At 48.5% G+C, this 114,047-nt stretch carries 115 protein-coding genes, 4 tRNA genes and 1 other annotated feature (2 of these 120 only partly in view); of the genes, 90 read left to right on the top strand and 29 right to left on the bottom strand.

Annotated elements, in window-relative coordinates; all coding sequences use genetic code 11:
• From CZ379_RS13940 to CZ379_RS14055, 24 genes are all read left to right on the top strand, one after another.
• A protein-coding gene (locus tag CZ379_RS13940; RefSeq protein ID WP_110932170.1) for a stage V sporulation protein D crosses the window boundary here: on the top strand, nt 1-182 show its end. Its footprint begins 1,768 nt before the window's first position; 182 of the gene's 1,950 nt are visible here — the last part of the coding sequence; its start codon lies off the left edge, out of view; it ends in the stop codon at nt 180-182.
• 75 nt (nt 183-257) lie between these two features.
• A complete protein-coding gene (locus CZ379_RS13945) occupies nt 258-1,748 on the top strand; it encodes a UDP-N-acetylmuramoyl-L-alanyl-D-glutamate--2,6-diaminopimelate ligase (RefSeq protein WP_110932171.1) in 1,491 nt (496 codons plus the stop codon).
• The gene (locus CZ379_RS13950) at nt 1,748-3,145 is read left to right on the top strand and encodes a UDP-N-acetylmuramoyl-tripeptide--D-alanyl-D-alanine ligase (RefSeq protein ID WP_110934379.1); all 1,398 of its coding nucleotides are present in this window, start codon (nt 1,748-1,750) and stop codon (nt 3,143-3,145) included. The genes CZ379_RS13945 and CZ379_RS13950 overlap by 1 nt, the downstream gene beginning before the upstream one ends.
• Before the next feature lie 23 nt (nt 3,146-3,168).
• Nucleotides 3,169-4,134 (top strand): phospho-N-acetylmuramoyl-pentapeptide-transferase, encoded by a 966-nt coding sequence (mraY, locus tag CZ379_RS13955; protein WP_110932172.1) that lies wholly within the window; start codon nt 3,169-3,171, stop codon nt 4,132-4,134.
• Between the two features lie 4 nt (nt 4,135-4,138).
• On the top strand, nt 4,139-5,563 hold the full coding sequence (murD, locus tag CZ379_RS13960) for a UDP-N-acetylmuramoyl-L-alanine--D-glutamate ligase (protein WP_110932173.1): 1,425 nt from the start codon (nt 4,139-4,141) through the stop codon (nt 5,561-5,563).
• Nucleotides 5,564-5,612: 49 nt separating this feature from the next.
• Entirely contained in the window at nt 5,613-6,710 is a 1,098-nt protein-coding gene (gene spoVE / locus CZ379_RS13965) for a stage V sporulation protein E (protein ID WP_110932174.1), read from the top strand.
• 6 nt (nt 6,711-6,716) lie between these two features.
• A complete protein-coding gene (gene murG, locus CZ379_RS13970; RefSeq protein ID WP_110932175.1) occupies nt 6,717-7,835 on the top strand; it encodes an undecaprenyldiphospho-muramoylpentapeptide beta-N-acetylglucosaminyltransferase in 1,119 nt (372 codons plus the stop codon).
• A gap of 216 nt (nt 7,836-8,051) precedes the next feature.
• Nucleotides 8,052-8,957, top strand: coding sequence for a UDP-N-acetylmuramate dehydrogenase (gene murB / locus CZ379_RS13975; RefSeq protein ID WP_110932176.1), 906 nt, complete (start codon nt 8,052-8,054; stop codon nt 8,955-8,957).
• A 16-nt stretch (nt 8,958-8,973) separates the two neighbouring features.
• Complete coding sequence (gene murA / locus CZ379_RS13980; protein WP_110934380.1) at nt 8,974-10,254, top strand: UDP-N-acetylglucosamine 1-carboxyvinyltransferase; 1,281 nt, start codon at nt 8,974-8,976, stop codon at nt 10,252-10,254.
• Between the two features lie 72 nt (nt 10,255-10,326).
• Nucleotides 10,327-11,082 carry a cell division protein FtsQ/DivIB gene (locus CZ379_RS13985; protein WP_110934381.1) on the top strand — a complete coding sequence of 252 codons (756 nt, stop codon included), beginning with the start codon at nt 10,327-10,329 and terminating at the stop codon, nt 11,080-11,082.
• Nucleotides 11,083-11,326: 244 nt separating this feature from the next.
• Complete coding sequence (gene ftsA / locus CZ379_RS13990; RefSeq protein ID WP_110932177.1) at nt 11,327-12,580, top strand: cell division protein FtsA; 1,254 nt, start codon at nt 11,327-11,329, stop codon at nt 12,578-12,580.
• A 50-nt stretch (nt 12,581-12,630) separates the two neighbouring features.
• Nucleotides 12,631-13,743: a cell division protein FtsZ gene (gene ftsZ, locus CZ379_RS13995; RefSeq protein WP_110932178.1), complete on the top strand. Its 1,113-nt coding sequence runs from the start codon at nt 12,631-12,633 to the stop codon at nt 13,741-13,743.
• Nucleotides 13,744-13,959: 216 nt separating this feature from the next.
• Nucleotides 13,960-14,925, top strand: a complete 966-nt coding sequence (gene spoIIGA / locus CZ379_RS14000; RefSeq protein WP_110932179.1) for a sigma-E processing peptidase SpoIIGA — start codon at nt 13,960-13,962, stop codon at nt 14,923-14,925.
• 16 nt (nt 14,926-14,941) lie between these two features.
• Nucleotides 14,942-15,664, top strand: a complete 723-nt coding sequence (sigE, locus tag CZ379_RS14005) for an RNA polymerase sporulation sigma factor SigE (protein ID WP_110932180.1) — start codon at nt 14,942-14,944, stop codon at nt 15,662-15,664.
• A gap of 78 nt (nt 15,665-15,742) precedes the next feature.
• Nucleotides 15,743-16,525 (top strand): RNA polymerase sporulation sigma factor SigG, encoded by a 783-nt coding sequence (gene sigG, locus CZ379_RS14010; RefSeq protein WP_055107480.1) that lies wholly within the window; start codon nt 15,743-15,745, stop codon nt 16,523-16,525.
• Between the two features lie 155 nt (nt 16,526-16,680).
• A complete protein-coding gene (locus tag CZ379_RS14015; RefSeq protein WP_110932181.1) occupies nt 16,681-16,989 on the top strand; it encodes a YlmC/YmxH family sporulation protein in 309 nt (102 codons plus the stop codon).
• Between the two features lie 104 nt (nt 16,990-17,093).
• Nucleotides 17,094-17,936, top strand: a complete 843-nt coding sequence (gene pgeF / locus CZ379_RS14020; RefSeq protein WP_110932182.1) for a peptidoglycan editing factor PgeF — start codon at nt 17,094-17,096, stop codon at nt 17,934-17,936.
• 8 nt (nt 17,937-17,944) lie between these two features.
• Nucleotides 17,945-18,637 carry a YggS family pyridoxal phosphate-dependent enzyme gene (locus CZ379_RS14025; protein ID WP_110932183.1) on the top strand — a complete coding sequence of 231 codons (693 nt, stop codon included), beginning with the start codon at nt 17,945-17,947 and terminating at the stop codon, nt 18,635-18,637.
• Nucleotides 18,637-19,089, top strand: a complete 453-nt coding sequence (locus CZ379_RS14030; RefSeq protein WP_110932184.1) for a cell division protein SepF — start codon at nt 18,637-18,639, stop codon at nt 19,087-19,089. Before CZ379_RS14025 ends, CZ379_RS14030 begins: the two co-directional genes overlap by 1 nt.
• Before the next feature lie 37 nt (nt 19,090-19,126).
• A complete protein-coding gene (locus tag CZ379_RS14035; RefSeq protein ID WP_110934382.1) occupies nt 19,127-19,369 on the top strand; it encodes a YggT family protein in 243 nt (80 codons plus the stop codon).
• Nucleotides 19,370-19,378: 9 nt separating this feature from the next.
• Nucleotides 19,379-20,161 (top strand): YlmH family RNA-binding protein, encoded by a 783-nt coding sequence (locus CZ379_RS14040; protein ID WP_110932185.1) that lies wholly within the window; start codon nt 19,379-19,381, stop codon nt 20,159-20,161.
• 169 nt (nt 20,162-20,330) lie between these two features.
• Nucleotides 20,331-20,849 carry a DivIVA domain-containing protein gene (locus CZ379_RS14045; RefSeq protein WP_110932186.1) on the top strand — a complete coding sequence of 173 codons (519 nt, stop codon included), beginning with the start codon at nt 20,331-20,333 and terminating at the stop codon, nt 20,847-20,849.
• A gap of 64 nt (nt 20,850-20,913) precedes the next feature.
• Nucleotides 20,914-21,192, top strand: a binding site (T-box leader).
• An 82-nt stretch (nt 21,193-21,274) separates the two neighbouring features.
• Nucleotides 21,275-24,370 carry an isoleucine--tRNA ligase gene (ileS, locus tag CZ379_RS14050; RefSeq protein ID WP_110932187.1) on the top strand — a complete coding sequence of 1,032 codons (3,096 nt, stop codon included), beginning with the start codon at nt 21,275-21,277 and terminating at the stop codon, nt 24,368-24,370.
• 241 nt (nt 24,371-24,611) lie between these two features.
• Nucleotides 24,612-24,941, top strand: a complete 330-nt coding sequence (locus CZ379_RS14055) for a DUF5665 domain-containing protein (RefSeq protein WP_110934383.1) — start codon at nt 24,612-24,614, stop codon at nt 24,939-24,941.
• 20 nt (nt 24,942-24,961) lie between these two features.
• On the opposite strand, the gene CZ379_RS14060 is transcribed toward CZ379_RS14055, so the two are convergent.
• Complete coding sequence (locus CZ379_RS14060; RefSeq protein WP_110932188.1) at nt 24,962-25,699, bottom strand: TraR/DksA C4-type zinc finger protein; 738 nt, start codon at nt 25,697-25,699, stop codon at nt 24,962-24,964.
• Nucleotides 25,700-25,905: 206 nt separating this feature from the next.
• On the opposite strand from CZ379_RS14060, the gene lspA reads away from it, so the two are divergent.
• Both lspA and CZ379_RS14070 read left to right on the top strand, forming a co-directional pair.
• Nucleotides 25,906-26,406 carry a signal peptidase II gene (gene lspA, locus CZ379_RS14065; protein ID WP_110932189.1) on the top strand — a complete coding sequence of 167 codons (501 nt, stop codon included), beginning with the start codon at nt 25,906-25,908 and terminating at the stop codon, nt 26,404-26,406.
• Entirely contained in the window at nt 26,403-27,350 is a 948-nt protein-coding gene (locus CZ379_RS14070) for an RluA family pseudouridine synthase (protein WP_110932190.1), read from the top strand. The genes lspA and CZ379_RS14070 overlap by 4 nt, the downstream gene beginning before the upstream one ends.
• Here the strand turns inward: CZ379_RS14070 and CZ379_RS26220 are convergent.
• A complete protein-coding gene (locus CZ379_RS26220; RefSeq protein ID WP_199925608.1) occupies nt 27,337-27,477 on the bottom strand; it encodes a hypothetical protein in 141 nt (46 codons plus the stop codon). The genes CZ379_RS14070 and CZ379_RS26220 overlap by 14 nt on opposite strands.
• A 76-nt stretch (nt 27,478-27,553) precedes the next feature.
• On the opposite strand from CZ379_RS26220, the gene CZ379_RS14075 reads away from it, so the two are divergent.
• The 8 genes from CZ379_RS14075 (at nt 27,554) to pyrE (ending at nt 37,952) form a co-directional block, all read left to right on the top strand.
• Nucleotides 27,554-28,807, top strand: a complete 1,254-nt coding sequence (locus CZ379_RS14075) for an LL-diaminopimelate aminotransferase (protein ID WP_110934384.1) — start codon at nt 27,554-27,556, stop codon at nt 28,805-28,807.
• 405 nt (nt 28,808-29,212) lie between these two features.
• A complete protein-coding gene (gene pyrR / locus CZ379_RS14080) occupies nt 29,213-29,758 on the top strand; it encodes a bifunctional pyr operon transcriptional regulator/uracil phosphoribosyltransferase PyrR (RefSeq protein ID WP_110934385.1) in 546 nt (181 codons plus the stop codon).
• Between the two features lies 1 nt (nt 29,759).
• Entirely contained in the window at nt 29,760-30,677 is a 918-nt protein-coding gene (locus tag CZ379_RS14085; RefSeq protein ID WP_110932191.1) for an aspartate carbamoyltransferase catalytic subunit, read from the top strand.
• A 104-nt stretch (nt 30,678-30,781) separates the two neighbouring features.
• Nucleotides 30,782-32,065, top strand: a complete 1,284-nt coding sequence (locus CZ379_RS14090) for a dihydroorotase (protein WP_110932192.1) — start codon at nt 30,782-30,784, stop codon at nt 32,063-32,065.
• A gap of 74 nt (nt 32,066-32,139) precedes the next feature.
• Nucleotides 32,140-33,279 carry a glutamine-hydrolyzing carbamoyl-phosphate synthase small subunit gene (gene carA / locus CZ379_RS14095; RefSeq protein WP_110932193.1) on the top strand — a complete coding sequence of 380 codons (1,140 nt, stop codon included), beginning with the start codon at nt 32,140-32,142 and terminating at the stop codon, nt 33,277-33,279.
• A gap of 1 nt (nt 33,280) precedes the next feature.
• A complete protein-coding gene (gene carB / locus CZ379_RS14100; RefSeq protein ID WP_110932194.1) occupies nt 33,281-36,493 on the top strand; it encodes a carbamoyl-phosphate synthase large subunit in 3,213 nt (1,070 codons plus the stop codon).
• Nucleotides 36,494-36,582: 89 nt separating this feature from the next.
• A complete protein-coding gene (gene pyrF / locus CZ379_RS14105) occupies nt 36,583-37,320 on the top strand; it encodes an orotidine-5'-phosphate decarboxylase (protein WP_199925609.1) in 738 nt (245 codons plus the stop codon).
• Nucleotides 37,314-37,952 carry an orotate phosphoribosyltransferase gene (gene pyrE, locus CZ379_RS14110; RefSeq protein WP_110932195.1) on the top strand — a complete coding sequence of 213 codons (639 nt, stop codon included), beginning with the start codon at nt 37,314-37,316 and terminating at the stop codon, nt 37,950-37,952. The genes pyrF and pyrE overlap by 7 nt, the downstream gene beginning before the upstream one ends.
• Nucleotides 37,953-38,256: 304 nt before the next feature.
• Here the strand turns inward: pyrE and CZ379_RS14115 are convergent, their stop codons facing one another.
• Nucleotides 38,257-38,484 (bottom strand): hypothetical protein, encoded by a 228-nt coding sequence (locus CZ379_RS14115; protein ID WP_110932196.1) that lies wholly within the window; start codon nt 38,482-38,484, stop codon nt 38,257-38,259.
• 500 nt (nt 38,485-38,984) lie between these two features.
• On the bottom strand, nt 38,985-40,616 hold the full coding sequence (locus CZ379_RS14120; protein ID WP_110932197.1) for a glycosyl hydrolase family 18 protein: 1,632 nt from the start codon (nt 40,614-40,616) through the stop codon (nt 38,985-38,987).
• A gap of 207 nt (nt 40,617-40,823) precedes the next feature.
• On the opposite strand from CZ379_RS14120, the gene CZ379_RS14125 reads away from it, so the two are divergent.
• The 9 genes from CZ379_RS14125 (at nt 40,824) to CZ379_RS14165 (ending at nt 49,066) form a co-directional block, all read left to right on the top strand.
• Nucleotides 40,824-41,684, top strand: a complete 861-nt coding sequence (locus CZ379_RS14125) for an ABC transporter ATP-binding protein (protein ID WP_110932198.1) — start codon at nt 40,824-40,826, stop codon at nt 41,682-41,684.
• Nucleotides 41,647-42,753 (top strand): efflux RND transporter periplasmic adaptor subunit, encoded by a 1,107-nt coding sequence (locus CZ379_RS14130; protein WP_110932199.1) that lies wholly within the window; start codon nt 41,647-41,649, stop codon nt 42,751-42,753. Before CZ379_RS14125 ends, CZ379_RS14130 begins: the two co-directional genes overlap by 38 nt.
• Complete coding sequence (locus CZ379_RS14135) at nt 42,753-45,650, top strand: ABC transporter permease (RefSeq protein WP_110932200.1); 2,898 nt, start codon at nt 42,753-42,755, stop codon at nt 45,648-45,650. The genes CZ379_RS14130 and CZ379_RS14135 overlap by 1 nt, the downstream gene beginning before the upstream one ends.
• Nucleotides 45,651-45,657: 7 nt before the next feature.
• Entirely contained in the window at nt 45,658-46,551 is an 894-nt protein-coding gene (locus CZ379_RS14140) for an ABC transporter ATP-binding protein (RefSeq protein ID WP_110934387.1), read from the top strand.
• Entirely contained in the window at nt 46,548-48,050 is a 1,503-nt protein-coding gene (locus CZ379_RS14145; RefSeq protein WP_110932201.1) for an ABC transporter substrate-binding protein, read from the top strand. The genes CZ379_RS14140 and CZ379_RS14145 overlap by 4 nt, the downstream gene beginning before the upstream one ends.
• Nucleotides 48,050-48,352 carry a hypothetical protein gene (locus CZ379_RS14150; protein ID WP_110932202.1) on the top strand — a complete coding sequence of 101 codons (303 nt, stop codon included), beginning with the start codon at nt 48,050-48,052 and terminating at the stop codon, nt 48,350-48,352. Before CZ379_RS14145 ends, CZ379_RS14150 begins: the two co-directional genes overlap by 1 nt.
• A gap of 68 nt (nt 48,353-48,420) precedes the next feature.
• Nucleotides 48,421-48,494, top strand: a tRNA-Met gene (locus CZ379_RS14155).
• 20 nt (nt 48,495-48,514) lie between these two features.
• A tRNA-Ile gene (locus CZ379_RS14160) sits at nt 48,515-48,588 on the top strand.
• 178 nt (nt 48,589-48,766) lie between these two features.
• Nucleotides 48,767-49,066 (top strand): hypothetical protein, encoded by a 300-nt coding sequence (locus tag CZ379_RS14165; RefSeq protein ID WP_110932203.1) that lies wholly within the window; start codon nt 48,767-48,769, stop codon nt 49,064-49,066.
• A 123-nt stretch (nt 49,067-49,189) separates the two neighbouring features.
• Here CZ379_RS14165 and CZ379_RS14170 read toward each other — a convergent pair whose 3' ends face one another.
• Entirely contained in the window at nt 49,190-50,035 is an 846-nt protein-coding gene (locus CZ379_RS14170) for an MBL fold metallo-hydrolase (RefSeq protein WP_110932204.1), read from the bottom strand.
• Between the two features lie 397 nt (nt 50,036-50,432).
• Between CZ379_RS14170 and CZ379_RS14175 the strand changes: the two genes are divergently transcribed.
• Nucleotides 50,433-50,621 carry a hypothetical protein gene (locus CZ379_RS14175; protein WP_110932205.1) on the top strand — a complete coding sequence of 63 codons (189 nt, stop codon included), beginning with the start codon at nt 50,433-50,435 and terminating at the stop codon, nt 50,619-50,621.
• Nucleotides 50,622-50,640: 19 nt separating this feature from the next.
• On the opposite strand, the gene CZ379_RS14180 is transcribed toward CZ379_RS14175, so the two are convergent.
• Complete coding sequence (locus CZ379_RS14180; RefSeq protein WP_110932206.1) at nt 50,641-51,201, bottom strand: 5' nucleotidase, NT5C type; 561 nt, start codon at nt 51,199-51,201, stop codon at nt 50,641-50,643.
• Between the two features lie 130 nt (nt 51,202-51,331).
• Between CZ379_RS14180 and CZ379_RS26225 the strand changes: the two genes are divergently transcribed.
• Nucleotides 51,332-51,487, top strand: a complete 156-nt coding sequence (locus CZ379_RS26225) for a hypothetical protein (RefSeq protein ID WP_199925612.1) — start codon at nt 51,332-51,334, stop codon at nt 51,485-51,487.
• 16 nt (nt 51,488-51,503) lie between these two features.
• Here the strand turns inward: CZ379_RS26225 and CZ379_RS14185 are convergent, their stop codons facing one another.
• Nucleotides 51,504-51,725, bottom strand: a complete 222-nt coding sequence (locus CZ379_RS14185; protein ID WP_110932207.1) for a DUF2905 domain-containing protein — start codon at nt 51,723-51,725, stop codon at nt 51,504-51,506.
• Nucleotides 51,726-51,804: 79 nt separating this feature from the next.
• Complete coding sequence (locus CZ379_RS26230; RefSeq protein WP_199925613.1) at nt 51,805-51,951, bottom strand: hypothetical protein; 147 nt, start codon at nt 51,949-51,951, stop codon at nt 51,805-51,807.
• A gap of 252 nt (nt 51,952-52,203) precedes the next feature.
• Between CZ379_RS26230 and CZ379_RS14190 the strand changes: the two genes are divergently transcribed.
• The 6 genes from CZ379_RS14190 to CZ379_RS14215 all read left to right on the top strand — a co-directional run bounded on the left by CZ379_RS14190 (nt 52,204) and on the right by CZ379_RS14215 (nt 57,365).
• Nucleotides 52,204-52,289, top strand: a tRNA-Leu gene (locus CZ379_RS14190).
• A 145-nt stretch (nt 52,290-52,434) separates the two neighbouring features.
• Nucleotides 52,435-53,118 (top strand): uracil-DNA glycosylase, encoded by a 684-nt coding sequence (locus CZ379_RS14195; RefSeq protein WP_407668668.1) that lies wholly within the window; start codon nt 52,435-52,437, stop codon nt 53,116-53,118.
• Between the two features lie 127 nt (nt 53,119-53,245).
• The gene (locus CZ379_RS14200) at nt 53,246-55,474 is read left to right on the top strand and encodes an Ig-like domain-containing protein (protein ID WP_110932208.1); all 2,229 of its coding nucleotides are present in this window, start codon (nt 53,246-53,248) and stop codon (nt 55,472-55,474) included.
• 223 nt (nt 55,475-55,697) lie between these two features.
• Nucleotides 55,698-56,597 carry a ComEC/Rec2 family competence protein gene (locus CZ379_RS14205; protein ID WP_110932209.1) on the top strand — a complete coding sequence of 300 codons (900 nt, stop codon included), beginning with the start codon at nt 55,698-55,700 and terminating at the stop codon, nt 56,595-56,597.
• A gap of 5 nt (nt 56,598-56,602) precedes the next feature.
• Complete coding sequence (locus CZ379_RS14210; protein WP_110932210.1) at nt 56,603-56,818, top strand: DUF3006 domain-containing protein; 216 nt, start codon at nt 56,603-56,605, stop codon at nt 56,816-56,818.
• 25 nt (nt 56,819-56,843) lie between these two features.
• Nucleotides 56,844-57,365 carry a DinB family protein gene (locus CZ379_RS14215; RefSeq protein ID WP_110932211.1) on the top strand — a complete coding sequence of 174 codons (522 nt, stop codon included), beginning with the start codon at nt 56,844-56,846 and terminating at the stop codon, nt 57,363-57,365.
• Nucleotides 57,366-57,454: 89 nt separating this feature from the next.
• On the opposite strand, the gene manA is transcribed toward CZ379_RS14215, so the two are convergent.
• Nucleotides 57,455-58,402 carry a mannose-6-phosphate isomerase, class I gene (manA, locus tag CZ379_RS14220; RefSeq protein WP_110932212.1) on the bottom strand — a complete coding sequence of 316 codons (948 nt, stop codon included), beginning with the start codon at nt 58,400-58,402 and terminating at the stop codon, nt 57,455-57,457.
• 34 nt (nt 58,403-58,436) lie between these two features.
• On the bottom strand, nt 58,437-59,351 hold the full coding sequence (locus CZ379_RS14225) for an ROK family protein (RefSeq protein ID WP_199925823.1): 915 nt from the start codon (nt 59,349-59,351) through the stop codon (nt 58,437-58,439).
• Nucleotides 59,352-59,467: 116 nt separating this feature from the next.
• Here CZ379_RS14225 and CZ379_RS14230 point away from each other — a divergent pair, with 116 nt between their 5' ends.
• The gene (locus CZ379_RS14230; protein ID WP_110932214.1) at nt 59,468-60,502 is read left to right on the top strand and encodes a LacI family DNA-binding transcriptional regulator; all 1,035 of its coding nucleotides are present in this window, start codon (nt 59,468-59,470) and stop codon (nt 60,500-60,502) included.
• Nucleotides 60,503-60,677: 175 nt separating this feature from the next.
• Here CZ379_RS14230 and CZ379_RS14235 read toward each other — a convergent pair whose 3' ends face one another.
• Nucleotides 60,678-61,295, bottom strand: a complete 618-nt coding sequence (locus tag CZ379_RS14235) for a superoxide dismutase (RefSeq protein WP_110932215.1) — start codon at nt 61,293-61,295, stop codon at nt 60,678-60,680.
• A gap of 196 nt (nt 61,296-61,491) precedes the next feature.
• On the opposite strand from CZ379_RS14235, the gene CZ379_RS14240 reads away from it, so the two are divergent.
• On the top strand, nt 61,492-61,770 hold the full coding sequence (locus CZ379_RS14240; RefSeq protein WP_199925614.1) for a YuzB family protein: 279 nt from the start codon (nt 61,492-61,494) through the stop codon (nt 61,768-61,770).
• 438 nt (nt 61,771-62,208) lie between these two features.
• Here the strand turns inward: CZ379_RS14240 and CZ379_RS14245 are convergent, their stop codons facing one another.
• Both CZ379_RS14245 and trhO read right to left on the bottom strand, forming a co-directional pair.
• Nucleotides 62,209-62,841 (bottom strand): helix-turn-helix transcriptional regulator, encoded by a 633-nt coding sequence (locus CZ379_RS14245; protein WP_110932216.1) that lies wholly within the window; start codon nt 62,839-62,841, stop codon nt 62,209-62,211.
• A 25-nt stretch (nt 62,842-62,866) separates the two neighbouring features.
• Nucleotides 62,867-63,760, bottom strand: a complete 894-nt coding sequence (gene trhO, locus CZ379_RS14250; protein WP_110932217.1) for an oxygen-dependent tRNA uridine(34) hydroxylase TrhO — start codon at nt 63,758-63,760, stop codon at nt 62,867-62,869.
• A gap of 121 nt (nt 63,761-63,881) precedes the next feature.
• Between trhO and CZ379_RS14255 the strand changes: the two genes are divergently transcribed.
• Nucleotides 63,882-64,583 (top strand): PIG-L deacetylase family protein, encoded by a 702-nt coding sequence (locus CZ379_RS14255; RefSeq protein ID WP_110932218.1) that lies wholly within the window; start codon nt 63,882-63,884, stop codon nt 64,581-64,583.
• 96 nt (nt 64,584-64,679) lie between these two features.
• Here the strand turns inward: CZ379_RS14255 and CZ379_RS14260 are convergent, their stop codons facing one another.
• Together CZ379_RS14260 and CZ379_RS14265 are read right to left on the bottom strand one after the other, a co-directional pair.
• Complete coding sequence (locus CZ379_RS14260; RefSeq protein WP_110932219.1) at nt 64,680-65,222, bottom strand: DoxX family protein; 543 nt, start codon at nt 65,220-65,222, stop codon at nt 64,680-64,682.
• A 256-nt stretch (nt 65,223-65,478) separates the two neighbouring features.
• Complete coding sequence (locus CZ379_RS14265) at nt 65,479-66,246, bottom strand: polysaccharide deacetylase family protein (protein WP_110932220.1); 768 nt, start codon at nt 66,244-66,246, stop codon at nt 65,479-65,481.
• Nucleotides 66,247-66,400: 154 nt separating this feature from the next.
• Here CZ379_RS14265 and CZ379_RS26235 point away from each other — a divergent pair, with 154 nt between their 5' ends.
• Nucleotides 66,401-66,562 (top strand): hypothetical protein, encoded by a 162-nt coding sequence (locus tag CZ379_RS26235; protein WP_199925615.1) that lies wholly within the window; start codon nt 66,401-66,403, stop codon nt 66,560-66,562.
• A 108-nt stretch (nt 66,563-66,670) separates the two neighbouring features.
• Here CZ379_RS26235 and CZ379_RS14270 read toward each other — a convergent pair whose 3' ends face one another.
• A complete protein-coding gene (locus CZ379_RS14270; RefSeq protein ID WP_110932221.1) occupies nt 66,671-67,336 on the bottom strand; it encodes a flagellar brake protein in 666 nt (221 codons plus the stop codon).
• A 143-nt stretch (nt 67,337-67,479) separates the two neighbouring features.
• Here CZ379_RS14270 and CZ379_RS14275 point away from each other — a divergent pair, with 143 nt between their 5' ends.
• Complete coding sequence (locus CZ379_RS14275; protein WP_110932222.1) at nt 67,480-69,498, top strand: bifunctional diguanylate cyclase/phosphodiesterase; 2,019 nt, start codon at nt 67,480-67,482, stop codon at nt 69,496-69,498.
• A gap of 67 nt (nt 69,499-69,565) precedes the next feature.
• Here the strand turns inward: CZ379_RS14275 and CZ379_RS14280 are convergent, their stop codons facing one another.
• Together CZ379_RS14280 and CZ379_RS14285 are read right to left on the bottom strand one after the other, a co-directional pair.
• Entirely contained in the window at nt 69,566-70,702 is a 1,137-nt protein-coding gene (locus tag CZ379_RS14280; RefSeq protein WP_110932223.1) for a response regulator, read from the bottom strand.
• 249 nt (nt 70,703-70,951) lie between these two features.
• A tRNA-Val gene (locus tag CZ379_RS14285) sits at nt 70,952-71,024 on the bottom strand.
• A 144-nt stretch (nt 71,025-71,168) separates the two neighbouring features.
• Between CZ379_RS14285 and CZ379_RS14290 the strand changes: the two genes are divergently transcribed.
• The 3 genes from CZ379_RS14290 to CZ379_RS14300 all read left to right on the top strand — a co-directional run bounded on the left by CZ379_RS14290 (nt 71,169) and on the right by CZ379_RS14300 (nt 72,431).
• Nucleotides 71,169-71,414, top strand: a complete 246-nt coding sequence (locus CZ379_RS14290; protein ID WP_110932224.1) for a hypothetical protein — start codon at nt 71,169-71,171, stop codon at nt 71,412-71,414.
• Nucleotides 71,415-71,659: 245 nt separating this feature from the next.
• The gene (locus CZ379_RS14295) at nt 71,660-72,103 is read left to right on the top strand and encodes a GNAT family N-acetyltransferase (protein ID WP_110932225.1); all 444 of its coding nucleotides are present in this window, start codon (nt 71,660-71,662) and stop codon (nt 72,101-72,103) included.
• A gap of 88 nt (nt 72,104-72,191) precedes the next feature.
• Nucleotides 72,192-72,431, top strand: coding sequence for a DUF3892 domain-containing protein (locus CZ379_RS14300; RefSeq protein WP_110932226.1), 240 nt, complete (start codon nt 72,192-72,194; stop codon nt 72,429-72,431).
• 71 nt (nt 72,432-72,502) lie between these two features.
• Here the strand turns inward: CZ379_RS14300 and CZ379_RS14305 are convergent, their stop codons facing one another.
• Nucleotides 72,503-73,237 carry an MBL fold metallo-hydrolase gene (locus tag CZ379_RS14305; protein ID WP_110932227.1) on the bottom strand — a complete coding sequence of 245 codons (735 nt, stop codon included), beginning with the start codon at nt 73,235-73,237 and terminating at the stop codon, nt 72,503-72,505.
• A 185-nt stretch (nt 73,238-73,422) separates the two neighbouring features.
• Here CZ379_RS14305 and CZ379_RS14310 point away from each other — a divergent pair, with 185 nt between their 5' ends.
• Together CZ379_RS14310 and CZ379_RS14315 are read left to right on the top strand one after the other, a co-directional pair.
• Nucleotides 73,423-73,983 (top strand): copper amine oxidase, encoded by a 561-nt coding sequence (locus CZ379_RS14310; RefSeq protein ID WP_110934390.1) that lies wholly within the window; start codon nt 73,423-73,425, stop codon nt 73,981-73,983.
• Nucleotides 73,984-74,109: 126 nt separating this feature from the next.
• On the top strand, nt 74,110-74,433 hold the full coding sequence (locus tag CZ379_RS14315; RefSeq protein WP_110932228.1) for a DUF1292 domain-containing protein: 324 nt from the start codon (nt 74,110-74,112) through the stop codon (nt 74,431-74,433).
• 86 nt (nt 74,434-74,519) lie between these two features.
• Here the strand turns inward: CZ379_RS14315 and CZ379_RS14320 are convergent, their stop codons facing one another.
• Nucleotides 74,520-75,995: an aminotransferase class I/II-fold pyridoxal phosphate-dependent enzyme gene (locus CZ379_RS14320; protein ID WP_110932229.1), complete on the bottom strand. Its 1,476-nt coding sequence runs from the start codon at nt 75,993-75,995 to the stop codon at nt 74,520-74,522.
• A 189-nt stretch (nt 75,996-76,184) separates the two neighbouring features.
• On the opposite strand from CZ379_RS14320, the gene CZ379_RS14325 reads away from it, so the two are divergent.
• Nucleotides 76,185-77,447, top strand: a complete 1,263-nt coding sequence (locus CZ379_RS14325) for an MFS transporter (RefSeq protein WP_110932230.1) — start codon at nt 76,185-76,187, stop codon at nt 77,445-77,447.
• A gap of 23 nt (nt 77,448-77,470) precedes the next feature.
• On the opposite strand, the gene CZ379_RS14330 is transcribed toward CZ379_RS14325, so the two are convergent.
• Nucleotides 77,471-78,094 carry a DUF1054 domain-containing protein gene (locus tag CZ379_RS14330; RefSeq protein ID WP_110932231.1) on the bottom strand — a complete coding sequence of 208 codons (624 nt, stop codon included), beginning with the start codon at nt 78,092-78,094 and terminating at the stop codon, nt 77,471-77,473.
• Nucleotides 78,095-78,294: 200 nt separating this feature from the next.
• Here CZ379_RS14330 and CZ379_RS14335 point away from each other — a divergent pair, with 200 nt between their 5' ends.
• The 6 genes from CZ379_RS14335 to ptsP all read left to right on the top strand — a co-directional run bounded on the left by CZ379_RS14335 (nt 78,295) and on the right by ptsP (nt 84,841).
• Nucleotides 78,295-78,891, top strand: a complete 597-nt coding sequence (locus CZ379_RS14335) for a hypothetical protein (protein WP_110932232.1) — start codon at nt 78,295-78,297, stop codon at nt 78,889-78,891.
• Between the two features lie 171 nt (nt 78,892-79,062).
• Nucleotides 79,063-80,472: an NADP-dependent phosphogluconate dehydrogenase gene (gndA, locus tag CZ379_RS14340; RefSeq protein ID WP_110932233.1), complete on the top strand. Its 1,410-nt coding sequence runs from the start codon at nt 79,063-79,065 to the stop codon at nt 80,470-80,472.
• A gap of 138 nt (nt 80,473-80,610) precedes the next feature.
• Nucleotides 80,611-81,132, top strand: a complete 522-nt coding sequence (locus CZ379_RS14345) for a shikimate kinase (RefSeq protein WP_234404914.1) — start codon at nt 80,611-80,613, stop codon at nt 81,130-81,132.
• Between the two features lie 24 nt (nt 81,133-81,156).
• Complete coding sequence (gene aroA / locus CZ379_RS14350; protein WP_110932234.1) at nt 81,157-82,446, top strand: 3-phosphoshikimate 1-carboxyvinyltransferase; 1,290 nt, start codon at nt 81,157-81,159, stop codon at nt 82,444-82,446.
• Nucleotides 82,447-82,495: 49 nt separating this feature from the next.
• Nucleotides 82,496-82,927, top strand: a complete 432-nt coding sequence (locus CZ379_RS14355; protein ID WP_110932235.1) for a CoA-binding protein — start codon at nt 82,496-82,498, stop codon at nt 82,925-82,927.
• Nucleotides 82,928-83,104: 177 nt separating this feature from the next.
• Nucleotides 83,105-84,841 carry a phosphoenolpyruvate--protein phosphotransferase gene (gene ptsP / locus CZ379_RS14360; RefSeq protein ID WP_110932236.1) on the top strand — a complete coding sequence of 579 codons (1,737 nt, stop codon included), beginning with the start codon at nt 83,105-83,107 and terminating at the stop codon, nt 84,839-84,841.
• An 83-nt stretch (nt 84,842-84,924) separates the two neighbouring features.
• Here ptsP and CZ379_RS14365 read toward each other — a convergent pair whose 3' ends face one another.
• The gene (locus CZ379_RS14365) at nt 84,925-85,452 is read right to left on the bottom strand and encodes a type 1 glutamine amidotransferase domain-containing protein (protein ID WP_110932237.1); all 528 of its coding nucleotides are present in this window, start codon (nt 85,450-85,452) and stop codon (nt 84,925-84,927) included.
• 275 nt (nt 85,453-85,727) lie between these two features.
• Here CZ379_RS14365 and CZ379_RS14370 point away from each other — a divergent pair, with 275 nt between their 5' ends.
• The 4 genes from CZ379_RS14370 (at nt 85,728) to CZ379_RS14385 (ending at nt 88,574) form a co-directional block, all read left to right on the top strand.
• Nucleotides 85,728-86,171 carry a hypothetical protein gene (locus CZ379_RS14370; protein ID WP_110932238.1) on the top strand — a complete coding sequence of 148 codons (444 nt, stop codon included), beginning with the start codon at nt 85,728-85,730 and terminating at the stop codon, nt 86,169-86,171.
• A gap of 113 nt (nt 86,172-86,284) precedes the next feature.
• Nucleotides 86,285-86,629 carry a bacillithiol system redox-active protein YtxJ gene (ytxJ, locus tag CZ379_RS14375; protein ID WP_110932239.1) on the top strand — a complete coding sequence of 115 codons (345 nt, stop codon included), beginning with the start codon at nt 86,285-86,287 and terminating at the stop codon, nt 86,627-86,629.
• 107 nt (nt 86,630-86,736) lie between these two features.
• Nucleotides 86,737-87,741 (top strand): catabolite control protein A, encoded by a 1,005-nt coding sequence (gene ccpA, locus CZ379_RS14380; protein ID WP_110932240.1) that lies wholly within the window; start codon nt 86,737-86,739, stop codon nt 87,739-87,741.
• Between the two features lie 125 nt (nt 87,742-87,866).
• Entirely contained in the window at nt 87,867-88,574 is a 708-nt protein-coding gene (locus CZ379_RS14385; protein ID WP_110932241.1) for a 5'-methylthioadenosine/adenosylhomocysteine nucleosidase, read from the top strand.
• On the opposite strand, the gene CZ379_RS14390 is transcribed toward CZ379_RS14385, so the two are convergent.
• Together CZ379_RS14390 and CZ379_RS14395 are read right to left on the bottom strand one after the other, a co-directional pair.
• Nucleotides 88,571-89,758 (bottom strand): acetoin utilization protein AcuC, encoded by a 1,188-nt coding sequence (locus CZ379_RS14390; protein WP_110932242.1) that lies wholly within the window; start codon nt 89,756-89,758, stop codon nt 88,571-88,573. The two genes, CZ379_RS14385 and CZ379_RS14390, sit on opposite strands and share 4 nt — an antisense overlap.
• 50 nt (nt 89,759-89,808) lie before the next feature.
• Nucleotides 89,809-90,441 (bottom strand): GNAT family N-acetyltransferase, encoded by a 633-nt coding sequence (locus CZ379_RS14395; RefSeq protein ID WP_110932243.1) that lies wholly within the window; start codon nt 90,439-90,441, stop codon nt 89,809-89,811.
• 323 nt (nt 90,442-90,764) lie between these two features.
• On the opposite strand from CZ379_RS14395, the gene acsA reads away from it, so the two are divergent.
• Nucleotides 90,765-92,489, top strand: coding sequence for an acetate--CoA ligase (acsA, locus tag CZ379_RS14400; protein WP_110932244.1), 1,725 nt, complete (start codon nt 90,765-90,767; stop codon nt 92,487-92,489).
• A gap of 125 nt (nt 92,490-92,614) precedes the next feature.
• Nucleotides 92,615-92,815, top strand: coding sequence for an ATP-binding protein (locus CZ379_RS14405; protein ID WP_234404915.1), 201 nt, complete (start codon nt 92,615-92,617; stop codon nt 92,813-92,815).
• A gap of 28 nt (nt 92,816-92,843) precedes the next feature.
• Here the strand turns inward: CZ379_RS14405 and CZ379_RS14410 are convergent, their stop codons facing one another.
• From CZ379_RS14410 to rpsD, 3 genes are all read right to left on the bottom strand, one after another.
• The gene (locus CZ379_RS14410; RefSeq protein ID WP_110932246.1) at nt 92,844-93,215 is read right to left on the bottom strand and encodes a hypothetical protein; all 372 of its coding nucleotides are present in this window, start codon (nt 93,213-93,215) and stop codon (nt 92,844-92,846) included.
• Nucleotides 93,216-93,371: 156 nt separating this feature from the next.
• Nucleotides 93,372-96,443: a transglycosylase domain-containing protein gene (locus CZ379_RS14415; protein ID WP_110932247.1), complete on the bottom strand. Its 3,072-nt coding sequence runs from the start codon at nt 96,441-96,443 to the stop codon at nt 93,372-93,374.
• A 282-nt stretch (nt 96,444-96,725) separates the two neighbouring features.
• Nucleotides 96,726-97,325 (bottom strand): 30S ribosomal protein S4, encoded by a 600-nt coding sequence (rpsD, locus tag CZ379_RS14420; RefSeq protein WP_110932248.1) that lies wholly within the window; start codon nt 97,323-97,325, stop codon nt 96,726-96,728.
• 491 nt (nt 97,326-97,816) lie between these two features.
• Here rpsD and CZ379_RS14425 point away from each other — a divergent pair, with 491 nt between their 5' ends.
• The 6 genes from CZ379_RS14425 to CZ379_RS14450 all read left to right on the top strand — a co-directional run bounded on the left by CZ379_RS14425 (nt 97,817) and on the right by CZ379_RS14450 (nt 103,541).
• Nucleotides 97,817-99,763 carry a sensor domain-containing diguanylate cyclase gene (locus CZ379_RS14425; protein ID WP_110932249.1) on the top strand — a complete coding sequence of 649 codons (1,947 nt, stop codon included), beginning with the start codon at nt 97,817-97,819 and terminating at the stop codon, nt 99,761-99,763.
• 136 nt (nt 99,764-99,899) lie between these two features.
• Nucleotides 99,900-100,736, top strand: coding sequence for a hypothetical protein (locus CZ379_RS14430; protein WP_110932250.1), 837 nt, complete (start codon nt 99,900-99,902; stop codon nt 100,734-100,736).
• 160 nt (nt 100,737-100,896) lie between these two features.
• Nucleotides 100,897-102,012 (top strand): aminopeptidase, encoded by a 1,116-nt coding sequence (locus CZ379_RS14435; RefSeq protein WP_110932251.1) that lies wholly within the window; start codon nt 100,897-100,899, stop codon nt 102,010-102,012.
• 85 nt (nt 102,013-102,097) lie between these two features.
• Nucleotides 102,098-102,343, top strand: coding sequence for an HPr family phosphocarrier protein (locus CZ379_RS14440; protein ID WP_125083009.1), 246 nt, complete (start codon nt 102,098-102,100; stop codon nt 102,341-102,343).
• A 214-nt stretch (nt 102,344-102,557) separates the two neighbouring features.
• Nucleotides 102,558-102,845 (top strand): Fpa/YlaN family protein, encoded by a 288-nt coding sequence (locus CZ379_RS14445; protein WP_110932253.1) that lies wholly within the window; start codon nt 102,558-102,560, stop codon nt 102,843-102,845.
• A gap of 333 nt (nt 102,846-103,178) precedes the next feature.
• Entirely contained in the window at nt 103,179-103,541 is a 363-nt protein-coding gene (locus CZ379_RS14450; RefSeq protein ID WP_110932254.1) for an Asp23/Gls24 family envelope stress response protein, read from the top strand.
• A gap of 107 nt (nt 103,542-103,648) precedes the next feature.
• Here the strand turns inward: CZ379_RS14450 and ftsW are convergent, their stop codons facing one another.
• Nucleotides 103,649-104,890, bottom strand: coding sequence for a putative lipid II flippase FtsW (gene ftsW / locus CZ379_RS14455; RefSeq protein WP_110932255.1), 1,242 nt, complete (start codon nt 104,888-104,890; stop codon nt 103,649-103,651).
• Between the two features lie 10 nt (nt 104,891-104,900).
• Entirely contained in the window at nt 104,901-105,242 is a 342-nt protein-coding gene (locus tag CZ379_RS14460) for a YugN family protein (protein ID WP_110932256.1), read from the bottom strand.
• Nucleotides 105,243-105,462: 220 nt separating this feature from the next.
• Here CZ379_RS14460 and CZ379_RS14465 point away from each other — a divergent pair, with 220 nt between their 5' ends.
• The 10 genes from CZ379_RS14465 to CZ379_RS14505 all read left to right on the top strand — a co-directional run.
• Entirely contained in the window at nt 105,463-106,632 is a 1,170-nt protein-coding gene (locus CZ379_RS14465) for a M20 family metallopeptidase (protein ID WP_110932257.1), read from the top strand.
• A gap of 100 nt (nt 106,633-106,732) precedes the next feature.
• Entirely contained in the window at nt 106,733-107,155 is a 423-nt protein-coding gene (locus CZ379_RS14470; RefSeq protein ID WP_110932258.1) for a CBS domain-containing protein, read from the top strand.
• Between the two features lie 175 nt (nt 107,156-107,330).
• Nucleotides 107,331-109,064, top strand: coding sequence for a DNA repair helicase XPB (locus CZ379_RS14475; RefSeq protein WP_110932259.1), 1,734 nt, complete (start codon nt 107,331-107,333; stop codon nt 109,062-109,064).
• A 2-nt stretch (nt 109,065-109,066) separates the two neighbouring features.
• Nucleotides 109,067-110,821: a helicase-associated domain-containing protein gene (locus tag CZ379_RS14480; protein ID WP_110932260.1), complete on the top strand. Its 1,755-nt coding sequence runs from the start codon at nt 109,067-109,069 to the stop codon at nt 110,819-110,821.
• A 128-nt stretch (nt 110,822-110,949) separates the two neighbouring features.
• Nucleotides 110,950-111,390, top strand: a complete 441-nt coding sequence (locus CZ379_RS14485) for a YlbF/YmcA family competence regulator (protein ID WP_110932261.1) — start codon at nt 110,950-110,952, stop codon at nt 111,388-111,390.
• A 90-nt stretch (nt 111,391-111,480) separates the two neighbouring features.
• Nucleotides 111,481-111,744: a YlbG family protein gene (locus tag CZ379_RS14490; RefSeq protein WP_110932262.1), complete on the top strand. Its 264-nt coding sequence runs from the start codon at nt 111,481-111,483 to the stop codon at nt 111,742-111,744.
• A gap of 141 nt (nt 111,745-111,885) precedes the next feature.
• Nucleotides 111,886-112,269 carry an MgtC/SapB family protein gene (locus CZ379_RS26240; protein WP_199925616.1) on the top strand — a complete coding sequence of 128 codons (384 nt, stop codon included), beginning with the start codon at nt 111,886-111,888 and terminating at the stop codon, nt 112,267-112,269.
• 2 nt (nt 112,270-112,271) lie between these two features.
• The gene (locus CZ379_RS26245) at nt 112,272-112,604 is read left to right on the top strand and encodes an MgtC/SapB family protein (RefSeq protein ID WP_199925617.1); all 333 of its coding nucleotides are present in this window, start codon (nt 112,272-112,274) and stop codon (nt 112,602-112,604) included.
• 127 nt (nt 112,605-112,731) lie between these two features.
• Entirely contained in the window at nt 112,732-113,169 is a 438-nt protein-coding gene (locus CZ379_RS14500) for a hypothetical protein (protein ID WP_110932263.1), read from the top strand.
• Nucleotides 113,170-113,292: 123 nt separating this feature from the next.
• Nucleotides 113,293-114,047, top strand: partial view of a selenium metabolism-associated LysR family transcriptional regulator gene (locus tag CZ379_RS14505; protein WP_110932264.1) — the 5' portion only. The gene runs 151 nt beyond the window's last position; 755 of the gene's 906 nt are visible here — the first part of the coding sequence; its start codon is at nt 113,293-113,295; its stop codon lies off the right edge, out of view.

Raw genomic sequence — 114,047 nt, forward strand, 5'->3', positions numbered from 1 at the left:
ACAGCGTACAGGAAATTTATGAGGATTTAAATATGAACTTTTCATTGGCTAAATCAGGGGTGGGCAATATTGTCATCAATCAAGCTCCGAAACCCGGTACGAGGGTAGAGAGCGGCTCCACGATCCGCATTTATATGGGCAAAGAGTCCGAGGCTGGAATCGAGCATGAGCATAGTGAATAATATTCCTGAAAAGCCATACTCTTGGTGATAATATAAATGAGTGATAAAAGTAAGAAATCGACGGAGGGGTCTTATATGCTGCTGACAGAGCTGGCTACATATTTAATAGCATCTAGAATACATGGCGACGGAGAGACGCTGTGCCGAGGCATCGCTATTGATTCAAGGCAGGTGAAGGCTGGTGATTTATTCATTTGCCTGCCGGGCTATACGGTGGATGGGCATGATTTCGCTCCGCAGGCTGCTGGGCAGGGAGCAGTAGCGCTGGTTGTTGAGCGGTATTTGGAGCATGTGGATCTCCCGCAGCTTCAGGTCAAGGATAGCAGACTTGCCATGGCGATTTTAAGTAACGTGTTCTATAGTTCGCCTAGCTCACGAATGAAAATCATCGGAGTAACAGGGACGAATGGCAAGACGACAACGACTTATCTCATTGAACGTATTCTTGCAGATCAGCAATTAAATACGGGTTTGATCGGCACCATTGAACGGAAATACGCCGGGCAGGCTATACCGATGCCGAGAACGACTCCGGAGTCACTGGATTTGCAGCAATATTTAAGTGAAATGGCAGAGAGCGCCGTTGACTATTGCGTAATGGAAGTATCCTCCCATGCGCTTCAGCAGGGCCGGGTAAAAGGAACGAGATTTCGTACCGCTATCTTTACGAATTTAACGCAGGATCATCTCGATTATCATCATACGATGGAAGAGTACCAGGCTGCGAAAGGACTGTTTTTCTCCCGTCTTGGAAATACCTATGAAAATGATCCCGCGCATCGCAGCTTCGCAGTTCTTAATGCAGACGATCCGGCTTCCGACTATTTCGCAAAGCAAACGGCAGCTGAAGTCGTGACCTACGGCGTCGAGAAAGCGGCAGATATTCAGGCTTCGAACATCGTTGTTACGGCACGAGGGACTTCTTTTCATGTTGATACGTTTCAGGGCAGCACTGACATTACACTTCGTATGGTGGGCAAATTCAATGTTTACAATGCATTGGCTGCGATTGCCGCAGCCTTGTTGGAAGGTGTTACGCTGAATCGTATCAAAGAGAGCCTTGAAGCGCTCAACGGGGTTGACGGGAGGGTTGAGGCGGTGGACGAAGGACAATCGTTTGCGGTTATCGTCGATTACGCCCATACCCCGGACGGTCTGGAAAATGTACTGCGTACGGTTGCTGAGTTTGCTGTAGGACGAGTGATTTGCGTATTCGGTTGCGGCGGGGACAGAGATCGAACGAAGCGGCCGCTTATGGGCAAAATAGCCGCCCGCTATGCACAGCATGTCATCGTCACGTCAGACAACCCTCGTACGGAAGATCCAGAGGCGATTCTAGTTGACATTGCAGCTGGGTTGAAAGAGGACGACGTGGCAGAGGAACGCTACGAACTGATTGTCGATCGGCGCGAAGCGATCCAAAAGGCTATTGAAATGGCAAGCAGTGAAGATGTAGTATTGATTGCGGGGAAAGGTCATGAGACCTATCAATTAATTGGTACAGCAGTGCATGATTTTGACGATCGGATCGTCGCTAAAGAAGCGATAAGGGGCTTGAGCAAGTGATAAAGAGAAACTTGAAAGAAATAGCAGCCATGTGCGGCGGAGAACTTCGCAAGCCGGATGATGCTAACTTGACGATACAAGGTGTTACGACGGACTCCCGGAGTATTACAAAAGGATGCTTATTCATTCCGCTTTCGGGAGAGCGGTTTGACGGTCATGATTTTGCAGCAGATTGCCTAGCGGCAGGCGCTGGAGCGATATTATGGGACAAAGCCAAGGGCACGCCGCCAGGCCCCGCTGTTGTCGTAGATCATACGCTTGAAGCTTTACAGCGACTTGCGCATTGTTATCTGAGGGAAAGCAAGGCCAGGGTCGTAGGAATTACGGGAAGCAATGGAAAGACGACGACGAAGGACATTGTGTTCTCTCTGCTCTCCACCACATTTAAGGTGCACAAAACGCAGGGGAATTTCAACAATCATATCGGGCTGCCACTTACTATTCTTGCGATGCCCGCAGATGCGGATATTATCGTGCTGGAGATGGGAATGAGCGGGCGCACCGAAATCGAATTGCTGTCAAAACTGGCCAAGCCGGAAGTGGCCGTCATTACAAATATCGGGGAAGCCCACTTGATGCAGCTGGGCTCTAGACTAGAAATAGCCCGAGCTAAGCTGGAGATTTTGGCAGGGCTGAAATCCGGGGGATTGCTCGTTTATGATGGCGATGAACCGCTCATAGCGGAGGTGCTCCGGGAATCTACTACGGCCAAGCCGGATGACTTCAATACGGCGACCTTCGGACTTGCGCCTCATAATGATGATTACCCGATCGGCTTAATGTTTATGGATGACCGCACGGTATTTACGTCCAGCGCGGGGGATGAAGCGCCGCTGCATTTGCCGCTGCTGGGGCAGCATAACGTCATCAATTGCCTTGCAGCTATCGCCGTAGCCCGCTATTTCGGCGTGACGGAGCAAGCGATCAAGGAAGGGCTAACAGAGGTTAAGCTTACAGGCATGCGAATCGAGGTCGTTAAAGGACACAGCGGAATTACGATTTTGAATGATGCCTACAACGCCAGTCCAACCGCCATGAAAGCAGCCATCGGAGTGCTGGAGAACATGAAGGGCTATCACCATAAAATCGCTGTCTTGGGTGACATGCTGGAGCTGGGGCCGACTGAGAATGAGCTTCATCGGGAGGTTGGCTGTTTTATCACTGCCAACAAACTGGATCAGTTGTTCACCTATGGCGCACTGGGAGCGAAAATTGCGGAAGGTGCCGCCGAGCATTTGGACCAAGAGAGCATTCATGCATATACTGATAAAGCTGAACTCATATCGGGGCTGCTGAGCATTCTGCATCCTAAAGATGTAGTGCTTGTTAAGGGGTCGCGGGGGATGAGGCTGGAGGAAGTCGTGGAAGCCGTCAAGAGCAGCGAACTACATCAATAATACCGGCGAAAGGGGGGGATCCCATGGATTTTGGACTTATATTGCTAACGATCGGAGTATCCTTTATATTGGCTGTCATTTCGGCCCCGCTCCTCATTCCGCTTCTGCGTCGAATGAAATTCGGACAACAAATTCGCGGCGAAGGGCCGCAAAGCCACCAGAAGAAGGCAGGGACGCCCACGATGGGCGGTATTGTCATCATATTGGCATTTACACTGGCTTTCCTGAAGTTTTCGGTCATTAATACGGATTTTTATATATTGCTTGTAGCTACGCTCGGATTCGGGCTGGTCGGCTTTCTGGATGATTACATCAAAATTGTATTTAAACGTTCTTTGGGACTAACGCCCAGGCAGAAATTGTTCGGACAGCTGCTATTCGCCGGTATCGTTTGCGCCTTATTGATTTCCGAGGGGCATAGCACTGCACTTGGCATACCGGGTACGCAAATTTCGTTTGATTGGGGCGCATGGTTCTACTATCCCTTCATTATTCTTATGATGCTTGCCATTAGTAATGCCGTGAATTTTACCGATGGACTCGATGGGCTGCTGTCCGGAGTAAGTGCTATCGCTTTCGGCGCTTATTCTGTGATTGCGATGCAGGCCACGTCCATACCGGCCGCAGTATGTGCTGCGGCGATGATCGGCGCGGTATTGGGTTTTCTTGTGTTCAATGCCCATCCGGCTAAAGTGTTTATGGGAGACACAGGCTCGCTTGGCATCGGCGGCGCCATCGCTGCCATTGCGATTATTACCAAAAGCGAATTGCTGTTTCTTGTGATCGGCGGGGTGTTCGTCGTCGAGATGCTGTCTGTTGTTCTTCAGGTTATCTCATTCAAAACACGGGGCAAACGAATATTCAAAATGAGCCCAATTCATCATCATTTCGAGCTTTCAGGCTGGTCGGAGTGGCGGGTTGTCGTTACCTTCTGGGCTGTCGGTCTACTGCTAGCAGGGGTTGGACTTTATCTTAACAAGGGGTTGTAAAATCATGAAACATCCGGAACAATACCGGGATCGGCAGATTGTCGTCCTGGGCCTTGCGAGAAGTGGCGTTCAAGTTGCCAAAACCCTGCATCGCCATGGGGCGATCGTTACTGTAAATGATAAAAAGGACAGAGAACAATGTCCCGAAGCTTCTGATTTAGAGGCTTTGGGAATTTCTGTTCTATGCGGGGGGCATCCCGATGAGCTGATTCATCAGGGAATAGAGCTTGTCATCAAAAATCCAGGTATTCCCTATAGTGTGCCGCCCGTCGTCAAAGCGCTGGAGCTTGGGATCGACGTCGTTACCGAGGTTGAGGTCGCCTATCACTTATGCGCTGCGCCTATGATTGGTATTACGGGCTCCAACGGCAAGACGACGACGACGACCTGGATCGGGAGCATGCTGCAGTCTGCGGGCCTGCAGCCGATTATTGCAGGGAATATCGGAACGCCGCTCTGTGAGGCCGCTGAAGAAGCCCGCCCGGACAACTGGATGATCGCGGAACTTAGCAGCTTCCAGCTAAAGGGGACAGAGCAGTTTCGGCCGACCATCGGTGTGCTGTTGAATGTAGCTGAGACGCATTTGGATTATCATGGCTCAATGAAGGACTATATTTCCTCCAAAGCGAAGCTGTTTGCGAACCAGGTGGATGGGGATACAGCCGTCATTAACTGGGATGATCCGGTCTGTCGGGAGCTTGTCCCTTATATTAGGGCAAAGCTTCTCCCGTTCTCCATGACAGAGCGGCTAAAGGCCGAAGGGGTCTACATTGAACCTCCGTATTTGCCGGATGAGCAAGATGCCAAGCAAAGAACCATCGTTTACAGAAGCTCTGAAGGATCTGTCGCTGACATTATTTGTGTGGATGAAATCGGTTTGCCGGGGCGTTTTAATGTGGAGAACGCGCTGGCGGCAATTGCCGCATGCCTCGCAGCCGGGGCGAGTCCAGAGCAGCTTGCTCCGCCGCTGCGCACCTTCCGGGGCGTGGAGCATCGTCTCGAATATGTAGCTGCTAAAGAGGGCGTAACCTACTATAATAATTCGAAAGCGACGAACTCGAAGGCGACAATGATGGCGATTGATGCACTGGACGCGCCGATTGTGCTCGTTGCCGGAGGTCTGGATCGCGGTTCCGACTACATGGAATTGGTGCCCGTATTTAAGGACAAGGTTAAAGCTGTGGTGGCTCTTGGGCAGACGAAGGAAAAAATGGCTCATATTGCTAAGCTGGCCGGATTACCGGACGCATTGCTTGTCGATACTGGAGACAGTGCTGCCGAGACGCTGCGCGCCGCTACTCGCAAGGCTGCCGGGCTGGCAGAGCCGGGGGATATCGTTCTACTGTCGCCTGCCTGCGCCAGCTGGGACATGTTTGCTTCTTACGAGGAACGGGGACGCATTTTTAAAGAGGCGGTGCATACCCTTTAAGTAGGGGGGTGGAAAAGCCCCTACTTTCCGTTAAGAGGTGGCTTCCACGATGAGCAAAAACCGCATGGCACCGGATTTTTGGTTAATGTCCAGCATATTGGGACTGCTTGCTATAGGAATTGTTATGGTATATAGCGCGGGCTCTGTTCTCGCTTTTCATGATTACGGAGACTCCTTCTATTTCGTCAAGCGGCAGCTGCTATTCGCCGTGCTTGGCCTTGTGGCGATGTTCTTTATGTTGAATCTGGATTATCGCCATTTACGGAAGTATGCGAAGTTTGCCTTGCTCGTCTGCTTCGCTCTGCTCGTCATCGTGCTTATTCCAGGAATAGGCGTCGTACGTGGCGGTGCCCGAAGCTGGCTCGGCATCAGCTCGTTCGGCATTCAGCCCTCCGAGTTTATGAAGCTCGGCATGATTCTGTTTCTCTCCTATTGGCTTAGTAAGGAAGATTACAAGATTACGCTGTTTACAAGAGGGCTGCTGCCTCCGTTAGGCATAATGGGCCTTGCGTTCGGCCTCATTATGCTGCAGCCGGATTTGGGAACTGGCACGGTCATGATGGGAGCGTCGCTGCTCATTGTGTTTACCGCGGGAGCGAGAGTTAAGCATCTTTCAGGACTGGCTGCAGTTGGCGCTCTAGGCTTTGTGGGGCTCGTACTGGCTGCGCCTTATCGTTTGCAGCGAATTACCGCTTTTCTAGATCCATGGTCTGATCCGCTTGGCTCGGGCTATCAAATTATTCAATCCCTTTACGCGATCGGCCCAGGCGGACTTGCAGGCCTTGGACTGGGGATGAGCCGTCAGAAATACAGTTATGTCCCTGAGCCGCAGACGGATTTCATCTTCTCTATTTTGGCGGAGGAGCTTGGTTTTATCGGTGGATTACTAGTTCTTCTTCTGTTCCTTATACTAGTATGGAGGGGTATGAGAGTGGCGATGACAGTGGAGGACAGCTTCGGAAGCTTGCTTGCCGTCGGTATTGTCGGTATGGTGGCTGTACAGGTTGTTATCAATATCGGCGTCGTCATCGGTCTCATGCCTGTCACAGGCATTACTTTGCCGCTGATCAGTTACGGGGGCTCCTCGCTCACGCTAATGCTGACAGCGCTAGGTATTTTATTGAATTTATCCCGTTATGCGAGGTGAGAAAGTATGCGCGTCGTGCTAAGCGGCGGCGGAACGGGGGGGCATATTTATCCCGCTCTGGCGATTGCGAATCAATGCGGTGCGGAATACCCTGATTCCGAGTTTTTATATATAGGTGGTGAGCGGGGGCTGGAGAGCTCCTTGGTTCCCAAAGAGAATATTCCTTTTAAGGCGATTAATATTACCGGCTTTCGCCGGAAACTATCGTTTGATAATGTCAAGACAATCGTGCGTTTTATGAAGGGCGTGCAGACTTCCAAGCGTCTATTGCGCGAGTTCAAGCCGGATGTCGTCATCGGCACGGGCGGATACGTCTGCGGCCCGGTCGTTTATGCGGCGGCCAAGCTTGGCATTCCAAGCATCATTCACGAGCAGAATGCGGTGCCAGGATTAACGAATCGCTTCCTGAGCAAATACGTTTCTACGGTAGCGGTCAGCTTCGAAGGCTCGGGGGCTTCCTTTCCAGCGGCGAAGAAAATTCTCTACACTGGAAATCCGCGGGCTACAACTGTATTTGAAGCGGATAAAAATAAAGGTTACGCCTCCCTTGGGCTTCCTCAAGGGAGTCCGATCGTTCTCGTAGTCGGAGGAAGCCGCGGAGCGAAGGCCATTAACGAAGCGATGATTGATATGGCGCCTTCCATCGGCAGGCTGGGTCATGTTTCTTTTATTTATGTTACCGGAGAAAGTTACTATGAAAATACGAAAACAGCGATTGCTGCTAAGCTAGGCGAGATGCCTAGAAATTTACAAGTGCTGCCTTATGTGCACAACATGCCTGAGGTGCTGGCATGCACCTCGTTAATCGTGAATCGGGCGGGAGCGTCTTTTCTTGCGGAAATCACTGCTTTAGGAATACCATCGATTTTGATTCCATCCCCGAATGTCACGAATAATCATCAGGAGAAAAATGCGAGATCGCTAGAGAAGTCAGGAGCTGCTGAGGTGATCGTTGAGCCGGATCTGACGGGAAGCTCATTATTTGCGGCTGTCGAACGCATTTTGACCGAATCGTCTCTTCACCGATCGATGTCCACCGCAGCCAAGCAGCTTGGCAAGCCGGAATCCGCTCATGTGATCGTGGAAGAAATGCGGCGGCTCGTTCGTAATCAGGGAAAACGATAGAAATTTGCCGGGGCTGGGCCTTTGTCACACTCTTACATGAGAGGGCATAAGATACCATATAAATCGTGACAATCCATGCGGGGGCAAAAAGGAAGGACGTCATCCTGCGCGTCTCCGCTAACCCATGCAGCCGGTGAAATTATACGGATTAACCGATCATCGGACGGCTCGATTACCGTACGGGATTCGGCATGTTAGTCAAGGAGGGATTTTCAGATGCAGCAGTGGATATCGAAATTATCAGAACAGGAAGTGGGCAAGGTCTTACCCGATGAGCCGATGTCGAAGTATACGACATGGAAAATAGGAGGGCCAGCCGATGCTCTGATCGTCCCAGAGAACAAATGGCAGCTGGCAAATTTGATTCGCCGGCTTTATGAAGAGCAGGTTCCTTGGTTAATGGTGGGAAAGGGCTCCAACATGCTCGTATCCGATAAGGGCATTAGAGGTGCGGTGATCAAGCTGGGTAATGAAATGGAGCAGATCCAATTCCGGGGTGCCGAGGTCGAAGCGGGGGGAGGAGCCTCGTTTGTAAGACTGAGCATTATGGCGGGCAAGGAAGGCATGACCGGCCTGGAATTTGCTGGGGGGATTCCGGGAACCGTCGGTGGAGCCGTATATATGAACGCCGGCGCTCACGGGTCTGATGTGTCACGGATATTTAAATCCGCTGAAATTGTTCTGGAGACGGGTGAGTTGGTAACTTATCATGCACAGGATATGGAATTTTCATACCGCCATTCGATCTTGCATGGGAGCCGAGGGGTGGTGGCGAATGCCGTCTTTACCCTGGAGGAGGGGGATCGCCTGGAGATTGCGGCTGCCATGGCTTCCTATAAGGATCGCCGCCGCAAGACTCAGCCGCTGCAGCAGCCATGTGCTGGCAGTGTATTCCGTAATCCGCCAGGTGATCATGCGGCCAGGTTGATTGAAGCGGCAGGACTTAAGGGAAGGAGTATAGGCGGAGCGCAAATATCCGAGCTGCATGCCAATTTCATTGTCAATACGGGGCAAGCGACAGCAGAGGACGTTCTCTCGCTCATGGAGCTAATCAAGGACACCATAGCCTCGGAGTGTGATATCGCTTTGGTGCCGGAGGTTTACTTCGTGGGTGAACGGTAAACTCGGAGGTGATACATTGGACAAATTGGTGATTGAAGGCGGGAAACCCCTATCAGGAACCATTCAAATCCATGGAGCGAAAAATGCCGCACTGCCTATTTTGGCTGCCAGCCTGCTGTCTGAAGGGGCGGTGCAACTTCGAAATGTTCCTCGTTTGCTCGATATTGATGTTATGCTTGGCATTTTGAGCCGATTAGGTTGTAAAACGGTTCACAAGGGTGATACCGTCATGGTTGATGCCAGCGGTGCTGATTCCAGCCATGTGCCGGAGGATTTGATGAAGCAAATGCGCTCTTCTATTTTTCTAATGGGGCCGCTGTTAGCGAGATTCAAAGAGGTATGTATATATCAGCCCGGCGGCTGCGCGATCGGCGAACGGAAGATCGATCTGCACTTGCGGGGATTACAGGCTCTCGGAGCTGTAATTGAAGAGCATGATCAGCAGATATGGTGCAGGGCCAGCAAGCTCGTGGGCAGTGATATTCACCTTGATTTCCCGAGCGTTGGCGCCACGGAGAACATAATGATGGCTGCAGCGCTGGCAGAAGGCACAACGGTAATTACGAATGCGGCACGGGAGCCCGAAATTCAGGATCTACAAAATTTCCTTAATACGATGGGCGCAAGTATTATGGGAGCCGGCACCGATACGATAACAATTCAGGGAGTGACTCGTCTCTATCCCTGCGATTACGAGATTATTCCCGATCGGATCGTTGCGGGGACAGCGCTTATTGCTGCAGCAGCGACGAGAGGGACGGTCACCTTGACGCACTGCAATCCTTCTCACCTGGTTTCATTGCTGCATGTGCTGCGCCGCGCTGGTGTTCAAATCAGTACCTGCAATGATATAATAACCGTAAGCAGCGTAGGCCGCTTTAAAGCGGTTGAACGAGTCGTAACTTCACCTTATCCATCCTTTCCGACGGATTTGCAATCTCAGGTGATGGTCTTACTAGCTTTGGCTGATGGTGTAAGTTTAATGAAAGAGACGGTGTTCGAAGGCCGTTTCAAGCATGTTGATGAATTGGTGCGGATGGGTGCAGATATTTCCGTAGATATGAACGCAGCGATTATTCGCGGAGTGCCGAGATTGTATGGCGCTACCGTAGAAGCGACGGATTTGAGAGCCGGTGCCGCACTCGTGATTGCCGGATTAGCCGCGCAAGGCAAGACGATCGTAGAACAGGTGTATCATATTGATCGTGGATATGATCGAATTGAAGTGATGTTTCAGCGACTGGGTGGCATGGTAAGGCGTGATGCTCCTGTGCTGAAGCAGCTGGATCTAGCTTGATGATGCCTTGAATTATCCCCTCCGGAGGAGGGGATAAAGGCTTTGTACATTACAATATATCGGAGAAATGTTATGTCTAAAGCCAATATGCCCGCGTTAAAGCAACCAAAACCGAAGAGGAAAAACAGCAAAAAAGTAGCCGGGATTTTGATTTTATTGTTTCTCTCTCTGCTTGCCGTGCTCTTTTTCCGTTCTTCCTTAAGCAAAATCTCCAGCATTACGTTTGAAGGCAGCGCTTATACCTCGGAGGAGGATCTGCTGGAAATTAGCGGTCTAGAGCTGGGCGCCCCGTTCTTCGGAACGAGCTCGGAGACGATTTCGAAGCGCATGAAGAAGATTCCATCCATTGAGGAAGCTAAGGTGGACAAGTCCTTTCCTGGCGGGATTACGATCCATATTAAGGAGTACCCACTAGCAGCCTATGAGCTGACCGTAGACGACGGCTTGAAGGGCCTGCTTGCCAATGGGACGAAGATCAACTTGGGCATCGGATCGATGCCGATGGAGAAGCCGATTTTGACCGGATGGCGAGAAGATGACTCGAATTTGGCCAAGCTCTGTGAGGTGCTGGCTCAAATTCCGGAAGATCAGGTCTCTGACATTTCGGAAATCGTGCCTTCCCCGACCTTGTCTTATCCCGACCGGGTCAAACTGTATACAGGCTCCAAATTCGAAGTAGTGACGGCCATTTCATTGCTTCCGGCTAAGCTGGAATATATGAACTCCATTCTGGAGTCTCAGGATCCCGGCATGCTTACGATGCTCGAGGCCGACTCATATGTACCCTACGAGCCCCACGACGAACAAAATGATACTACTCATGAGTGAAAAACAATGGTAAAATACATTTTATGGGCTGGTTTTTACAATTGCCTTTTTTCTAAGTTCGCGTAAATGGACATAGAGGACTGGAAGCCTACTCTATCGTTACCTTTATCCTACTTTTATGCAAAAGATGGAATTCAAAAAAATTGTAGAAAAAAGAGGGAAAGGTCAAACGGCGTTGAATATGTAGAGAGTGCATTTAATATGGTTATAACAATTTTGAATGGGAAATAGGAGGTGCCAGAGCTTGAGCAACAATGACATCATTGTTAGTTTGGACATCGGTACATCCAAAGTTCGTGCTATTATTGGGGAAATTAGTAATGGAACCTTTAATATTATTGGAGTTGGATCTGCCGACTCGGAAGGAATTCGCAAAGGTGCGATTGTAGATATTGATCAAACCGTGCAATCGATCCGCAGTGCTGTTGATCATGCGGAGCGGATGGTAGGTATTCAAATATCGGAAGTATACGTCGGCATTTCAGGCAATCATATCGGACTCCAGACGAGCCATGGGGTAGTAGCCGTACAGAATGAGGATCGTGAAATTGGAGAAGAAGATATCGACCGCGTACTGAAAGCGGCGGAAGTGATCGCACTGCCTCCCGAGCGGGAAATTATCGATGTGGTCGCGAAGCAATATGTTGTGGATGGTCTGGAAGGAATTCAGGATCCCCGCGGAATGATCGGCGTTCGGTTGGAAGTCGAAGCAACGATTATTACAGGAGCTAAGACGGCAATACATAATTTGCTTCGATGCGTGGAGAAGTCCGGGCTGAAGGTAAGCGATCTAGTATTGCTGTCCCTTGGAGCAGGCCAGCTTGCATTATCCAAGGATGAGAAGACGATGGGATCCGTGCTGGTAGATATCGGCGCTGGATCAACAACAATCGCAGTGTTCGAAAGCGGCACAATTATTGCGACATCTACGCTTCCGATAGGGGGAGAATTTATAACGAATGACATTGCTTACGGCCTTCGCACACTAACGGATCAGGCGGAGAAGGTGAAGCTGAAATACGGCTGCGCCTCCATCGAAGATTCGGCGGGAGATGTAACTTTCAAGGTCACAAGAATCGGTAGCAATGTAGATAAGGAATTTACTCAAGAGGATCTTGCAGCCATCGCAGAGCCTCGCGTCCAGGAGATATTCCAAATGATTCGGCAGGAAGTCAAACGACTCGGTTACAGTGAGCTGCCCGGCGGTTATATACTTACGGGAGGAACGGTGTCGATGCCGGGGCTTCTCAGAGTTGCACAAGAGGAACTAGCCGCTTCCGTGCGGGTTGCTGTGCCAGATTATATCGGTGTCCGTGATCCTGGTTACACGGGAGGCGTGGGCATATTGTACAAAGTGATCAAAAATATACGCGTCCGGAATACCGGTAATGGTGCAAAGAAGACCACCAATCGGAATAAACCGGTAAGTACTCAGGAGAGCGCGAGCAAACCGGGTATTATGGAACGTCTAAAGAGTTTATTCAGTGAATTCATATAACTTGAAGATGGACGGGCCATCCATGCACAATGAGGGGGAGATGGAAGAGTATGTTGGAATTTGATTTCGAAATGGAGAGTTTGGCTCAAATAAAAGTCATTGGTGTTGGCGGTGGCGGTAGCAACGCTGTGAACAGAATGATCGAAAATGGGGTACAGGGCGTCGAATTCATTACGGTGAATACAGATGCTCAAGCCTTGCATTTAGCCAAGTCTGAGCATAAGCTGCAAATCGGGGATAAACTGACCCGTGGACTTGGAGCAGGCGCTAATCCCGATGTGGGGAAGAAAGCGGCTGAAGAATCACGCGAGTTGATTGCCAACACGCTGAAAGGCGCAGACATGGTATTTGTAACTGCCGGTATGGGCGGGGGAACAGGTACGGGAGCAGCTCCGGTTATTGCCGAGATTGCCAAGGAGTGCGGCGCATTGACCGTAGGGGTAGTTACTCGCCCGTTCACCTTTGAAGGACGCAAGCGTTCTTCCCATGCTGAGCTGGGGATCGAAGCTTTGAAGGAGAAGGTAGATACACTTATCGTGATTCCAAATGATCGTCTCCTTGAGATCGTGGATAAGAAGACACCGATGCTGGAAGCTTTCCGCGAAGCGGATAATGTGCTTCGTCAAGCGGTACAAGGCATTTCCGATCTGATTGCCGTACCGGGGCTGATCAACCTTGACTTTGCCGACGTGAAGACGATTATGACGGAACGCGGTTCCGCTCTAATGGGAATCGGCGAAGCTACAGGCGAGAACCGTGCAGCGGAAGCAGCGCGCAAAGCGATTATGAGTCCGCTTCTTGAGACTTCAATCGAGGGAGCTCGCGGCGTAATTATGAACATTACAGGTGGATCGAACCTGTCCTTATATGAAGTTAACGAGGCAGCAGAGATTGTTATCTCCGCATCTGATCCAGAAGTAAATATGATTTTTGGTGCTATTATTGATGAGAATTTGAAGGAAGAGATTAAAGTAACGGTCATCGCGACCGGATTCGAGCATAAGTCTCCGGCAGCGCCGATCCGTAAGCCGGCAGCAGGTGCCGCCGAAACGCAAGAAGGCCGAGCAGCATCCTCCCTGAGACCTTTCGGGAATCAACCGAGCGGTGACCAACTGGATATCCCAACCTTCCTTCGCAACCGTTCCCGTCACAATAACGAATAATTTTGACCAAATCTCCCCACAATCTAAACCTCCGTTCCACAGCAATGTGGAATGGAGGTTTTTTGCATTGCTCGACAAAAATAGTAATAATCTTCACTCAATTTTAGACAGACTTTACAACAGCTTCTCATTATACTGATAGCAACTCCTTTGGTGCAGGGAAGCTCTTCTAGTATCGAGGAAGAAGAATTGGAAGGCCTAGGCAGGTGAGTCAGAGTGGTCGTCTATATCGATCTCATATTCCTTATGAACCTGTTGATCGACGCGAGCTTGCTGCTAGTGACAGCCTGGATCAGGAAACAGCGGATAAAGGTATGGCGAATCGCGGCCTCGGCAACTGTAGGGGCTGCCTATGTCGTCATGATGTTCCTCCCCGAGCTATCCTTCCTATTTACGTTCCTTGTAAAATTTTCATTCTCTGTCGTCATGCTATGTATCGCATTTGGTTATGCTAGTCTGCAAAACTATTTGCGGAATATGGGAGCTTTCTACATGGTGAACTTTGCGGCTGCCGGCGGTATACTGGGCATTCACTATTTGCTGCAAAATTCTGGAGAAGTGTGGAGCGGAATATGGTATTCAGCTTCCGGGGGTCTCGGCTTCTCGCTCGAGATAGGTTCAATATTCACGGTAGTCGTTTTTTTTATAGTCATTATTTGGTTTAGAATGGTTGTTTCTTCAAAGCGCAGCATAGAACGCATAGAAACCTGTCTGGCTGAAGTGAAGGTTCGCATTGAGGATAAGACAGTACTGTGTACCGGGTTGGTCGATACCGGCAATCAACTTAAAGATCCGCTTACAAGATGGCCGGTTATGGTCATGGAGGCCTCTTTATGGGATCAGGTACTGCCGGGCGATTTTCTTCACAAATTAGCTGCGGAGCAAGCGGACAACCTTATTATGGAGTGGAGCGATGAGGAGTTGTTTCCGTGGAGGGATCGGTTGCGCCTGGTTCCCTATCGGGGAATTAATAAAGGCTCGCAATTTATGATTGCCTTGAAGCCGGATGAGGTATCGATTACTCGGGAGGGGCGGATGATGACGACGAAACGGGTGCTTATTGGATTAGATGGGGGGCGGTTGTCTGCTGAACTGGCGTATCGTGCTATTATCCACCCGGCGCTGATCGAAGGCATCGAAGAGGCGGAGGAAGATTATCTTTTAAATACATCAGGATCGTGATATAGGAGGAAATGAAATGCGTGTTAGATGGAAGTTAATGTTGCAATTGCAGTATTATCGGCTGTTGTTCCTGTTCGGGCTCAAGAGTGAGGAAATCTACTATATTGGCGGCAGCGAGGCGCTTCCTCCTCCTTTAACGCGAGAGGAAGAGGAATATTTGCTGCAGCGGTTATCCACGGGAGATTCTGCGATTCGGGCTATGCTTATTGAGCGAAATTTGCGTCTTGTCGTTTATATCGCCCGCAAATTTGAGAATACGGGAATTAATATCGAGGATCTCGTGTCGATCGGTGCCATCGGACTGATTAAAGCCGTCAATACGTTCGATCCCGAGAAGAAGATTAAGCTGGCAACGTATGCTTCCCGTTGTATTGAGAATGAAATACTGATGTATTTGCGCCGCAACAGTAAAATACGTACAGAAGTGTCTTTTGATGAACCGCTAAATATTGATTGGGACGGCAATGAATTGCTGCTCTCCGACGTGCTTGGCACGGAGAACGATACGATTTACCGCAATATTGAGGAGCAGGTCGATCGCAAGCTGCTGCATAAAGCACTCGACAAGCTGAGCGAGCGGGAAAGAATGATTATGGAGCTGCGCTTTGGTCTTGTAGATGGTGACGAGAAGACGCAGAAGGATGTTGCTGACCTGCTGGGGATATCGCAATCTTATATTTCTCGGCTGGAGAAAAGGATCATTAAACGTCTCCGCAAGGAATTCAATAAGATGGTTTAGGTAGTTGAAACTAAGGAATAAAAATACAGCCCTAGGAGATAATGATCATTAAGTTTCTCCTTGGGAGGTAAAGACACGATGACCCGAAACAAAGTCGAGATTTGCGGTGTAGACACTGCAAAATTGCCCGTTCTAACCAATGTGGAAATGCGCGAGTTGTTCCGCTCTCTACAGCAGGACAATGTAAGATCAGCCAGGGAAAAGTTAGTGAATGGCAACCTTAGGCTAGTGCTGAGTGTCATCCAGCGATTCAACAATCGGGGGGAGTTTGTAGATGATTTATTTCAGGTCGGCTGCATCGGACTCATGAAAGCCATCGATAATTTCGATTTATCGCAAAATGTAAAATTCTCCACCTATGCCGTACCGATGATCATCGGCGAAATCAGGCGGTATTTAAGGGACAATAACCCGATCCGGGTATCCCGCAGTCTGCGCGATATTGCCTATAAGGCACTGCAGATGCGCGACAGTTTAACCAATCAAAATTCCCGGGAACCGACGATCTTTGAAATTTCAGAAGCGCTTGGTTTGCCGAAGGAGGATGTGGTTTTCGCCCTGGACGCGATCCAGGATCCGGTATCTTTATTCGAGCCGATTTATCATGATGGGGGAGATCCGATCTACGTCATGGATCAAATCAGCGATGATAAGAATAAGGATGTGTCCTGGATTGAGGAAATCGCCTTGCGTGAAGCGATGCAGCGCTTAAACCGCCGTGAAAAGATGATTTTGTCGATGCGATTCTTCGAAGGCAAGACACAAATGGAGGTCGCGGATGAAATCGGCATATCTCAGGCTCAAGTATCAAGACTTGAGAAATCTGCTATTTTACAAATGCAAAAGCACGTTAAGTCTTAAACTGGAGGTTCCTTTGGGAACCTTTTTTTGTTGCTTAGATCGGTATTATTTTGCGTTCTTTTAAATGTTTTGCGGACGATCATCATATACATCATACATATGGCCGCAGCGGAAGCAGAGAAAGTGTAAAATTAAACGATGGGCGGGAGGCTAGCATGAAAATATCCGACTTTCAGACCAAGGATGTTATTAATGTCGTTGACGGCAAACGGCTTGGACATATTAGCGATCTTGAGCTTGATTTACGGCAGGGGGTCATAGAAGCGATTGTTGTTCCGGTCAATAGCAAGTTCATGGGATTGTTTGGAGGGGGGAGCGATTTGATCATACCTTGGAAAAATATCGTGAAAATCGGCTCGGATGTCGTGCTGGTGAAGATGGATGGTTTGGCCCAAAACGGGGTGCAGCAATTTGAAACAACTGTTTATATTGATCGAGATGGCAGAGCGGAGCGCCGAGGCTAGATGACAACTAGGCTCTGAACTCCGTCCTTTCGTAAAGCTGCCCGCCTTATGGTAAACTGAAGTTTATAGGCTTTTCAGGAGATGAAATACTAAAGAGGTGGATGATGGAGCCGTTTAATTGGAAAGCTATAGAAACGATCGGGGAACCGGAGACATTCATTCTGGAGAGCTGGAGCAATGCAAGGCTTAGCGCTGGCTTTAGCGGACGAAGCGGAGGAGTGGGCAGCTCTCCCTATGAGGCATTGAATCTGGCCTATCATGTCGGCGATGATCCGGCGGACGTGTTGGAGAACCGTCGGATTTTGGCGAAGTCGCTAGGTTTTGAACCAAGCGCATGGACTTGCGGCGAGCAGGTTCATGGAACGCAGGTAGCCGTCGTGACGAAGGCGGATAAGGGCAGGGGCTACCTTAATCGCGAGGGAGCATTTCAGAATACGGATGGCCTTGTCACCAACGTTCCGGGGATATTGCTGACTTCATTTTACGCCGATTGCGTTCCGCTCTATTTTTTTGATCCGGTTCATAAGGCCGTAGGATTGGCTCACGCGGGCTGGAAGGGGACAGTGGGTCAGATTGCCGTGAAAGTAATCAAGACGCTGGAGCGGGAGTTTGGGAGCCGCAGAAAGGACGTTGTGGCTGCGATCGGGCCATCGATCGGCGATTGCTGCTATGAGGTGGATGAAGCGGTAATGTCGAAGGTAAGAGCAGGACTTGCAGAAGGCGAGGACATCGCCGCCTTTGCAAAGCCCTCCGTCAATCCGGGCAGATGCATGCTGAACTTGAAAGAATTGAATCGAATCATTATGATAAAAGCAGGAATATTGCCGACTCATATCGAATGTACAACATGGTGTACAAGCTGTCATCCTGATAAGTTCTTTTCTTATCGCAAGCACAATGGGACAACAGGAAGAATGGCTAGCTGGATTGGCATGAAAGAGAGGTGATCCCTTCTTTGTCACTCAAAGAACGGATACAGCAGGTGGAGCGCCTTGTTCAAGCGGCTTGTGAACGAAGCGGACGCAAGAGGGACGAAGTTAATGTCGTCGCGGTGACAAAATATGTGAGTTTGGAGACGACAGGCATGCTTCTGGATGAAGGCATCGTTCATATCGGCGAGAATCGCCCCCAGAGTGCGGTACCGAAATGGGAGGCGCTCGGAGGGCGAGGAGTATGGCACTTCATCGGTCATCTGCAGAGCAATAAAGTCAAGGACGTCATTGGCAAATTTCAATATATTCATTCCCTGGATCGTCTGTCCCTGGCCAAGGAGCTGGAGAAGCGGGCAGCGGCGCAAGGAATTACTGTATCTGCATTCCTCCAAGTCAACGTATCTGGAGAATCATCCAAGCATGGAGTTCGTCCGGAGGAGGCAGCTCAATTGTTGCAGGAACTTGGCTCTTATTCTCACATTAAGATCATCGGACTGATGACTATGGCTCCGATCGAGGATGATCCAGAGCTGACGCGCCCGGTATTTCGGGGGCTTCGTGAATTAAGAGATCAACTGAATGCCCAGAAAATTACGAAGGAACCGCTAACCGAACTGTCGATGGGAATGTCGGGAGATTTTGAAGTAGCGATTGAGGAAGGTGCGACTTGGGTGCGCCTGGGTACTCTTTTAGTAGGGAAAGGGGAGGAGACGTAATGGGAGTAATGAATCGGTTTATGAATTTTCTGGGCCTTCAGGAAGAAGAAGAAATCGTGGAGCGCGAGAAGCTGCAGGAACAAGAGGAAGTTGAATTTGAGGCGCCTAGCTTTGAAGCTCGCAGAAATCAAAAAATCAACAACGTAGTCAGTATCCACTCTCAGAAGAACGTGAAGGTTATCTTGTATGAACCGCGTTCCTATGACGAGGCGCAGGAAATTGCGGATCATTTGCGCTCACACAGGTCGGTTGTTGTCAACTTGCAAAGAGTCCGCAATGATCAGGCTATGCGCATTATCGATTTTCTTAGCGGGACGATCTATGCGCTAAGCGGCAGTATTTCAAAAATCGGTGGCAATATATTTCTCTGTACGCCGGATACGGTAGAAATACAAGGCTCGATTACCGAAATACTGACGGAAGATCAGGAATATAACAACAGAATGAGGTGAAGGCAGCTTGGGAATTGATATTTATAGAATAATATGGATGCTTCATGATATATATTTTTACATGGTTTTGATCTATATCTTGATGTCATGGGTTCCGAATGCCCGTGAGAGCTTTATTGGAGAGCTGCTGGGCAAATTGGTCGAGCCCTTTTTGGCTCCGTTTAGACGATTTATCCCGCCGATTATGGGGATGATCGATATATCTCCGATCGTCGCTATTTTTGCGCTGCGGATGGCTGTTTTCGGCTTGATCAGCGTATTGAGCTACGTGTTGGGGTAATGTGACCTTATGCGTGCTAACATATACGAACATTTTCTCCCAGAGGAGCGCCCGTTCGTCGATCGCGCCTGGGAGTGGGTTGTCAATGCAGGGGACTATCATGAAGCAAAATTAAGCGACTTCCTGGATCCGCGGCAATGCCACATCGTGGAGAGCTTGGCGAATCGCCATGCCGATGTCCACATCCGTTTGGATGGTGGTTTTCCGGAAGCGGAGCGGCGGCGGGCACTGATCGCTCCGGATTATCGGGATATCGAAGCAGAGCCTATGGGGATGAGAGTGCTTAGCATTTCCTCCGAAGATCAGAAGTTGGGCTCGCTTCAGCACGGGGATTACTTGGGAGCCATCCTTGGACTCGGTCTTAAGCGGGACAAGGTTGGCGATATTCATGTCCGCGAAGATGGATGCCATGTCATCATCACGGAGGAAATATCTGTATTCCTGGATATGAATCTTCGTCAGGTTCACCGAGTTAACGTTATGACCGAGGTGCTTGAACTTGAAGTGCTAAGAACGGCAGACGCTACGCTTGAGCCGCTGGATATCACGGTGGCTTCTTTACGTTTGGACGGGATCGCGAGCGATGTATTCCGCCTAAGCAGGAGCAAAATTGTGGTGCCGATTAGGGCGGGACGCTGCCGGGTAAATTGGAAAACGGAAGAGGATCCATCCAAGCCGTTAAAATCTGGCGATATTGTAGCACTCCAAGGATTCGGCAGATTCAAGGTGTTGGAGACGGACGGCATGACGAAAAAGGGCAGACATCGTGTCCGAATCGGGAAATTTGTATGATCAGTTTGCAGGAGTTCAGAGATTCCTGTCGAATTTAACAACAACACTTGTGCTGTATATGCTTCCCTTTAAGTGTGCGAAGAAAGATGCCTATCGACGTACTTTCGAAGTAGTCAGAATGAACAATCATTCTAAGGGGAAGTTTCGAAATTTCTAGGAGGTGCACAACATGCCATTAACGCCGCTGGATATACATAATAAAGAGTTTTCCAGACGTATTCGCGGTTACGATGAAGATGAAGTCAATGAATTTCTCGATCAGGTAATTAAAGATTACGAGATCGTGATCCGGGAGAATAAGGAACTTCAAAGCCAGCTACTGGCCGTGCAAGAGAGACTGGATCATTTTGCAAATATTGAAGAAACGCTTAGCAAAACTATCATCGTAGCGCAAGAAGCGGCGGATGAAGTGAAGAACAATGCGAAGAAAGAAGCTCAGCTCATCGTCAAGGAAGCCGAGAAGAACGCGGATCGCATCGTCAATGAGTCGCTGGCAAAATCGCGAAAGATCGCTATGGAAGTCGAGGAGCTGAAGAAGCAGGCCTCGATTTATCGTGCCAGATTCCGGACGCTTGTCGAGGCTCAGCTTGATCTGCTCAGCCACGATGGCTGGGAGTCGCTTGAGGATCGTGAACGGCTTGAGGATCGCGAGCGCGAACGCGAACGTGAAATCAAAGAAATATACTAAGCGTCTGCCTTGTTGACAGAGCGGGTAATAATAAGTTATAACTATAGACATATTATACGTGCATACTTATTTGATGATGGGAATCAGTACGCTGTGATTTTGTTCTCAGAGAGTTGACGATTTGCTGCGAGTCAATGTTCAGGACACAGACGGAATATCGTCCCGGAGAAGATAAGCTGAGATTTCCGGTAAGGAAAGCGTAAGCTTTATCCGGCTGCCGGCCGTTACACCGGCCCCATATGAAGCGTATGGGATCAAAGTGTCATGTCGTTTGAGGTTCAGGTTAGGACTTGAACGGCATGGAACAAGGGTGGTAACGCGAGCGCAGAGTCTCGTCCCTTTTGGGGCGGGGCTTTTTTTGTACCCAATTAAAGGTTGCTAAGGTTTGCTGTAAATATTAAGGATTGAAAGGAAGTCGCTTTAGAATGAAAAAAGTAGATGTCAAAGAACAAGCACGGGCCCGTGATCAGCGCATCCTCCATAAATGGAAGCAGGAGAATACATTCAAGCGCAGCATGGAAAATCGTGAGGGGCGTCCGAACTATGTGTTCTATGAAGGTCCGCCTACCGCTAACGGCGCTCCGCATATCGGTCACGTTCTCGGCCGGGTAATCAAGGACTTCATCGGTCGTTACCAGACAATGAACGGTTATCGGGTAGTTCGTAAAGCAGGCTGGGATACGCATGGTTTGCCTGTCGAGCTCGGTGTCGAGAAGCAGCTTGGCATTTCCGGTAAACAGGAGATCGAGAAGTATGGCGTAGAGAAGTTCGTGAAGAAGTGCAAAGACAGCGTATTCGAATATGAGAAGCAATGGCGAGAATTAACGGAAGGGATCGCTTATTGGACGGATCTGGATAACCCATACATCACATTGCAGAATACGTATATCGAAAGTGTATGGAATATTTTATCGACGATTCACCAAAAAGGACTGCTCTATCGCGGTCATCGCGTCAGTCCGTACTGCCCATGCTGCCAAACGACGCTCAGCTCTCATGAGGTTGCTCAAGGGTATGAAGACGTGAAGGATTTAAGTGCTACCTCGAAATTTAAGTTGAAGGACAGCGGCGAATTTGTGCTTGCCTGGACGACGACTCCATGGACACTGCCTGCCCACGTGGCTCTTGCCGTAAATCCGGAGTTGGAATATGTTCGTGCCAAGCAGGAGAACGATGTATATATCGTTGCTAAAAATTTGGCCGATGATGTCCTGAAAGGCGAATTTGAGGTACTGTCTACTTTGAAGGGTGCTGAGCTTGTAGGCAAATCCTACACCCCGCCATTCAGCTACGTGTCTCCGGAGAACGGACTCGTTATTCTAGGGGCAGACTTTGTTACGGATGCCAGCGGTACAGGGATTGTTCATATGGCTCCGGCTCATGGTGAAGACGACTACAGAGTTTGCCGTGAGAATGGAGTCCAATTCGTCAGCGTTGTCAACACACAGGGGCACTATACGGATGAAGTAACGGATTTCGCCGGCCGCTTCGTGAAAGACTGCGATCTGGATATCGTGAAATGGCTGTCTGAACACGGTCTGCTGTACTCCAAAGAAAAGTACGAGCACAGCTATCCATTCTGCTGGCGCTGTAAATCACCGCTGCTTTACTATGCGATGGAGAGCTGGTTCATTCAGACAACCGCAGTGAAGGATCAATTGATCGCTAATAATAACGGAGTACAGTGGTACCCGGGGCATATTCGCGAAGGCCGTTTCGGCAAATTCCTCGAGGATCTGGTGGATTGGAATATTAGCCGCAATCGTTATTGGGGAACCCCGCTTAACGTCTGGGTGTGTAACTCCTGTAAAGGTGAATATGCACCTTCCAGCCACAAGGATTTGCGCGAGCATGCTGTAGGCCATATATCCGAAGATCTTGAGCTGCATAAGCCTTATGTGGATGAGGTAAAGCTGCACTGCCCGCACTGCGAAGGCGGAATTATGGAGCGCACGTCCGAAGTGATCGATGTCTGGTTCGATAGCGGATCGATGCCATTTGCGCAATACCATTACCCGTTCGGCGATACAAAAGTCTTCGAGGAGCAGTACCCGGCCGATATGATCTGCGAGGGAATTGACCAAACGCGTGGCTGGTTCTACAGCTTGCTTGCCGTATCAACGCTATTTAATGGCAAGGCTCCATATAAGGCCGTCATTTCAACGGGGCATATTCTGGACGAAAACGGGCAGAAAATGTCTAAATCGAAAGGGAACGTTATCGATCCCTGGGATATCATTAACGAATTCGGAGCGGATGCTTTCCGCTGGGCCTTGCTGTCAGACAGCGCGCCATGGAGCAGCAAGCGGTTCTCCAAAGGCATTGTCGCTGAAGCGAAATCCAAAGTGGTCGATACGTTGGTGAACACGCACTCCTTCCTGACATTATATGCTGGAATCGACGGATTCAATCCAGAGGAGCATGAGTTCCGGCCATCCAAGAGCAAGCTGGATCGCTGGATTCTGTCCCGCTTGAACAGTCTGATCCAGGTTGTTAATAAGGGGCTCGCGGTCAATGACTTCTTGAATCCGGCCAAAGCAATCGAAGGCTTTATCGATGAACTGAGCAACTGGTACATCCGCCGTTCGCGCGATCGCTTCTGGGGCAGCGGCCTTGGGGAAGATAAGGTATCAGCTTATCAGACTCTGATCGATGTTTTACTGACACTCTCCAAACTGATGGCGCCGTATACGCCGCTATTGTCCGAGGATATTTATACGAACCTTGGCGGCGGGGACAGCGTACATCTGGCGGATTATCCGAAGGCGGATGAAGCGCTGATCGACCAGACGCTGGAAAAGGACATGGAGAGCGCGCGTCAAATCGTCGAGCTGGCTCGCAATGTGCGAAATGAGACTGGAATCAAGACGCGCCAGCCGCTGACGAGCTTGATCGTTTCCATGGATCGTGAATTTGCGGTAGCCGAGTACGAAGGAATCATCAAGGATGAGATTAACGTCAAGAGAATTGAGCTGGAGACGAGCGACAGCGGATTCGTTGACTTTACGCTAAAGCTGAACTTGAAGGTGGCCGGTAAGAAATACGGCAAGAATGTAGGCTTCCTGCAGGGCTTCCTGAAGGGACTGACGCCTGAGGAAACTCGCCGTGCGGTCGAGAGCGGTTCGATCAATGTAACCTCTCCAGAGGGGGAAGAGCTGCAAATTACAGCGGAAGAGCTGTTGATCGACAAACAGGCGAAGCCTGGTTTCGCTTCCGCGTCGGGCTATGGCATTACAGTAGCGTTGAATACCGATATTACACCGGAGCTGGAGCAGGAGGGCTGGGTGCGCGAAGTTGTGCGCGCGGTTCAAGATACCCGCAAGAAGCTGGATCTGCCAATTGAGAAAAGAGTGCACTTGACTCTCGATGTAGATGATGAGCTGAGAACGGCCATTGAGGCTTTCGAGCAGGTGCTGCGTGATAACGTCTTGATCACGGATGTGTCGTTCGGCAAGCCGGAAGGAGATGTTGAGGTCGCAGATCTCGGCACGAAGACGATCGGAATTCAAATCGAGGCTTAAACGCTGAATGGCAGCCCCGACTGAAGGTCATAATATTTAGAATCAAGCACAAACGAGCTCTGGCGATCTCTTGAATACAGAGAGGCCCTGGCTCGTTTGTGTTCAGTTAATACTTCTAAGTGCTGCCTTCAGTAAAGGATGGGATAGCCGGATGACTCAGCACAGACCGAAAGCAGACCATGCAAATTCAGCGGACAAAGCAGAAAGAAAAAATACAGAAACTCCTATAAGTGCCGAGGGGATGCTGCAAAACAAGGTGTACGATCCCCATGCTGCGGAGGAGAAAATGAATGTCATTTACGAAATGACCTTAAAATGGGCGCATCAGCTCGAGCAGTCGCGAATCATAGAATATACCGAACTGCAGCGCCGTCCATGGAGCCTGATCTGGCGCAATGTTCTTGCCGGGACAGCCAGAGGCGTAGGAATCGCCGTCGGCTTTACTTTTTTTGCGGCAACGATCATCTATGTCCTGCAGACTCTTGGTGCATTGAATTTGCCGATTATCGGAGATTACATTGCCGATATTGTCCGAATTGTCCAGCGGCAGTTAGAACTCAATACGTATTAGCCTGATTCGCAGGAGTAAGCTTAGTACGTATTCGGCCCATCTCCGAGGGACTCCTCACTGTCCAAATATTTGGTAGCGCTCATATGCTTGCGGTACTGTCCGTTGCGATAAAAGAATACTTCCTGGCCATATATGTCTGTAGCAACAAAGCTCTCATAGGGCTCGACGAAACCGTCCAGCTCACGACTTGCTTCGATTTCCATATCATTGTAATCATCGATTTCGTCCTCTTCGGCCATAGCAGGGGAGTTCGAGGTGCCGTAGCTTTCAACAATTTGCCAAGCGTCTTCTCCGTCGAATTCGGTCTCGTCGGCGCGCTCATCCAGGCTGGTGCGGCCGAATGGCGGATACAACACCTGCTCCTCGACAGGTCGATGCGCAGACACCTTTGATTGTGGACTATGCTCCTTGCAGTAAGCCGTTTCGGGGATTGCCTTCAGGCGCTGGATATCGATCGCCTGATCGCAGGTCAGGCAGTAGCCGTAAGTTCCCTCGGCTATACGATCCAGCGCGTCTTCCACACGAGTCAAGCGCAGCTCGTCATGGTCGGTGAGCGCTAAATCCTTGCCGCGTTCGAACAGTTCCGTCCCGATGTCGGCAGGATGGTTGTCAACCGCGCTGAGCTCACTGGTATTATCGCGGATGCTTCGGTTAAGACCGTAGTGTTCGTTTGCCGACAGTTTGGCCTGGATGGATTGCTGCTCAGAGCGAAGCTCGGCTTCGAGCTCCGCAAGAAGCTGCTTTGTAAGGTGGGGCATGTCAGATCTCCTTTCAGCCCGAAAAGTAGTCGCATGGGCATTGGTCATAGCTCTATTTTGCGCCAAAGTCCGACGATTTACCTACGGAAAATACTATCTTACATGGACGACTTAATTCCTGCTGTGCTACAATATACAGGGCTCACATGTGGTTAATCCTACCGCCGGATGAAGCGGGGGAAATGAAAAACGAGGTGACTTGCCGCATGATTTATTTTTTGATAGCGTTGATTATTTTCCTTATTGATCAGGGAACAAAGTATTTGATAGCCACACGCATGACAATAGGAGAGCAAATTCCCATTATCGGAGATTTCTTCCTGATTACTTCGCATCGCAACCGTGGCGCGGCTTTTGGGATTTTAGAGAATCAACGTTGGTTTTTTATCATATTTACAATCATTGTCGTGATAGGCGTTATTTGGTATATGTTAAAAGTGAAGGGATCCTCCAACAAATTGCTGTCGATTGCGCTTTCCCTTGTTTTGGGCGGGACGCTTGGAAATTTTCTGGATCGATTGCTGACAGGAGAGGTCGTAGACTTCCTGCAGTTTAATTTTGGGAGCTACACGTTTCCTATTTTTAATGTGGCCGACTCCTCGATTGTCATCGGTTTCGGTTTGATCGTTCTGGATTCGTTCATGGAAGTGAAGCGGGAGAAAAAGGCGTCAGCTGCTATTGCTGCGGATCAAGAGGATAAGTCATGAATGAGCTAACATTTAATGAACAAGCTGAGAACAACCAAATGGAATGGCGCGTAGACGAGTCAGCAGCCAAGACGCGGGTTGATAAATATGTGAAGCAGCAGCTCGGTGATGATACTTCGCGTACCCAAATTCAAATTTGGATCGAGAACAGGGCTGTGCTGGTGAATGGTTCTGCGGTGAAGACGAATTATAAGCTCGAAAATGGAGATCACGTCATATTAACGGTTCCAAAGGCCGAGTCTGTAGAAATTGTGCCAGAGGATATCCCGCTTGATATTTACTATGAGGACAGTGACGTGATCGTTGTTAACAAACCGCGCGGTATGGTCGTTCATCCAGCGCCGGGGCATTCTTCGGGCACGCTAGTGAATGCGCTGATGGCGCACTGCAAGGATTTGTCGGGTATTAACGGAGAACTCCGTCCAGGCATCGTTCATCGCATCGACAAAGATACGTCGGGACTGATTATGGCGGCGAAGAATGATAAGTCCCATGCCTCGTTAGCAGCTCAGTTGAAAGAACATTCCGTGACAAGGAAATATTTAGCTCTCGTCCACGGCAACCTAAGCCATGATCAGGGCACGGTGGACGCTCCCATTGGGCGTGATCCACATGACCGCAAAATGTACACCGTTATCGATCGCAACAGCAAGCATGCGGTGACTCATTTCCACGTCACAGAGCGCTTTGGGGATTACACGCTGCTGGAGCTGAAGCTGGAGACCGGAAGGACGCATCAAATTCGCGTACATATGAAGTTTATCGGTCACCCGCTAGTTGGAGATCCGATGTACGGGCGCAGCAAGGGTATTAAATTCGATGGACAAGCCCTTCATGCGGCAGTACTTGGCTTTGTGCATCCAGCGACAGGCGAATATATGGAGTTCACAGCCCCGATCCCTGCGGATATGGAGGATATGCTTCATTCGCTCAGAAGCCGCTAAGTTTATTGAATTCAAACGACACCTTTTGACTGGATTTCGGTAAAAGACGAATCCAGGCAAAGGGTGTTTTTTTGCGTTGTTTAATGTTATCCGGCAAAAAGTACAAACGTTTCCCCGTTCTATCCATTCCCTCGCCTCCTCGGCTATATGATCATATAACAGTAGACTGTGTGAAGGAGATGGAATACATGACAGCAACAACAATGAACCAAGATCCTTATAAAGAAGCCTATATCATGCAGAAGCTAGCCGAACGGATCGGCGGAGCTGATTACGGCAAGGATACGGCCATTTACAAGTTCGAGAAAATCAAACGTGCCAAAGCTGCTGCAAGCATGGAATTCCCCGATATCGAACTGATCGACATGGGGGTGGGAGAACCCGATGAAATGGCAGATCCGGCGATAGTAAGCAAGCTGTCAGAGGAGGCGGCAAAGCCGGAAAACAGAGGTTATGCCGACAATGGAATAGTTGAATTCAAGCAGGCTGCGGCTTTATATTTGCGGGACGTCTTCGGCGTTCAAGGCATTGACCCGACATCGGAAATCGTTCACTCGATCGGCTCCAAGCCGGCATTGGCCATGCTTCCATACTGTTTCATTAATCCCGGGGATTTGGCCATATTGACGATTCCGGGATATCCGGTATTGGGAACCCATACCAAATATTTGGGCGGGGAAGTATATAACCTGCCGCTAACGGAAGAGAATGCTTTTTTGCCTGATCTGGAGACGATTCCGGAGGACATTGCACGAAAGGCCAAGCTGTTATACCTGAATTACCCGAACAATCCGACTGGAGCGAGCGCGACTTATGAGTTTTTTGCTAAAGTTGTTGAATGGGCCCGTAAAAATAAAGTCATTGTCGTCCATGATGCCCCTTATGCGGCTCTGACGTTTGACGGATTTAAGCCGTTAAGCTTCTTGTCTGTTTCTGGTGCCAAAGAGGTCGGTGTCGAGCTTCACTCTCTATCCAAGTCTTACAATATGACAGGCTGGCGCATTGGCTTTGTCGCCGGAAATCCATTGATTGTTAAAGCGTTCAGCGATGTAAAGGATAATTGCGATTCAGGTCAATTTATCGCGATTCAGAAGGCAGCCGCTTATGCGCTTGTCCATCCGGAACTTACGAAGGCCATAGCCGCTAAATATTCAAGGCGGCATGAGCTGCTCGTCAACGCGCTGAACGAAATCGGGTTCCAGGCTCGAAAGCCGCAGGGTTCCTTTTTTCTATATGTGAAGGCGCCTAAAGGAATAAAAGGCGGTGAAACGTTCAGAACAGCGGAAGATTTCTCCCAATATTTAATTAGGCGCAAATTAATATCTACAGTGCCGTGGGATGAGGCTGGTTCATATGTGCGATTCTCGGTTACATTTATCGCTAAGGGAATTGAGGAAGAGAAGGAAGTCATTGCGGAGCTCAAGCGCCGTCTCGGAAATGTCGCTTTTGAGCATTAACATGCCCTAGTTAAAAGTGATTGTATAATTATTAGTTAGTATGTATAATTATTAATATTTGTTTGGCGTTGGGCTTGGCAGGATAAAGATCAGATCCATTCTCCCGTTCTAGAATTTCCTCCAGATTTTTTCTCGGTTGCCTTCTTGACAAGTTAAGGTGCTTTCTGTCATAATTCTCTTAAATCAATAGCACCTTTAAATCAGTCCCGTGAGGCTGGCAAGGTAACGTGAATGGGTTGTGGGGAGACCTGCGCTTTTTTGTGCGGCGGTTTCTGGCATAATACCCGCATGATAGTCATGGTCATTTACTGTGGCTAACGACTCCTTGTCTGAATCAGGCAAGGAGTTTTTTTGTGCGCTATCACGGAACCAGGTGAACAATTCGTCCTTAGGAGGCTAAAAATGATGAGCATCGATACACATGTCATTATGGATGAGACTGCGATTCGGCGGGCACTTACAAGAATTGCGCACGAAATATTGGAGCGAAACAAAGGAATTGAGGGTTGTGTACTTGCAGGGATCAAAACTCGGGGTGTTTTTCTAGCGAAGCGGCTTGCCGAGCGTCTGGAAGAAATTGAAGGGGCGAGCATCCCATGGGGAGAGCTTGACGTGACCTTCTACCGCGATGATCGGAACAAGACAGCGGGAGCAGCAAACGAACAATCCTTCAAGCTGCCGGTTCATGGCAAGAAAGTCATTTTGTTCGATGATGTACTTTACACGGGACGCACGATCCGCGCGGCAATGGACGCGATTATGGATTGCGGACGCCCGGAGAGCATTCAGCTTGCGGTACTTGCGGACAGAGGGCATCGGGAGCTTCCGATCCGCCCGGATTATATTGGCAAGAATGTTCCAACCTCCAAATCCGAAGAGATTGAGGTGCTTCTGCAGGAAATCGACGGCAGCGACGTGGTTCGGATTATGCACCATCGAGAGGAGAACTGATATGGCGATGACAGCTTCCGCATTGAAAGAACGCAGCTTGCTTGGGTTGAAGCATTTGAGCAGTGCAGAGATTAACTGGATTCTCTATCGTGCCGCTTACTGGGAAGGTCAAAAGGAGAAGGTTACTCCGGTTTTGAAAGACCGCTTTATCTCCAATATGTTTTTTGAAAATAGCACACGCACGCGCTTTTCCTTCGAAATGGCAGAGAAACGGTTAGGTGCAGAAGTTCTTAACTTCACTGCCGCCTCCTCAAGCGTAGAGAAGGGGGAATCCATCTATGACACGGTTCGCACCTTGGAATCGATGGGTATCGATGCCGGAGTCATTCGCCTTAAGCCGATTGGCGTACTCGCGGAGCTCGCGGAGAAAGTATCGATTCCGCTTATCAATGCCGGCGACGGCAATAACGAGCATCCCACGCAGGCGCTGCTGGATCTGTACACAATGAAGAAGCACTTCGGTGAACTAAAGGGCCTGAAGGTGTCGATTATCGGCGATATCAAGCACAGCCGGGTAGCTCGCTCGAACTTGTGGGCTTTGCAGAAATTAGGAGCGCAAGTGAAGTTCTGCGCACCAGAGAGCATGAGAGCGCCGGAGCTGGAGCGCCATGCCCCATACGTATCGATTGACGAGGCCATGTGCAGCGACGTAGTCATGATGCTCCGAGTACAACTGGAACGTCATGCGGGAGAAGGAATCATGAGCTCAGCTGATGAGTACAGACTGAATTACGGAATGACGGAGGAGCGGGCAGGGAAGCTATCCCCGCACGTCATTATCATGCACCCTGCGCCGGTGAATCGGAACGTGGAGATCGACGACAGTGTGGTGGAACATCACCAATCCCGAATCTTCAAGCAAATGGAGAACGGAGTGCCGATTCGGATGGCGGTTATGGAACGAGCGATGAGACACTAGCACGAACATATTGAAGCATCCGGCTTGGATGCGGGATGCCTGAAGATACTGGTTATATTGAACGGATGGCTAGAATACAGCAACTCAATAAGCGGAGGTAAGCTATGCTACTCAAAATAACAAATGCCAATGTATTGGACGGGAATGGTCAGCTGCAATTGAAGGATATCTATATCCGGGACGGAATTATTGCAGAGCTTGTAGATGCAGAAAGCCAAGGGAAAGCGAGTGCGGATAAGATCATCGATGCCGAAGGTAAGCTGGTAACTCCTGGCTTTATCGATATGCATGTTCATTTGCGCGAGCCGGGATATGAGCATAAAGAGACGATCGAGACAGGTTCAAGATCGGCGGCCAAGGGCGGCTTTACGACGATCGCCTGCATGCCAAATACGCGCCCGGTCATCGATACGCCGGAGACGATCGAGCTCGTGAAGAGCAAAGCCGAAGCGGCGGGACTCGTGAACGTTCTGCCTTACGCAGCGATTACGAAGAGCGAGCTTGGACGTGAACTGACGGATTTCGCAGCATTGAAGGCAGCGGGCGCTATCGGCTTTACCGATGACGGCGTCGGCGTGCAAAGCGCACAAATGATGAAAGACGCTATGGCGCTTGCCCAGTCGCTCGGCATGCCGATTATTGCTCATTGCGAGGACAATTCGCTCGTCGAGGGCGCTCCGGTCAATGAAGGAGAATTCGCTAAGCGTCACGGCTTGAAAGGCATTCCGAACGAGTCGGAAGCGATCCACGTCGGCCGGGATATTCTTCTCGCGGAAGCTACAGGGGTACATTACCATGTATGCCATGTGAGCACGGAGCAATCGATTCGACTGATCAGACAAGCGAAGGAAATCGGTATCCGGGTGACAGCTGAGGTATGCCCGCATCACCTGCTGCTGGCCGAGACGGATATACCCGGCCTTGACGCCAATTGGAAAATGAACCCGCCGCTTCGTTCCGAGCGGGATGTAGAGGCTTGCATTCAGGCCCTGGAGGACGGCACGATCGACATGATTGTTACGGATCACGCGCCGCATAGTGAAGAGGAGAAAGCCAAGGGGATGCAGCTTGCACCGTTTGGAATCGTCGGATTTGAGACGGCCTTCCCGCTCCTTTATACCAAGTTTGTCCTGACCGGACGCTGGGATTTGTCCCTGCTCGTTCAACGCATGACGAAAGACCCGGCTCGGGTATTCGGACTGTCGGCTGGTAAATTGGAGCCCGGAGCTCCTGCAGATCTAACGCTCCTGGATCTCGATAAGGAGCAGGAGGTCGATCCAAGCGCATTTGCTTCGAAGGGACGCAACACTCCTTTTGGCGGGTGGAAGCTTAAAGGTTGGCCGGTGATGACAATCGTGAGCGGTAAAGTCGTTTGGCAAGATCAGTAATTATAGTGAACGGCAAATATTATAATGAAATCATTTTATAGATACAAAAGTCGAGCATAAAGGAGTGCGGGGAAATGCAGGCAAGATTGTTATTGGAGGACGGCACGCTGTTTACCGGAAAATCATTCGGCGCAGAGGGCGAATTGACGGGTGAGGTCGTTTTTAACACAGGAGTTACAGGTTACCAGGAAGTCGTATCCGATCCATCCTACTACGGACAAATCGTGACGATGACTTATCCGCTCATCGGCAATTATGGCATTTCCAGAGATGATTTTGAAGCGCTCGTTCCATCAATACATGGACTGGTTGTACGCCGCTACGAGCCAATCCCAAGTAATTGGCGCGCTCAGTATAGTCTGGGAGATTTGCTTAAGGAGCACGACATTCCTGGAATTTCAGATATCGATACTCGGATGTTAACGAGAAAAATCCGGCAAAATGGCACGATGAAGGGCATCATTACGACTTCTTCTGTAAAATCGGTAGAAGAGCTGCAAGCCATGATGGCTTCTGTCAGCGTTGAGGAGCTGCATAATCAGGTAGCAAGCACCTCTACGTCGTTCTTATATCATAATCCGGGAGCGAAGGAGCGGATCGTGCTCGTCGACTTCGGAGCAAAGAACGGAATTCTCCGTCAGTTGAACCAGCGCGGCTGCGATGTGGTCATCGTACCGCATGACACGACGGCTGAAGAGGTTCGCCGGCTTAACCCGGATGGCATTCAGTTGTCCAACGGCCCCGGCGATCCGAAAGACGTGCCTCATGCCGTGCAAATGATCTCTGAGCTGCTTGGTGAATATCCGATCTTCGGAATTTGCCTAGGGCATCAGCTTCTGTCCCTAGCCTGCGGGGCAGATACGGAGAAGCTGAAGTTCGGCCATCGCGGCGGTAACCACCCGGTCAAGGAACTGGCAACAGGAAGATGCTATATTACATCCCAGAACCATGGTTACGCGGTGACGGAAGCCTCGATTGCCGGGACGGAGCTGGAAATTACACATATCAACAATAATGATAAGACGATCGAGGGCGTTAGACATAAGAAGCATCCGGCCTTCTCGGTGCAATATCACCCGGAAGCGTCGCCAGGTCCCCAAGACAACAATTATTTATTCGATCGGTTCCTGGAAATGATCAAAGAACATAAGCAGCAGAATCCAAAAAGATCACGTCAGGCTGAAATGATGGCCGTTGCGAAGGGAGAGCTTTAATATGCCGATCAATAAAGACCTCAAAAAGATTCTCGTCATTGGCTCCGGTCCTATCGTGATCGGTCAAGCAGCCGAATTCGACTATGCTGGAACCCAGGCATGCCAAGCCTTGAAGGAAGAGGGCGTGGAAGTCGTCCTGATCAACAGCAACCCGGCTACAATTATGACGGATACCAATATGGCGGACAAGGTGTATATCGAACCGATTACACTTGATTTCGTAGCTCAAATCATTCGGCAGGAGCGTCCGGATGGATTGCTGCCGACCCTTGGGGGGCAGACCGGCCTTAACATGGCGGTTGAACTGGCTCGCGCTGGTGTACTCGAGCGCGAGAACGTCAAGCTACTAGGAACGCAATTAACATCGATCGAGAAGGCAGAGGATCGGGATTTGTTCCGCGAGCTGATGCGCGAACTGGAGCAGCCGGTGCCGGAAAGCACCATCATTACTTCAGTAGAGGAAGCGCTGCGGTTCGCGGAAGAGATCGGTTATCCGGTTATCGTCCGTCCGGCTTATACGCTTGGCGGCACGGGCGGCGGGATTTGCGCAACGGAGGAAGAGCTTAAAGAAACCGTTGCTTCCGGTATTCGCTATAGTCCGATCGGGCAATGCCTCATCGAGAAATCGATCGCCGGCATGAAGGAAATCGAGTATGAAGTGATGCGGGATGCGAACGACAGCTGTATCGTTGTATGCAATATGGAGAACTTTGACGCTGTCGGGGTTCACACGGGGGACAGTATCGTCGTGGCTCCGAGCCAAACCTTGTCGGATCGCGAGTACCAAATGCTCCGCTCCGCATCGCTTAAAATTATCCGTGCTTTGAACATTGAGGGCGGCTGCAACGTACAGTTTGCGCTTGACCCGCAAAGCTTCCAATACTATGTGATCGAAGTGAACCCCCGGGTTAGCCGCTCTTCTGCGCTGGCATCCAAAGCGACAGGCTACCCGATTGCAAAGATGGCCGCAAAAATTGCGCTGGGCTACACCTTAGACGAAATTGTCAACCCGGTTACAGGGCAAACCTATGCTTGCTTTGAGCCAACACTTGACTATATCGTCAGTAAAATTCCGCGCTGGCCATTCGATAAATTCATTCATGCGAACCGCAAGCTGGGAACGCAAATGAAAGCGACGGGTGAAGTGATGGCCATTGGACGAACGTTCGAGGAGTCGATTCACAAGGCCGTTCGCTCCCTGGAAATCGGCACCCACCGCCTATATTTGAAAGGCGCTGATCAGTTAACCCAAGAGGTGCTGGATCAAAGGCTCATTCAAGCGGACGATGAAAGATTGTTCCTGATCGCCGAAGCATTCCGCCGCGGCTACAAGCTGCAGCAAATTCAAGACTTAACGCAAATTGACTGGTGGTTCCTGGATAAAATCGAGCGTCTTGTACAATTTGAGAAGCAGATTGCATCCGAGCCGACATTAACATACGACACACTCTATGAAGCAAAGCGTTTGGGATTTACAGACCGCGCCATTGCCGAGCTGCGGGCAGCAGGGCAGCCTGGGGGAACGCATCTAACGGAAGAGAGCGTTACGGGCTTACGCAAGGAGCATAATCTGCGGCCGGTATACAAAATGGTAGATACGTGCGCCGCGGAGTTCGAAGCATCCACGCCTTATTATTACTCGACTTATGAGACCGAGAATGAAGTTTTGCAGACCGAGAAGGAGAAAATCCTTGTGCTCGGCTCCGGCCCGATTCGGATCGGCCAAGGGATTGAATTCGACTACTCTACCGTGCATGCCGTCTGGGCGATTCAGAAGGCTGGCTACGAAGCAGTCATCATTAACAACAATCCGGAGACGGTATCGACAGACTTCAACACATCGGATCGACTCTATTTCGAGCCGCTCTTCTTCGAGGACGTAATGAACGTGATCGAAGAGGAGAAGCCGGTTGGCGTCATTGTCCAGTTTGGAGGACAAACGGCGATCAACCTTGCAGCACCGCTGGAAGCAGCGGGCGTACGCATCATCGGAACTTCCCTAGAGAGCATTGATGAGGCGGAGGATCGGAAGAAGTTCGAGGCGCTGTTGTCTAGACTGCAGATTGCCCAGCCAAAGGGCAGCACAGTAACCTCTGTGGATGAAGCCGTGGGTACGGCGCAATCGCTAGGATACCCTGTTCTTGTTCGCCCATCCTACGTGCTCGGCGGGCGCGCTATGGAAATAGTATATTCCGACCAAGAATTGCTGAAATATATGGAAGAAGCGGTTAACATCAATCCGCAGCATCCGGTGCTCATCGACCGCTATATGCTTGGCAAAGAGGTCGAAGTCGATGCGATCTGCGATGGCGAAACGGTGCTTATCCCGGGGATCATGGAGCATGTGGAAAGAGCTGGGGTACACTCCGGCGACTCCATTGCAGTATATCCGCCACAGCATGTATCCGCAGAGTTGAAAAGCAAGATAGCAGACACTACGATCAAAATTGCTAAAGAATTGAAGACGGTCGGACTCGTTAACATTCAGTTTGTCATTTACAATAATGAAGTATATGTTATCGAGGTAAATCCACGTTCTTCACGGACGGTTCCGTTCTTGAGCAAGGTGACGAATATTCCAATGGCTAGCCTAGCTACGCAATGCATTCTCGGCACGAAGCTGAAGGATTTGGGATATTCAGACGGTCTATGGCCTGAAACGGATTATGTATCCGTGAAGGTTCCGGTCTTCTCCTTCGCGAAATTACGCCGTGTGGAGCCGACACTAGGCCCGGAAATGAAATCGACGGGCGAGGTTATGGGACGTGATCCGCAGTATGCGAAGGCACTATATAAAGGCCTCGTAGGCGCGGGAATGAAAATTCCGACGACTGGGGCGATTATCGCTACTGTAGCGGACAAAGATAAGGATGAGGCTGTGGAAATCCTTCGCGGGTTCTCGAACCTGGGCTATAAGATTCTAGCGACGGGCGGTACGGCAGCTGCTCTTCAAGCGGCTAATATCCATGTGACAATAGTCAATAAATTAAGCGAAGGATCTCCGAATATACTGGATTTGATCCGCAATGGAGAAGCTCATTTCGTCATCAATACACTTACCAAAGGCAAGGAGCCGGAGCGCGACGGATTCCGCATTCGCCGGGAAGCGGTCGAAAATGGCATCGTATGTATGACTTCGCTTGATACGGTACGCGCGCTGCTGAATATGCTTGAGACGATCAACTTCTCGTCACAAGCCATGCCTGTTCTGTAAGGTTTATCAGCTATAATGAGGGAATTAACGCGGCTCCGGAAGCTACATGCTTCGGAGCCGCAAGTATGACGGGGGGAGAAGTTAAAATTATGAGTACATTTGAACAAGCTGCCGGGCATCTCATGGTTGCGCTTGATTACCCGACAGCGGAGGAAGCGCGGAAGCTCATCACTGATTTGGAAGGCATTCCTTGCTACGTGAAGCTGGGGATGCAGTTGTATTATACAGTAGGCCCTGATTTTGTACGGGAACTGAAGAAGCGTGGGTACCGGGTGTTCTTGGATTTGAAAATGCATGATATTCCGAATACCGTGAAGGGTGGAGCCGACAGCGTGACCCGGCTTGGCGTAGACATGTTCAATGTACATGCTGCTGGGGGGCTGAAAATGATGGCCGCTGCTTTGGAAGGAGCGAAGGCAGCCCTCGAAAGTGACGCGTCCCTTACAATGCCTACTATTATTGCTGTAACTCAGCTTACAAGTACTAGTCAGGAAACCTTGAATCAAGAAATTGGCATTCCAGGTACGATGGAGGATGCTGTTGTCGCTTATGCGGCGTTGGCCAAAACGGCTGGCTTGCATGGAGTTGTGGCCTCTCCGCTGGAAGTACAGGCAATCAAGAAGCATTGCGGGGAGAGCTTCAAGACGGTAACGCCAGGTATTCGCCCGGCAGGCAGCGCTGCGGGAGATCAGTTCCGCACGCTTACTCCAGGGGATGCGATCCGTCAGGGAACGGACTTTATCGTCGTAGGACGACCGATTACCCAGGCCAATGATCCACGCCGCGCAGCTAAGCTTATTATTGAGGAGATGAAGGAAGCATGGTAAATACTAATCAAATTGCTCTAGAAGTCGCAGGAAAATTGTTGGATATCGAGGCGGTCGCTCTGCGTCCTCACCAGCCGTTTATTTGGACCTCAGGAATCAAATCGCCGATCTATTGCGACAATCGTCTAACGATGTCCTATCCGGAAATTCGCGACTTGATCGCAGAATCGTTTGCCGCGATCATCCGCAGTGCTTATCCGCAGGCTGAAGTAATCGCGGGAACGGCTACCGCGGGAATTCCTCATGCGGCCTTCGTCTCCCAGAAGCTCGGATTGCCGATGATTTACGTTCGTGATAAAGCGAAGGGACACGGCAAGGAAAATCTGATCGAGGGCTTGATCAAGCCGGGGCAAAAGGTGATCGTCATCGAGGATCTGATCTCGACCGGCGGCAGCTCGATCAAAGCGGCGCAGGCCGTTCGCGAGGCCGGGGCAGAACCGCTGGCTGTGCTGGCTATCTTTAACTACCAGCTGGACAAGGCGGCGCAGGCGTTTGCTGAAGCTGGTATCCCGCTGCAAACCTTGTCCAACTATACGGTATTGATTGATGTGGCCGTACAGCGCGGCGACATTCAGCCGGAAGACCTGGATCTATTAAAGTCATGGCGGCAAAACCCGGCGTCATTAAAGTAAAACCCGAAGAACGAAACATTTGTTTCCGTAAATGTTTCGTTCTTTAATTATTTTTAGTACTAATTATAGTTATAATTTCACACTATTTATTAATAGTCCGATGTAAAGCTCTCAGTCGTCTTTTGGGTGGAGATTTCACAAAAAGTGTTTCTGTTGGGTAGTTTCACTATTCGAAACCCAGGGGGAAACCGGGATATAACCGGGACATTGAGGAATCCCGAAGAATGCTTCTGACATATAGCAGGATATGCAGATAGACTTTTATTGCGAAGTTTTTTGTAAAATCATATCTATATAACTCATATCATTTTTCACTTTTTGAACGATTATATTTAACAAGAAAGATAATAATTAGAGCCACATAACCAATTTCTAATAACCTTAAATAAAACGGTAGTGCCAAGAACGGAAATAAATATTTATTTGGCTGCGACTCATAAACAATTACTGTTAAGAAATTTAGCAGCAGACTAAAAAAACTACCCGTAATAAAAGTACATAAAGCAATGATTAAATAAAAACGATCTTTCATGAATAATCTCTCCTAAATTAAAAACTGTAAAATGTAGTGAAATGTATTTAAGTGATCATTTCACTAACATTTTACAGTTATTCTAATGTCTAATCTATAGTAATTCTACGAATTGTTTTTATCTTATACTCCAAGCAATATATTGTGGAACTTCAGCAGACCAGTCACCACTACCTTGATGAGTAAGTACACCATTTATTAATAAATATATGTCGTATTTTCCTTGAATGTGTTTCCAGTGATCAATCTGGTCAACATAAAGTATTACCAGCTGGACAAGGCGACGCAAGCGTTCAGGGAGGCAGAATTTCCGCTGCAGACGCTGTGCCAATTATGGATCGCTTATCGAAGTTGCGGCCGAGAAGGGGATCGTACAGCCGGATGATTTATCTCTGCTGAAATCCTGGCGCGAAGATCCGGCATCATTCGCAGTATAAATCAAAGCAAAAGAACCATTCCCGTGTGTCAGGGAAATGGTTCTTTTTTTCAAGTTTATAAGTTTAATAGAATGAGTACGAGAAATAACGATCAGCATTACTAAGACTTGTCCAAATCTCCGGTGTCTCGCCTCCGATATGCCAGTAGGCAAAGCCAGCGATGCCTTGCTTTAGGGCCATCTGGTATTTTAGCGATAGAGAGCGGGAATCCTCCAGCCATATTCGCTGGGTCGCTCCAGAGGAGGTATAGGTGGCGATATACTGAGACAGCTTGTCATTCCATACAGGGCGAAATTTAAAGCTATGCATCAGATTGGATTGTTCATGAAGTGTAATGTCCGTTGAGGCGATAGCAGCCACTGAGGTGCTATTTCCTTTGATCCTCCAATCGCGGTTATAAAAGGGCAGTCCTAGAATGATTTTATGATTAGGCACATCCTGCCGCAAAGTATCAAGACCGCTGCGCACCCAAGGCAAGGAGGCGACAGAACCAGCATACGGACTGCCTGACCAATGCTCGTCATATCCCATGAGTACGACATAATCGGCATATTGCCCTATGGCCTCATAATCGAAGGCCGCTGTCCAGTCCGTACCAAGCTCAGGCGACACGTTGACCGACAGAATTGCGCCTGCCTCATGCATTTGCTCGCTAAGCTGTTTGATGAAGCGGGTGAAGTATGAACGATCATCGGGGTGTATATTCTCAAAATCAACGTTGATCCCCTGCAGGCCATATCTTTGTACAAGCGTGATGAGACTGCGAGTAAAGTTTGCCGTTTCGGTCTGCGAGGACAGGAGATTGTGCGTCGCTTCCATATCAAAACTGTTCCCTAGCATAGCCCATACCACTTTGTTATGCTGCTTGGCCCACTTCAGTAGCGTCATGTCCGTATAGTCGTGCAGCCGCCCGCTTCCTTCCAGGAAAAACCATCGGGGCGACATCACGTTAACATTGGATTTCAGTATGCTCTGCTCGTACTGCTCGGCCGTCTGTCCATATTGCCAGCCGAGCTGGATTTTGGGAGGGATAGGATCGTCGAATTCTCCGTTCCACGGCTTATGATGCAGTACGCGATAGAGAAGGGAGGCCGCTTCTTGACGGGATAAGGGCTGCTTGGGTTGAAAAAAGCCCTCGTGTCCGACCATAAATTGAAGCTTGGTCACTGATTTTACATAAGGAAGCGCCCAGGATGCAACTTCCGATTGATCCCGGTATGCGGGCAGCGTGGAAGTGAGGTCGGGCTGCTGTTTGAATGCCCGTACGATCCAGGCTGCAGCCTCCTGGCGGCTCAAAGGCCGATTAGGGCTGAACGTTCCAGGGCCTGTTCCGGTGGCAAGCCCGATTTCGGTGGCTGCTTGTATGTACCCGTAGTACCATAAGGATGAAGAAACATCACTGTAAGCTGGTACTTTGGCTTGTACGGGACTAAGACGGAGTAGGCGAACCAGCGTTGCAAGAAATTCCGCCCGGGTGATCGACTGTGCCGGGGCAAATATATTCGGCTTGATTCCCGTCATGATATTGTCGTTATACAAAGCCACAATCTCATCCTTGGCGTAGCTGGCATCTATGTCCTGGAAAGGATTCGCCTGCTTGATGGCTAGGATAGGCGGTTGAAACTTGCAACTAATATAAACAAATAGCGTTAGAGTTAATAGAAGTACTATTTTAGTGTTCATGCGGCGGTTCATGACAATTATCCCCTTTATTTGATAAAGTTTGGGCCAAGGCCATCTTAACAAACTTACGTCTGTAGTTCAGTGAATAAATAATGGAAATAAAATCTCAATATCGTAAAAAATGTTGTAACTTTTTGCCATGAGATTTCGTTTATAATGCTAGACGTGATGGAATTCATAGAGGCGTTAAAATTAGGAAGCATAGGAGACCGATAGACAATGATGCGATGGCTTCGCAAAACTGTAAAATCAGAACAATCCGATAATGTGAGCGTTATCTCAAATGAACCTCCGCAAGAAGAGCCTATTGAACTGCTTGACGATGCGGAATATGGTCATGAAGAAGTTGCCGCCACAGATGTGTCGACAGCGGAAACCGGGAACATCGTAGAATCCGTCGATTCTTCGGAGACTATTTTGTCTGTAAGAGAGGTTCACCGGATGTTTCCGGTAGGCGGGACTGAGCTTCATGTGCTTAAGGGCATTAACATGGAGGTGCGATCCGGCCAGCTTGTGATGCTAAAAGGAAGATCCGGCTCCGGGAAAACGACACTGCTTAACATGCTGGGCGGACTGGATCAGCCTACGAAAGGAGAAATACTGTTTCGGGGGCAGCCGTTGCATCGACTTAGCGATGACAAGCGTACGATTCTGCGCCGTGACCAAATCGGGTTTATCTTCCAGGCCTATGCCTTGCTGCCGCTATTGTCGGCATGGGAGAATGTAGAGCTGTCGCTGCGTATGGCGGGCGTGCCTTCCAGCCAATGGAAGGAGCGTGTAACGCAATGCCTCGAGCTGGTTGGACTTGGAAAAAGGATGTTTCACCGCCCGTTCGAAATGTCCGGGGGAGAGCAGCAGCGCGTAGCGATTGCCAAAGCGATTGCGCATCGTCCCAAGCTGCTTTTAGCCGATGAACCTACGGCGAATTTGGATTCCCAAATGGGCGCGCAGGTAATGGCCGTATTCAAAAATATCATACATACGGAACAAGTGACGATTTGTATGACTACTCACGATCCTACAATCTTGGAGGTAGCAGACCATGTTTATGAAATGGTGGATGGAAAATTTATTGAATAAGAAATCATGGATTCGGACTTTAAGTCTGGTGTCTTTATGTATTGTTCTCATTGGCGCATCCGGCTGCGGATTGCTGCCGAATGAAGAGGAAGAGGAGGATCTTCCGATCATTACCCCGCCGACGATTTCAAAGAAACCGGAATACGAGGTGCGAAAGGAACCGATCGAGCTAGATGTGAAGGCTACGGGAAAAATACTTAGCCAGCGGGAGGAGCCGCTATATTTTTCCGACGATAAGGGTGCAACTCATATTAAGAACGTCAGGGTGAAGGCAGGGGATAAAGTTGCTGCCGGCGATATTCTGATCGAGCTTGACGTTGAAGATTTACAGAAGCAGCTTCGCAAGAAGCGCCTTGATTTCCGGAAGCAGGAAATAGCGATGAAAGAGGCGCTGCGTACGAAGGATGAGAAAGAGGAATACGAGTTCGAGGAATCCGCAATTGTATTTGAGGAAGCTAGGCAGGAACTGGTGGATCTTGAACAGCAAATTGCCGACGGTACTTTGAGAGCGCCGTTTGCGGGCACTATCGTCTCCCTGAAGGCAGAGAAGGGCGGAACGATCAAGGCTTATGAGTCTTTGGGCGTGATTTCGGATACTTCTGCGCTCGTTGTTGGAGCCACCTTCAGCAAGGAGGATTTGGAGAAGCTCGCAGTAGGGATGAAGGCGGAAGTAGATATCAACACGTTCGGCAAGTTTAACGGCAAGGTTAAAGTTATGCCTTCAGCTGTCGATAGCGGAGGGAATAACAGCAACAACGGGGGAGGCCAAAGCGGAAACGCACCCGAGAAAGATTCTATTGATAAATATTTGATCGTTGATTTGGAGAAGTGGCCTGAAGAGTTGGGACGAGGAACGATGCTGACCGTGAGGATCGTTACCCAGCGCATTGAGGATGCGGTGTTGATTCCGATTTCAGCACTGCGCACCGTCGGTTCGCGTACGTATGTACAGGTGATTGAGCCGGATGGAACAAAGCGTGAGGCCGATGTGGAAGTAGGGATTCAAACTTCAACCGATGTGCAGATTGTTAAAGGACTAGAGCCGGGGCAGAAAGTAGTGGGTCGCTAATGGGTGTTCCTTTAATACGCTTGCTGTTCCGCAAAATGTGGAACACGAAATGGCTGACGCTTAGTACGTTATTAGGACTTGTCGTCGCTGTCTCATTCACGGTGAGTATTCCGATGTATTCGGACGGCGCGTTAAAGCGGGTTGTCTCGAACTCCTTAAAGGAAGAAAGTAAAGGCTTGCCCGCAGGTTCGCTATTGATGAGCTATCAGGCAGCGGGCGGTGCGAAGACGGATTTTGCCGGGCTGGAGAGCGTGCACTCTTACATTATGGAAGAGGTGCCCGACGAGATTGGATTTCCGCAGCAAGCTTACGTCAACACACGCTCGATACGCACGTCCGAAGTATACCCGCAGGATCCGACCAAGGTGGACGCCAGCCGCAAGAGACCGATGTCCATCGTCTCTATGAGCGGCCTGACGGATCATATTTCCATCACGAATGGGAGTGCATACTCGGATAAGGTGGAAGACGGGGTTATTGAGGCGCTGATGCTGGAAGAAGCGATGTTCCGCCAAGATTTGCATGTAGGCGCAGTGATGGAATATCCAGTGATTGGTAAAGCGGATCTGACCCTTAAAGTGAAGATCGTAGGTACTTTTCAGGCTCTGCAAGAGAGCGATGCTTATTGGTATCAGGGCTTTGAAGGTATGATGAATCAGTTCTATGTCAGTGAGAAAGCATTTAATGAAGGATTGCTCCAAAAGTTATCCGTACCGCTTCATAACTCAGGATGGTACTATGCGTTTGATCTTCGAGAGATCAAAACGAGTCAGCTGTCGCCTCTTCAGAGCACGCTGGATCGTCTGAACGTGGAGCTGTACCAGAAGCTGAAGGATACGAAGGTGGATATCTCCTTCGGAAGCCTGCTGAATGATTTCCGCAAACAAAGCCTGCAGATGCAAACGCTGCTGTTCACTTTGGCCGCGCCGATGATTGCTATGGTATTCTATTATATCGTCATGAATGCGCGCCAATCGCTGGACAAACAGCAGAGCGATATTGCGGTGCTGCGAAGCCGGGGGGCTTCTACAAAACAAATCGTATTCATATACCTGCTTGAGGGGCTGTTGCTTGGGCTGGCGGCGATGATTATAGGACCGCTGCTCGGATGGTTTATGTCGAAGAGCATTGGCGCAGCCGATGGCTTCCTTGCCTTTGTCAATCGGAAATCGATTCCGGTCGGTTTTAATATGGATGCGATCGCCTTGGGCGGAGCGGCCGTCGTGATTGCGATATTGGCTACGTTGATTCCAGCCATTTCGTATGCGCGATCTTCCATTGTCAATGCCAAGCAAAAGCAGGCCCGCTCTGACCGGAAACCGGGCTGGCAGCGATATTTCTTGGATATCGCCCTGCTTGGCATAGCCGGCTATGGCTATTATTTGTTCCTTGATCGTCAAATGATCACGTTTCAGACAGGAATGACCACGGATGAGCTGCAGGTGCAGCCATTTCTATTCTTTGTGCCTGCGATAGCCATTTTCTCTATGGGTCTGTTCTTCCTGCGCGTCTTCCCTTGGCTGCTCAAGCTGATCGGCTGGCTTGGGAAGAAGTGGCTGCCTGTTCCTTATTATTTGAGTTTGACCCAGTTATCGCGTTCGTCGACATCGTATTATCCGTTGATGATTTTGCTCGTATTGACGCTAGGGCTAGGGGTTTACAATGCTTCTGCTGCCCGGACGATCGACGTGAACTCGACGGAGCGAACGCTTTATAAATACGGAGCGGATGTCATTATGCAGGCTGTGTGGACAGGAACGCCCGAGAAAACGACGAAGCCGCCGACTCAAGGACAGGGGAATGGCCAAGGCGGCGGACAACAGGGGGGAAATCCTGGTGCCGGCGGCGCTGGCGGTGGAGGCGGTGGCCAAGGCGGCAATACGCCCCCAGCGAAGATCGTATACAATGAGGAGCCGCCATTTCAAGCTTTCCGAGAGCTTGATGGCGTGAAGCACGCGGCACGCGTGCTGCAAACGAAAGGGAATATTATCGTCTCGGGCCGATCGGCTGGCCAGGGTACCCTGATGGGGATTGATAATGTTGATTTTGCGGAGGTCGCTTGGTTCCGAAATGACCTGTTTCCTGCGCATCCCAATCAGTATTTGAATTTGCTGGGAATGAATGAAGCCGCCGCGATCATTCCGTCCAATTTTGCCGAGAAGCATAAATTGAAGCAGGGCGATATTTTCTCTGTATCTTTAACAGATGGCGCTATTGATTTGGCGGTATATGGTGTTGTTCCCTATTGGCCGAGCCAGTATCCGGACGAGAGGCCATTTATTATAGCAAATTTAGACTACATCAATGATCAGCTTCCGCTCATTCCTTATCAGGTATGGCTTAAGATGGAGGAAGGGGCTAAGGTTGCACCACTGATGGAGAAATTGAAGGAAAAAGAAATTGATCTGTACTCGGTAGAGGATGTGCGCAGCGTATTGGCTACTCAGAGCAAACATCCTACCCGCGGCGGTGTCTTCGGGATTCTTAGCCTTGGGTTCCTCGTATCGGTCATCGTCTCTTTGATTGGATATGTGCTGTACTGGTTCTTTAATTTGTCAGGCCGAGTCGTTCAATTCGGTATATTGCGGGCGATGGGGCTGTCGCGCAAGCAGCTGACGTTTATGCTGTTGGCCGAACAAATATTGACAGCGGGCTTGTCTATTGTGCTTGGAATAGCCATTGGCAAGGTCGTCGGCAAACTGTATTTGCCGTTTCTGCAAACTGCCGATAACGTAACGACCCAGGTTCCGCCGTTCAGGATCATCTTCGATTCCAAGGATACGTTCCAGCTATATGTTGTCGTATTTGTAATGCTGGCCCTGGGAGCCGGGTTGCTGTTCTGGCAAATTCGAAGACTGCGTGTTCATCAGGCGGTCAAGATGGGAGAGGAGCGGTAAGATGGCGATGATTCATTGCGAAGGACTCGTTAAAATTTTTAAAACCGAGGATATCGAAGTCGTTGCGCTTCAAGGGCTGAACTTAACCGTGGAGCAAGGAGAAATGATGGCGATTATCGGGAATAGCGGCAGCGGTAAATCTACGCTGCTGAATATTCTCGGCGGACTTGATCGGCCTTCTGCCGGCCAAGTGAGCGTTGGAGGCTGGGACTTGCTAAAGATCCAGGATGAGCAGTTAGTCGAATACAAGCGCAATACAGTCGGGTTCGTCTGGCAGAATAACGCTCGTAACCTCCTCCCGTATTTGACGGCACTGGAGAACGTGGAAATGCCGATGCTTCTATCCGGCAAGCTGGATCAAGCCTACGCGAAGCAATTGCTGGAGTGGGTCGGTCTGAAGGATCGGATGCATAACAAACTGCATCAGCTCTCCGGAGGGGAGCAGCAGCGTGTAGCCATCGCGATCTCTCTGTCTAATCGGCCAAAGATGCTGCTGGCGGATGAGCCAACGGGCTCTGTGGATACGGCGACTTCGGATCAGATTATGCGAATTTTCCGGGAAGTGAACAGGGAGCTTGGCATCACCATTGTCATAGTTACTCATGACCTGGAATTGGCAGGGAAGGTAGACCGTGTCGTTGCCATCCGGGACGGCTTAACAAGTACGGAGTTCTTGAAGCGCAACCCGAATTTGGATCAGGCCGGTGAAGCCGGGATCGGTCAGCAGGGCGGACTTCAAGAGGTTCATGAAGCATTCGTCGTGGTAGACCGAGTCGGCCGCCTTCAAGTTCCAAAAGAGTATTTAGAGGCCGTCGGCATCGGGGGTCGAGCCAGCATGGAATTCGATGGGGACAAAATTGTAATTACGGCACCTAAACCATTAGAGGGGGATAACAAATGAACAGCAGGTATGGTGGGAAAGTTAGAAAGGTACTGACCCTTGCTTTGGCTGCAAGCTTAACCGTAGGTTTGTTAGCTGGCTGCAGCACTACCAATAAGGGAAAGGACAGTACAGAAGAGAAGGTGCTCCGTATCGGCATGCTGCACGGCTCGAATGATGATTCTTGGTTCCGGCAGCAATACACTGATATTTACGAGTTCAACAATAATGTGCGAATCGAAATCGTGCCGGCGGTTGATTCATCCGAATACCGTTACAGAGATTATAGCAAGGAGCAGTATGTGGAGCCGGACTATTATGAGGGTATGAAGAAATTGATGACGAGCAGTAATCCGGTCGATATCGTCATTGCAGATACAAGTACCTTGAAACGTCTGGCAGAAGAGAATTTGCTGAAGCCGCTTGATCCGCTGATTCAGGAGGATAAATTCGACACCTCCGATTTCGTGCCTGCGGTTATCGAATCGATTAAGGATATTGGCGGAGATAACAAATTGTACGGACTGTCTCCAACCTTCAGCTCGTCCGCGTTGTATTTTAATAAGAAAATATTTGCGGATGCAGGCATTGAGCCGCCTACGGATGGTATGACATGGGAAGAGGTGTTCGACAAAGCCCGCCTGGTCTCCAAAGGGGAAGGGAAGGAGCGGGTATACGGCTTTTCCTTCAACCGTTACTTAGGAAGCGAGCCATATTGGGATATGCAGTATAGCTATGTATCCACAATGCAGCTAAAAGTATACGATGAGAAGGCAGAAATGATGACCGTAAATTCGCCGCAATGGCAAAGAGTTTGGGAAACCATCAGTAAGCTGGCAAAAGATAAAATTATCCCAAGCTCGTCAAACATGAATATGGAAGAATATTACTCGGAGGAGAATTACAGCCCGATCAGCGGCGATTTGTTCTTGTCGGGCAAGCTTGCCATGATGCTTGGCGAGAGCTATTACATTAATGAGATCGCGGAAGCGAATAACAATGCGGATAAGATCAAAAACTTTAACCCGGTAGATTGGGATATCGTAACAATGCCAGTTCATCCGGAAAACCCGGGTGTCGGAGGGAATATTTGGGTTGGCAATACGTTCTCAATCAACAGTACGGCGCCGAATGCCGAGGCTGCTTGGGATTATATTAAATTCGTAAACGGAGAAGATTTCGCGAAGCTGAGATCCCGCAGTAACACGTACGAAATGGTGTCCCGCAAATCCTATATCACACAGAAGGCAGGACTATCCTACAACATCGAAGCATTTTACCAGTTGAAGCCGACGCCGCCGGATAGCGCCGCCGAAGAAAAGCTGAAGCGTGACATTCCAGGGCTTAATAGTATACCTCATTCAGGCAGACCGCACTTCCAGGAAGTGCTTGAGAACAAGAAAACACCGGAAGAAGCACTTAAAGACTGGGAAGAGAAGGGAAATAAAATGCTGTTGGAGCTTAAGAAAAATCCAAAGGCGCAGTTTAATGAGGATGGCACCGTATATGAAATGCAATAATGAAAAAATCTCGCTGGATTTTGCTCCAGCGGGATTTTTTTTTGCTCGTTCTTGGGTATTCTATAGTTGTGATGGCATCGCATGACGATGTCAACCACATGTTCATCGACAAAATATCTGAAGGGCAGGAACATCAAATGAAATGGGTGTACTTCAACAAGTTGTATAGAACAAAATTCCAGGCCGGCTGCTTGGCTAAGAGGCTAGTTCAGGACGGTTGGATATACGGATTTGAGGAAATGAGGGAGGTGGAAATATTCCGCTCGCGCAAAGGAAAATATGGCGTTCGCTTTATTCCATAAATTTTAATATAAATGCTTGACGAGATATGTGGATATCGTGTATATTATTAGTTGTCGCTATTTATTGACGCGGGGTGGAGCAGCCCGGTAGCTCGTCGGGCTCATAACCCGAAGGCCGCAGGTTCAAATCCTGCCCCCGCAATTTATTGTCACCCCGTTCCCGGGCCCTTAGCTCAGTTGGTTAGAGCGGTCGGCTCATAACCGACTGGTCGGGGGTTCAAGTCCCTCAGGGCCCATAGTCTAGTAAAAACCCTTGCTGAGCAAGGGTTTTTTGCTGTATGTAGGGTTGGTAGATTTGCTCTAGTAAAAAGAACCGTGAACATCGGTTTGCCAATGCCCATACCAAAGGTACAGAGAATAATTATCCCAAATAAAAAACATAATAAAATCAACTTAAAAAAGGAGGTAATTGATTTGGCTGTATCTGCTTTTTTGGAAGTATACATCCCCTCTGGTCAGAAGCAAGCTCATACTGTTGATATTGATGGGAATTTTGATGCGGAGTGGGGGGTTGAGGTGAATGCTGTTAATCCCCACGAAGCGGAGATTGATAGGATTAGAAATTTAACAATTACAAATAGTAATTTCAATTTTAAAAGCCTGTATTTAAATGAAACAGGGTACTTTATTCAGATAAAAATGAATAACACTGACTTCCATGTTAGTGAGGCTACTCCACGAACAGAATTTCGAGTTATCCATCGTTCCGTTTAAATACTGAAAAAGATTGATTTGGTAGTTCATTGCCCCCGCTTGCCATTTCGAGAGACCAAAGGCCCTGCCGTCAAGGCTGCAGGGTCTTTTTACTCTTATGTGCTCGTGGCTAATGATGATATTTTAATTTAGATACTTTCCGTAATCAGGTACAGCAATCTGATCAAACTCGTTAACAAGTTTCTCCAAGCTTGTGGTTAGCAATTCACCTGACATGGGTAACCCATGTCCTGTAATAGCTACTTCAGGCTTCAGCGCAGCTAGCTTAATAACCGATTTTTTGGCAGCCTCCCAATCTGTCGTCAGATAGCGAGGAGGACCGCTTATCTCTTGTTCTTGAGTGAACACTTTGTACAGATATTCTTGTTTCACCGTAACGAAAGCATCTCCAGCGATTAATGCCCGGTTGTTCTCTTTAAATAACGAAATATGCCCTGGAGCATGTCCTGGAGTATGAATCCATCTAAACCCAGGCATATGAGGGACTGTACCATCAGATGGTAATGCTTGAACGTGATTCCCCAAATTTATCGGTTCATTAGGGAACATAGGGGACATTTTCGCCACCATACCCCCTTCCACTGTCGGGTCTGGCTCCGGGTAGCTTTTCTGGCCTGTTAGAAAAGGCATCTCCATTTGATGGGCATAGACCGGTACCCCCCAATGTTTGACAAGTTCAATCACACCCCCGACATGATCAAAATGGCCATGAGTCAAAATGATCGCTTTTGGTCGCCTGTTTACACCAAATCGTTCTTCGACGGCAGAGATGATCTCGTTAGCAGACATCGGCATTCCCGCATCTACTAAAACAAAATCCTCGGTGTCCGGACTCCCCACTAGACAGATGTTGACAATTTGAACAGTATAACAAAATAAATCGGGCAGCACCTCAATTCCAGTACCACTTCCTAATGAAGTTGTTGGAATAAACTTATAGTCATTTCCGTATTCCATTTCCGGATTCATTTATACCATCCCATCTTTAGATTTTAAATATTCTCGGTTTTATTATGTGCTATAACCCAAGCGTCTCATCCATGTACTTGTAATCAGCCTGGTAGTCACGCGTTTCTCCAGCTCCGAAAAAGTGATGTTGGATTTGCGCTAGTGAAAATGACTTCGAACAATTGGGGGGATTTGGAAACAGGCGGGAAATAATGGGGTAGACAGGGCGTTGACAAAGTGATACTTGGGCGGAAAAATTCAGTGTTAACGTACCTATGGTTTCATCATTAAAGGCTTGCGCTTTCAAAATAAATTAAGGATGCCGCCAATCCAAGAAATTGAGCCAAGCATGATGGCAACGATTAATAATGAGTGAAATGGCAAAGGACATTGCAGGCCCTGCGGGGAAGAGGGGAACGTGTGGCTGGGAGCAAACGGGAAGTCAATGGAATGGAATCGGGTCGACTGTAAAACACATGGGGAGCTTGAATATACATTTGGAGATTACAGCGATGGACGTTATGCCTGGGAAATGACAAATGTCCAGAGGATGGAAAAACCAGTGCCGGTCAAAGGTATGCAGGGCCTGTGGAATTGGGAGGAGTAACCGAGGAAAGGTAGAATAATCACCCCTCCTTGGATGTCAACATTTGATCGACTAAGTCGCTCATCCCTTGCCAGGAATCTTTGAGCTGATATTCATGTTGTATGTGTGCGTTCCAAGGGCGAGGGATCAGGATCGTTTCTTTGCCAGCTTCACTTGCGGCGATAATGTTATGCGGGCCGTCATCGATCAGAAGGTCAAAACCGATCAGATATTTGCGTTTCCCGACAAAAAAGTTCTCATAAGGGATGAAGGGAAGGTGCTTCTGCATCCAATTCCATTTCTCTGGAACCGAAGCGGGACGGGCCGCGGTAATCACAATAACATCGTATTGTGTAGTCATTTTGCGAATTTCTTCGATGGTATGCTCATCAAAGATGTCTAACTCCTCATACAGGCCGGGTCTGCCGAAGAAGGCCTCCTCTGTGCATTCCGGGTGCCAGATGCTGCTGAGATCGAAGCTGGTGACCTGCTCCATCATCAGTTGAAGGCTTGGATATTGCGTATTATGATAATGAAGCGCCTTAGGTATTAAATGACAAATGGTGTCGTCCATATCAATGGCTACAATTTTTTTGCTCATTTATAGTATATTCTCCTAGATGTATAATGTAATTGATTTTATTAATGATTGTAACGAACATCAGGTTAGTTGGCAATGAAACGAATGTCTGGAAAGGCTCAAGCATAATGAAGTCCAGGAGGTGAAAGGCTTGAAAAATGAATTCTATGTCGGTTGGGGAACGCTTGCCTTAATTAACGCCGGTTTAGCACAGGGAAAGAACAGAAGTGGACTCAACTGGTTCCTTCTCTCTTTATTGCTCGGGCCAATTGCAACTTTTATTCTTGTAATTTCTGCGAAAAGATAAAATAGAAGTTAGTTGCTTACTTCATAAACCATCTGACGATATAGCCAATCAATGACAGTACTACACTGATCAGAATACAGGTTACAATAGGAAAGTAAAATTTCACATTTCCTTTATCGATGATAATATCGCCTGGCAAGCGGCCAAGGTGGATAAATCTGCCGAGCACCGACCAGAGCAAACCGACGATAATAAGGACGGCCCCGGCAATGATTAATATTTTTGGCATATTGTTCACGGAGTTCTCCCCCCTTGGCCCAAGAAACTATGTTATTTACAAGAGGGGAGCGTTGCATTACCCCATCCTTAGGCTCTAACTATTCCTCTGATTCTTCGAAGGCGATTAGAGTAATCTTATTTCCGGTCGCATCAGCGATGGCAGCCTCGGCCTTTTGTATAATAGCGATGGCTTCTACTTCATGATTCAGCGGGGCAATTTTATATCGGTCTGTCGAAATATCCATTACATAACCTCCAGTTAAAATATGATCCATCATATGTATTGTATCCAGACATTATGGCTTGATGTAAAATATTAAACAAGAAGCATGAGGATAATCCTACCATTAACCTACCAAATAAAACGGCAGATGGCTATATGCCGAGCTGCATTCTTTGTTTTATCAAAAAGAACTTGAAACTCTGTCAAATATCGTGCTATAATCAATAACGCAGGAATTTTTCCAGCTTTGATTTTGGCAGGCGCGTATTTATATGCCGGGGTGGCGGAATTGGCAGACGCACAGGACTTAAAATCCTGCGGTAGGTGACTACCGTACCGGTTCGATCCCGGTCCTCGGCATTACATGTTTACTGAAAATCGCACGGCTCTCGCGTAAGCAAGGGTCGTGCGATTTTTTTTAACAGCAATTTATGTGAGTCAGTGTTATCTACTAAACTATAGGGCTTATTTATAATATAGTGAAAGCTTGGAGGAGAGACGCAACATGATGAACATATTCGGCAACGATTGGGATCAGGTACTTGCAGCGGAGATGGACAAGCCGTATTTCCATGAGCTGATGAATTGGCTGGATGAAGAATACAAGGGGCATGCGATCTATCCGCCGCGTCCGTATTTATTCCAGGCTTTGAAACTGACGAGCTACAGTAATACAAGAGCCGTGATTCTAGGGCAGGATCCTTATCATGGCGCGGGGCAGGCGCATGGGCTGAGCTTCTCCGTGCTGCCGGGCGTGAAAATTCCCCCATCGCTTCGCAATATCTACAAAGAGCTTTCGAGTGATTTAGGGATTTCCATTCCCGAGAAAGGGACTCTGACAGCTTGGGGTGAAGAAGGCGTGCTGCTGCTGAATACGGTGCTGACCGTCCGTGAAGGACTTCCCGGCTCGCACCAGGGCAAGGGATGGGAGAAGTTCACGGATGCGGTCGTTGAGGCCTTGAACAGAAGAGAAGAGCCTGTAGTGTTCATTCTTTGGGGCAACCATGCTCAGAAAAAAGGAGCGCAAATCAATACGGAGCGCCACCTTATTATAGAATCGGTTCATCCAAGTCCATTGGCGGCGCGACGCGGCTTTTTCGGCAGTCGGCCCTTCTCTAGAACAAATCTTTTTCTTGAAGCTCAAGGTGAGCGAGTGATTGATTGGGGAGCAATAAATTACCAAAAGTGACACGAAAGTAGGACGAAGGGATTATTTTTAATGAAAAAGGTTACGAAATTAATCCTAGTTGACGATATAATTTTAATAGGGCTGGAGTTTAATTCCGGCAAAAAGTGACAACAAAGGAGAGAAATGGATGATTCCAAATAGGAAAATGACGAAGTGGCTCCTCACCATGGCGCTGCTCATTGCCGCTGTATTCCCAACTAGCGTCTTTGCCGCCTCCGGCGATGTCTTATCAATTGATATTGAAGGCTCCGGTGCAACGCTAGAAATGACAGTGGGCAAGGGAACGAAGCAATTAAAGGTATGGGCTACGGTAGAGGGATCCAGCGTCAAGAAGGACATGACCCGTGCGGTTAGCTGGTTATCGGATCAACCTGAGATCATTAAAGTAGATAACGGACTTCTAACGCCGTTAAAGAGCGGAACCGCGACGATCACGGCTGTTTATAACGAATCCGCGGTAGATGTGATTACAGTTAAAGCGGTAGACACATACAAAGACTTAACTTTGGAATATTCGCAAAAAGGTAAATACAAGCTAGGCGCGAATGAGAAAAATCTGAATGTTACAGCGCAGGCTGTCATTGCGAATACGGACGGCGAACTTGCCGATGTGACGCAAGATGCGGAGTGGTCTACTTCGAATACGTCAGTACTTACGATTAATAAAGGTAAAATCACGCTTGTCGGAGAAGGTAAAGCGACGATTACCGCCAAATATGCCGGTTTGACGGCTTCTTTTGAGGCTACTGTCACTTCTCCATACACCGAATTGAATCTTGTGTATGCCAGCAACGACGAGCAGGCCGAGGACATTGAGTTGGTTGTTGGCGATGATGAGCTCGCAATCAGGGCGAACTCCATTCTAGCGAGCGATCATTCGACGCTAGACGTATCCAGCAAGGCTGAATGGTCGACTTCGGATAAAGGCGTTGCCACGGTTGAGGGTGGCAAGATCAAAGCCGTTGCCGTAGGTAAAGCGACGATTACAGCTGAATACCTCGGAGCAAAAGGTCAAGTGGACGTATATGTACGCACCCCACATGAGGTGATTGTACTTAAACCTTCATCCGACCAAGCGCTGTTCATCGGCGAACGTTTGGAAGCAAAAGCTGAAGTCAGAAGCAGTGCTAATGCAACGGATGAGGTAACTGCTGCGGCCGAGTGGACATCTTCCAATCCTCTGGCTGTAACGGTAGATAAGGGAGTAATCTCTCCTAAGGCTGTAGGTACCTCTACGATTAAAGTAAGCTATCAGGGCATCAGCAAAAGCATCAAGGTAACGGTGCAACCGACGATTACGAAGCTCGAAGCTGATAAGTCGGAGCTGGAATTGTTCAAGAACGAATCGATTAATGTACCAAAAATAAAAGCAACGAAGCTGGATGATGAAGAAACTGATTTCAGCAAGGAAGTTGTTTGGACTTCGAACAATGAGGAAGTTGTTAAAATTGAAGATGGCAAAATTATAGCGAAGGATGCGGGTACGGCCACGATCATTGCAAAACTGCCTGAATCCAAGGTTACAGCCGATTCTGCACTCGCAATTCGCAGCAGCTCGGTTGAAGTACAGGTTACTATAAAAGAAAAAGTACTTGCCCTTATTAGCGAAGAGGAGAAGCTGAACCTTGTCGTCGGCGAGGAAAGCCCTTTTCCTAAAGTAGCGGTTGTCTGGGAGAACGGAAATGAAGAGGCAGATATCGCAGATGAGATTACCTGGACAGTATCCAATAGCAATGCGGTGATTAAAGATTCCGATAGCGGTAAAACGATCAAAGGCTTGATTAAAGGCTCTGCGACGTTAAAAGGAACATACTCAAACAAGACGATCAGCATTCCGATCTCCGTCGAGCAGAAAATTACGAAAGTCGTCGTAGAACCGCTAAATATCGAGCTTAATCTTAAAAGATCCAAGGCGATTAAAGTGACCGGGTACTATTCGAATGGACAGAAAGTAACTCTATCCTCCAAAATGAATTGGCAGTCATCCAATACAAATGTAGCTACGATCAGTTCTACATCGGTTAAAGCCGTTGGGGAAGGATCTGCTACTTTGGCTGGATCCTATCAAGGTCATAATGTTACTGTCAATGTCAAGGTTGTGCCTAAGCTGACCAAGCTGACCGTAGACGAGAAGAAATTCACGTTAGCCCCTGGAGCAAGCAAATCGGTCGTCGTAAAGGCTGAATATGATACGGGCGTGACCTCCGTTGTAACTGGAAGCGCGGAATGGACTAGCTCCAAGCCATCTGTAGCCAAGGTAACAGCCGGAAAAATTGAAGCCGTAGGCAAAGGCACGACGTCGATCAAAGGAAAGTTCGGCGGTAAGACCGTAACGATATCAGTAACGGTGAAATAAAGGAATTATATTCACCACTCATCCCAATATCACTCCAAGCTAGAAAGGCACTTCAGCGATGATTCGCTGAAGTGCCTTTTTGCTCATATTCATAAAACGCAGGCAAAAGGCTAACGGTTGATTCTGATTAGAGCATCGAATATAATAGGAGGAACAAATGTTCTAATTTATTCGTTGTCATGGCGTGAGGTTAGAGCAACTAGAAAAGGACAATGATTAGTCAATGAAGAAACGTTATACGAATTTTAAGTTTAGTGCAATTATTGTCATGAGTTTTTTGGCTATGCTGTTGATGTTGTCTGGCTGTACTCTGGAATGGGAATTGGATTATCCGGCGAATTCGGACAGCAAGTCGACGGTGAACTCGGATCGCCTGCGCGTCATTTTTCTCGATGTCGGCCAGGGGGCATCCCAACTGCTGATCAGTCCTTCCGGGAAGACGATGCTGATTGATGCGGGGAATAATGATCGAGAGCAGGCCATGCTCGATTATTTAAAGCAGTACGGCGTCACACGTCTTGACATCATAATCGGGACGCATCCGGATGCGGATCATATCGGCGGATTGGATCGGGTAATCGACCATATCGATGTTGGCGAAATTTATATGCCTAAGATTCAAGCGAATACGAAGACCTTCGAATCTTTGCTTCTTTCGATTAAGAATAAGGGACTCAAGGTCAAGACGGCAAAGGCAGGCCTTGTGCTCGATTGGGATGACGAGATCGAGGTGACGATGGTTGGCCCCGTCAATGTCTCAGACAGCAGGAACAATATGAGCGCTGTAGTTAAAGTGGTCTATGGCAATACGTCATACTTGCTAACCGGCGATGCCGAGCGCGAGAGTGAGAAGGATATGATTGATTCGGGAGCAGATTTGCAAGCAGATGTGCTGTTGATTGGGCATCATGGCTCCAAGTCTTCTTCTACGTTAAGTTTTCTGAAGAAAGCTGCACCGCAATTCGGAGTTATCCAGGTCGGCGACAACAATTATGGACATCCGACTTCGACTGTATTGGATCGGCTTAGCAAGCAGGGAATTGAGGTATACCGCAATGACCTGCATGGAACCGTGGAAATTGCTTCAGATGGACATACATACCGAATCACGACCGAGAGGTGATTGGAATGATGGTAGGAATCATTGAAGGTTTTGAAGGTGAATATTGTATTATTGAAGTGGACGGCAATACGAGGGACGTGCCTCGCAAGCTGGTGAATGCCAGCGTCAAAACCGGCGACGTTGTGGAATGGAACGGGAGCGAGTGGAATACGAATGTCCAGCAGACGAAGGAACGAAGCGACTATATGAAATCTCTGATGGATGACGTATGGGACGATTAATTGATCTATGTTTGGAGGATGAGTTATGAAATTGTCTAAGCCCCAACTTGGGGAGTATCCCGAGCATTTTGAGGAATATATTCGTGAAGTGCCCGAGAGTCAGTTGTTATCCCTATTGGAGCTTCAGCCAGAGGAAGCTATGCTTAAACTGGGGACGCTCTCAGAGGAAGCCGGCAATTATAAGTATGACGAGGGCAAGTGGAGCTTAAAGGAAGTCCTTGGGCATATAAACGATACGGAGCGCGTGATGAGTTATCGGCTGCTGCGGATTGCCAGAGGGGATAAGACGCCGCTTCCGGGCTTTAGCGAGGAGTTGTTTGTTAGTCATGCGAATTTTGATCGCTTGTCGATCATACAGCTTCTGAAAGACTTCTCGACTGTCAGAAACGCTACATTAACCCTCGCCCGACAATTGGACGATGAAGCCTGGCAGCGAACGGGGACTGCGAGCGACGAACTTATTTCCAGTAGAGCGCTGGCATATCTTATTGCCGGTCACGCGAAGCATCATTTTAGGATCATTCGTGAACGCTATTTACATCATTAACATGAACTTTTAATTTCAGTATTTTGAATGGACTAATTAATTGCGGACTGCTCATTGATGAGCAGTCCGCATTATATGTTTGTGGCAGGTTATTCCGATGAAATGATTAGCTGCATAGATCCGCTGAGCACGTAAGGGCCAAAGGAGATGGGAAGAATGAAATGATCTCCTTTGTTCAACGAGTATTGATGATCCGCGATGCTTAATTGCCCCTGGCCCTCTATAACGCTGCAAATCGTGTACTTTGTGCTGGCCTCAAGGTTAGCAGCGCCATCGATTTCCCATTTTTGCACGGTAAAAAATTCATTCGATACAAAGGAAGTAATCGTTATTCCTTCCCGGGCAAAGATATCATAGGTTTCCTGTTTGTACGACTGGGGAACTGTAGTGACATCAATCGCTTTCTCCAGGTGAAGCTCGCGTGTATTTCCGTCTTTGTCCGTACGATCATAATCGTAAACACGATAAGTTGTATCAGAGCTCTGCTGCGTCTCAAGAACGACAATTCCTTTGCCCAGCGCATGAATCGTACCGCTAGGCACATAGAAGAAGTCGCCGGCCTGAACTTTAACCTTGGTCAGAAATTTCCCCCAGTTCCCTTCCTCGATCCACTTTATAAGCTGTTCTTTGGAACTAGCTTCATGGCCGTAAATGATCTCCGCGCCCGGCTCTGCATCAACGATATACCAGCACTCGGTCTTGCCTAATTCGCCGTTCTCATGCTCGCCTGCATACTGATCATCCGGATGAACCTGTACAGATAAATCGTCAGAGGCGTCTAGAATCTTGGTTAGCAATGGAAAAACCGCTGAATTGGATTGGAATAATTCCTGATGAGATGTCCATAGCTCTCCCAGGGGTAAGCCTTTGTATGGTCCTTCCTTGACTACGCTTTGTCCATTAGGATGCGCGGATACCGCCCAGCATTCCCCTGTCTTTGCATTAGGGATTTCATAGCCGAATAGCTCGGCCAGCTTGCTTCCGCCCCAAATGCGCTCTTGAAATACAGGTTCTAGAAAAATTGGTTGTTGATTCATTAGGGTAACTTCCTTTCTTTGCTTTCAATTGTATTTAATATTTCGTATGGATTAGGGCAGCTGCGCCGATCAGACCAGCATCCTGATTCAAAGCAGCGGGCACAATGGGGGTGCTCTGCCCAGATGGGTTCAACGCGCAGTTCTGCACATAGTCCTGTACAGCGCTAAACAACGGTTCGCCTACCTGTGATACACCTCCGCCAATCACTACTTTCTCCGGGTCGAACGTGTTGATCAACGTGACGCAGCCAATGCTGATATAGCGAAATACTTGGTCGACGAGCTTCTTCATGTCGGCACAACCTTCATCTGCCATCTCGAACACCTCTTTGGAGGTGACGTCCCTGCCGAGCAGGCGGGAGGCATTCCTCGCAATAGCTGTGCCGGAGGCGATAAATTCCCAGCAGCCCTGCTGGCCGCATACGCAGTCGCCGGCGGAAGGATCGATAACGAGGTGCCCGACATCTCCGGCATTTCCTGTCGAGCCGGTAATCAGCTTGCCGTGAGAGAATATCCCTGCGCCAATGCCTGTGCTGATCGTAATGAAAATGAAATGGTCGGCGTCTTGGGCCGCACCTTGCCACTTCTCCGCGAGGGCAGCGGCTGTGGCATCGTTCTCAAACGTAATCGGCAGCTCAAAATGCCTCTTCAAGGAATCCATCAGGGGAAAATTATGCCAAGCAGTCATATTTGGAGGCTTTACGATATGACCTGTCTTCGTATTCAAAGGACCGGGTGCTCCGACCCCGATGCCGGCAATCTGAGCTTCATTTAGTTTATACTCCGTAAGCAATTGCTTGGCTGCATCGGCGATGCGGCTTACCATATCATGCGGGTTAATCGATAGGTCTGTAGGCAGAGATGTCTTTGTACATATTGTCCCAAGCGAGTCTACGATCCCGATGGCTGTCTTAGTACCGCCGATATCGATGCCTATCGCGTATTTCACTTCCAAGTCGAATACCTCCTGTATTACATTATTCTTTACTTTACAAACTTGACAATATTGATTTTTGTAAAGTATATTTAGGTCAAGTTTATCATGTTTTGAAAGGATTGAAAAGAATGGCCCGGAGAAAGAAAATATCCATGCAGGATATCGCTGATAAGTTGGAAATTTCTAAAAATGCCGTGTCGCTAGCGCTGACGAATAAGAAGGGGGTTAGCGACGAATTGCGCAGCCGCATTATCCATACTGCAAAGGAAATGGGGTATGGATCGTATGCAATCAGCGAGAGCAGCGATTCTAACATTCTTGTACTCGTTCCAGAACGAATTATGAGTTATCAGGATAACGATCATTTTCAATTTTTTCATGATATGATTTGGGGCTTGGAGAAAAGCATTCGAAGCAAAGGCTTCAATGCCGTTATTGCTCCTATCGATCGCGAATCCGAGCATCGCCTTCAACTGCCGCGCTTGTTTACGGATATTTCATATCGAGGCATTATATTGTTTGGAATTACGCGTCCTGAATATGCACGTCTAGTTTGGGAGCAGGATGTTCGGCTCGTGATGATGGATTCTTATTATCGAGAGCTGCCTTGTCCGGTTGTAGCCTCAGCGAATATGGAAGGAGCATATGAAGCAGTGTCTTATCTCATCGAATGCGGCCATAATGACATTGGATTTATTGGCCCTGTCAATTTAACGACCAGTCATGAGGAGCGCTGGCTAGGCTATTGGAAGGCAATGCAAAGCGGAGGGCTTAAGATTAGAGGGGAACATTGTTTGACCTCATCGGTGGGCTATGATTACACGGTAGAGGAAATATCGTCCTTTCTATCCGGGCTTGAAGAGCGGCCAAGCGCTTTTTTCTGCAGCAATGACCGGATTGCCTATATCTTGGCAGAGCTTCTACAGGAGAAGAACGTTGGGGTTCCTGAGGATGTATCGATTGCGGGATATGATGATCTCCAGTATGACAGCAGCTCGGGGGTGGATATGACGACGATGCGTGTAGAGAAAGAGAGGATGTGTGATGCCGCAGCGACGATGCTTCTATCGCTAACAGAACCGTCCCGGGAAGCCGTCCGCTGGAGTATAGCTTCAACACTGGTCGTTCGCTCATCTGTGCAGAGAAGGGAGAATAAGCCGTAGGGCATAACTGCAGTGCGGCGGTGAGACGGTTGATGGCTGGATGGCGACGGTAGAATAGGTAGATAATCATTAAGCGTCTGGATTACATGGATCACATGAACCCCATCGCATGAGGCATAATAAACGGCCGTCTCTTTAAAGAGACGGCCGCTGTATTTCATACTGTCGTGTATTATTATTTGCTTAGAGCTGCTTCATAACGCTTCTCAACTTCAGACCAGTTGACGACGTTGAAGAATGCTGCGATGTAGTCAGGACGTTTGTTTTGATATTTCAAGTAGTATGCATGCTCCCATACATCCAGACCCAAAATTGGGGTTTTACCCTCCATAATTGGGGAATCCTGATTAGGCAGGCTGTAAACGGACAGTTTGCCGTCTTTGTCTACCGCCAAGAATGCCCAGCCGCTTCCAAAACGAGTTGTAGCTGCTTTTGTAAAGTCTTCTTTGAACTTGTCAAAGCCGCCAAGTTCGTTGTTAATAGCGTCAGCAAGCTTGCCGGACGGCTGTCCGCCGCCGTTTGGCCCAATCGTTTCCCAGAACAGGGAGTGGTTGGCATGGCCGCCGCCGTTATTGCGAACCGCAGTACGGATGCTTTCAGGAACACTGTCCAGGTCAGCGATCAGGTCTTCCAGAGATTTGGATTGAAGCTCAGGAGCAGATTCCAATGCTGCGTTCAGGTTCGTTACGTAAGTATTGTGATGGCGATCATGGTGAATCATCATCGTTTGCTCGTCGATATGTGGCTCGAGCGCGTTATTCGGATAAGGTAGAGCAGGTAATTGGTGTGCCATAATTTAATTCATCCTCTCTATTTGTATGTAATGCCTCTTTTCATTCTCACAATGATTATTATAAATACTTACGAACACTTAGTCAACTTATATGTATGTTAAGTATATTAAATGGGTAGTTAGTATTGACAAACGATAGGACGTTCATCATAATTATTGAACTGTGTAACGATATCGTATATTTGGGGTGAATACCGTGGGCTTGGGGATCGTTGTAGTAGAAGTATGCGATAGCAATTTGCTCAGCTCGCTAGAGCTGGAACAGCTAGAAGAGGAATATCCCGAGATAGCGGTTCTTCGCTTGGATTGTCTTAATTTATGCGGGCTGTGCAAGCTAAGGCCCTATGCTATGGTCAATGGCAAGCGGGTATTCGCCAAGACGGTCGAAGAATGCGTGCAGCTTATTAAGCAGACTATTGAGGAGGAACTCAGGGCCTTTGACAATATAGATGGTTTAGATGATATAGATATATAGAGTAGTTTCCCTATAATTAATAACTCCTTAATAGCTCAACTTTCGCAGCTTGAAATCTGCAAATAAGCCTTAATGTGACTGGACAGAGCTGGGATCTGTTGATGGAATTGACAATGTAAGCATATCGGGTGCTGCGAAAGCGCTCGTTCAGCGTCCTGATCCAAGTGGAAAGGAACTTAATCGATCGGTCTACGTTCGCTGTATTAACGAGTGGGGCATCATTGCCCAACAAAATTTCGTCAAGCCGTTTATCTCCTTACCTTAAAAAACGTTACACCTAGGTTAAGTCTTTTTTAAATCAACGATACACCTAAGTTCAATTTTTTCGCTGCGAAAGTTGACTTATTAACCTAAGCGAGCAAAAGAAAACCTTCAGCGCTAAAATTGACGGCTCCGAAGGTTTTTGTTATTAACGAAATATGAATTTCAGATATTTACTTATTTACGATTGGAAATAATATAAATGCATCTTTCTCCGTCCTGGGCCAGGCACTCCGTACGCTTGACCTCTGTGTCCAGCAATGATTTGAATAGGCTTAATTCGCATTCACAAGCGTGATTATAACGGTTAGCGATCTGAGAAATCGGGCAGTTATGCTCCTTCAGAACGTAATCTCCGTCTTCATTTTGCTCGCATTCAGTCATATAGCCGTTCTCGTTTTGAATCTGAGCGAGCATTTTTACTTTTTCGGCAAAAGGAATTCCTTCCATGCTGCTCTCATATTGCAATTTAAGCTTATCACGACGTTTTTCAAAGAGCAGCTTGATCGTTTCTTCGCCGCCCTCATTTTCCAGTTCTCCCAGCAGGTCGAGGGTCAAGGAATGGTAGTTTTTTGGGAAAAGGCCTTCAGCCAGTTCAGTAAGTCCAAATACCGATGTAGGCCTGCCCAGCGTCTGGCGGATCATTTTGGACTCAATCAGCCCGTCGCGCTCCATTGTGCCAAGATGGCGCCTAACCGCCATTTCTGTGATTTGCAATTCGGACGTAATTTCTTTGGCGCTGAGAGGGCCGGATATTTTCAGCATATGCAGAATCCGTTCTCTCGTCGGCAGCTCATTAATTTGGTTCATAATGACACTCCTTGCTAGAATGACATTAGCCGTTGTTTACAGCTAGCACCGCTTCCCGGCATTTGCTGCTGCAGAATCCGTGATGCTCTTCCTCGCAGGCTTCGCAGCAAACGTGCTGGAGATTGCAGACAGGGCAGTTGATATAGCGATCATTCGTTTCGCCGCAATGGTAGCAGCTGGCGATGACTATATCCTCTTCCGTCCGATTGATCGGCACGGAAATCCGTTCGTCAAATACGTAGCATTTGCCATCGAACAGATGACCCTTCACTTCGGGATCTTGGCCATAAGTGACGATTCCGCCTTCCAATTGAGCCACGTCTTTAAAGCCTTCATGCAGCAGGAAGCCGGTTAATTTCTCGCAGCGGATTCCCCCTGTACAATAAGTCAAAATTTTCTTATCCTTATATTGACTTAGGTTTTCGCGTATCCAGTCTGGGAACTCACGGAAGGATTCCACCTCTGGACGAATAGCGCCGCGAAAATGGCCGATATCGTATTCATAGTCGTTGCGGCCGTCAATGATGATGACATCTTCCTGCTCTAGCTGCTCGTGGAATTCGACCGGCGACAGCCGTTTTCCGCTAATTTTATTCGGATCAAGCTCATGCTCATAGCGGAAAGTGACCAGCTCATTCTTGTGGCGAACGAACATTTTTTTAAAGGCATGGCCCTCAATTTCATCGATTTTGAATACGATGTCGTGAAATAGAGGATTGGCCCGCAGATCGTTCATGTATTTCTCCGTTTGCTCTATTGTCCCGGATACGGTTCCATTGATTCCTTCGGAAGCGATAAGGATGCGCCCTTTGAGTCCGAGATCTTTGCAATATTGCAAATGCTCTGCGGTAAACGATTCTGGAGATTCGATGTGTACAAATTTATAATATAGTAACACGCGGTATGCGGGTTTGCTCATTTTAATCACCTATCTATATTGGATTCTTCTGAATTGTAGTGAATTTTAACAACTTAGTCAATATTAAAGTATAGTAAGTATAGTAACGAAAATCTACAGGATAATTTAAGGAGACATATTTATGCAGCGAACAGTTGGCTTTATTTATGCACATCCAGATGATGAAACCTTCGGCTGCTCTTTTCTGATTCGGCAAATTTCGGACGAGGGAGCAGCAGCAGTGCTGTTGACGGCGACACAGGGAGAGGCAGGGAAGAGCGGCAGGCTCGGATCGATGACTCCGGAACAGCTAGCCGCGATCAGGGAACAAGAATTGCAGCGGGCAGGGGAGATTTTGGGCATTGCTGAGATCGAGCACTTAAGAATGGGCGACGGCAAATTGCGAGAAATGAAACAGGAGGTGCTCGTCGACCATATTGTCGCATTTCTCAACAAGCATCAGGCCGAGGTGGTTGTTACTTTTCCTGCAGACGGGATCTCAGGCCATCCGGATCATATTGCCATTCATCATGCGGTAAATAAGGCGGTTTTCAGCGGGGCCTGCCGCTTCGTTCAGAAGCTCTATTACAACTTGATGGGGCTGCCGGATGCCAAAGCGGCGGGAGCTGCAGTGCTGGAGCTAAAAGGAGAGGGGCAGCAGGAAGTTAAGGCGAAGGCATTGGCTGCTCATGATTCCCAGATTTTATCGATCGAGCGGGTATTCGGCAAGCTGGATGACGGCCCGCCTTGGCATTTCGCGCCGGAATTGTTCCAGCTCGTGTGGGAACGGGGAAGCTTCCATCCGGCAAAGCAAGAGCATTCCATCTTTGATGATTTGGCATAGGAACATTACCTTCGATTAAAAGCGTCAGAAAAAAGGCTGCTCCTCAAAGGGAGGAACAGCCTTCTTTGCTATGGATTGTGGCGATTCAACTTGTGCTTATGCGCTGTGGTTTACTTTTAGTTGCGGCTTGCCAGCAGGCGTCTCTGTCTTAATTACCGCTTTTCTTTTGTTAAACAGTCCGCGAAGGTAAGGGAGCACATAGTAGTCAAGTCCGATTTTTCCTGCGTTAGCTGCTGCTGCGATAATCAGGACTTCCAGCAGGAGCATTTGAGCGTTTGTGCTTACTGTACCCGAGAAGAGGAACGCAGCGTTCATAACTAGACCCATCAGTGCTGCAAAAGTGGTGAAGGTACCTAGGATCAAACCGATTCCGACTAGAAATTCCCCGTAAGGAACGAGAATATTAAAGACGTCTACGCCTGGGAGTGCAACATTTTCTAGGAATACGCCCCACCAGCCTTGCACTGTGGGATTCTCACCAGTACTCTTGGCGATGGCTCCAGTAAGGTAGCCCCCAGCATCAAAACCGCCTGTAATTTTGCCCCACCCTGCTTTCATCCATGCTACACCGAGATAAATCCGAATAACTGTCAGGAACCACATTGCAAATTTATTTGTTCTTAGGAAATTGTTAAACATAATTACCACTCCTTGTTCTGATGTCGATTTTTGATGTTTTGTTTGTTTTTAGGGATGATCATCTTTGATGTCTTTAGTATAAGTGATATTTTTCACAATGCATGTGATTTAAATCACAATTATTAAATTTTTAATAAATAAGTTTTTATATATTATCGAAAAGTAGCGGAGAAGCTGATCCTTCTCCGCTTTGACTTTAGATTTTGGCGAGATATCCATCCTCATGAGTACTAACAACAGAGGCGCCGATGACAAATTAGTGAATGACTTTTTTCAACTGGAGATCTGGCGTCACTTTATGGGTTAACAGCTCGGATACTGTCACGAAGGAATAGCCCTGCTTTTTGAGCTCCGGCAAAATCTGTTTCAACGCCTCGATCGTTTGCGTACTATTAGCTACAAAATCATGCATGAGGACAATGTCGCCGCTGCGTGTACCCGTGAGTACTCTTTTGACGATTTTGTCCACGCCCGGAGCTTTCCAGTCTTTCGTATCCTGATGCCAAGACCAGAGAATGAACTTTAAATCGTTCTGCTTGGAAACGTTAATGAGCGCTTCATTATAAAATCCGCCCGGGGGACGAAAGAGCACGGATTTATAGCCGGTTGCCTGGAAAATAGCCTGCTGGGTTTTACTAAGTTCGTTTTGCATATTACCTTTGCTCATGCCTCGAAACAAAGGATGACGATAGGAGTGGTTGCCGACCTCATGTCCGCGGGCCAACTGCATTTGGACAATTTCAGGGTATCTCTCGACCCGTTCCCCCACAACAAAAAAGGTAGCTTTAGCATTATATTGATCAAGTACGTCTAAAATTTGCGCCGTCTGGCGATGATCCGGTCCGTCATCAAACGTGAGAGCAATGCATTTATCCTCGGTTGGAACCTCCCAAACGATATCCCCGCGCTCCTCATAATAAGCTCTATCCTTGAGATGGAATGTCGGGTGAGCGGACGTAAGGTGAGGGTTCAAGGAAAAGGCTATTGTGAACATCAGAATCAGCAATCGTGTGTATTTAGACATCTAAACGCAATCCTCCATTACGCGGTTTGTTAGCAAACGTCTAGTTATTTTGCTGCAATGCCAAGATTTTATCCCTGTTTTGGCACAACTACATATACAAGCAGGCTTGTTGGAAGGAGATGTCGAATAAGATGGTTGTGGGGAGGTGATGAGGATGAAGAGGAACAGTGTAAAAACATTCTTCAACACAAATATTGGTGATCTTGAAAAGGAGATCAATGACTGGCTGTACGAGAACAGAAGATTTACCGTCCAGTCTATACAGTATTCCGCCGAAGGAAACCACTTCAGCGCCCTTGTATGGTATTTAGTGTAATCATTCTTCCTCGTATAAACGAACCAAAAAAACCTTTGAAGCCAACGGCTTCAAGGGTTTATGGTGTTGGGCTCCGCCACAGCTGACCCGATCCCCTCTAAAGAGCAGCTACAAAGAATAGTTCTTAAGCTTGTTTCTCGCCTCAACCTGCTTAAATAAACAATACTTGATTATATCCGAGCGGATCGATTCCTTCATGTGAACAAATTCAAGCGAGATTTTATAGTTGTTGTCCGGCAGCTTGGCACAGTTTACGATTTTTCCATGAAATTCGATTATATTTTGGGAGTTGTTTGTTTCAAGATGCATGATGCCGGCTATGAGCATCTCTGTCTCAACTGCAAAATCGCAGAGGAAAGACAGTCCTCCCCCGCTGATATCCTTTGTCGTCACCTTAATAAATTCATCTTCCTCAGAGCGCTCTATGGATTTGAGGTTTAAATTTAATTCCACCTCGACAGGAACGCGGAAGAAACGCCTTCTTTGGGCCTTTTTTATACGGTCAACAGAGGGAGTTTGGAATGATAGCTGATTGCGCTGTAAATAAATTTGGGTATCGAAAGAGTATAGCACTCGCTCTTCATTATGAAAATATACAGTTACAGACATCTGACTTGTCACAGACAAATATCGGTTCATTCGATTGATTGGCTTTTGTATGTAAATGCGGTTGTGATCTTGATGGATAATTTGTGTTTTATACATGACTCCTTCAAAGGTTTGAAGCTCAAGTAGTTGGCCTTTCCAAAATTCGACCATAGCCGATCCTTCCATGATTTATCTCCTTTCGCCAGTATTGCGCTTATTCGATTACAACAAATTCAACTCTACAATACCTATACATTACAAGCGATCCCGGGGCTGTCAAGTTTTTGTAGAGCCCATTCTTTTAAAATATTGGGTAAGGGGGGGAATCAATGAACATAGAAGGCAGTTATAATTTCTATATTGTGGCACTTTCAGTAATCATTGCAGTATTGGCATCGTACTCGGCTCTAAGCATAGCGACAAAGATTTCTCTCGCGAACGGAAAAACCCGGTTCTTCTGGCTGCTGGCGGGCTCCTTAGTCATGGGCAACGGCATTTGGTCGATGCATTTTGTTGGGATGCTGGCTTATCATACGCATATGACTGTTCATTACGATATCTGGCTTACGCTAGGTTCGCTGTTAGCAAGTGTAATCGCTTCATTTATAGCATTTTATATTACCATGCCCCGTAATATTAATTGGTATAAAATCGCTGGAGGCGGCTTCATCATGGGAAGCGGAATCGTTACGATGCATTATATGGGGATGGAAGCCATGATCATGCCCATCGATATATATTATGATCAAACTCTGCTGGTGCTGTCAGTTATTATTGCCTTATTCGCATCTTATGCGGCATTAATGCTTTTCTTGCGTTTTCGAAGCGGATCATCGACAAGCTGGGCTAAGTGGCTGTCGGCAGCCATTATGGGCATCGCCATTTGCGGGATGCATTATACGGGAATGGAAGCCGTCAAGCTCCAGCATCCAGCGACGGCCGAAGCAGCGGCACAAACGTCAACGGGACTAGACCTGTTTTTGCTGTTCGGCGTTACGCTTGTCATCTTTATCATTCTGCTCGTATCCTGGGGAGCATTGTTCTTTGATCGGCACGTACTGGAGAAACTAGCCTATCTCGACTCGATTACCGGACTGCCCAACCGCAACGAAATGAATCGCTTCTTCGATTCGCATGTAGGCACCGAAAAGATCGGAGTTCTATTTCTAGATTTGGATCAATTCAAAGCGATAAATGATACGCTCGGCCATAACATAGGGGACTTGCTCATTCAAGAGGTCGGCATCCGTCTTCGTCAATTCATTCGCGAGGATCAGCAGGCATTCCGCATCGGTGGCGATGAGTTTCTATTTATTATCAAGTATTGCAATGTGGCGCGCGCGGAACAACTGGCCCACAAAATTCTGCAGAGCATTAAGCAAGTATACTATATTGAAGGCAATGAATTATACGTCACAGGCAGCATCGGCATTAGCATCGGCTCGATTCAGGATTCCAACCGCTCCGTACTGCTCAAGACAGCGGATACAGCGATGTATAGGGCAAAAGGGCTAGGGAAGAACCAGTTCTGCTTCTACAGTGAAGAGATGGGCCTTCAATTAGTGCGCAGAATGGAGCTTGAGAAAGATCTTCAGCTTGCCTTGGAAAATAATCAGTTTTTCATTATGTATCAGCCTAAATGGAACGTAAGAACCAACAGTCTGGTCGGATTCGAAGCGCTTATCCGCTGGCAGCATCCTCGGCTTGGACTGGTTGCACCTGGGGAGTTCATCCAAATCGCTGAAGGAACGGGTCTCATCGTACCCATGACTAGATGGGCGCTGGAGGAGGCCTGCCGCCAATGCAAAGTATGGCAGTCTAAGGGACTGCATCAACCGGTTTCCGTTAATTTATCGGTTCGCTTGTTTCAAACCGACAGCTTGCTAGAACTCGTGCAAAACGTGTTGGACAAGGTTGAACTAGCTCCTCATCTGCTCGAACTGGAAATTACCGAATCGATGGTTCTATACGATATTAACGATATCATTCGTCAGCTCCAAAGCATTCGCAAGCTTGGCGTGCGTGTATCCATGGATGACTTCGGAACAGGATATTCTTCGATTGGACTGCTTGACCGGATTCCCATCGACGCATTGAAGCTGGATCGTTTATTTACAAACGATTTAGAGAATCCGAGCAAACGGGCAATCATTAACGCGATCATTATGATGGCTGACAATCTTCAGCTTGATGTCATCGCTGAAGGCGTCGAAAACCAAGAGCATATTGAATTTTTGGCTCAGCTGGGCTGCCATGTGATGCAAGGATATTATTACGGCAAGCCGATGAGAGAAACTGATATTGACGAATGGGTCAGAACTAATGAACACAATATGAGTGTAGTCTGACTGCCGGGAAATTGCAAAATCTGAACCGTTTTTTGGCAGCCCCCTTAAAATCAGCGACATGCTAGGATCATTCTTCATGCTCCAGCTTCCAATTGTCGTACCAGTCTGTAATATATGTACTTGGCTGTTCATTGAATTCTTCAAGTAAAATAGCAACAAGCAGGCGATACTGCCGGTGAACAGCCAAAGAATTTTTATTCGAAGCGAAAATTTTCATCAGCGCAAAATGAGCTTCTTCCGCTATAGGGTGCTGATGGCAAATCTCCAGGTATTTCTCCACGGCCTTCGATTGCTGATGGTTTGACATATACCATTCCGCCATTCGAAATGAGGTGCGGAGCCATAGCATTTTCAACCTCTGTCGTTCACTCTCTGCCCACCAGTAATCGTATTCCTTCAAATAGTCATCTTTAAATAATTTCATCATATCCACATAATCAGTAATCGTTCTGCTCGTCAAAGGCAGGCTGGACACAATAAAATTCTCCCATTCTTCGACATCCAGCAGCACATTATTTAAATTTAAAACATATCCGTCCACCGAGTTCGTGAGTGAAAAATAGTCCTCGAATTGCTCCAATGTTTTTCGAATGTGGTAAATGACCGTATACAATAAGGAATAGGCTCTGTTTGGTTCATATTCAGGCCAAAGTAATTCAATTAAAGTCGATTTGCGAATGAATTGTCCCCGGCATTGCAGCATGTACAAGAACAATTCCTGAGCTCGGGTCGTCCGCCAACGCAGCGGCGGCACTTGCTTCTCTTTAAGAATCATCTGAAAATGGCCTAGCATTTTTATTTGCAGCGATTGGTTTTGCTGAGCAAGCCGATCTAAATCAAACGCAGTATGTGAATGATCGATCCGCTGGATCGTATTCATCAATCTTTCCAATTTGACGGGCTTTAATAAATAATCCAAAGCGTTAAGCTCAAAGGCTCGTACGGCATATGCTTCGTAACCAGTTACAAACACGATTTTTAAATGAGGTTTAACCTGTAAAATTTCTTCGGCCAATTGAATTCCGTCCGTTTCGGGGAGTTGGATATCCAGAAAAACCAGATCGATCGATTGATTAAGTATCTCTTTCTTTCCTAAAGCCGGATCGGAAAACTTCCCCACAATTTCAATTTCAGGAATTTGCATTAACTGGTGTTCTAGGTAGTCCAGTGCAATAACTTCATCATCCAGAAGAATAACTTTCATCGCGCTCTCCCTACATATGTAATAACATCTGTATCAAACTAACAATTCCAATAAAATACTATAGACTATTAATCTATACAATCTCTGAACAATTTGTTTTTATATTGAAAAAAGTCAAGGAAGAGTTAGGGGGATTTTCGTTACATAGTAGCTAAATCTTATCGTAAAATCAGCGGCTTAGCTATCGAAAATTATACTTTGGAGATGCAAAGAACCCTCGAAGCTTAGGCTTCAAGGGTTCTTTCATTATGATCTGTAGTGGGCTCGAACCACTGACCCCCACCCTGTCAAGATGGTGCTCTCCCAGCTGAGCTAACAGATCAGGTATAAATAGTGAAGACAAGAAATATCATAACAGGATTAGCTGATCCTGTCAAACCTTTTTTACGTATAAAGGTTGGAATGCCGGACGACAATGTTGACAAGCGATTATATGATGCAGTAAAAAGCAGAAAGGATGAAAAATGTGCTGGATAAAAAGCAAGCGGCACCTATAAGGAAGCCCGAGCTATGGAACGTGAAAAAGGCTGCAGCTATCGGTGGAATTAGCCTTATGCTGCTAGTCAGCGGCTGTGGATTACAGCCTAATGAAGAGACAATGCATAGGCAGCAGCAGTTCCCTTCATGGCTCGGTCAATCCGTGCGCGACAAGGTTTATGGAAAATCTGTGCGGGAGCATGTATACTCGAAGGAAGTAATCACACCGCCGTAGTCGGGCTTAATCATCTTCCCATTTGCGGGAGTAGCCTTTTTTTGTCGTGTAGAACATGGCGAATATTAATACAGCGGATATTAAAACAGCAGCTGCAATCGTAAGTCCAGCCGTCATGATGGAATATCTCCTTTCTCAAGGTGGATCGTCTTTTTTTTGAAATAATTATAACTATACACGAAAAGCTTTTTTTTGTATAATGATGCAGTTTGCAGAGTAATGAAGCAACATGGGGAGGGGTATGAATGGCTGCTGTTATTATTTCCGTAAACTCGGAACAGCAATTAAAGAAATGTTTGGATATTCGCACGGAAGTATTTGTGGAAGAGCAAAAGGTGCCGATCGATCTGGAGATCGACGAATATGATGTGATTAGTCCGGATGCCACGCATGTGCTGGTTGAACTGGAGGGCATGGCAGCAGCGACAGGGAGAATTACGTACTATAAGGATAACAGTGCCAAAATGCAGCGGATCGCCGTTCGCAAATCATTCCGTTCGCAAGGTCTAGGCAGAATACTGCTCCTTGCTATGGAAGAGCGGGCAAGAGAGTTGGGTCTTACGAAGTCCGTACTGGATGCACAATGCCAGGCAGAGGCCTTTTATGCCAAGCTCGGATATGAAACTATATCTACGGAGCCGTTTTATGACGCAGGCATCCTGCATGTTCGCATGGAAAAACCGCTATAGAGGCCAGCCTAATAGAAACATGCGGCTCGGGCCAGACTATAAGCATCCCTACAGGGAATCCCACAGGATGAAGGAGATGTGAAATAGGATGGCAGTCGATAGCAGAGAGACGTTTATCGCGGTTCAAAGGAACGGAGACGGCAATTTAACCCGATTTAAAACTTCTAGCGGGCGTATTTTAAATTACGAGGATGCATTGCAAGAAGTGAATGCGGGTGCCATTGCGGGTGTGAACATTTTTAAAGGAAGAGACGGCGAAATGTATATCCGCGGTGATGCGGATGGGGATCCGTCAAACAATTTAGACGCGCTGCCTACATTCGAATAGAAGACGCAAAGAAGCAGCCCTGGGGAAGGAATCTCCTTGGCTGCTTTGTCATATTGCAAGGCCGCATGCCCTTATACCTCATATACTTCATGCTGGCGAAGAAACTCCATCTCCATCGTCTGGCCGGTAAAGGCCTCCATTTCGTCGCCGTAGTGCATGAGTGAAATTAATCCGCGAATATCTGCAGGAAGGGACAGCAGCTCCGCCAGGGTAGTATGAACCTGACCTGGGCCTGTCAACTGCACCTCATGCAAAATTTTACGGCAGCCGCGCCGGTAAACAAGCTCTTTGAGCAGTTCGGGCTGAAAGATCATATCCGCACTATAGAAAATTTCGTCGTTCAAGTATAAAGAGTAGCTGTTTTTCCCAGGAATATGAGGTGTGCGAATTGTTTCTAGAGAGAGGCCGGGAGCGAGCTCCGTGACCTGTCCTTCGCGAAGCAGGTGAACGTAAAAAGCATCCTCCAGCGATTCTATGCCGTCTTGGCCTAATCCACCCTTCAGGGTGTTCTCCCATAGCGGCTCAGCCAGCAGCTCGGGAACGTAGAGCACGGGTTTGCGTCCATGCCCGTATTTCATGCGGAAGGCGTATTCCTCCAGCCCGCCGACATGATCCCCGTGAATATGGGTGATCAGAACGGCGTCGATGGCTTCCATCGGCTTGTCTATCTGGTGAAGCGCAAGCGGAGCTGTTATTCCGCAGTCAATCAGCAGCGTAAAATCATCCGCGTACAGCAGTCCGTTATTGTTAAAGTATTGCTTGGCAAAAGCGCCGCCCGTACCAAGCATTTGTAGGCGCAGCGACAAACGAATTCCCTCCTAAGCGTTCTTTGACATTCCTTTCTAATTTACACGATTTTCCTAATGAGCGAAAGCGTCTCTTCCATTCTCGTAAAAAATAAGAGTGATTTGCAGCAAACACCGCAACTTGAGCAACTAGCGGGAGTATACATTAACATCAACATGAATCAATTGGAGGGCTATTGATGAATTTGAAATGGAGAAGAGTAATGGTACTGGTATTGGCATTCTCCCTTACGGGTGGATCCATGCTGTTCGCAGATTCGGCAACACAGAAAGTAAAGCTTTACATGGATGGCCGCGAAGTGGAAGATGGCGGCTACGTGATTGATGGCAAAACGTACGTCCCGGTCAGAGAGCTGGAGGGACTGGTTGAATATGATGAAGCAACGAAGAAGGTAAACTACTATAAACCTAACGTGCATATTTTCTTGTTCAAAGGCAAGGGGGAGGTTTTCTCGGACATCGAGAAGGCAGGCAAGCTGAAATTTAGCGTTTTCTCGCAAATCGACAATCTTAGAACGGAAATATCCGCGGTCAGAGTAGCGATCACGGCGCCGGACGGCACATCCAAAACGATCCAGACCAAGGACGTAAAAGATACGGGCAGCAACTTTTATTTCGTCACGGACGATTACACGTATGATTTCAAAACTGCGGGTAAATATACGCTGGGCTTCTATATGAAGCCGGCGACAGGCGGCTCCGACTTCGTGCTAGTGTCTGAGAAAAGCATCAACGTGCTTAAATAATAATATTGCCGCTTGAATGCCTCATTATCGAATTGACCTGCCCTGTGTAAAAATGATACGATACGAGAGGAAACTGACAGGTTCATCCAACAAATAACTACAAAACATTTAAAGTGAGGTATTTCAATGAGCGATCACAAGCATGAACACGGCGAAGCGTGCGGCTGTGGACACGACCACGATCATGACCATGAGCACGAGGAGTTTGTGCTCACGCTGACGGACGAAGAAGGCAATGACGTGGAAATGGTTCTAGTCGAAACGTTCGATGTAGCGGAGAAAGTATATGCGCTGTTGCTTGAGCGGAACAATCCGGAAGCGGACGGCATCATCCTTCGTCTGGAAGAAGAGAATGAGGAAATGGTTCTCTACAACATTGAAGACGAGGACGAGTGGCGTCAAGTGGAGGCGGCATACAACGAGCTGGTCTCCGGTCAAGATGAAGTGTAGAATGCTTGTCTATAGATCTATGGACTGAATTGAAAAGAAGCTCCCCGGGTTCGGGGAGCTTCTTTTGAATATGAGTGATTTCTCCGTTAGAAGATAGGGTCGGCCTCAACAATGACCTTGACCTGATTAATGTATCGATCCTCCGGCCCCTTCACGGGCAGTCCTACTTCCACATGATCGACAATATAATCAATATTATCTTGCGAGATGACTTCTCCAGGAAGGAGAATCGGAATGCCTGGCGGATACACGTAAATGAATTCGGCAATGATTCGGCCTGCGGATTCTTTAAAAGGCACAACCTCGGTATCGGCATAAAAGGCGTCGCGCGGAATGAGCGAGAGCTGCGGGATTTCCGGAATTTTTACGATTAGCTCATTGGCATTATTTTCTTTATAATACGATTCAGACAATTCACGCAATGCCGTTAGGAGAGTTTCAATCGTTTCTTCCGTATCTCCCGGGGTGATGAAGCAGAGAATGTTATACATGTCGCTGAGCTCTACCTCGATGTTGTAATGCTCTCTAAGCCAGTTCTCCGTCTCATAACCGGTGATCCCAAGATGGCGGACGTGAATCGTAAGCTTGGTCGGGTCATAATCATAGGTGGCTTCGCTGCCGAGAATTTCACGGCCGAAGCAGTACAAGCCTTTAATATTATTGATTTCACTGCGCATATAATGCGCCATGTCCAGTGTGCTTTGCACCATTTCACGGCCATGAAGCGCTAGATTTCTTCTTGCTGTGTCCAAGGAAGCGAGCAGTAGATACGAGGTTGACGTCGTCGTCAGCATGCTGATGATGGTTTGAACGCGCTGTGGATTTACATATCCGTTCTTTACGTTCAGATTAAGCACGGAGCTTTGCGTCATTGAGCCGCCCAGCTTATGTACGCTTGTTGCGGCCATGTCGGCACCGGCTTCCATTGCTGACATCGGAAGCTCCTCGTGAAAATGAATATGCACGCCGTGTGCTTCATCAACGAGCACAGGTACGCCAAAGCTATGCGCCAAGTCCACGATCTCCTTCAGATCGGCACATACGCCAAAGTAGGTAGGATTAATGACCAGCACTGCCTTGGCATCCGGGTGACGCTGGAGGGCTCTTCTCACGGAAGAAGTCGTAATTCCATGATCGATCCCCAGGTTCTCATCCTGAGCAGGAGAGACGAAGATCGGCTTGGCACCCGCGAAAATAACGGCAGACATGACGGACTTGTGTACATTTCTCGGTACGATGATTTTATCGCCGGGAGAACAAATGGACAGGATCATCGTCATGATGGCGCCGCTTGTTCCTTGGACAGAGAAATAAGTATAGTCGGCGCCGAACGCGTCCGCTGCCAGCTTCTGAGCTTCTTCGATGATGCCTGACGGCTGATGCAAATCATCGAGCGGAGCAATGTTGATCAAATCGATCGATAGGGCGTTATCACCTATGAATTCTCGAAATTCTTTATCGGAGCCAAGCCCTTTTTTATGCCCGGGAATATGAAATTGAACAGGATTGCCGGCCGCGTGCTTCTTAAGCGCGGTAAACAGCGGTGTGACTTGATGATCCATGAAGGCCATCCCTGCCTTTCTATGCAATATTTTTAAACAAAATTGAGTATAGCAAAAAGAGAGTGGAATGCAAGTAAAGATTGAGTGCAAAACAAGATAAAATCACGCCAGGGAGTGTAAGTTACCGCATCAAGAGGTTAAACTAGAAACAACCTTGCGATTTTAAAGAGAAGAAAAGGGAGAACGACTGTGGAAATAACGACCAAACTCGTAAGCAAGAAACTGCTAACTCCGACTTTTATTTGCCTGTGGATCATCATGTTCCTGGTGGAGTTCGTTAAGGGAGCTTTAATTGTATCGATATTGCCCGTGTATATGGGCGACGTGCTGAAATTGAGCGCGTTTGCGATCGGTTTATCCTTCTCACTGCAATATATTGGCGATAACGTATTTCGCAGCCCCGCTGGCTGGTTTATTGAACGGGTCGGTTTTCGGCTGACGATGATGATGGGGCTTCTGCTGACCTTTGTTGCCGTATTCATTATTGCGATGGCGGATAAAATGGGGATGATTGTGCTCGGCTGCGCGTTGATTGGAGTGGGCACCGCGCCGTTATGGCCGTGCGTTCTTATGGGCATATCCGCCGTCACGCGTGAGAATAACAATTTCGGTACGGCGATGGGCGTTATTCAAATCTCAAGCTTGGGCGGAACGGGATCCGGCCCTGTAATCATCAATTTTTTCGTCGATGGCTCTTACCAGCCTGTCTTTTGGTTTCTGCTCGCTCTAATGGGTGTCGTCGTCATCGTCTCTCTGTTCCTGCCCGGCAAAACGAAGCAAAAGATAGATCCGGCGGCGCTGGCCTCAGAAGATTCCTCCATATGGGAGGGCGGATTTCGCGGGGTATTGAACAATGTGCGGCAATCGATCCGGCATATCAAGGAGAATTTACATGTCAGCCGGCTATTATTTCCGGCCCTCTTTCTACAAACCTTTGCGATAGGCTTGCTCACTCCTGTCATCACATTATTTGTCCGCACGGAGCTTGATTTATCTCCCGAGGCCTTCAGTGCCTTGCTTGTGACTGGAGGAGGCATCACCGTTATCGGGTTGATCCCGATTGGCAGGCTGGTGGATCGTTATGGAACGAAATGGTTCCTGCATATCGGCTTCTCGCTGGCTGCCGTGGCAATCGGTCTGTTTGCCATGACGCGCTCCATTCCGTTGGTATGGCTGCTCGTCATATTCATCGGGATCAGCTATGCCTGCATTTTGCCTACGTGGGATACGATGATATCCCATATGCTGCCCGAAGGAGAGAAAGGAACCGTTTGGGGCTTGTTCCTGACGGTTCAGGGGTCGGGCATGGTCGTTGGGCCGATCGTCTCAGGAAAACTGTGGGATATGCTGGGCCCTTCCGCGCCGTTTATGGCCAGCGCCATCGTGATGGCTGTCCTGTTCTTTGTTCACGTTATTATGTCGCGGCAAAAAAGCAGCCTCACCCGGGTTTGATAACCGGGAAGGCTGCTTTTTGCCTAGAAGGAGCCCTTGTATAAAGGCAACAGTGTTTCAAAGGTCTGTTCGATCGTTCCGGTCAAGCCGGCGCCGTCTTGAAGAAGGGGATGATCCCGATCGAGGCGCAATCCGCATAGCAGCTCGGATTTTTTTACAGTCTTGAGCTTGTCGGCCATTTGCAGCAGGGCATTCTTATCCATATCGCGGTGAAGTGAACCCTCGGGCTTCATATGATCGGTTGACCAATAAAAGTCGGAAGGTATGAGCTTTTGTACTTGGGCAGTATGCTTCTCTAAGTATTTAGCGATAGCTTCTTTATTCGGGCTTTCATAAATGACCGCAAAAATAACGAATAGATGGGTAGAGAACATCCCTACCTGAAAATGGGGCAGCGCTTTATACCCGCGTTTGCTGCTGCTCCAGGCAATCCATGTATCATTAGGCGGATTGATTGTCCTCCTCGCGTGCCTGGCTACATGAGGGAACATTTCCTCGCCGCATAAGGCGGATAAATAAGGAGCAATTTCCCCGCCAAGCGCTTCGAGCTTAGGCCGTATGTTGGCAATGATCGCCTTCATCCGGGGTTCCAGTCCAGGGATGTTCAAGCTATCGAAATCTGGGCTCGTGAAGCCGGTAAATGCCATGATGGTAACCTCCAGCATAATTCATATTAAGTGGCCAGCTTGTACTCAAGCGGTTCTTCGCCAGTATATCATTTTTTGATTAAAATAAGCATTTTTATGATTATTTGCGTCACTATAGGCTCAGAATGGGTAAAAATAATCAATATTCCAAGTTACCTCTACATAAGATGAAGTATAAGATAAGGTAAGGAGGGAGTGCCGTGAATAAAAGTTATGAAGTAGAGTATTGCAATCTGGAACTCCGTTTCGACCGTCGGCACATTCAGCAATTGATTCGCGATCTGATTCAAGACGGCTATTCACTTTATTGGAGCGAGAACGAATCTATTTTCATTATTTCCGTTCGTACAGGACGCAAATTGACCAAGCTGCGTTTTCAGCGTCTAGCTAAAGGATACAAGCTCGCAGGCGATTATGTGATTAAGGATGCCAAGCTGGCGGAATGGCTTGAGAAGCTGATCGGGGATCTACGCGGCCATGCCGTTGTTAAGCGCTTTAAAGATCGGCAAATTCTTATCGAAAGCATCTTGTTTGGCGAGGTTATCCGTTTAGTGGAAATTACGGGCGTAGAGCATAAGGTTATTTTTCAAAAGGGGCCGATCTTGGACATGGCGCGGATTGCGGAGCTGCTAGCGTCCCAGTCGGCGGAGCATCAAATGGAAAGCTTGCAGAAGGAACTGGATGAGGAGCTGGATCATTTGTACGACGCAATGCAGTCCGGCGACGAGCAGATGATCGAGAACTGCAAGGAGAAGCTGCGCAGGCTGCGTATCCAACTAATTCAACTGGAGTGGTAAGAGAGACAATGAGGATAATAAACGAGGATTGAAGCGGCTCTTCGAATTATTGGAGGAGCCGTTTTTAATAATGAGAGCATGATGAGAGTTAGATGAAGGGGTTCACTTCTGTACTTCAAAGAGTTAAAATGATATTATTGAAAAAAATATAGATTGCAAAGGATGGAGACCATGTCGAAACAACAAATTGGCGTTATCGGCCTTGCCGTTATGGGCAAGAACCTCGCCCTGAATATTGAAAGCAGAGGGTTCACCGTTTCGGTGTTTAACCGCTCCCCGGAGAAGACACACGATATGCTCGCGAACGAAGCGAAGGGCAAAAATGTGGTCGGTACATTCTCCGTCGAAGAGTTCGTTAAATCCTTGGAAGTACCTCGTAAAATCCTGATCATGGTACAAGCTGGCCCAGCTACGGACGCAACGATCGAGCAGCTCCTTCCTTATTTGGATCAAGGCGACATCATTATCGATGGAGGCAACGCTTATTTCCCTGACACGCAGCGTCGCAGTAAAGAGCTTGAAGCTAAAGGCTTCCGCTTTATCGGCACAGGGGTATCCGGCGGTGAGGAAGGCGCGCTTAACGGCCCTTCGATCATGCCTGGCGGCCAAGAAAGTGCATATAAATTAGTGGAACCGATTCTGACAGCAATTTCTGCTAAAGTAAATGGCGATCCATGTTGTACATATATCGGTCCAGACGGCGCAGGGCATTATGTCAAGATGGTGCATAACGGCATTGAGTACGGAGATATGCAGCTTATTGGCGAAGCTTACCACCTGCTTAAGGACGTGCTTGGTCTGGACGCTAAAGAATTGCATGAAATTTTTACCGAGTGGAATAAAGGCGAGCTGGACAGCTATTTGATCGAAATTACGGCGGATATCTTCTCGCAATACGATGAAGAGACCGGCAAGCCGATGGTTGACGTCATTCTTGATGCTGCTGGACAGAAGGGTACAGGCAAATGGACAAGCCAAAGCGCGCTTGACCTTGGTGTGCCATTGTCCATGATTACGGAATCCGTATTCTCCCGCTTCTTATCCGCCATGAAGGACGAGCGCATCGCTGCAAGCAAAATTTTGAGCGGCCCTGCGGTATCCGCCTTTGATGGCGACAAACAGGAGTTCATTGAAAATGTTCGCAAAGCCTTGTTCGCAAGTAAGATCGTATCTTACGCCCAAGGTTTTGCTCAAATGAGAGCTGCTTCCGATGAGTATGGCTGGGATTTGAAATACGGCAACATTGCGATGATTTTCCGCGGCGGTTGCATTATTCGCTCCCAATTCCTGCATAACATCAAAGAAGCTTACGACCGTGATCCTGGTCTTAAGAACCTGTTGCTTGATCCTTATTTCAAGAACATTGTCGAGACGTACCAGGATGCATGGCGCCAAGTGACCTCGGCTGCAGTATCCCGTGGAATCCCGGTTCCGGGCTTCTCCAGCGCATTGTCCTACTATGACAGCTACCGGACAGAGCGCTTGCCGGCTAACCTGCTTCAAGCGCAACGCGACTACTTTGGAGCGCACACGTTTAAACGCGTCGACAAAGAAGGCGTATTCCATCATCAATGGTTCTAATGCTTTAATATGCGGATAATTGGGCGTCAAAGAGCGGTTCTGCTCTTTGACGCTTTTTTATGTGCCGAAATGTCGGCGGCTGTGTTATGATATGAAAAATAGTTTGCCACGAGCACAGGAATAAAAGTAGGTGAAATATTGAGTGAACAAAGAAACAATATTATACTGGTAGGAATGATGGGCACCGGCAAGACAACGGTAGGGGCTGTGCTAGCCGAAATGGCAGGTTATCGCCTCATCGATCTTGACAAGCGCATCGAGGAGGAAACAAAGTGCACGATTCCCGAGCTGTTTGCCAATCAGGGAGAACAATACTTCCGGGATATCGAGTCTACTTTGCTGCGCAGCGTGCTGCAAGAGGGTGAGGTTGTGCTAGCTACGGGCGGGGGAGCTGTCCTTCGTGAGGAGAATCGTTCGGTTATGCTGGAGAACGGCTGGGTTGTTGCCTTGACTGCCGATCTGGAGAGCATCCTGAAGCGTGTTGGCGAGGATCCGGGCAGACCGCTGCTTGCAGGAGGAGCGAGAGAGAGAGTGACCGTACTTTTGGAGGAACGCAAGCATGCCTATGATTTCGCCCAAGCCATATTCGATACTTCGGGCAAAAATCCGGACATTTTAGCGTCTGAGATTTTAATGCGTTACCGCGGTCAATCAAAATAATAATGAGATAAAAGGAGAATATAAATGGACGTTATTGTTAGACCTACTCCCGAATTAAGCGGTGAAATCGGGGCGCTATCATCGAAAAATTATACGACGCGCTATTTGCTAGTTGCGGCTCTAGCTGAGGGTACGAGTACGATATACTATCCTGCGCACAGCGAGGACAGCGATGCGATGCGCCGCTGTATAGCCGATTTAGGCGCGGTCTTGGAGGAGGATGACGAGAAAATCGTTATCACGGGCTTCGGCCGGAATCCGAAGGACGTCAAGGAGCTGAATGTGGGCAATGCCGGCGCTGTGCTGCGGTTTTTGATGGGAATCGCTTCGCTATGCCCTGAGGTGACCTTTGTCAATACGTATCCTGATTCTCTTGGTAAGCGTCCGCATGACGATTTGATCGTGTCGCTCCAGCAGCTTGGCGTTGAAGTCGACCATCAAGAGGGACGGCTGCCGATTACGATTCGGGGCGGAAATCCGAAGGGCGGAAAAATCACCGTATCGGGTGCGGTCAGCTCTCAATATTTGAGTGCCCTCTTGTTCCTCACTCCACTCTTGGAGGAGGATAGTGAGATCGAGGTGCTGGATGATTTGAAATCCAAAGTTGTCATCGGTCAGACGCTAGAGGTGCTTGAGCAGGCCGGGATTATTATTCATGCCAGCGAGGATTACATGAGCTTCAAGGTGCCTGGACGCCAGTCCTATCAAGCGAAAACCTATACGGTTCAAGGCGATTATCCAGGCTCGGCGGCAATTCTTGCAGCTGCTGCGGTTACCAAGTCCAATGTGAAGGTACATCGTCTAGCCGAGCGCAGCAAGCAAGGCGAGCGCGCCATTGTGGATGTGCTGCAAATGATGGACGTGCCGTTAACGCATAAGGACGACACTGTACACGTTCAGGGCAACGGCCGCCTGCGGCCGGTGGAGTTCGACGGCGACGCCGCGACGGATGCCGTGCTCGCCATGGTGGCAGCTGCGGTGTTTGCTGAAGGAACGTCAAGGTTCTATAACGTGGAGAACTTAAGATATAAGGAATGCGACCGAATTACGGACTATTTGAACGAGCTTAGAAAGGCTGGTGCCAATGTAGAGGAACGCCAAGCCGAAATTATCGTTCATGGCCGTCCTAGCGGCCTTGAGGGAGGCGTGGAGATCAATGCCCATTACGACCACCGTGTCATCATGGCTTTGACGATTGTCGGTCTCCGCTGCCGCGAGCCGCTGGTCATCAAGGATGCTCATCACGTCGCCAAATCCTATCCGCAATTTTTCGACCATATTACTGAGCTTGGCGCTTCGGTAGAATGGGTATAAAAATCTAGAATAGAGCATACTAGAAAAATTCGAGAGGAGGAGTTTGGCTATGGCCTTTGAAAATCCTAGTCGCGAGGAAATTAAAGAAATATTGCAGCAAGCTGGAAATATTGCCGTTGTTGGCCTGTCTGACAAAACGGATCGCACCTCTTACATGGTGGCGCAGGCGATGCAGAGCAACGGCTACCGCATTATCCCGGTAAATCCGGCGGTGCAAGGACAAATTCTGGGGGAGCAGGTTTATGCGACTCTAGCAGACGTGCCGGAGCCAATCGGGATCGTCAACGTATTCCGGCGCAGCGAATATACGCCAGAGGTCGCTCGAGAGGCGGTTGCAGCCGGGGCTAAGGTACTGTGGCTGCAGCAAGGGATCATTAGCGAGGAAGCAGCACAAATTGCTGAGGAAGGCGGCCTAAGGGTCATCATGGATCGGTGCATCAAGGTAGAGGACAGCATTTTGCTTGGAAAAAACCGTCAATAAATCAAAGATTATGGACCCGTTGTTAAGACGGGTCCTCTTTGGGCTTATAGGCATAGACTTAATTTCCTTTGACAAATTTGCAAGCATAGGATTACCATAATAGTGCGTGCCTGAATAGCATCGTAATTTATAGAGAGATGATATCCTATAACAGAGCAGGACATAGGGGGTCTAAACATGATACAGGGCATCGGTGCAGCAGCGGGCGTAGCCATCGGCAAGGCTTTTGTGCTGCCTGCCTGGGAATGGGATGTGCCGGATCGCCAGATGGATAAGGTGGATTTGGCAGCAGAGTTCGAAAGATTGTATGAAGGTATACAGACGTCCAGAACAGAAATTGAAGTGATGAAGAACGAAGTCAAGGAAGCTGTAGGCGTAGAGGAATCGAGTATATTTGACGCTCACCTCGCTATATTGGAAGATCCCGTGTTCATGAGCGAAATTCGCGGGATTATCGAACGGCAGTATAAGGCGGCCGAGGTCGCTGTAAAAGAAGCGATCGATCATTTTGTCACGATGTTTGATCTGCTGGATGATGAGTATATGAAAGAGCGGGCACTTGATATTAAGGATGTGGGCAATCGCTTGCTGAAGCATTTGCTCGGCACGCCGGATATTACGCTTCCGGCCGATACTCAGCCATATATTTTGGTGGCTAAGGAATTGTCACCCTCCCAGCTTGTACATATGAATCCTGACAACGTATTGGGCATGGTCACGATGGCTGGAGGCAAAACCTCGCATTCTGCCATCATGGCACGGGCTCTCGGGATACCTCTTGTATCCGGGCTCGAACAGCAGCTAGCAGCACCGTTGAAGACAGGCGATCTGCTTGTCGTTGACGGTGACGAAGGACTTATTTATGTTGAACCCAATCAGGAAATTATCGATCGGTATACGGAAGTAGCTGAAGGGCTGCGGAAACGGAAGCAGCAGCTGCAGGCGCTGGCGACGGTCGAAGCGGTCACGCAAGACGGTGTCCACTTTCGCCTGGCAGGCAACATCAGCTCTGTTAAAGATTTGGAACAGGCGCTCACATACGGCGCAGAAGGAGCAGGCTTGTTCCGTACCGAGTTTTTATATATGGATCGTTCGACCTTCCCTTCCGAAGAGGAGCAGTTCGAAATTTACCGGCAGGTTGCCGAGAAGGCAGGAAAGTATTCCGTCGTTATTCGAACTCTTGATATCGGCGGGGATAAGCAGCTTGAATACTTTGAACTTCCAGAGGAAGACAACCCGTTTCTAGGATATCGGGCGATTCGGATCAGTCTGAACAGCAAAGAGATGTTCAAGACCCAGTTGACCGCCATACTTCGAGCCAGTGCTTTCGGTCATTTGAAAATTATGCTGCCGATGATTTCTTCGCTAGAGGAAGTACGGCAGGCGAAGCAAATATTGGCCGAGGCCAAGTCTGACCTTGACGAGCGCGGAATCGCGTATGACGATCATATCCCTGTCGGCGTCATGGTCGAAGTGCCTGCGGCGGCAGCTATAGCCGACCTTCTTGCCAGGGAAGCCGATTTCTTCAGCATCGGTACGAATGACCTCGTACAGTACGTTCTTGCCGTTGACCGGATGAACGAGACGATCGCCCATATGTACCAGCCGTTTCATCCGGCTGTGCTTCGTTTGCTGCGCCAAGCGATTGCCGGAGCGCAGGAAGCGGGCATCCCCGTAAGTGTCTGCGGGGAGCTCGCCGGGGACGAGAAGGCTATTCCTCTCTGGCTCTATCTGGGGGTACGCGACCTGAGCATGTCACCCCAATCGCTATTGAGAGTTAAGCATCGGATTTTGAATGCCGTAGCTTCCGCAGGGGAGGCAGCTGGAGCCAGTTGCTATCGCCTTGCTACTGGAACTGAAGTGGAGGCTGAGCTGGCGCGATTTGCAGACAGTTGTATTTGGCAGAACAAATAGAGACGTAAAGAAGAACCGCAAGGGGGAGCGAGCAGCTCCTTCTGCGGTTCTTTCGTTACTTAGACAAAGGATGAAGCCTTAGTTCACGCCTTGGCGAGAGCATCGACAAATGCTTTGCCGTATGGAGGCAGATCGGGCGGACGCCGAGCCGAAATAATATGACCGTCCACGACAACCGCCTCATCCTTCCAAATTGCGCCTGCATTTTCCATGTCATCGCGGATTCCCGGCGTAGAGGTTACGGTAACCCCTTGAAGAATACCGGCGGAAATCAGAACCCATCCCGCATGGCAGATTTGCCCAATCGGCTTCTTCGCTGCGTGAAGTTCTTTAATCATTTCAAGCACTTTGCCATAGCGACGCAGCTTGTCCGGAGCCCATCCGCCCGGAACGAGAATGCCGTCGTAATCTTTGGCATTGATTTCCTCATAGCTATAGTCAGCCTCAGCAGGCACGCCGTACTTTCCGATGTATTTTTTGCCTTTCTCCAACCCGACGAGATGAACTTCGGCGCCTTCTTCACGTACCCGGTAAATCGGGTACCAGAGCTCCAAATCCTCAAATTCTTCATCCACTAAAGCGATCACTCTTTTACCAGTTAGTCTCAATATCCACGCCTCCTCATTTCAATCGGTCTTGACGAAAATCGTTTTCGATATTTTAATTGTATCAAAAATAAAGTTGTTTTTCATACTGCCATGCTCTGCAGCCTAGGAATTACTCCTTTCCAATCAAGGAAATAACAAGCATTTGATATCCTCGAACAGGAGATTATCCCCTAAGGGTCGAATACATCATTCATCATCCAAATTCACATTTTTAATCGTAACTTAACGAGTCGACGGGCAGCCAAAATGAAAAATGATTTGTAAGAAGAGGTGGTACTGTGCGCAAGCTGTGTCATTGCGGGCAAAAAATGAGCCTCGATTTTAGAGTGCTTATTTTTGGGGGAGTTATCGAAATTGACAGGGTACCGATATTTGAATGCGAGCAATGCAGTCACTACGAAGTGCTTCCGGCTGTCAAAACGGATCTGCTAGCTCTGCTTGGCGAGCTGAAGGACAGCGATGAGCAGGGGCTCGTGCTTTTTAATGAGGTAAACGAATTGGCCGACGTGATGTTCAGCATTTTCCGAACCTGGAACCAGACGGAGTCTCCGTCCTTCGAGGTTATTCTCGAACAGAAGTGCAAGGAGCGCATTAATCTTCTGCTTGATGTGTATGGATGCGCCAAAGAGATGAATGACCGCCATTGGATGGACGATATTTCCAAGAGGTTGTCGCAAATCTCCGACTTTGTAAATTACAGTCAGTTTTCAGGGGCGAATTAAGTACGGTTTTAGTAAAAATACTGAGATGAGTTGTGTTTATTGTCTTTTTTTTGTTAATATATCTTATAAGTATGTTTAAATATGTCTTGTCGGATAAAGGGGATGGATATATTATGGCTGCTTTGAAAAGAATAACTTCCATAGAGGAGCTAACTGAGGCTATGGAAGACTCAGTGCATGGGCCGTTGTTGTTATTCAAACATAGTACCCGTTGTCCCATTAGCTCGGGAGCGCACCGGGAAGTTGAAGCATACTTAAGTCAAAGTCCCAATGAAGCTGTTACCTATGGTGTTATATACGTTGTTGAAGACAGGGGCGTATCGAATGCAGCGGCAGAACGTCTTGGAGTGAAGCATGAATCCCCTCAAGCCATTCTAGTCAAAAACGAGCAAGCCGTTTGGCATACTTCCCATTCCGACATTACTTCAGAAGCCCTAGAGGGAATTCTAGCTGAATAAAGCGTGAACATTGCACAAAGTAAAATTTTGTCGTATCATAAACCTAATTGGAGCTTGAAAACTACGGGATGAATGAGTGAAAATCTATTGGCAATGGAGAGAAGAATGTGACGGTTACCATTTATGATGTGGCACGTGAAGCAGGCGTCTCAATGGCCACGGTTTCACGGGTTGTCAACAACAACCCTAACGTGAAGCCGCAAACCCGGAAGAAAGTATATGAAGCAATTGAACGTTTGGGATATCGTCCGAACGCAGTCGCAAGAGGGCTTGCGAGCAAGAAGACGACTACGGTTGGCGTAGTGATTCCCGACATCTCAAATTCAATCTTTGCAGAAATCGCTCGGGGCATTGAAGACATCGCTAATATGTATCACTATAACATTATTTTATGTAATGCAGACAAGAAGAAGGAGAAGGAAATTCGCGTCATCAACACGCTGCTTGAGAAGCAGGTGGACGGGCTTCTCTTTATGGGTGGGGCAGTGACGGAAGAGCATATGCAGGCTTTCCAAACCTCCTCTGTTCCGGTTGTTTTGTGTGCGACAAGCGACGAGAACGGCTCGATTCCTTCCGTCGATATCGATCATGAGGCAGCAGCCTTTGACGCAGTCAGCACATTGATTCGACACGGACACCGTGAGATTGCAATGATCAGCGGCACGCTGCAGGATCCGGCAAACGGGTACGCAAGATTCCAAGGTTACAAGCGGGCATTGGAAACAGCGGGTATTGAGTACCAGGAGGATCTGGTGCGCATCGGCAACTATCGTTACGAATCCGGTGTCGAAGCTATGAAATATTTCCTGGGTCTAAAGAAGCGCCCGACGGCAATTTTTGCTGCTACGGACGAGATGGCGATTGGGGCGATCCATAGTATCCAGGATGAAGGTTTGAAAGTTCCTGAAGATTTCTCTATTATTAGCGTGGACAATATTCGTATGGCATCGATGGTACGTCCTCAGCTGACTACGGTAGCTCAGCCGATGTACGACTTGGGTGCAGTAGCTATGCGTCTATTGACGAAATTGATGAAGAAAGAGACCGTGGAGAGCTCAAAGGTTATTTTGCCGCACGAGACGATTCTTCGATTGTCAGTCAGCCATGTATAATCGGCTTGGCTGAATCATCAACTATAGATAGAGAAGAAGATTAAAGACAAATATATGAAAAAGGTTTACGGAAAAAGCTCCTGTACAGGAGCTTTTTTTAGGGAAAAAAAGGAGGAGGAGATCTTATGGCCGCAACGATCGGGCTTATAGGTGCCATGGATGAAGAAATAGCTCTTCTGCTAGAGCAGGTGGAACGGCAGAACACGGTTGTGTTCGCTGGCCTTAATTTCGCGACCGGCTTGTTTCACGGCAAAGAGGTTGTTGTGTGTAAATCAGGCGTTGGCAAAGTCAATGCCGCTGCGACAACGCAAGTGCTGATCGATCGATTTCAAGTGGATACGATTCTGTTTACGGGAGTTGCTGGCGCGGTACATCCCGAGCTCAATATTGGGGATATCGTGATTTCCTCTTCGTGTCAGCAGCATGATATGGATGTGACGCCACTCGGCTTTGCCCGAGGGATAATTCCCTATCAGGATGTTTCGGATTTTCCAGCCGATCGCAAGCTGATCCGGCTTGCAGAAGAAGCTTGCTCCAAGCTATGCACGGACAACAACTTTATTGTCGGTAAAGTGCTGTCCGGGGATCAGTTTATTTCTAACTACGACTATGTGCGCGATCTCCATGAGACGATGGAGGGGGCTTGCGTAGAAATGGAGGGCTCGGCGGTCGCCCAAGTGTGTCATATGAATCAAATTCCTTATGTTATCCTGCGGTCGATGTCTGACAAAGCCGATGGTACGGCTGATATTAACTTCGCCGAATTTACAGTGCTGGCAGCTCAGCGCTCGTTCGAAATTTTAAATGAGATGGTGGCTAACCTTAGCCGTTAATCAGGCTCAGGGAAATCCTGCAGCGCAACCGCGAGACTCTCGCGGTTTTTTGCTGTGATTTCGGCTCTGCGAGGAATCCCCTCCCAATGCGTTAAGTCATCGAGCCATTCAGCGGGGAGGCTCACGGAGCTCTGACCCTGCCACCGCTCTCTCCAGGCCTGCGGCAGCTGTGTTCGGGGAAGCTGCTTCAACGAGCGTTTTAAAGGATGATCTGTCATCTCCAGCCAGAGCAGGCTCCATGCCCGGGGGACAACGCGCCATATATCATACCCGCCTCCGCCCACAGCGACCCATCGCCCGCTGCAATACGTGTGGGCAAGGTTATGTATAATCGCGGGCATTTCGTTATAGATTGCCATGCTGCATTGCATATGAGAGAGCGGATCTAGCGCATGCGCATCACAGCCGTGCTGGCTGATGATGAGATCCGGCTTGAAGTAATCTGTCAGGCGCCTGATCGATTGCTCGAAGCATTCCAACCACGACTCGTCCTCGGTGTAGGGCTGCATAGGAATGTTGACGCATGTACCATAGCCTTGATGCTCGCCCCTTTCTTGCACGAAGCCAGTTCCCGGAAATAAATACTTACCGGTCTCGTGAATGGAATATGTACATACCTCTGGATCGGAATAGAAGCTCCACTGTACTCCATCTCCGTGATGTACATCCGTATCGATATAGAGCACCCGTGCTTTATAGTTCTGCCGAACATAGGCGATGGCCACGGAGACGTCATTATAAACGCAGAAGCCCGCTGCTTTGGCGGAAAGGGCGTGATGCAGGCCTCCGCCTAAATGTAAGGCATGCTGGCAGCGGCCGGACATAACCGCCTCGGCAGCCGTAATAGAGCCTCCAGCAACAAAGGAGGCAGCCTCATGCATGCCTGGGAAGAAGGGGGTATCTCCGTTCTCCAGTCCATACTGCGCCGCGCGCTCCAGCCAATCCGGTTCAGGCGCACCCGCGCTTAACGCTTTGACTGCTTCGACATAGGTCAACTGATGAATTTGCAGCAGCTCCGCTTCTGTTGCCGGACGCGAACGCAGCATCGATGAAGGCTCCAAAGCCCCCGCTTCGGCTAGAAGATCAAGCGTTAATTTAAGCCGGATCGGGTGAAAAGGATGGCTGTCGTGAAAATGATAATTCATAGCCTTGTCATGGTGAATCAAAAAAGCGCTTCCAGTCATCGCGCACTCTCCTTGCTTTCGTGTCATCATCTGCATGAGCGTTTTTCTTTTTAATACATGAACCGCTGCTGAAAACGAATGCGGTCGAATTGCTCTTCAGATGCCAGCGGAACATTCTTCCCGATGCGAACCATCAGGCAATTTGCCGGGTGGGAGCAAATTTCCGGATCATCGGTGGCATACCAGACCATATCCACGGTCTTCATCAGCCGCTCCATCATTTTCCGATAATCCCACACGCTGAGTCCGCTGCTTTTTAAATCCCAATGCCAGTAATATTCTGTCGTAAACACGATGTACTGCTCCATCTGATCCTGCTCGAAGGCTGTTCGGATCATCTTGGAACCGAGTCCGAAAGCGCGGTAGTCATTGGCAACCTCGATGGCTCCAAGCTCGATGAGATCGGGCATGTTTCCTTGCGACCAGCGCTCCATCTCATCCGGATAATGAAATGTGACATAACCGACGATGGTATCATGCTCTCTGGCGATGATTATTCGGCCTTCCGGGAGAGCTGCAATTTCGATCAATGCTTCATGCTGATCCTGCGGTTTGCGGAAAGCGTCGAGATCCGCATGCATTTGAAAGCTCTGTAGAAGCTCTGGAGCGATAGGGCCTTCAACAATGATCTCGCGATCTCCTTTAGATAGGCTATGGCGGATATGCGTTTTATGATGTTCCATTATTGCCGCCTCCTTTGCTCGTTCCCCTCACTTATAACAGAAAAATGAAAATTTGAAAAGTATAGCCCCTTACAAAAGCGTGTGATATAATGTATTCCGACATAAAACTTTCATAAATAACTCTTGACATCCCGCTTACGAATACTTGACTAATTACACTATGGCTCTCATGAACAAGTGGATACCGCTTCAAACTGCATTGATAGGTTGACAGCAATGATCCGCATGACCCGCATTGTGAAATTCGCCAACGTGTATCCGTTTTCATGATTGAATTTGCTTTTTATGATGAGTTCTAGACAGATTCAAGGGAGGATGAAACAATGAGTCAATTGCAAGGTGAGATTATTTCGGAGGTAGCTTCCTCGTCCAATTTAGGGAGTTACGAAGAAGCTTGCGCCAAGTTCGATTGGGGCGATGTGGAGAAGCAGTTCTCCTGGTATGACACAGGGCGGGTCAATATGGCTTATGAAGCCATCGACCGTCATGTGGATGCAGGAAAAGGTGATCGAGCGGCTTTGTTGTTCAGCGATTCGACGCGGAATGAATCCTACACTTATCAGGAACTGAGCACGTTGTCGAACCAATTTGCGAATGTGCTCCGCAATTACGGGGTAGGCAAGGGCGACCGTGTTTTTGTATTTATGCCAAGAAGCCCAGAGCTATATATCAGCGTGCTTGGCACGCTGAAGGTAGGGGCAGTTGTCGGGCCTCTCTTTGAAGCATTTATGGAGACTGCCGTCAAAGACCGGCTGGAGGACAGCGGTGCGGTGGCTATCGTGACAACGCCTGCCTTGCTGCCCCGTATCAAACGGGATGAACTGCCTATCCTTAAGCATGTATTCCTCGTTGGCGAGGAGCTTCCGCAAGAGGCAGGATTGATCGATTTTATGGCCGAACTGAAGCAGGCTTCTCCGGAGACCGAGATTGAATGGGTCGACCGGGAAGATGGGATGATACTTCATTATACCTCCGGCTCTACGGGTAGACCTAAGGGGGTTTATCATGTTCATAACGCAATGATTCAGCATTATCATACCGGCAGAGTGGTACTAGACTTGAAGGAAGGCGATAAGTATTGGTGCACAGCTGACCCTGGCTGGGTGACGGGAACCTCGTACGGCATCTTCGCGCCTTGGCTGCTCGGAGTTACGAATGTAGTTCGCGGGGGACGTTTTAGCCCGGGGGACTGGTACAATACGATTCAGCAGAATAAAGTGACCGTCTGGTACAGCGCGCCGACCGCGTTTCGGATGCTGATGGGAGCAGGGGAGGACATGATCGGACAGTATGACCTGTCGTCATTAAGACATGTTCTTTCTGTCGGCGAGCCGCTGAATCCCGAGGTTGTACGCTGGGGCAACAAAGTGTATGGGCTGCGAATCCATGATACATGGTGGATGACGGAAACGGGCGGGCAACTGATTTGTAATTATCCGTCGATGCCGATTAAGCCAGGCTCGATGGGTAAGCCGGTGCCTGGCATCGAAGCAGCAATCATCGATGATAATGGCAGGATCCTGCCGCCAAACCGGATGGGAAATCTAGCGATCCGAACGCCTTGGCCGGCCATGATGCGGCTCATTTGGAACAACGCTCCGAAATACGAAGAATATTTCCGCATTCCTGGATGGTATATTTCCGGTGATACGGCATATATGGACGAAGATGGATACTTCTGGTTCCAGGGTCGAATCGATGACGTTATTAATTCTTCTGGAGAACGGATTGGCCCGTTCGAAGTAGAAAGTAAGCTGCTAGAGCACCCGGCGGTAGCGGAGGCAGGCGTGATCGGGAAACCCGATCCGACGAGGGGCGAGATTATTAAGGCGTTCATTTCGCTTTTGGATGGATACGAGCCTTCAGAGGAACTAAAGGCGGACATTGCGCGGTTCGTGAAGGAAGGGCTGTCTGCCCATGCCGCACCGCGGGAAATCGAATTTAAGGATAAGCTGCCAAAGACGCGATCCGGTAAAATCATGCGCCGGGTTCTCAAGGCATGGGAGTTGAATCTGCCAACTGGGGATCTGTCGACGATAGAGGATTAAATCCATCCAGCTATCATCACTCATCATTTATTTAGAATAAGAAGACGCCGGCCTGCCCAGCCCGGCGTCTTTCTGTCGTATGCTCCCTGTTATTCTTCAACCCACTGTCCCTTGACCGGAAGAGTTTGTTCCAAAGGTATTATCGGGGAATCGCCACCGACCGTTCAACGTCAGGAAGCGGACTTGGCATGGCGATAGCCAAAGAAATTGCCGAGGCGCATGGGGGCACGGTTGAGGTGCGAAGCGTGGTGGGGCGGGGAACGTTAATCGCGGTAAGCTTCAGCGAAAATAGGAGGGGACGCCCGGCAGATCCAAGTGCGATCTAGCCGAGCGCCCCGTTTGGCTTAGGGGATATTAAATGGATCTGAAGCCGCTAGGCAAATTACCTGTTCTGCGAATCGTCCGAATTGCTGCCAGGCTCAAGCGAGAGTTGGAGCTAATAATCGATTCAGGCTCATTGCCTGCAATAATGTCGTCCAGATCGGCAATATTAGTTACGCCACGAAAAACTCGGAAGTTTCCTCTGAAATTAGTGCGAGAGAACAAAACTAAGGTGGCGCCCGAGTTAGGAGAGAAGAAGCGTAAGCTCTCAATATCGCCGAAAGTGCGCTCCAGATTCCGTATCCCGACATTGCCGCGAACTACGAATCTGCGTCCTCGGTAATTCTCGTCTCTAAACAAGCTGAGTCTAGGAAAAGTGGCTTGAGAGATAAAAGCTTTTTTCATGGTTGTCACCTCCTTCTCGAACAGTATATGACTCTTTCATTTGGCTGCTTGGACGTAGTTACCGATGAAAATAACTAAAAGCATATTTCATAGAAAAGAGAAAAAAGCTTCTACGGAAACGTTTCGTTCCGTAAAAGCTTTTTTGCGTTGCGTTAGTTAGTTATTAAATTGTACTGAAGCGGAAGGTGAGGATTCACCTAGTGCATTTATAGCCGTTACTCTAATCCAGCCGCTTGCTGCATCCGTTTTAAATGAGAATTGCGTGGATGGGGTGGAGCCCAGTCTGGAATACGTACCGTCCGCAGTGTCGGAGAAATAAATTTGATACGTCGTAATATGTTCCTCGGAAGCATTCGCCCCCCAAGTTACCGTAATTTCCTGTTCATTACTTAGCACGCCAACTTGAGCCGGTGCGCTAGGCGGCGCCAAATTATCCAAATCGGGTTCCGGCAATGATCCCGGATCCGAATCTCCTGGATTACGAATCCCTTCCCAGCTGTCGAAGCTTACGACTGCGCTAGGTGCGGATTCGCGTCCAGCGACGTCCACAGCCGTAATATGATAGGCATAATTGCCGCCGGAGCCGGAGTCTGTAAACATCGTATCCTGACCTGTCAGCACGACGTTTCCGGTCGACTGGAAGGGCCCTCCGCCTGTGGAGCGATAAAGGCGGTAACCAACAACATCCTTTTCGGCATTCTTAGCAAAAGTAATTTTTGCCGCCCCGCCTGCCGATGTCATTTGGACATCGCCCGGCGCCGACGGATCTTTGCCATCGTCCACTCGGGGATCCAACTTGGTCGGAGCATCCTCGCCCGCATCCTTCGGCATGTAGAAGCTGAGCGATTTATGCCCCCCCTTCATACTAGAGAAAGCCTTTTGAAGATCGTCAACCAGTTCCTTGATCGGCTTCTCGCGCTTCATGACAACTTTCTCTAGCACCATATCCGAGGGAGTAGTGTCATGCGGTATATAGTTCACACCTTCATACGTTACATATTTCGCTCGAACCAGCACATCATCCGATTCGGTCGGCACATATTTCGCATTAAATATATCCGTCACCATTTTTCCGGCCTGCTGCGTAAGCGCCGTAGGCAGCTTGCCGCTGTAGCCTGAAACAGTCTTGGTCACGATGCCCTCCGGCTTATCGAATTGTTTATTCTCGAATATCTCGGGCTTGCTTTCGGTTACTTCGTTCATGACCTTGGCCCAAATGGAGCGAGCTCTCGATTTGCCGGCGTTAGACAGCGTATTGATTGGTTCTTTGTAGCCGATCCAAACGCCGAGCGATATGTCAGGAGTGTAGCCCATGAACCACACATCCGCGTAATTTTGCGTAGAACCCGTTTTGCCGACGATCGGTATTTTGCCATAGCCTTTAAAATCGCTCTTCAGCGATTTTGCCGTTCCGTCGGTAATGACCGTACGGAGCATGTCAGTCATTAAATAAGCGGTCTGCTCAGAGAACACGCGCTCAGGCTCGACCTTGTGCTTGTAGACGACATTACCCTTGAAATCGGTAATTTTCTCGATCATATATGCGTCGGTAAATTCGCCCCCATTGGCGATCGTGCTGTAAGCATTCGTAAGCTCCTCTACGGTAACTCCGTACTTCAGTCCGCCGAGCACCCCGGTTTGCGCTCCATAATCTTCTTCAACGAGCGTGGTGATGCCGAGCTTCTTGGAGAACTCCCAGGCCTGCTCGATGCCCACCGTTTGGTTGAATACTTTGACTGCTGGCACGTTCCGTGATTCATTGAGGGCTGTTCTTGCTGTAACCAGACCTTTATAACCGCCGCTTGCGTTCACCGGAATGTGGTAGCCCTTCGAATAGTCCCGCAAAATAATCGGCGAATCGTCGATGATGCTGGCCGGCTGAATGAGCCCAAGCTCCATAGCGGGCAAGTAAGCGGCAATGGGCTTCATCGTCGAGCCGGGCTGCCTTTTCATCTGTGTAGCATAGTTCATTTGCTCGGTATAGAAGTCCCTGCCTTCAATCATGCCGAGAATGGCACCGGTACGATTGTCTAGCATAATCGCGGCGACCTGTTCGAGCCCTTTCTTCTCACTATATGGGCTGAAGTTGTCGGCATTTTCGGATACTTTATGCATCGAGTTATATACTTGCTTGTCAATCGTTGTATATACGCGGTAGCCTCCTGTAAGAAGCTGCTGACGCGCTTCTTCAAGCAACTGCGGGCTGCCGAGCAATTCTTCCTTGCTCATCTCAGGGTTATTCATCATAGCGATGACGAGAGCGCCCTGTCGCTCAGTTTCAAGCATGAGATAAGGATAAGTCTCGTAAGCCTTCTTTGTTTGCTGTGCCAAAGAGCCTTTGATGTCGAAGGCTAGCGCCTCATTATATTGTTCTCTGCTGATTTTGTTCTCTTCCAGCATTCGGAACAGCACGAGCTGCTGCCGTTTGATCGCACGCGCGAACGCCTCTTCGTTAAAGTCTCCTTTGCCGTTAAAAGCAGAATAGGCGGAAGGGAGTTGAGGCAGACCTGCCAAATAAGCAGTTTGGGCAATATTGAGATCGTTCAGGTTGGTAATGTTAAATATGCCCTTGGCCGCAGCCTTAACCCCATACACCTGGTAGCCATTTGAGCCGTTGCCAAAAGGAACTTTATTCAAATAAGCTGTAATAATTTCCGGTTTGGATAAAAAACGTTCCAGACGTACGGCAAGCAAAATTTCCTTGACCTTTCGGTTGTCCGTTTTATCCAGATTAAGAAATACGCGTCTGGCTAGCTGCTGAGTCAGCGTGCTGCCGCCAGTCTGGATATCTTCCTTCAGAAGCCGCTGCTTGACCGCGCGCATCGTTCCCTTGAAATCGACGCCGATGTGATGGTCGAAGTTGTTGTCCTCGATGGCAATAACCGCATCTATTACGGAAGCAGGAATTTCATCGTAACTTATCGGCCGCCTGTCTTCTTCCGAACGAAGCTGCCCGATACCTGAACCGTCGCGGAAATAAGCAAAGCCGGTCATTTCATTATGGTTGATCTTCGCTTCTATATCAGCGCGGGATCGCACAGGATCATCCTTAACGATCGAGGAGACGTAACCGAATACGGCGCCTCCGGCAAAGAGAACGGCAGCGAATCCGAGCAGGGTCAGCCAGCCTAGTGTCGCCCAGACCCAGCGCCATTTCGAGCGCTTCGGCGCTTTTGCCTTGTTCTTCTGTTGCTTTTTGTTGGAGCTTGTATCGTTATCGCGAGCCATGAAATATCCTCCTTTTTAACAGCAACATTATAGCACAAATTAAGGGATTTGAATGCTCTTTCAAAGAATGGTCATACAGAAAGTAACGTCTGTGGCTTGGCAGAAGGGGATTGACTTATTAAAAGTATGTATGTAATAACTAGCTAAAATGCATATCGCTATTCATTGGGAGGGACATCTGTAAACAGGAGCATCATTCATCAGATCATTGACCGTCGTAATTTTAGGAAATAAAAAAACCGACTCGCGTCGGTAAGGACGTAAGTCGGTTTTGGTTTCCTATTAACGGTTGTAGAACTCGACGATTTGTTTCTCATCGATGTCTTGGGACAACTCGGAACGCTCTGGCAAACGAATGAATTTGCCTTCCAGTGCCGTGTCGTTGAACTCAAGGTAAGCAGGAACGTGCGAACGGTTCTCAAGAGCTTCCTTGATCGTGGAAAGATTGCGGCTTCTTTCACGAAGACCGACTACATCGCCAGGGCTTACAGAGTAAGAAGCGATGTCGACTTTCTTGCCGTTAACAGTAACGTGGCCATGGGATACCAATTGGCGTGCGCCAGCACGGGAGTTGGAGAAGCCCAGGCGATACACAAGATTGTCCAAACGAGTCTCGAGGAGGAACATGAAGTTCTCGCCCGCGATACCGCTCATTTTTTGCGCTTTGTTGAACAAAGTGCGGAATTGCTTCTCGCCGAGACCGTACATGTGGCGAAGCTTTTGTTTCTCTTGAAGCTGCATGCCGTAGTTGCTAATTTTTCTGCGTTGGGTCGGGCCATGCTGTCCCGGAGGGAAAGGGCGCTTCAATTCTTTTCCAGTACCGCTCAAGGAAATGCCAAGACGGCGGCTAAGTTTAAATTTAGGACCAGTGTAACGTGCCATTGTATAGGTAGACTCCTTTAATTTTAAATTTTCGTTATAGGGTTCTACTTGCGCGGACTTTGTTTATGTGAGCGAAGGATAGAATATAATTACGCTCATCTGCCAGGAAAGTTCAGCCGCTGTCCCGACAGCAACAAAATCCAGAGGGTGCCGCATGCGTTACGCCCCAATCAAAGACCTATCCAGTCTTTATCAACAATATATATTATATGAAATCATTGAATAAAGTCAAGATGTGGTTTTTGTATGAAAAGCGGGGTTTATGTCGATAGGGCTTTCGGCCTAAAAAAGTGTGGTAGAATGAAGTAAATTTAATGCAAAAAGGCAAGGAAGATAGTAAAATAAACATATAGTCACAGAAATCGGAACCACAGAGTGGAATTACAGGACGGAAGAGACAACCATAGCAGCTGTTATAAATGGACAGAGTTGAATAGCTTAGGTTACCAATAAATCGCCGTATTCCAAGTGCGACGAAAAGGAGTTTTCCTATGGCCAAACAATCAAGAGATGACCCGACGATAGATACAATTCCGAATTCTTCCCTGTCTATGCTATTTGAGGAAGCTAGCGAACACATGAGTTGGCTGGAGCAGCTTGATATAACAGAGCATGATTACTCGTATATTGAACCGTTCATTCAGAAAGGCTACGCCGACTGGAAGCAGGAGGTCTCTGAATTACCCGAACTTGGAGGGGCGCGATGGTTTGTGGCCAATCATCAGGGGGCAATCCTTGAGGCGGACATGCCGATTCTGCCGCTCGTGGCAGAGACGCTGGCTAGCAGCGTGCAAAGTCTCGACTGTACCGTCAGATCATTCGAGCAGAACAGCTGCATTACTGTTCCGGTCTTTACGCGGACGAAAGGTCAGTTATTTGCAATATTCGGCTGTGTGCTGAAGGATGGGCTGGATGCCGCTGTGTCCACTATTCTAGTAAAAACGAATGCCCATTATTTTCCGTCATGCTTTTACAAGAGATTTGAGGCCTGGTTCGTGCTTGATTTGCTGACCATTCAGAAGCAAGCTAAACGTGAGGAGCATCGCCGCTCCATATTGTTTCAGGTCGTTCAGAAGCTGCATGGTAAAATTGATGTAGACTCCATTTTGTCTGAAGTGTTTGAGAGAATTGCCGGCATGTATCCGGATGCCAAGGTGGAGCTATTGATGTCGCAGGATCATCTAAGCCGTGACCCGAGGGTAAAATCCTTGCTGCTGCATGGGGAGCAGGAGCATGTGTGTGTCCGGGCATTTATGGAAGGGAGAATGCTGCGTAGAGAGCTTGAAGGCACTGAAGGCGAGCCTTATCTTGAAATCGCGGTACCGCTCATTGGCAAGCAGGGGGTCTACGGCGTGTTTCATTTGCTTCTGCCGCGGGATCAGGTGGAAGAAGTCGACCTGCAGCTGATCAGTATGCTGGCCGACACGGCAGGAACGGCTTTCGAGAATGCGAAGCTATACGAGCAGTCCAATTTGTTAATCAGCGAGCTGCGGCTCATTAATGAGCTGACCAAGCGGCTGAATCAGAGCCTTCGTCCCAAAGAAGTTTTTAAATTCGCCACGGAAGAATTGATGTCGATTTTTAAGGCGGAGTTTTGCTGCATATCGCAAATTGCGAAAGAGAATGAGTATTTCGAAATCATGTCCAGCAATGTACCTTCATTGTCCCAAAAGGAGTTTTTTCCGAAGGATTACGGCTTTAGCGGTTTGGTCTACTCCACCGAAGAGCCGATAATATTGTCCGATTACAAGGTTTATAATAAATTTTCATCCAAATTAATGGAGGAGACGAATTCCCGATCTCTTATTGCAGCTCCTTTAATCGTAAGAGGAGAAGTGAACGGCGTCATTATGCTGTCTCATCGGGAAGAACGATTTTTCTCATATGAGAATTATAAATTGCTGCAGGTGCTTGCTTCCCATATCGGCCTCGCCATCGCTAACGCTTCTCTGCATGCAGAGGTAAGAAGAATGGCCAACCGGGATATGCTGACAGGGCTGTACGCCCGCCACTATTTGGATGATACGATTCAAGAGTTTCAGAAAAAGGATAACAACGGATCATTAATTGTCGTCGATATTGACCAGTTCAAGGGGATCAATGATACGTACGGGCATCAAACGGGAGACCAGATTTTGAAGCAAGTTTGCTCGATTATCAGAAATACGATTCGAAAAACGGATATCGCCGCCCGTTGGGGTGGAGAGGAACTGGCCCTGTATTTGCCTGGAGCCAGCATTGAGCACGGTCATCAAATCGCGGAGATGATTCGGTTGCGGGTGGAGCAGGAGACAGAGCCGAAGGTGACCGTTTCCTGCGGCATTGCGGAATGGAACCGGGATGATGACAAGATCAGCGTCGAATCGTTGTTTTACCAGGCCGACATGGCATTGTACAAGGCGAAAAACAACGGTAGAAATCAGACGCAAATGGGTTGAAACAGGGAAAGTCGGAGTAAGAACTGCCTCGCAGCTTGAGGCAGTTTTTGCGTTTTTCGGCGAATAGATTCTTTAGGTAGGGACAGCCTACAGCTAACAGTGTATAGCCTTAAGAGACAAGGGAGGTAACAGCAGAATGAGTCTATTTTACAGGTTCATCTTAATGGGCCTTTGCTTGCTAGCCGTACTTATCATGTCGTCCTGCCGATTACAAGAAGCCAAAACCGGCGAAGAATGGTTTAATCAGACTTGGTCCGGCTTGGCCGGTGTCGACACAATGACTTTTCAGGGCCAAGCTGCATTGTGGCGTGGCGAGAAGAGGGTGCTGGAGCAAAATTTAAGCTATACCGGAAAGCTGGATGATCATCATCGTCTGACGATGAGGACGGTGTTAGCGGAAGGCGATCCCAACAAGGGAGGCCTTCTGGCCTCTGGAAAGCGTACGGGGGAAGTATATGAGACGGAGCTTCAGGCGATGGAGCGGCGTTGGCATATCGTGTCCGACGAAGAGGCTCTGGGTACAGGCTTGGCACGGTTAAATCCGCTAGAGCAGCTGGAGCATATCCGCACGGCAGGCAAGTCGATTAAATTGGAAAGCGGGGCGGCGAGAGGAACAAAAGTGCTGCGTATTGAACTTGATCCCAAGGATGCCCTTGCTTTGATTGGCGGAGAGTTGGAAAAGGAAATGACACAGGTTAAACAGAAGTGGGAGGAAAAGCTTGCGAAGCTGCCTGACGCTAAGCGGGTAAAGCTGACAAGCCAGACGGAGCAAATATGGAGCGCCGGTCACGAGCAGCTTGTACAAATGCTGAATCAAGCCGAAACAGAAGCAGTTTACCACCTTACCATCAATGCCAAGACCGGTCTTCCGATTCGCCTGACCTCGGAATCGAGATTAACATATTTAAGTCCTCAAGGAGCCCCGCAGCAGGAGATGCTGCGGACGGATAACCGATTTGCCGACTATAGATAGCGGCAGGCCCATTCCGGATCAATTCCTTATCCCTTGGAAGAGTATGGGTCATCATGCTACAATAGAGAATGAATTTACCACTGTTCAACTTAGGTAAGCAGCTTCCTAATCTTAGCTAACAGGATGATGCTTATGTAAATTAGAGGAGGCGTAAGTCTGTATGCGAGATCCAAGAATACAGAAATTAGCAGAGAATTTGGTTGGATATTCAGTTGATGTTCAACCAGGAGAGAATGTGCTTGTCGAAATGATTGGCAATGAGCGGGATTTATTAATCGCCATCATTGAGGAGGTAGGCAGAAAGGGCGGTAATGCATTTGTCGAGTTAACCGACCGGACGGTGCAACGTTCGCTTTTCAAATATGCAAATGAGGAGCAGATGAAAACGTGGGCAGAAATTGACTTGAACCGGATGAAGCAAATGGATTGTTATATCGGCATCCGCGCAGGTACAAATGTAAATGAGCTGTCCGATGTTCCTGAAGACAAGATGAAGCTTTACAATTCGCTCTACTCCCATCCGGTACATAGCGAGCAGCGGGTGAAGCATACAAAGTGGGTCGTGCTTCGTTATCCGAACGCCAGCATGGCGCAGCTGGCCAATACTAGCACTGAAGCATTCGAAAATTTCTATTTCGACGTGTGCAATCTGGATTATGCTAAGATGGATCGGGCGCAGGACGCGTTGGCTGATTTAATGAAACGCACGGACAAAGTGCGGATTACCGGCCCAGGTACTAATCTGTCTTTCTCCATTAAAGAAATCGGAGCCATTAAATGTTCTGGAGAGCGCAACATCCCTGATGGCGAGGTCTATACAGCGCCGGTAAGAGACTCCGTGAATGGAACGATCAGCTATAATACGCCTACCTTGTATAATGGAATTACTTTCGAGAACATTAAATTCCGTTTCGAGAATGGGAAGATCGTCGAGGCGACGAGCAACGACACGGAAAACTTGAACAAAATATTGGATACGGACGGGGGCTCCAGATATATTGGAGAGTTTGCCATCGGCTTTAACCCTTATATTTTGCATCCGATGAAGGATATATTGTTCGATGAGAAGATTGCCGGCAGCCTTCATTTTACGCCAGGGCAAGCTTATGAAGAGGCGTTTAACGGGAACAAGTCGTCGATCCACTGGGATTTGGTTCTGATTCAGCGTCCGGAATATGGCGGCGGGGAGATTTATTTTGACGATGTATTGATCCGTAAAGACGGTATTTTTGTATTGCCGGAGCTAGAAGGATTGAATCCGGAGAACTTGAAATAAACGATAATATACCTTGCTAGGGAAGCGGATTCAATGTATCATGGTAATATATTTATTCCAATGTGAGACGCGGAGGGATTCTAAAGTGGCGAACAACAATCAAGCGGTAGTTGAAATTGCCCAAACAGCGGGCAAATTTGCATCATCCATCGTTCTTCAAGCAGATAATAAGTATATCGATGTAAAGAGTATTTTGGGTCTCTTCACGACGCTCGTGAATACACAAAGCTATGAATTGCACGTTCACGGGCCAGATGCGGATGAAGCGAAAGCTGCTGTATCCGAAGTGTTCAAGAAGCATGGGTTGAATGTGAAGGTAGTAGCCGAATAACATTCGATCAAAGAAGCACTCTTGCCGTTGCGGCAAGAGTGCTTCTTTTGAGAAATAACGTCATTTTGTATTGCTGTGGTAAATATCATATCTATTTGGGGAGACTTGGGAGGCGGATTATTTAGAGAGGTTCTTGTATTGGCCTCCGATTTCGTCTAATATTAAGAATAGAGTAGATGAGTGATCGACTTTATGGACATAGGGGGGAAGAAACATGACTTCATCTGATTTGCAGGAGCAACTGAGTCTGAAAGCATTAAATCTTCTGCAGGAAGATGCAGATAAAATACAGAAGCTGATCGAAGTACAGATGGAGAACCTGGCTACGCGTTACTGCCCTCTCTATGAGGAAGTATTGGATACCCAGATGTACGGTTTCTCCAGACAGGTTGACTACGCGGTTCGTGTCGGGCTCATTCAAGAGCCAACAGGCAAACAAATTTTGAACAAGCTGGAACGAAATTTGGCTCTGTTATACGAAGCGATGAACAATAAAGAGTAGCCTGTTTAGTAGAAGCAGGCTTACATAGTTCAGAAAGCGTACAAGCTGCGGATTACCGCGCGCGGTACGCTTTTTTATTTAATCACATATATGACATAAAGCTAAGATGATGAGAGTCGCAGAAATGATGAATTGCAAAGTGGCCGACTAATGCGCGTAAGATCCTGCGGCACTTACTACAAAGAAAAAATAATAGAGACGGCGACAAAATAGTGAGATTCAATATAACCATTTTGGGGAAAATAAAAACGATAAAAAAGAATACTCCCCATTTGCTTTAAAAGAGCGTAGGAATTACAATAAATAATAATGAGGTTGAAGGAGGAATGGACCATGACCGAACAATTACAGTTAGATAATGGGCTTATTCGAATTTCAGATGACGTCGTTTCCAAAATCGCCGGGATGGCGGCCTTGGAAACACCGGGAATCGCAGCAATGTCCGGTGGCTTGTCCGAGGGATGGGCGAAGCGTCTAAGCGGCAAGAACGTGCAAAAGGGCGTCACCGTAGAAGTCGGTCAGTTGGAAGCGGCAATCGATCTCCGTATTATTGTGCTGTATGAGACACCGATTCACGAGGTATGTCGCATGCTGCAGCAAAATGTTCGTGAAGCGGTTGAAAGCATGACAGGACTTAAAGCCGTGGAAGTCAATGTGAAGGTAGAGGGCGTTGCATTCAAAGATGATGAAATCTAAAAATGCAGCGGTATCGGTACATAGATGGTTTGAGGCAATCTGACCGAACCTGGAAGCAAGAAGAAGACTACGGGATTCCCGTAGTCTTCTTTCGTAATTGTATACGATTAGCGTCCGTATCTTGAATTCCCCAGTTCACGGGAAGCTTCCTTTACAACGACCGATTTCGTGCGTTCCTGCTTCGCAGGCAGAGTGGAGTCGCGCGAAATGCTGAGGACGATTCCCATCGCTCCCATCATGACCAGCAGAGAGGAGCCGCCATAGCTTATAAACGGCAGGGTTACCCCTGTTATAGGAATCGTGCGCGTTACGCCCCCGATGTTAACAAAGGCTTGAATAGCGATGAGTCCCATAATGCCTACGCCTGTCAGCAAGCCGAACGTACTGGAGCAGCGGAGTGAGACAAGCAGTCCCCTCCATATAAAATAGATGTATAGCAACAAGAAAATAATGCTGCCGATAAACCCGAATTCTTCGCCGATGACCGAAAATATAAAGTCATTATAAGAGTTGGGCAGGTAATGCAGCTTCTGAATGCCTTGGCCGAATCCAGCTCCCGTCAAGCCGCCATGTCCTAGCGCGGTCAAGGAATGAATGATGTTATAGCCGGTATGCTGGGGATCCTCCCAAGGGTTTATGAACGATGTGATTCGCCCTACTTTATAGTTGCTGCCCGCTTGCTTCTCACTCGGATTGATCTGATCCAGGAGGGCGCCGGCGCCGAGTACGATGCTGGCGCCAAGGATAAGCAGAGCGATAGAACCTAAAATATGCTTCAAGTTTGCCCCGCCAGCAAATATAATGAGACCGGCAGTAGCTACCAGAATCATGCATGAGCCAAAATCGGGCTGCAGCATAATGAGGCCAGCCACGAACCCGACGATGACCATCACGGGGATATAGCCTGTTCTTAAATCCCGGAAACGATCCCCTTTCTTCGAAATCAGGGCAGCCAGATAAAGGATCGTGGCAATCTTGGCCAGCTCGGTAGGCTGAACGCCGAGTCCGAAGATCATAAACCAGCTTCTTGCCCCGAAGATATCGTCAGCTAAAAATGGAACAAGCATCAGCATAATAATAGTTACAATAAAAACAGGGACAAAAAGCTTCTTGAACTTGTCATAAGGAATGTTCATCGTAATGAACATGAGGATCATGCCGACTCCTCCGAAAGCTATTTGACGTTTCGTAAAGTACATCAAATCATAACCAAATTTTTCACTTACTAAAGTAATGTTGGAGCTGGAGCTGAATACCATGACAATCCCGAAGCCAACCAATAACAGGGTGAGAATAAGGAGTTGAAAATCGGGAGCTCCGCGTTTGGGCTCTGATTTGCTGTCTCTCATGCCAAGATCCTTACGCCTCTAGGAGTTGTTTCAGTTCAGTTAGCTTAAGGTTGGCTGTCTTCTGCACGAACGCTGGAATTTCCGATTCGTATTCCAGTCCATGCGGGAATGTAGCACGTCCGATATAAACGGCTTCAATTTCCAGAACTGTGTCAGGACGCTCCAATTTGCCCTCAACGGCGCGTGTGTTGATACGAAGGAAATATTCGTTATCATTTTCTTCTATTTTGTAATCGTATGTAGCCCGGTAATATTCCCATTGCCAGCGAATAAACCCGACTTTCTCCGCAGTTTCGTCCAAGTAGGACAAATCGCTTTTTATTCCGTTCAAACCGGTATTTTCGAGAATCATCGTGTAAAAGGCCTCCTTAAAAGTTCTCCTCCCATGATATTATGTTTCAACCACTTGTGCAAGCATAGGAAACGCTTCAAAATAGTGAGGGGACGCTGTTTGTTGTTAATTGCGCCATATTGGGCGCGCGAGATTTCTGATACAATAATACATAATGTTTGACGGCAGGCTTGCTGCTGTTAAATAGATGCGTTATTGACAAAGAAGGAAGTGGGAGTCAATGAGAGAAGAAGCGCTAAAATCGTTGTTTCCAGCTATGGTTGAACGGAGACGGTATTTGCATCGTTATCCGGAATTGTCATTTCAAGAGCAGAATACATCAGCCTATGTTGCTGATGTATTGAGGGAGCTAGGTATTGATACAGTTGTTGGCGTGGGCGGGAACGGAGTCGTTGGAACGATTAAGGGCCAACTGCCCGGAAGAACGGTTGCGCTGCGCGCTGATATGGATGCGCTGCCGATCCAAGACGAGAAGACCTGCGAATATGCATCACAGGTTCAAGGAGTAATGCATGCTTGCGGACATGACGGGCATACCTCGGCTCTGCTCGCGGTGGCCGAGTATTTCAGCTCTCGCAGAGAAAAGCTGCAGGGCGAAATACGCCTTCTCTTTCAGCCGGCAGAGGAAGTGTGCCCCGGAGGAGCGCTATCTATGATCGAAGCTGGTGCGCTGGATGGAGTCGACGTCATATACGGCGTCCATTTATGGACGCCGATTCCAGTAGGTACGACGGCCAGCAGACCCGGGCCGCTGATGGCCTCTACGGATGAATTTTTTATCGAGCTGTCGGGACGAGGAGGGCACGGAGGGATGCCGCATGCTGCGGTAGACAGCGTTGTCGCAGGATCTGCGCTAGTGCTGCAGCTGCAAAGCGTCGTCAGCCGTTCGGTCAATCCACTCGATCCTGCGGTCGTTACGATCGGCTCGATTCATGGCGGGACGGCTCAGAACGTGATTGCCGATACCTGCCGATTGGCAGGCACGGTTCGCTGCTTCCATGAGGAGACGAGGAAGACAATTCGCGATCGCATTGAGCAATTAGCGCAAGGAACAGCACAAGCCTATGGAGCCGGAGTATCCATCGATTATATGACCGGTTATCCCAGCCTTGTAAATCATCAGGAGGAATTCGAGAGATTTCAGAACGTTGCAGCGAAGGAGGCCGGGCTTGGCGTGGAGCTTTCTCCGCAAATTATGCCTGCTGAAGATTTTGCTTATTATTTGCAGCGGGTTCCGGGCTGCTTCATGCTTGTAGGAGCCGGAAACCCTGCGAAGAATGCTGCTTACCCCCACCATCATCCAAAATTTGATATCGATGAAGAGGCGATGCTTCATGCGGCGAGCCTCATGATTGCGATGGCAGAGGCCTATCAATCGGATAGGCAATAAATTCGGCAATCATCTAGAATCCTGCCAATAGTACTAATTTGCCGAGTGATGCATAATATTGCTCCTTCCTAGGAAATCTATATCATGGAGGGATAGCATAATGAGAAAAGTAAAAGACATCATGACAGATCAAGTGGTTACTGTTTCGCCGCAAGACAACATATACGAGGTCGCGGTTAAAATGAAGGATCATGATACGGGCTTCATTCCCGTTGTGGAGGACGGAAGCCGCTTAATCGGCGTCATTACTGATCGTGACCTTGTCATTCGTGCGATTGCGGACAAGCATCCCGGCTCCACTTCGGTGGAGACCGTGATGACGCGAGGCATCCGTGCCGCTTCCCCGGACACTCCTGTGGACGACGCTGCGGAGCTGATGGCTGAGCAGCAAATTCGCCGTCTGCCAGTAACTGAAGGAGAACGGCTAATTGGCGTTGTATCGATCGGCGATTTGGCCGTACGCAACAACTTTGCCGATGAAGCAGGGGATGCGCTCAGCGAGATCTCCCATCAAGTCCATTAATTCCATTTCCCAGCCCGGGCTGTGTTCAATATGGATTGAACAACTTGCACAGGGGCATTTAAGAGAAGAAGTTCGCATAAGTGCTTGCGGACTTCTTCTTTTCCATACCGCATATTTAGAGGTTGCGCTTTACTTAAAGCAGCTTGGTAACAGTTTAGAAAAAGGAGGCCTTGTAATGAATGGAGCGGGAGCCTGCATCGTGCAGCGTGATTTAACCGTACTTCTGGAGAAGGAGCATCCTGGATTTGAACAAGCCAAATTGCAGTTGGCTTGTTTCGCGGAGCTAGTTAAAAGTCCGGCCTTGTTTCATACATACCGAATTACGCCGCTTTCTTTATGGAATGCGGCAGCAGACGGGTGGACTGCGGATGACGTGGTGGATCGGCTGCGAAATATGGCGAGATGGGAGGTTCCCGGCAAAGTGATCTCAGATATCCATACATGGATATCCCGTTACGGTTCACTAGCTCTGATCAAAATTCAGGATGCGCCGGACATGCTCTGTCTTGAAGCACGCGGCACGAGTCCATCGCTGCTATCGCAACTGGAGAAGGAGCCCGCGCTTTCTCCATTTAGACTGCAGCGGGACGGCAGCTTCAGACTTCGATTCCCGGCTGTATTCCGCGGCTTGCTCAAGCAAGAGACGGCCCGGCTTGGTTACCCGGTCATCGACGAGGCTGGTTATCATAGGGGGCATACTTTGCCGCTCGCTCTTAGAACGCAGCTCTCCGACGGTCGGCCTTTTGCGCTAAGGGATTATCAGATGGAAGGGGTTCAGGCATTTGCGGGATCGATAAACTCGAACGGAAAGCAAGGAATCGGGGGCAGCGGAGTTATTGTTCTGCCGTGCGGGGCCGGGAAGACGGTAGTCGGGATTGCCGCGCTTGAGCGCTTGCAGTGCGAAACGCTGATCTTAACCTCGAACGTCACTTCAGTACGGCAGTGGATTGCTGAAATATGTCAGAAGACAACGTTATCGCGGGAGGAAGTCGGGGAGTATTCCGGCGACAGGAAGCAGGTACGGCCGGTCACGGTATCGACCTATCAGATTTTGACCCACCGCTATAGGAAAGAGGAAGAATTCAAGCATATGAGTTTGTTTAACGAAAGGGACTGGGGGCTGATTATTTACGATGAGGTTCATTTGCTTCCGGCGCCCGTATTTCGTGCCACGGCAGAGATCCAGGCGACGAGGCGCCTGGGATTGACGGCAACGCTCGTTCGGGAGGACGGGTGCGAGCGGGATGTATTCTCGCTCATCGGGCCGAAATTGTATGAGGTTCCCTGGCGCGAGCTGGAAGAGCGCGGTCATATTGCCCAGGTTGAGTGTCAGGAAATTCAGATCCAGATGTCCGCCTCCCTTAGGGAGAAATATGAAGCCGTCCAAGGACGCGACAAATTCAGAATAGCGGCAGAAAATCCCCGAAAAATCGTCTGGCTGCAAAAATTGCTTCACCTGCATGAAGATCGGCAAATTTTAATCATCGGCCAATATTTGCAGCAGTTGACTCAGGTGGCTGACGTCCTGCAGGCTCCGCTAATTATCGGAAGCACGCCGCAGAAGGAGCGAGTCCGGCTGTTTCAGGCTTTTCGCGAACGGCGAATTCAAGTGCTCGTAGTGTCTAAGGTTGCTAACTTTGCGGTGGATCTCCCGGATGCTTCTGTGGCTGTGCAAATATCGGGCAGCTTCGGCTCCAGGCAGGAGGAGGCTCAGCGGCTTGGTCGGATTTTGCGCCCGAAAATGTCGGGAGATGTCGCGTATTTCTATAGCTTAGTATCAGCGGACAGCAGGGAGCAGCATTTTGCATTGCGTCGGCAGCTGTTTCTCGTAGAGCAGGGATATGAATACTCTATCCATTCCGATGACGCATCCTGTTTAGAGACTGTCACCCGAAAGGAGGCGCATTGAATTTGAACGGCTATAGCCATTGCAACGAGCCCTTGGCGGGAAAGGGGAACAGAAATAAGAACTGGAATGACTTGGATCACGCACTGAAGGAGCTGGCGCAGCCAGCGCGTCGTGCCCTTGAATTGATCTTCCGCCAGTTCGCCGGACTCCCCTTCAAGCTGGAGCATTTGTCCAAGGCTGCCAAGGGGCGGACAACGCCTGCCGATTTACGCGCAGCGGTTCCTGAGCTCCTTCGTAAGCAATACTTAGCTTCTGTATACAAAACCTGGGGCGACTGTTTATTCTTTATTCCACGTGAACATCTTCGTTTTCTCCAGCAATATTGGATCAGGCCAGGGCTTGCACCGAGGAATGGCAGCGATATGAGGCTCATGAAGGAAGTTAAAAGGGGGCTGGCATTGGATTTGTTCCGGAGCCTCGTTTGGATCGCCAGGCACGGACTTCCGGTTACGGCAAAAGGAGTCATCCATCGAAAGGCTGTAGACAAATTAAGTCAGCAAACAGCACTTCAGCAGGAGGATGTGGCGGGGCTATCGCTCAGCTATTCTCATCAGGATATTTACCCGGATCAAACGGCTATCATGCTGGATATGCTGCTTGAGCTGAAAATTATTCATCAGGGTTCAAAAGCATGGCGGCTGAATGTTTCGGAGCTCAGTTTATGGCTTAAACGCGATTTAACGGAGATGAATGAAGTGCTTTTTCAAAGGGTTTTATCAAAGTTTGTTCCAGCGGAGGCCGAGCTGCAGCATTTTGTTCATGTGCTATCATCCCCAGATTGGCTGGAAGGCGAGTGGTATTCGTATGATCAGGTGATCGCTTGGCTTCAGGAGGAACGCCTGCTTCGTCGGGAGCTCCCCGAGGCACGGCAAAGCTGGCTGTGGAGCTGGCTGGAAGCCATGTGCGGATTCGGCTGGCTGGAGCTTGGATGCGATCATGCTGGCGAGCGTGCTTTTCGCTGGATCAACTTGCCCTTGGGGAGAGGATTATCACGGTCTGGTTCGAAGTCAAGTTATGAGGGAGCAGTGAGGAGCTGCTTTTACGTTCAGCCGGATTTCGAAATTATGGTGCCGCCGGAGGTGCCATTCTCCGTTCGCTGGGAGCTGGAAGCCTTCACTGAAAGCCGCGTGACAGACCGCCTGTGCATTTACCGAATTACAAGCGAAGCGGTCTCTAAAGGGATTCGGCTTGGATGCTCATTGGCCGATATGCTGAGCTGCTTGCGCCGGTATTCCCCAGGGATTCCGAGCAATGTGGCCGCCGCAATGGAGGAATGGGGAAGGCAAAAGGAAGAGACGAGAGGGGAGGTGCTTTTTCCTAAGCTAGATAATCCGACGTCAGCGACCAGCGAACATGGCGAGACTCCGTCTGAGGTTGAAACACTGTGGGGCATCCTAGTATACGGAGAAAATATGGCTGCCTATCACCCGTATAATGCCATTCCTCAACAGGATGAGCTATTTCCAGGCCTGGAGCAGATTCCTGGAATGTGGCTCAAGATGAAGAGAAGCTACCACCCCTCCACCACCCGGCAAATGGTAGATCAAGCGATACAATGGCAAACGATGCTTGCTCTGCAGATCGGCGGAGAAATGGTCGAATTTTTGCCAGTTCGTTTGGAGGAGGGGGAGGACTGGCGGGTTAAGGGGAAGCTGTTTTCTTCCCGCGACTCGAACGAATGTGATGCTGTATTGGCGCCCAAGGACTGGGAATCCGTGCGTTTACAGCTTCCCCTGATGGACAAAGGGCATGAGTGATATGAGGGAATCACAATGAAACCCTTCTGCTCAGAAACTGAATATGTTATTATTATGGAGTCTACTAAAAACCCGATTTTGAGGATTAATCGGAGTAGACCATTCTATACAGAATCGAGTTGAGATTCATGAGCGTAACCGAGTTGAAGACGGTCGACATGGCCGAGCTTTTGACATACGCCTATGAATTAGGCGATATGATAAACAATTCCATCGCGGTTTCCGACTATTTATTCTGGAAGAGACGGGTGGAGGAGGACGCGGAAATTCAGGTTTTCAAAAGAAAGCTTGCCGCGCAGAAAGAGCTCTTTGAGGAGACACAGCGTTTCGGGCACTTCCATCCCAATTACCATGAGGCGAAAGACAAAGTAGCCGAGGTCGAGAAGGAGCTCGAGCAGTTCGAAGCTGTACGCAACTTCAAGGCGGCGGAGAAAGAGCTGGATGAATTGTTGCATCAAATGTCGGAAATGATTGCTTATTCCGTATCTGACACGATTAAGGTGCCGAGCAATGATCTCAATCCGATTGGCGGCGGCTGCGGAAGCGGCGGGAAGTGCAGCTGCGGATAGGCCGGGGCCGCGGCTCTGGCCGCGGCGGCCTAGGGACTAATGAATTGCTTTGTAAGGATTATGAACGGGCGACGAAATAGGAGGGATTACATGTTTCCGGAACGTACAGGCTATATTATTTGGGTAAGCGATTTGAAGGCGGCAAGAAATTTGGAGAAATACGGGAGCGTGCATTATTTATCCCGACGGATGCATTACGTCGTCATGTATGTAAATACCGAGCGAGCAGAGGACATTATGCGAAATATCCGCAAGCTGTCTTATGTTCGCAAGATCGAGCGATCTTACCGTAATGAAATAAAGACGGAATATAAGAAGGAAGTTCCGGATAAGACGCAGTATTATGGACTGTAGGTATTTTTAAAATATGAATATTTATAGCCCGTTTGGTGTAAAGTTTACTAGAACGACGGCGGGATTAAATGATGAGCGACCCTGAGGGCGCTCATCATTTTTTACTTGCTGGTTGAGCGGAGCTTTTAGGAGGCGGGACAGGTGGAATATGAACTTTTATTACGGGTTCTGATCGCAGGCATTTGCGGTTCGATTATCGGCTTCGAACGAAAGAGCCGTATGAAGGAAGCGGGGGTTCGAACCCATTTTGTCGTAGCTGTCGGAGCTGCTCTTATGATCATTATTTCGAAATATGGCTTCCAGGATCAAATAGGCTGGAGCAATTTATCGTTGGATCCGTCCAGAGTCGCGGCGGGGGTCGTCAGTGGAGTAGGCTTTTTGGGGGCGGGCATGATTTTTATGCAGAAGCATACGATAAAAGGCTTGACAACAGCGGCTGGAGTATGGGCAACGGCGGGGGTATGCATGGCCGGTTGGGGCCGGATGTACACCGCTCTTTTTTCCCTTTTTATATGGGTTAANTAGGCATGGCGGTTGGCGCCGGCATGTACTTCGTTGGAATCGGAGTGATGCTCCTTATTTTTGTAGGGCAAATTATGCTTCATGGCCGTCTTAATTGGATGGCCTCTCCCAAGATCGAAAAGCTTCTTCTCGTCATTGAGAAGGAGGAGGAAGCGCTTGAGCTCATTTTAAAACGGCTGGAAGAGCTTCATGTTTCTGTGCTCGCCTTTGAAATGGATCGTCAGGAAGAAGAGATGACGTTAGCTTTGACACTGCAGGCTAAAGGCGGTTTTGCTCTGGAGAAGCTGATCTCGGTGCTAGGTAGTGACAAATTAGTTAAAAAAATAAAAATGGAGTGATTTCCAGAGTAGATTTTAGTTCTAAGATGAAGGCCTCCCTTGTAGAATAATGGAAAGTGATGTATGATTATAGGTAAATATACTTAGTCACAAAGACCTATCAACTACAAGACATGAGGTGTGCGTCATGAGAGACAAGGTTACGGAGCGGTGGGGAACTTACGAGGCTTTTCACGTAACTTTAGGCGATAAGAGAGTCTCCGATATCGTGATCACTAACCATGCCATGATGCGGTATCGCGACAGAATAGATCGGACGAATAAAGGCTTTGAGAAAATAGCCGTCTGGGCTTGGGAATGCCTCAAGCAGGATCGGATTAAACATTATTATCGCAATGAAGAAGACGTTTATTTGGTAGATGATGATTTGGTGATGGTCGCCGAGTTTGCTGAAATTCCTGGCGAATATGATTTGGTCGGAAGACCCATGCACCGGATGATCATCGTGACGTTTCTGGGGCGCATGTCCGAGACGATCGAACTGCGGGATCTTAGATCCTATTATTCTTGGCTAAGGCATTCTCGGCGCATGACGCTGATGAAGAACAGCCGCAAGCGGAAATAAGTACAAAATCAGCTGGTTCTCCGAAAAGGAAGCTAAGATGATAAAGCAGACACTGTGAGAGTGTTTGCTTTTTTTGTTTGCCTGGACATGCTATGGTATTGGAGTAGAAGGGGTGAAGCGAAGATGGCCTTAAATTATCATCAATTACATATTTTTTACACCGTCGCCCAGCGAGGCAGCTTCTCAGCGGCCGCTCAGGCGCTACATATGACACAACCTGCGGTAACGATGCAAATACAATCGTTGGAGGATTATTTTGGCACGAAGCTGCTGATCAGATCGACGAAGCGTATTGATTTGTCTGAAGCGGGAAAGGCTTTATATCCGTATGCGCGAAAAAGTATTGAACTGATGCGCGAAACCGAAAAGGCGATGTCGCAGTTCACGTCCATGCTGGAGGGACGCCTGCTGCTCGGCTCCAGCCTCACGATCGGCGAATATGTGCTTCCACGGCTGCTGGGGCCGTTCGGACGTCAATATCCGCATATTTCGATTGTGCTAAAAGTAATGAATTCAACGCAAATTATCGATGAAATTGTCAGCCACCAACTCAACTTCGGCTTGGTTGAAGCGCCGGTACATCATCCGGACATGATATCCGAACCGGTTATGGAGGATGAATTAAAGCTGGTTGTGCCTGCCGGGCACCCGTTGGCGGGCAGGGGCAAGCTGAAGCTGAAGGAAGTGCTGTCTTACCCGTTTGTTCTGCGGGAGAAGGGCTCTGGAACCCGGCAGGTTATGGAGGAGCAATTAGAGGGCTGCGGAATAGATCTTAGCGAGCTGGATATCGTAATGGAGCTCGGGAGCACGGGTGCCGTGAAGTCGGCGGTCGAGGCGGGTTTCGGACTTACTTTTTTATCGCCTTCCTCCGTGAAACA

It is taken from the genome of Paenibacillus bouchesdurhonensis (assembly GCF_900155685.1).
Taxonomy (GTDB): domain Bacteria; phylum Bacillota; class Bacilli; order Paenibacillales; family Paenibacillaceae; genus Fontibacillus; species Fontibacillus bouchesdurhonensis.

What these genes read in the sequence shown, in the direction of transcription:
- CZ379_RS13945 (WP_110932171.1), top strand. Translation starts at nt 258, where the DNA reads ATGCTGCTGACAGAGCTGGCTACATATTTAATAGCATCTAGAATACAT.
- mraY (WP_110932172.1), top strand. Translation starts at nt 3,169, where the DNA reads ATGGATTTTGGACTTATATTGCTAACGATCGGAGTATCCTTTATATTG.
- murD (WP_110932173.1), top strand. Translation starts at nt 4,139, where the DNA reads ATGAAACATCCGGAACAATACCGGGATCGGCAGATTGTCGTCCTGGGC.
- spoVE (WP_110932174.1), top strand. Translation starts at nt 5,613, where the DNA reads ATGAGCAAAAACCGCATGGCACCGGATTTTTGGTTAATGTCCAGCATA.
- murG (WP_110932175.1), top strand. Translation starts at nt 6,717, where the DNA reads ATGCGCGTCGTGCTAAGCGGCGGCGGAACGGGGGGGCATATTTATCCC.
- murB (WP_110932176.1), top strand. Translation starts at nt 8,052, where the DNA reads ATGCAGCAGTGGATATCGAAATTATCAGAACAGGAAGTGGGCAAGGTC.
- CZ379_RS13985 (WP_110934381.1), top strand. Translation starts at nt 10,327, where the DNA reads ATGTCTAAAGCCAATATGCCCGCGTTAAAGCAACCAAAACCGAAGAGG.
- ftsZ (WP_110932178.1), top strand. Translation starts at nt 12,631, where the DNA reads ATGTTGGAATTTGATTTCGAAATGGAGAGTTTGGCTCAAATAAAAGTC.
- sigE (WP_110932180.1), top strand. Translation starts at nt 14,942, where the DNA reads ATGCGTGTTAGATGGAAGTTAATGTTGCAATTGCAGTATTATCGGCTG.
- sigG (WP_055107480.1), top strand. Translation starts at nt 15,743, where the DNA reads ATGACCCGAAACAAAGTCGAGATTTGCGGTGTAGACACTGCAAAATTG.
- CZ379_RS14015 (WP_110932181.1), top strand. Translation starts at nt 16,681, where the DNA reads ATGAAAATATCCGACTTTCAGACCAAGGATGTTATTAATGTCGTTGAC.
- pgeF (WP_110932182.1), top strand. Translation starts at nt 17,094, where the DNA reads ATGGAGCCGTTTAATTGGAAAGCTATAGAAACGATCGGGGAACCGGAG.
- CZ379_RS14030 (WP_110932184.1), top strand. Translation starts at nt 18,637, where the DNA reads ATGGGAGTAATGAATCGGTTTATGAATTTTCTGGGCCTTCAGGAAGAA.
- CZ379_RS14035 (WP_110934382.1), top strand. Translation starts at nt 19,127, where the DNA reads ATGCTTCATGATATATATTTTTACATGGTTTTGATCTATATCTTGATG.
- CZ379_RS14040 (WP_110932185.1), top strand. Translation starts at nt 19,379, where the DNA reads ATGCGTGCTAACATATACGAACATTTTCTCCCAGAGGAGCGCCCGTTC.
- CZ379_RS14045 (WP_110932186.1), top strand. Translation starts at nt 20,331, where the DNA reads ATGCCATTAACGCCGCTGGATATACATAATAAAGAGTTTTCCAGACGT.
- ileS (WP_110932187.1), top strand. Translation starts at nt 21,275, where the DNA reads ATGAAAAAAGTAGATGTCAAAGAACAAGCACGGGCCCGTGATCAGCGC.
- CZ379_RS14055 (WP_110934383.1), top strand. Translation starts at nt 24,612, where the DNA reads ATGCTGCAAAACAAGGTGTACGATCCCCATGCTGCGGAGGAGAAAATG.
- CZ379_RS14060 (WP_110932188.1), bottom strand. Translation starts at nt 25,699, where the DNA reads ATGCCCCACCTTACAAAGCAGCTTCTTGCGGAGCTCGAAGCCGAGCTT.
- lspA (WP_110932189.1), top strand. Translation starts at nt 25,906, where the DNA reads ATGATTTATTTTTTGATAGCGTTGATTATTTTCCTTATTGATCAGGGA.
- CZ379_RS14070 (WP_110932190.1), top strand. Translation starts at nt 26,403, where the DNA reads ATGAATGAGCTAACATTTAATGAACAAGCTGAGAACAACCAAATGGAA.
- CZ379_RS26220 (WP_199925608.1), bottom strand. Translation starts at nt 27,477, where the DNA reads ATGGATAGAACGGGGAAACGTTTGTACTTTTTGCCGGATAACATTAAA.
- CZ379_RS14075 (WP_110934384.1), top strand. Translation starts at nt 27,554, where the DNA reads ATGAACCAAGATCCTTATAAAGAAGCCTATATCATGCAGAAGCTAGCC.
- pyrR (WP_110934385.1), top strand. Translation starts at nt 29,213, where the DNA reads ATGAGCATCGATACACATGTCATTATGGATGAGACTGCGATTCGGCGG.
- CZ379_RS14085 (WP_110932191.1), top strand. Translation starts at nt 29,760, where the DNA reads ATGGCGATGACAGCTTCCGCATTGAAAGAACGCAGCTTGCTTGGGTTG.
- CZ379_RS14090 (WP_110932192.1), top strand. Translation starts at nt 30,782, where the DNA reads ATGCTACTCAAAATAACAAATGCCAATGTATTGGACGGGAATGGTCAG.
- carA (WP_110932193.1), top strand. Translation starts at nt 32,140, where the DNA reads ATGCAGGCAAGATTGTTATTGGAGGACGGCACGCTGTTTACCGGAAAA.
- carB (WP_110932194.1), top strand. Translation starts at nt 33,281, where the DNA reads ATGCCGATCAATAAAGACCTCAAAAAGATTCTCGTCATTGGCTCCGGT.
- pyrF (WP_199925609.1), top strand. Translation starts at nt 36,583, where the DNA reads ATGAGTACATTTGAACAAGCTGCCGGGCATCTCATGGTTGCGCTTGAT.
- pyrE (WP_110932195.1), top strand. Translation starts at nt 37,314, where the DNA reads ATGGTAAATACTAATCAAATTGCTCTAGAAGTCGCAGGAAAATTGTTG.
- CZ379_RS14115 (WP_110932196.1), bottom strand. Translation starts at nt 38,484, where the DNA reads ATGAAAGATCGTTTTTATTTAATCATTGCTTTATGTACTTTTATTACG.
- CZ379_RS14120 (WP_110932197.1), bottom strand. Translation starts at nt 40,616, where the DNA reads ATGAACCGCCGCATGAACACTAAAATAGTACTTCTATTAACTCTAACG.
- CZ379_RS14125 (WP_110932198.1), top strand. Translation starts at nt 40,824, where the DNA reads ATGATGCGATGGCTTCGCAAAACTGTAAAATCAGAACAATCCGATAAT.
- CZ379_RS14130 (WP_110932199.1), top strand. Translation starts at nt 41,647, where the DNA reads ATGTTTATGAAATGGTGGATGGAAAATTTATTGAATAAGAAATCATGG.
- CZ379_RS14135 (WP_110932200.1), top strand. Translation starts at nt 42,753, where the DNA reads ATGGGTGTTCCTTTAATACGCTTGCTGTTCCGCAAAATGTGGAACACG.
- CZ379_RS14140 (WP_110934387.1), top strand. Translation starts at nt 45,658, where the DNA reads ATGATTCATTGCGAAGGACTCGTTAAAATTTTTAAAACCGAGGATATC.
- CZ379_RS14145 (WP_110932201.1), top strand. Translation starts at nt 46,548, where the DNA reads ATGAACAGCAGGTATGGTGGGAAAGTTAGAAAGGTACTGACCCTTGCT.
- CZ379_RS14150 (WP_110932202.1), top strand. Translation starts at nt 48,050, where the DNA reads ATGAAAAAATCTCGCTGGATTTTGCTCCAGCGGGATTTTTTTTTGCTC.
- CZ379_RS14170 (WP_110932204.1), bottom strand. Translation starts at nt 50,035, where the DNA reads ATGAATCCGGAAATGGAATACGGAAATGACTATAAGTTTATTCCAACA.
- CZ379_RS14180 (WP_110932206.1), bottom strand. Translation starts at nt 51,201, where the DNA reads ATGAGCAAAAAAATTGTAGCCATTGATATGGACGACACCATTTGTCAT.
- CZ379_RS26230 (WP_199925613.1), bottom strand. Translation starts at nt 51,951, where the DNA reads ATGGATATTTCGACAGACCGATATAAAATTGCCCCGCTGAATCATGAA.
- CZ379_RS14195 (WP_407668668.1), top strand. Translation starts at nt 52,435, where the DNA reads ATGATGAACATATTCGGCAACGATTGGGATCAGGTACTTGCAGCGGAG.
- CZ379_RS14200 (WP_110932208.1), top strand. Translation starts at nt 53,246, where the DNA reads ATGATTCCAAATAGGAAAATGACGAAGTGGCTCCTCACCATGGCGCTG.
- CZ379_RS14205 (WP_110932209.1), top strand. Translation starts at nt 55,698, where the DNA reads ATGAAGAAACGTTATACGAATTTTAAGTTTAGTGCAATTATTGTCATG.
- CZ379_RS14210 (WP_110932210.1), top strand. Translation starts at nt 56,603, where the DNA reads ATGATGGTAGGAATCATTGAAGGTTTTGAAGGTGAATATTGTATTATT.
- CZ379_RS14215 (WP_110932211.1), top strand. Translation starts at nt 56,844, where the DNA reads ATGAAATTGTCTAAGCCCCAACTTGGGGAGTATCCCGAGCATTTTGAG.
- manA (WP_110932212.1), bottom strand. Translation starts at nt 58,402, where the DNA reads ATGAATCAACAACCAATTTTTCTAGAACCTGTATTTCAAGAGCGCATT.
- CZ379_RS14230 (WP_110932214.1), top strand. Translation starts at nt 59,468, where the DNA reads ATGGCCCGGAGAAAGAAAATATCCATGCAGGATATCGCTGATAAGTTG.
- CZ379_RS14235 (WP_110932215.1), bottom strand. Translation starts at nt 61,295, where the DNA reads ATGGCACACCAATTACCTGCTCTACCTTATCCGAATAACGCGCTCGAG.
- CZ379_RS14245 (WP_110932216.1), bottom strand. Translation starts at nt 62,841, where the DNA reads ATGAACCAAATTAATGAGCTGCCGACGAGAGAACGGATTCTGCATATG.
- trhO (WP_110932217.1), bottom strand. Translation starts at nt 63,760, where the DNA reads ATGAGCAAACCCGCATACCGCGTGTTACTATATTATAAATTTGTACAC.
- CZ379_RS14255 (WP_110932218.1), top strand. Translation starts at nt 63,882, where the DNA reads ATGCAGCGAACAGTTGGCTTTATTTATGCACATCCAGATGATGAAACC.
- CZ379_RS14260 (WP_110932219.1), bottom strand. Translation starts at nt 65,222, where the DNA reads ATGTTTAACAATTTCCTAAGAACAAATAAATTTGCAATGTGGTTCCTG.
- CZ379_RS14265 (WP_110932220.1), bottom strand. Translation starts at nt 66,246, where the DNA reads ATGTCTAAATACACACGATTGCTGATTCTGATGTTCACAATAGCCTTT.
- CZ379_RS26235 (WP_199925615.1), top strand. Translation starts at nt 66,401, where the DNA reads ATGAAGAGGAACAGTGTAAAAACATTCTTCAACACAAATATTGGTGAT.
- CZ379_RS14270 (WP_110932221.1), bottom strand. Translation starts at nt 67,336, where the DNA reads ATGGAAGGATCGGCTATGGTCGAATTTTGGAAAGGCCAACTACTTGAG.
- CZ379_RS14275 (WP_110932222.1), top strand. Translation starts at nt 67,480, where the DNA reads ATGAACATAGAAGGCAGTTATAATTTCTATATTGTGGCACTTTCAGTA.
- CZ379_RS14280 (WP_110932223.1), bottom strand. Translation starts at nt 70,702, where the DNA reads ATGAAAGTTATTCTTCTGGATGATGAAGTTATTGCACTGGACTACCTA.
- CZ379_RS14295 (WP_110932225.1), top strand. Translation starts at nt 71,660, where the DNA reads ATGGCTGCTGTTATTATTTCCGTAAACTCGGAACAGCAATTAAAGAAA.
- CZ379_RS14300 (WP_110932226.1), top strand. Translation starts at nt 72,192, where the DNA reads ATGGCAGTCGATAGCAGAGAGACGTTTATCGCGGTTCAAAGGAACGGA.
- CZ379_RS14315 (WP_110932228.1), top strand. Translation starts at nt 74,110, where the DNA reads ATGAGCGATCACAAGCATGAACACGGCGAAGCGTGCGGCTGTGGACAC.
- CZ379_RS14320 (WP_110932229.1), bottom strand. Translation starts at nt 75,995, where the DNA reads ATGGATCATCAAGTCACACCGCTGTTTACCGCGCTTAAGAAGCACGCG.
- CZ379_RS14330 (WP_110932231.1), bottom strand. Translation starts at nt 78,094, where the DNA reads ATGGCATTTACCGGCTTCACGAGCCCAGATTTCGATAGCTTGAACATC.
- gndA (WP_110932233.1), top strand. Translation starts at nt 79,063, where the DNA reads ATGTCGAAACAACAAATTGGCGTTATCGGCCTTGCCGTTATGGGCAAG.
- aroA (WP_110932234.1), top strand. Translation starts at nt 81,157, where the DNA reads ATGGACGTTATTGTTAGACCTACTCCCGAATTAAGCGGTGAAATCGGG.
- CZ379_RS14355 (WP_110932235.1), top strand. Translation starts at nt 82,496, where the DNA reads ATGGCCTTTGAAAATCCTAGTCGCGAGGAAATTAAAGAAATATTGCAG.
- ptsP (WP_110932236.1), top strand. Translation starts at nt 83,105, where the DNA reads ATGATACAGGGCATCGGTGCAGCAGCGGGCGTAGCCATCGGCAAGGCT.
- ytxJ (WP_110932239.1), top strand. Translation starts at nt 86,285, where the DNA reads ATGGCTGCTTTGAAAAGAATAACTTCCATAGAGGAGCTAACTGAGGCT.
- CZ379_RS14385 (WP_110932241.1), top strand. Translation starts at nt 87,867, where the DNA reads ATGGCCGCAACGATCGGGCTTATAGGTGCCATGGATGAAGAAATAGCT.
- CZ379_RS14390 (WP_110932242.1), bottom strand. Translation starts at nt 89,758, where the DNA reads ATGACTGGAAGCGCTTTTTTGATTCACCATGACAAGGCTATGAATTAT.
- CZ379_RS14395 (WP_110932243.1), bottom strand. Translation starts at nt 90,441, where the DNA reads ATGGAACATCATAAAACGCATATCCGCCATAGCCTATCTAAAGGAGAT.
- acsA (WP_110932244.1), top strand. Translation starts at nt 90,765, where the DNA reads ATGAGTCAATTGCAAGGTGAGATTATTTCGGAGGTAGCTTCCTCGTCC.
- CZ379_RS14410 (WP_110932246.1), bottom strand. Translation starts at nt 93,215, where the DNA reads ATGAAAAAAGCTTTTATCTCTCAAGCCACTTTTCCTAGACTCAGCTTG.
- CZ379_RS14415 (WP_110932247.1), bottom strand. Translation starts at nt 96,443, where the DNA reads ATGGCTCGCGATAACGATACAAGCTCCAACAAAAAGCAACAGAAGAAC.
- rpsD (WP_110932248.1), bottom strand. Translation starts at nt 97,325, where the DNA reads ATGGCACGTTACACTGGTCCTAAATTTAAACTTAGCCGCCGTCTTGGC.
- CZ379_RS14425 (WP_110932249.1), top strand. Translation starts at nt 97,817, where the DNA reads ATGGCCAAACAATCAAGAGATGACCCGACGATAGATACAATTCCGAAT.
- CZ379_RS14430 (WP_110932250.1), top strand. Translation starts at nt 99,900, where the DNA reads ATGAGTCTATTTTACAGGTTCATCTTAATGGGCCTTTGCTTGCTAGCC.
- CZ379_RS14435 (WP_110932251.1), top strand. Translation starts at nt 100,897, where the DNA reads ATGCGAGATCCAAGAATACAGAAATTAGCAGAGAATTTGGTTGGATAT.
- CZ379_RS14445 (WP_110932253.1), top strand. Translation starts at nt 102,558, where the DNA reads ATGACTTCATCTGATTTGCAGGAGCAACTGAGTCTGAAAGCATTAAAT.
- CZ379_RS14450 (WP_110932254.1), top strand. Translation starts at nt 103,179, where the DNA reads ATGACCGAACAATTACAGTTAGATAATGGGCTTATTCGAATTTCAGAT.
- ftsW (WP_110932255.1), bottom strand. Translation starts at nt 104,890, where the DNA reads ATGAGAGACAGCAAATCAGAGCCCAAACGCGGAGCTCCCGATTTTCAA.
- CZ379_RS14460 (WP_110932256.1), bottom strand. Translation starts at nt 105,242, where the DNA reads ATGATTCTCGAAAATACCGGTTTGAACGGAATAAAAAGCGATTTGTCC.
- CZ379_RS14465 (WP_110932257.1), top strand. Translation starts at nt 105,463, where the DNA reads ATGAGAGAAGAAGCGCTAAAATCGTTGTTTCCAGCTATGGTTGAACGG.
- CZ379_RS14470 (WP_110932258.1), top strand. Translation starts at nt 106,733, where the DNA reads ATGAGAAAAGTAAAAGACATCATGACAGATCAAGTGGTTACTGTTTCG.
- CZ379_RS14475 (WP_110932259.1), top strand. Translation starts at nt 107,331, where the DNA reads ATGAATGGAGCGGGAGCCTGCATCGTGCAGCGTGATTTAACCGTACTT.
- CZ379_RS14485 (WP_110932261.1), top strand. Translation starts at nt 110,950, where the DNA reads ATGAGCGTAACCGAGTTGAAGACGGTCGACATGGCCGAGCTTTTGACA.
- CZ379_RS14490 (WP_110932262.1), top strand. Translation starts at nt 111,481, where the DNA reads ATGTTTCCGGAACGTACAGGCTATATTATTTGGGTAAGCGATTTGAAG.
- CZ379_RS26245 (WP_199925617.1), top strand. Translation starts at nt 112,272, where the DNA reads ATGGCGGTTGGCGCCGGCATGTACTTCGTTGGAATCGGAGTGATGCTC.
- CZ379_RS14500 (WP_110932263.1), top strand. Translation starts at nt 112,732, where the DNA reads ATGAGAGACAAGGTTACGGAGCGGTGGGGAACTTACGAGGCTTTTCAC.